Source organism: Psychrobacter sp. M13 (assembly GCF_030718935.1).
GTDB classification, from domain to species: Bacteria; Pseudomonadota; Gammaproteobacteria; order Pseudomonadales; family Moraxellaceae; genus Psychrobacter; species Psychrobacter immobilis_G.
Genome location: NZ_CP132194.1, coordinates 1,613,873 through 1,729,215, shown reverse-complemented (window position 1 = coordinate 1,729,215; position 115,343 = coordinate 1,613,873). Strand labels below are relative to the sequence as shown.

General features: G+C 41.4%; 83 protein-coding genes, 1 tRNA gene and 1 pseudogene (2 of these 85 running past the window's edge). 44 read left to right on the top strand and 41 right to left on the bottom strand.

Going from position 1 to position 115,343, the window contains the following annotated elements:
• On the top strand, nucleotides 1-459 hold the final stretch of the coding sequence (locus Q9G97_RS07225) for an arsenic transporter (RefSeq protein ID WP_305898249.1). 852 nt of this gene lie to the left of the window's left edge; the window shows 459 of its 1,311 coding nt (coding positions 853-1,311); its start codon lies off the left edge, out of view; it ends in the stop codon at nucleotides 457-459.
• A 49-nt stretch (nucleotides 460-508) separates the two neighbouring features.
• Here Q9G97_RS07225 and cadR read toward each other — a convergent pair whose 3' ends face one another.
• A complete protein-coding gene (gene cadR, locus Q9G97_RS07220; RefSeq protein ID WP_371747863.1) occupies nucleotides 509-922 on the bottom strand; it encodes a Cd(II)/Pb(II)-responsive transcriptional regulator in 414 nt (137 codons plus the stop codon).
• 77 nt (nucleotides 923-999) lie between these two features.
• On the opposite strand from cadR, the gene Q9G97_RS07215 reads away from it, so the two are divergent.
• Nucleotides 1,000-1,185: a hypothetical protein gene (locus tag Q9G97_RS07215; RefSeq protein WP_305898248.1), complete on the top strand. Its 186-nt coding sequence runs from the start codon at nucleotides 1,000-1,002 to the stop codon at nucleotides 1,183-1,185.
• A 6-nt stretch (nucleotides 1,186-1,191) separates the two neighbouring features.
• On the opposite strand, the gene Q9G97_RS07210 is transcribed toward Q9G97_RS07215, so the two are convergent.
• From Q9G97_RS07210 to Q9G97_RS07195, 4 genes are all read right to left on the bottom strand, one after another.
• Nucleotides 1,192-1,872 carry a glutathione S-transferase family protein gene (locus tag Q9G97_RS07210; RefSeq protein WP_201573463.1) on the bottom strand — a complete coding sequence of 227 codons (681 nt, stop codon included), beginning with the start codon at nucleotides 1,870-1,872 and terminating at the stop codon, nucleotides 1,192-1,194.
• A 172-nt stretch (nucleotides 1,873-2,044) separates the two neighbouring features.
• Nucleotides 2,045-2,584: a peroxiredoxin-like family protein gene (locus tag Q9G97_RS07205; RefSeq protein ID WP_305898247.1), complete on the bottom strand. Its 540-nt coding sequence runs from the start codon at nucleotides 2,582-2,584 to the stop codon at nucleotides 2,045-2,047.
• Nucleotides 2,585-2,694: 110 nt separating this feature from the next.
• The gene (locus tag Q9G97_RS07200; RefSeq protein ID WP_305898246.1) at nucleotides 2,695-3,405 is read right to left on the bottom strand and encodes a haloacid dehalogenase type II; all 711 of its coding nucleotides are present in this window, start codon (nucleotides 3,403-3,405) and stop codon (nucleotides 2,695-2,697) included.
• Between the two features lie 152 nt (nucleotides 3,406-3,557).
• Nucleotides 3,558-4,988 carry a patatin-like phospholipase family protein gene (locus Q9G97_RS07195; protein WP_305898245.1) on the bottom strand — a complete coding sequence of 477 codons (1,431 nt, stop codon included), beginning with the start codon at nucleotides 4,986-4,988 and terminating at the stop codon, nucleotides 3,558-3,560.
• A 188-nt stretch (nucleotides 4,989-5,176) separates the two neighbouring features.
• Here Q9G97_RS07195 and Q9G97_RS07190 point away from each other — a divergent pair, with 188 nt between their 5' ends.
• The gene (locus Q9G97_RS07190; RefSeq protein ID WP_305898244.1) at nucleotides 5,177-5,800 is read left to right on the top strand and encodes a TetR/AcrR family transcriptional regulator; all 624 of its coding nucleotides are present in this window, start codon (nucleotides 5,177-5,179) and stop codon (nucleotides 5,798-5,800) included.
• An 8-nt stretch (nucleotides 5,801-5,808) separates the two neighbouring features.
• On the opposite strand, the gene Q9G97_RS07185 is transcribed toward Q9G97_RS07190, so the two are convergent.
• From Q9G97_RS07185 to Q9G97_RS07140, 10 genes are all read right to left on the bottom strand, one after another.
• The gene (locus Q9G97_RS07185) at nucleotides 5,809-6,600 is read right to left on the bottom strand and encodes a sterol desaturase family protein (protein WP_305898243.1); all 792 of its coding nucleotides are present in this window, start codon (nucleotides 6,598-6,600) and stop codon (nucleotides 5,809-5,811) included.
• The gene (locus Q9G97_RS07180) at nucleotides 6,590-7,261 is read right to left on the bottom strand and encodes a CDP-alcohol phosphatidyltransferase family protein (RefSeq protein ID WP_305898242.1); all 672 of its coding nucleotides are present in this window, start codon (nucleotides 7,259-7,261) and stop codon (nucleotides 6,590-6,592) included. The genes Q9G97_RS07185 and Q9G97_RS07180 overlap by 11 nt, the downstream gene beginning before the upstream one ends.
• A 59-nt stretch (nucleotides 7,262-7,320) precedes the next feature.
• On the bottom strand, nucleotides 7,321-8,031 hold the full coding sequence (locus Q9G97_RS07175; RefSeq protein ID WP_305898241.1) for an ATP-binding cassette domain-containing protein: 711 nt from the start codon (nucleotides 8,029-8,031) through the stop codon (nucleotides 7,321-7,323).
• A 70-nt stretch (nucleotides 8,032-8,101) separates the two neighbouring features.
• Nucleotides 8,102-9,868 carry an ABC transporter permease gene (locus tag Q9G97_RS07170; RefSeq protein ID WP_305898240.1) on the bottom strand — a complete coding sequence of 589 codons (1,767 nt, stop codon included), beginning with the start codon at nucleotides 9,866-9,868 and terminating at the stop codon, nucleotides 8,102-8,104.
• Nucleotides 9,865-11,082, bottom strand: a complete 1,218-nt coding sequence (locus Q9G97_RS07165; RefSeq protein ID WP_305898239.1) for an ABC transporter substrate-binding protein — start codon at nucleotides 11,080-11,082, stop codon at nucleotides 9,865-9,867. Before Q9G97_RS07165 ends, Q9G97_RS07170 begins: the two co-directional genes overlap by 4 nt.
• A gap of 210 nt (nucleotides 11,083-11,292) precedes the next feature.
• A complete protein-coding gene (locus Q9G97_RS07160) occupies nucleotides 11,293-13,446 on the bottom strand; it encodes an FAD-dependent oxidoreductase (protein WP_305898238.1) in 2,154 nt (717 codons plus the stop codon).
• A 37-nt stretch (nucleotides 13,447-13,483) separates the two neighbouring features.
• Nucleotides 13,484-13,897: a hypothetical protein gene (locus tag Q9G97_RS07155; protein WP_305898237.1), complete on the bottom strand. Its 414-nt coding sequence runs from the start codon at nucleotides 13,895-13,897 to the stop codon at nucleotides 13,484-13,486.
• Nucleotides 13,898-14,174: 277 nt separating this feature from the next.
• Entirely contained in the window at nucleotides 14,175-14,843 is a 669-nt protein-coding gene (locus Q9G97_RS07150; RefSeq protein WP_305898236.1) for a DsbA family protein, read from the bottom strand.
• 190 nt (nucleotides 14,844-15,033) lie between these two features.
• Nucleotides 15,034-15,588: a carboxymuconolactone decarboxylase family protein gene (locus tag Q9G97_RS07145; RefSeq protein WP_305898235.1), complete on the bottom strand. Its 555-nt coding sequence runs from the start codon at nucleotides 15,586-15,588 to the stop codon at nucleotides 15,034-15,036.
• A 192-nt stretch (nucleotides 15,589-15,780) separates the two neighbouring features.
• On the bottom strand, nucleotides 15,781-16,449 hold the full coding sequence (locus Q9G97_RS07140; RefSeq protein WP_305898234.1) for a TetR/AcrR family transcriptional regulator: 669 nt from the start codon (nucleotides 16,447-16,449) through the stop codon (nucleotides 15,781-15,783).
• A gap of 267 nt (nucleotides 16,450-16,716) precedes the next feature.
• Between Q9G97_RS07140 and Q9G97_RS07135 the strand changes: the two genes are divergently transcribed.
• The 9 genes from Q9G97_RS07135 to Q9G97_RS07095 all read left to right on the top strand — a co-directional run bounded on the left by Q9G97_RS07135 (nucleotide 16,717) and on the right by Q9G97_RS07095 (nucleotide 29,154).
• Nucleotides 16,717-17,868 carry an acyl-CoA dehydrogenase family protein gene (locus tag Q9G97_RS07135; protein ID WP_201573458.1) on the top strand — a complete coding sequence of 384 codons (1,152 nt, stop codon included), beginning with the start codon at nucleotides 16,717-16,719 and terminating at the stop codon, nucleotides 17,866-17,868.
• Between the two features lie 115 nt (nucleotides 17,869-17,983).
• Nucleotides 17,984-19,192 (top strand): acetyl-CoA C-acetyltransferase, encoded by a 1,209-nt coding sequence (locus tag Q9G97_RS07130; protein WP_201573457.1) that lies wholly within the window; start codon nucleotides 17,984-17,986, stop codon nucleotides 19,190-19,192.
• Nucleotides 19,193-19,248: 56 nt separating this feature from the next.
• Entirely contained in the window at nucleotides 19,249-21,429 is a 2,181-nt protein-coding gene (locus tag Q9G97_RS07125) for a 3-hydroxyacyl-CoA dehydrogenase NAD-binding domain-containing protein (RefSeq protein WP_305898233.1), read from the top strand.
• Nucleotides 21,422-22,510, top strand: a complete 1,089-nt coding sequence (locus tag Q9G97_RS07120) for a CaiB/BaiF CoA-transferase family protein (protein WP_305898232.1) — start codon at nucleotides 21,422-21,424, stop codon at nucleotides 22,508-22,510. The genes Q9G97_RS07125 and Q9G97_RS07120 overlap by 8 nt, the downstream gene beginning before the upstream one ends.
• Before the next feature lie 358 nt (nucleotides 22,511-22,868).
• Nucleotides 22,869-25,301, top strand: a complete 2,433-nt coding sequence (locus Q9G97_RS07115; RefSeq protein WP_305898231.1) for a class I SAM-dependent DNA methyltransferase — start codon at nucleotides 22,869-22,871, stop codon at nucleotides 25,299-25,301.
• The gene (locus Q9G97_RS07110; protein ID WP_305898230.1) at nucleotides 25,301-26,644 is read left to right on the top strand and encodes a restriction endonuclease subunit S; all 1,344 of its coding nucleotides are present in this window, start codon (nucleotides 25,301-25,303) and stop codon (nucleotides 26,642-26,644) included. The genes Q9G97_RS07115 and Q9G97_RS07110 overlap by 1 nt, the downstream gene beginning before the upstream one ends.
• Nucleotides 26,645-26,830: 186 nt before the next feature.
• A complete protein-coding gene (locus tag Q9G97_RS07105; protein WP_305898229.1) occupies nucleotides 26,831-27,385 on the top strand; it encodes a transposase in 555 nt (184 codons plus the stop codon).
• 267 nt (nucleotides 27,386-27,652) lie between these two features.
• A complete protein-coding gene (locus tag Q9G97_RS07100; protein WP_305898228.1) occupies nucleotides 27,653-28,414 on the top strand; it encodes a hypothetical protein in 762 nt (253 codons plus the stop codon).
• A gap of 218 nt (nucleotides 28,415-28,632) precedes the next feature.
• Entirely contained in the window at nucleotides 28,633-29,154 is a 522-nt protein-coding gene (locus Q9G97_RS07095) for a hypothetical protein (RefSeq protein WP_305898227.1), read from the top strand.
• Nucleotides 29,155-29,335: 181 nt separating this feature from the next.
• Here the strand turns inward: Q9G97_RS07095 and Q9G97_RS07090 are convergent, their stop codons facing one another.
• Both Q9G97_RS07090 and Q9G97_RS07085 read right to left on the bottom strand, forming a co-directional pair.
• The gene (locus Q9G97_RS07090; protein ID WP_305898226.1) at nucleotides 29,336-29,755 is read right to left on the bottom strand and encodes a hypothetical protein; all 420 of its coding nucleotides are present in this window, start codon (nucleotides 29,753-29,755) and stop codon (nucleotides 29,336-29,338) included.
• Nucleotides 29,752-30,576 (bottom strand): M48 family metallopeptidase, encoded by an 825-nt coding sequence (locus Q9G97_RS07085; protein ID WP_305898225.1) that lies wholly within the window; start codon nucleotides 30,574-30,576, stop codon nucleotides 29,752-29,754. Before Q9G97_RS07085 ends, Q9G97_RS07090 begins: the two co-directional genes overlap by 4 nt.
• Before the next feature lie 127 nt (nucleotides 30,577-30,703).
• Between Q9G97_RS07085 and Q9G97_RS07080 the strand changes: the two genes are divergently transcribed.
• Entirely contained in the window at nucleotides 30,704-33,997 is a 3,294-nt protein-coding gene (locus Q9G97_RS07080; RefSeq protein ID WP_305898224.1) for a type I restriction endonuclease subunit R, read from the top strand.
• A 141-nt stretch (nucleotides 33,998-34,138) separates the two neighbouring features.
• Here Q9G97_RS07080 and Q9G97_RS07075 read toward each other — a convergent pair whose 3' ends face one another.
• Nucleotides 34,139-34,984: an IclR family transcriptional regulator gene (locus Q9G97_RS07075; protein WP_371747862.1), complete on the bottom strand. Its 846-nt coding sequence runs from the start codon at nucleotides 34,982-34,984 to the stop codon at nucleotides 34,139-34,141.
• A gap of 121 nt (nucleotides 34,985-35,105) precedes the next feature.
• Entirely contained in the window at nucleotides 35,106-36,260 is a 1,155-nt protein-coding gene (locus Q9G97_RS07070) for an acyl-CoA dehydrogenase family protein (protein WP_305898223.1), read from the bottom strand.
• A gap of 228 nt (nucleotides 36,261-36,488) precedes the next feature.
• Between Q9G97_RS07070 and Q9G97_RS07065 the strand changes: the two genes are divergently transcribed.
• From Q9G97_RS07065 to Q9G97_RS07050, 4 genes are all read left to right on the top strand, one after another.
• Nucleotides 36,489-37,265, top strand: coding sequence for an enoyl-CoA hydratase (locus tag Q9G97_RS07065; RefSeq protein ID WP_305898222.1), 777 nt, complete (start codon nucleotides 36,489-36,491; stop codon nucleotides 37,263-37,265).
• 45 nt (nucleotides 37,266-37,310) lie between these two features.
• On the top strand, nucleotides 37,311-38,918 hold the full coding sequence (locus Q9G97_RS07060) for a 3-hydroxyacyl-CoA dehydrogenase (protein WP_305898221.1): 1,608 nt from the start codon (nucleotides 37,311-37,313) through the stop codon (nucleotides 38,916-38,918).
• A gap of 90 nt (nucleotides 38,919-39,008) precedes the next feature.
• The gene (locus Q9G97_RS07055) at nucleotides 39,009-40,211 is read left to right on the top strand and encodes a 3-oxoadipyl-CoA thiolase (RefSeq protein ID WP_305898220.1); all 1,203 of its coding nucleotides are present in this window, start codon (nucleotides 39,009-39,011) and stop codon (nucleotides 40,209-40,211) included.
• Between the two features lie 447 nt (nucleotides 40,212-40,658).
• On the top strand, nucleotides 40,659-42,275 hold the full coding sequence (locus tag Q9G97_RS07050; RefSeq protein WP_305898219.1) for an NAD(P)/FAD-dependent oxidoreductase: 1,617 nt from the start codon (nucleotides 40,659-40,661) through the stop codon (nucleotides 42,273-42,275).
• A gap of 303 nt (nucleotides 42,276-42,578) precedes the next feature.
• On the opposite strand, the gene Q9G97_RS07045 is transcribed toward Q9G97_RS07050, so the two are convergent.
• Nucleotides 42,579-43,469 carry a LysR family transcriptional regulator gene (locus Q9G97_RS07045; RefSeq protein ID WP_305898218.1) on the bottom strand — a complete coding sequence of 297 codons (891 nt, stop codon included), beginning with the start codon at nucleotides 43,467-43,469 and terminating at the stop codon, nucleotides 42,579-42,581.
• 83 nt (nucleotides 43,470-43,552) lie between these two features.
• Here Q9G97_RS07045 and Q9G97_RS07040 point away from each other — a divergent pair, with 83 nt between their 5' ends.
• A complete protein-coding gene (locus tag Q9G97_RS07040; RefSeq protein ID WP_305898217.1) occupies nucleotides 43,553-44,479 on the top strand; it encodes a DMT family transporter in 927 nt (308 codons plus the stop codon).
• A gap of 278 nt (nucleotides 44,480-44,757) precedes the next feature.
• Here the strand turns inward: Q9G97_RS07040 and Q9G97_RS07035 are convergent, their stop codons facing one another.
• The 8 genes and pseudogenes from Q9G97_RS07035 to Q9G97_RS06995 all read right to left on the bottom strand — a co-directional run bounded on the left by Q9G97_RS07035 (nucleotide 44,758) and on the right by Q9G97_RS06995 (nucleotide 53,492).
• Nucleotides 44,758-46,017 (bottom strand): type II toxin-antitoxin system HipA family toxin, encoded by a 1,260-nt coding sequence (locus tag Q9G97_RS07035; protein WP_305898216.1) that lies wholly within the window; start codon nucleotides 46,015-46,017, stop codon nucleotides 44,758-44,760.
• An 18-nt stretch (nucleotides 46,018-46,035) separates the two neighbouring features.
• Nucleotides 46,036-46,341 carry a helix-turn-helix domain-containing protein gene (locus tag Q9G97_RS07030; protein ID WP_201608378.1) on the bottom strand — a complete coding sequence of 102 codons (306 nt, stop codon included), beginning with the start codon at nucleotides 46,339-46,341 and terminating at the stop codon, nucleotides 46,036-46,038.
• Nucleotides 46,342-46,665: 324 nt separating this feature from the next.
• Nucleotides 46,666-47,049, bottom strand: coding sequence for a hypothetical protein (locus Q9G97_RS07025; RefSeq protein WP_305898215.1), 384 nt, complete (start codon nucleotides 47,047-47,049; stop codon nucleotides 46,666-46,668).
• A gap of 152 nt (nucleotides 47,050-47,201) precedes the next feature.
• Nucleotides 47,202-48,554: pseudogene (locus tag Q9G97_RS07020) on the bottom strand (IS3 family transposase).
• 62 nt (nucleotides 48,555-48,616) lie between these two features.
• On the bottom strand, nucleotides 48,617-48,826 hold the full coding sequence (locus Q9G97_RS07010; protein ID WP_305898214.1) for an Arm DNA-binding domain-containing protein: 210 nt from the start codon (nucleotides 48,824-48,826) through the stop codon (nucleotides 48,617-48,619).
• Between the two features lie 507 nt (nucleotides 48,827-49,333).
• Nucleotides 49,334-50,290: an OmpA family protein gene (locus Q9G97_RS07005; protein ID WP_305898213.1), complete on the bottom strand. Its 957-nt coding sequence runs from the start codon at nucleotides 50,288-50,290 to the stop codon at nucleotides 49,334-49,336.
• A gap of 36 nt (nucleotides 50,291-50,326) precedes the next feature.
• Complete coding sequence (locus Q9G97_RS07000; RefSeq protein WP_305898212.1) at nucleotides 50,327-52,060, bottom strand: caspase family protein; 1,734 nt, start codon at nucleotides 52,058-52,060, stop codon at nucleotides 50,327-50,329.
• 82 nt (nucleotides 52,061-52,142) lie between these two features.
• Complete coding sequence (locus tag Q9G97_RS06995; protein WP_305898211.1) at nucleotides 52,143-53,492, bottom strand: serpin family protein; 1,350 nt, start codon at nucleotides 53,490-53,492, stop codon at nucleotides 52,143-52,145.
• Nucleotides 53,493-53,898: 406 nt separating this feature from the next.
• Between Q9G97_RS06995 and Q9G97_RS06990 the strand changes: the two genes are divergently transcribed.
• Nucleotides 53,899-57,105, top strand: a complete 3,207-nt coding sequence (locus tag Q9G97_RS06990) for a caspase family protein (RefSeq protein WP_305898210.1) — start codon at nucleotides 53,899-53,901, stop codon at nucleotides 57,103-57,105.
• Between the two features lie 130 nt (nucleotides 57,106-57,235).
• Nucleotides 57,236-58,615, top strand: coding sequence for a caspase family protein (locus tag Q9G97_RS06985; RefSeq protein WP_305898209.1), 1,380 nt, complete (start codon nucleotides 57,236-57,238; stop codon nucleotides 58,613-58,615).
• Between the two features lie 103 nt (nucleotides 58,616-58,718).
• On the opposite strand, the gene Q9G97_RS06980 is transcribed toward Q9G97_RS06985, so the two are convergent.
• Both Q9G97_RS06980 and Q9G97_RS06975 read right to left on the bottom strand, forming a co-directional pair.
• Entirely contained in the window at nucleotides 58,719-59,348 is a 630-nt protein-coding gene (locus tag Q9G97_RS06980; protein WP_305898208.1) for an RNA polymerase sigma factor, read from the bottom strand.
• A gap of 65 nt (nucleotides 59,349-59,413) precedes the next feature.
• Nucleotides 59,414-60,085, bottom strand: a complete 672-nt coding sequence (locus Q9G97_RS06975) for a hypothetical protein (RefSeq protein WP_305898207.1) — start codon at nucleotides 60,083-60,085, stop codon at nucleotides 59,414-59,416.
• Nucleotides 60,086-60,258: 173 nt separating this feature from the next.
• On the opposite strand from Q9G97_RS06975, the gene Q9G97_RS06970 reads away from it, so the two are divergent.
• From Q9G97_RS06970 to Q9G97_RS06955, 4 genes are all read left to right on the top strand, one after another.
• Nucleotides 60,259-61,362, top strand: a complete 1,104-nt coding sequence (locus tag Q9G97_RS06970; RefSeq protein WP_305898206.1) for a WG repeat-containing protein — start codon at nucleotides 60,259-60,261, stop codon at nucleotides 61,360-61,362.
• Nucleotides 61,363-61,402: 40 nt separating this feature from the next.
• Nucleotides 61,403-62,269: a WG repeat-containing protein gene (locus Q9G97_RS06965; RefSeq protein ID WP_305898205.1), complete on the top strand. Its 867-nt coding sequence runs from the start codon at nucleotides 61,403-61,405 to the stop codon at nucleotides 62,267-62,269.
• A 40-nt stretch (nucleotides 62,270-62,309) separates the two neighbouring features.
• On the top strand, nucleotides 62,310-63,716 hold the full coding sequence (locus tag Q9G97_RS06960; protein WP_305898204.1) for a hypothetical protein: 1,407 nt from the start codon (nucleotides 62,310-62,312) through the stop codon (nucleotides 63,714-63,716).
• Between the two features lie 882 nt (nucleotides 63,717-64,598).
• Nucleotides 64,599-64,757 (top strand): hypothetical protein, encoded by a 159-nt coding sequence (locus tag Q9G97_RS06955; RefSeq protein ID WP_305898203.1) that lies wholly within the window; start codon nucleotides 64,599-64,601, stop codon nucleotides 64,755-64,757.
• A 294-nt stretch (nucleotides 64,758-65,051) separates the two neighbouring features.
• Here the strand turns inward: Q9G97_RS06955 and Q9G97_RS06950 are convergent, their stop codons facing one another.
• The gene (locus tag Q9G97_RS06950) at nucleotides 65,052-65,372 is read right to left on the bottom strand and encodes a hypothetical protein (protein ID WP_305898202.1); all 321 of its coding nucleotides are present in this window, start codon (nucleotides 65,370-65,372) and stop codon (nucleotides 65,052-65,054) included.
• A 316-nt stretch (nucleotides 65,373-65,688) separates the two neighbouring features.
• On the opposite strand from Q9G97_RS06950, the gene Q9G97_RS06945 reads away from it, so the two are divergent.
• From Q9G97_RS06945 to Q9G97_RS06890, 12 genes are all read left to right on the top strand, one after another.
• Complete coding sequence (locus Q9G97_RS06945) at nucleotides 65,689-65,841, top strand: helix-turn-helix domain-containing protein (RefSeq protein ID WP_371747934.1); 153 nt, start codon at nucleotides 65,689-65,691, stop codon at nucleotides 65,839-65,841.
• Nucleotides 65,842-66,086: 245 nt separating this feature from the next.
• Nucleotides 66,087-66,656 (top strand): hypothetical protein, encoded by a 570-nt coding sequence (locus Q9G97_RS06940; RefSeq protein WP_305898200.1) that lies wholly within the window; start codon nucleotides 66,087-66,089, stop codon nucleotides 66,654-66,656.
• The gene (locus Q9G97_RS06935) at nucleotides 66,643-68,955 is read left to right on the top strand and encodes a hypothetical protein (RefSeq protein ID WP_305898199.1); all 2,313 of its coding nucleotides are present in this window, start codon (nucleotides 66,643-66,645) and stop codon (nucleotides 68,953-68,955) included. The genes Q9G97_RS06940 and Q9G97_RS06935 overlap by 14 nt, the downstream gene beginning before the upstream one ends.
• Nucleotides 68,948-72,100, top strand: coding sequence for a tyrosine-type recombinase/integrase (locus Q9G97_RS06930; RefSeq protein WP_305898198.1), 3,153 nt, complete (start codon nucleotides 68,948-68,950; stop codon nucleotides 72,098-72,100). Before Q9G97_RS06935 ends, Q9G97_RS06930 begins: the two co-directional genes overlap by 8 nt.
• 301 nt (nucleotides 72,101-72,401) lie before the next feature.
• Entirely contained in the window at nucleotides 72,402-72,926 is a 525-nt protein-coding gene (locus Q9G97_RS06925) for a hypothetical protein (RefSeq protein WP_305898197.1), read from the top strand.
• A 358-nt stretch (nucleotides 72,927-73,284) separates the two neighbouring features.
• Complete coding sequence (locus Q9G97_RS06920) at nucleotides 73,285-73,884, top strand: DUF1819 family protein (protein ID WP_305898196.1); 600 nt, start codon at nucleotides 73,285-73,287, stop codon at nucleotides 73,882-73,884.
• The gene (locus Q9G97_RS06915; RefSeq protein WP_305898195.1) at nucleotides 73,881-74,459 is read left to right on the top strand and encodes a DUF1788 domain-containing protein; all 579 of its coding nucleotides are present in this window, start codon (nucleotides 73,881-73,883) and stop codon (nucleotides 74,457-74,459) included. The genes Q9G97_RS06920 and Q9G97_RS06915 overlap by 4 nt, the downstream gene beginning before the upstream one ends.
• Nucleotides 74,460-74,499: 40 nt before the next feature.
• Nucleotides 74,500-78,171 (top strand): BREX system P-loop protein BrxC, encoded by a 3,672-nt coding sequence (gene brxC / locus Q9G97_RS06910; RefSeq protein ID WP_305898194.1) that lies wholly within the window; start codon nucleotides 74,500-74,502, stop codon nucleotides 78,169-78,171.
• A 138-nt stretch (nucleotides 78,172-78,309) separates the two neighbouring features.
• Nucleotides 78,310-82,011: a BREX-1 system adenine-specific DNA-methyltransferase PglX gene (pglX, locus tag Q9G97_RS06905; RefSeq protein ID WP_305898193.1), complete on the top strand. Its 3,702-nt coding sequence runs from the start codon at nucleotides 78,310-78,312 to the stop codon at nucleotides 82,009-82,011.
• Nucleotides 82,011-84,677, top strand: coding sequence for a BREX-1 system phosphatase PglZ type A (pglZ, locus tag Q9G97_RS06900; RefSeq protein ID WP_305898192.1), 2,667 nt, complete (start codon nucleotides 82,011-82,013; stop codon nucleotides 84,675-84,677). Before pglX ends, pglZ begins: the two co-directional genes overlap by 1 nt.
• A 103-nt stretch (nucleotides 84,678-84,780) precedes the next feature.
• Complete coding sequence (locus Q9G97_RS06895) at nucleotides 84,781-85,713, top strand: hypothetical protein (protein ID WP_305898191.1); 933 nt, start codon at nucleotides 84,781-84,783, stop codon at nucleotides 85,711-85,713.
• 189 nt (nucleotides 85,714-85,902) lie between these two features.
• Nucleotides 85,903-86,343: a hypothetical protein gene (locus Q9G97_RS06890; protein ID WP_305898190.1), complete on the top strand. Its 441-nt coding sequence runs from the start codon at nucleotides 85,903-85,905 to the stop codon at nucleotides 86,341-86,343.
• A 203-nt stretch (nucleotides 86,344-86,546) separates the two neighbouring features.
• Here the strand turns inward: Q9G97_RS06890 and Q9G97_RS06885 are convergent, their stop codons facing one another.
• From Q9G97_RS06885 to Q9G97_RS06860, 6 genes are all read right to left on the bottom strand, one after another.
• Complete coding sequence (locus Q9G97_RS06885; protein ID WP_305898189.1) at nucleotides 86,547-88,430, bottom strand: DUF927 domain-containing protein; 1,884 nt, start codon at nucleotides 88,428-88,430, stop codon at nucleotides 86,547-86,549.
• Between the two features lie 2 nt (nucleotides 88,431-88,432).
• Nucleotides 88,433-88,714 (bottom strand): AlpA family transcriptional regulator, encoded by a 282-nt coding sequence (locus Q9G97_RS06880; RefSeq protein WP_305898188.1) that lies wholly within the window; start codon nucleotides 88,712-88,714, stop codon nucleotides 88,433-88,435.
• A 152-nt stretch (nucleotides 88,715-88,866) separates the two neighbouring features.
• The gene (locus Q9G97_RS06875; protein ID WP_305898187.1) at nucleotides 88,867-89,673 is read right to left on the bottom strand and encodes a hypothetical protein; all 807 of its coding nucleotides are present in this window, start codon (nucleotides 89,671-89,673) and stop codon (nucleotides 88,867-88,869) included.
• 112 nt (nucleotides 89,674-89,785) lie between these two features.
• Entirely contained in the window at nucleotides 89,786-91,252 is a 1,467-nt protein-coding gene (locus Q9G97_RS06870; RefSeq protein WP_305898186.1) for a tyrosine-type recombinase/integrase, read from the bottom strand.
• A gap of 212 nt (nucleotides 91,253-91,464) precedes the next feature.
• A tRNA-Arg gene (locus tag Q9G97_RS06865) sits at nucleotides 91,465-91,540 on the bottom strand.
• A gap of 89 nt (nucleotides 91,541-91,629) precedes the next feature.
• Complete coding sequence (locus Q9G97_RS06860) at nucleotides 91,630-92,391, bottom strand: hypothetical protein (protein ID WP_305898185.1); 762 nt, start codon at nucleotides 92,389-92,391, stop codon at nucleotides 91,630-91,632.
• Nucleotides 92,392-92,721: 330 nt separating this feature from the next.
• Here Q9G97_RS06860 and Q9G97_RS06855 point away from each other — a divergent pair, with 330 nt between their 5' ends.
• The 3 genes from Q9G97_RS06855 (at nucleotide 92,722) to recD (ending at nucleotide 104,288) form a co-directional block, all read left to right on the top strand.
• The gene (locus tag Q9G97_RS06855) at nucleotides 92,722-97,320 is read left to right on the top strand and encodes an exodeoxyribonuclease V subunit gamma (protein ID WP_305898184.1); all 4,599 of its coding nucleotides are present in this window, start codon (nucleotides 92,722-92,724) and stop codon (nucleotides 97,318-97,320) included.
• An 81-nt stretch (nucleotides 97,321-97,401) separates the two neighbouring features.
• Nucleotides 97,402-101,925: a UvrD-helicase domain-containing protein gene (locus Q9G97_RS06850; protein WP_305898183.1), complete on the top strand. Its 4,524-nt coding sequence runs from the start codon at nucleotides 97,402-97,404 to the stop codon at nucleotides 101,923-101,925.
• Nucleotides 101,926-102,023: 98 nt separating this feature from the next.
• Complete coding sequence (recD, locus tag Q9G97_RS06845) at nucleotides 102,024-104,288, top strand: exodeoxyribonuclease V subunit alpha (protein WP_305898182.1); 2,265 nt, start codon at nucleotides 102,024-102,026, stop codon at nucleotides 104,286-104,288.
• A gap of 79 nt (nucleotides 104,289-104,367) precedes the next feature.
• Here the strand turns inward: recD and Q9G97_RS06840 are convergent, their stop codons facing one another.
• Nucleotides 104,368-104,931 (bottom strand): hypoxanthine-guanine phosphoribosyltransferase, encoded by a 564-nt coding sequence (locus Q9G97_RS06840; protein ID WP_201573425.1) that lies wholly within the window; start codon nucleotides 104,929-104,931, stop codon nucleotides 104,368-104,370.
• Nucleotides 104,932-105,056: 125 nt separating this feature from the next.
• Nucleotides 105,057-105,725, bottom strand: a complete 669-nt coding sequence (locus tag Q9G97_RS06835; protein ID WP_305898181.1) for a hypothetical protein — start codon at nucleotides 105,723-105,725, stop codon at nucleotides 105,057-105,059.
• 255 nt (nucleotides 105,726-105,980) lie between these two features.
• Here Q9G97_RS06835 and Q9G97_RS06830 point away from each other — a divergent pair, with 255 nt between their 5' ends.
• The 3 genes from Q9G97_RS06830 to Q9G97_RS06820 all read left to right on the top strand — a co-directional run bounded on the left by Q9G97_RS06830 (nucleotide 105,981) and on the right by Q9G97_RS06820 (nucleotide 109,239).
• On the top strand, nucleotides 105,981-107,660 hold the full coding sequence (locus Q9G97_RS06830; RefSeq protein WP_305898180.1) for a carbon starvation protein A: 1,680 nt from the start codon (nucleotides 105,981-105,983) through the stop codon (nucleotides 107,658-107,660).
• Nucleotides 107,661-107,853: 193 nt separating this feature from the next.
• The gene (locus tag Q9G97_RS06825; RefSeq protein ID WP_305898179.1) at nucleotides 107,854-108,171 is read left to right on the top strand and encodes a cory-CC-star protein; all 318 of its coding nucleotides are present in this window, start codon (nucleotides 107,854-107,856) and stop codon (nucleotides 108,169-108,171) included.
• 57 nt (nucleotides 108,172-108,228) lie between these two features.
• Nucleotides 108,229-109,239, top strand: a complete 1,011-nt coding sequence (locus Q9G97_RS06820) for an ArsA family ATPase (RefSeq protein ID WP_305898178.1) — start codon at nucleotides 108,229-108,231, stop codon at nucleotides 109,237-109,239.
• 29 nt (nucleotides 109,240-109,268) lie between these two features.
• On the opposite strand, the gene Q9G97_RS06815 is transcribed toward Q9G97_RS06820, so the two are convergent.
• On the bottom strand, nucleotides 109,269-110,957 hold the full coding sequence (locus tag Q9G97_RS06815; RefSeq protein WP_305898177.1) for a GTPase/DUF3482 domain-containing protein: 1,689 nt from the start codon (nucleotides 110,955-110,957) through the stop codon (nucleotides 109,269-109,271).
• Nucleotides 110,958-111,061: 104 nt separating this feature from the next.
• Entirely contained in the window at nucleotides 111,062-112,420 is a 1,359-nt protein-coding gene (locus Q9G97_RS06810) for a DUF2868 domain-containing protein (RefSeq protein WP_305898176.1), read from the bottom strand.
• Nucleotides 112,421-113,065: 645 nt separating this feature from the next.
• Between Q9G97_RS06810 and Q9G97_RS06805 the strand changes: the two genes are divergently transcribed.
• Both Q9G97_RS06805 and Q9G97_RS06800 read left to right on the top strand, forming a co-directional pair.
• The gene (locus tag Q9G97_RS06805) at nucleotides 113,066-114,547 is read left to right on the top strand and encodes a nucleobase:cation symporter-2 family protein (RefSeq protein ID WP_201573420.1); all 1,482 of its coding nucleotides are present in this window, start codon (nucleotides 113,066-113,068) and stop codon (nucleotides 114,545-114,547) included.
• A 173-nt stretch (nucleotides 114,548-114,720) separates the two neighbouring features.
• On the top strand, nucleotides 114,721-115,343 hold the 5' portion of the coding sequence (locus Q9G97_RS06800) for an SDR family oxidoreductase (protein ID WP_305898175.1). Its footprint extends 133 nt past the window's final position; the window shows 623 of its 756 coding nt (coding positions 1-623); its start codon is at nucleotides 114,721-114,723; its stop codon lies off the right edge, out of view.

Genomic DNA, 115,343 nt, shown 5'->3' with positions numbered 1-115,343 from the left:
TGGCAGATCGTGTTGTTTTCAATCGGGATGTATTTGGTAGTTTATGGCTTAGGTAATGCTGGATTGACCGCTTACGGGGCGCAAGTGCTTAATTGGCTCGGACAGCAAGGCAATGTTGTTGCTACACTAGGGACTGGCTTTTTATCCGCTATTGTTGCCTCAGTCATGAACAATATGCCATCAACCCTGATCGGCGCACTTGCTATTGATAGTGCCCAAGTACCAGCGGCTACGCGTGAGCTAATGATTTATGCCAATGTCATTGGCAATGATTTGGGGCCAAAATTCACCCCAATAGGTAGCTTGGCAACCTTGTTATGGCTACATGTACTGGCAGAAAAAGACTATAAAATCAGCTGGGGTCAGTATATGAAAGTTGGTTTGTTAATCACGCCACCTGTACTATTCATCACCTTGTTAGCTTTGGTGTTTTGGTTGCCGATGTTAACCAGCATTTAATTTAGCAGGCACCTATTTGCACCAAAGCTGCGTCATGGTTGATATGCTATCAACTGTGATGACAAGAATTATCAGCAAGTGCATTCAGTATCCCGCATGATTTAGCTGGAGCTGCACTTGCACATTTTTGTCGTAACACCAGTAGATGCTGTTTTAATTGCGCCGACTCCTCCATACGTATTTTGACCGCTTCAATATGCTCATCGAGTAGCACATTGACCTCATCGCAGTTCTCCTCAGGTTTGTCCCAGTACTGAAGTAGCGTTCGTACTTCATCCAAAGTCATATCGAGCGTCCGACAATGTAAGATAAATTGTAGACGTTCAATATGCGCTTCACGATATAACCGATAATTACCTTGGCTACGCGCAGGCTCTGGTAACAATTTCTCTTTTTCATAATAGCGAATGGTTTCGACCGTTGCACCTGTGCGTGTGGCAAGCTCGCCAATTTTTATTAGCATGTTTGTCTACTCAAATAGAGTTTCTGTTATCTAAAACTATAAAGTTAACGAGATCGCCTTTTTCAATTGAGATGCTAATGTCCATCGCGGCTATCGGTGCTCTTGTTATTGGAGAGGCCGAAGAAGCGGCTGATCGTGCCCGCACAGGCATCAAAGCCTTATCTTCGCTAGTGCCAAAGACTGCTATCTTATTGGACGCGCAAGGACAACAGCGTCAGGTACTAGCGACTGCATTGCTGTTTTTAATAATTGCTCATTGCTAAATGCTACTAAGCTTTTTTATCAAAATTTTGTGGAAACAGCGCGCGAGCAGCGACGTCATCAAAGTCAGTTTTGAATTCGATATCTTGCGCAATCTCTCGTGCTTCTTGTACAGCAGAACGCTCATTAATACTCATAAACCAACGTTTTAAATTGGGATAATGCTCTAATCCGTCATTACCTAAGACAAAAGCGGCTTTGTCGATCCAGCCCCACGCAGATATATCGGCAATCGAGTACTCATCGCCAACCAGATAATCGCGACCTGCCATGTGTTTTTCTAAAACCTCATAGTGACGCTGCGCCTCTCGCAGATAACGGTTGATCGCGTACGGCACTTTTTCAGGCCCTTTATGTCTAAAATGTACCGACTGACCAGAAAATGGTCCTAAGCCTGTCGCTATAAACATTAACCACGACAACATCTCACCGCGATCTTCAGGTTTCCCTGCTAACTTTCCAGTTTTCTCAGAGAGATACATTAAGATAGCGGTTGAATCAAAAACGCGCTTACCATCGTCAACAATAGCTGGTGTTTTAGCATTTGGATTAATAGTTAGATATTCTGGCGTATGCTGTTCACCTTTCATAGTATCAACAGCAATGAGCTCATAGGGTAGACCAGTTTCTTTTAAAAATAGCGCAACCTTCATTGGATTTGGCGTCTGATGAAAATAAAACTTAAGCATAGTGGTTCCCATAACATTATTATTTTGACAGTAGTAAAGGTAATTAAATATCAATACTGTAGAACCAGCTACCGAAATCAAGTTTAACGAATGACTTCAGTAGCTGGTTCTAGCAAACGTTGAGTTATTGAGCTTATTATTCTCAATTTCTATAATTATTTAAAAGTTAAGCTTAGATATGCGTACCGCGAATAGGGTAGTCGTTTTCTCGAATAAAGCTTAAGCCACTTGCCAGCGACTCAAGTTCAGGTCGTGCAAACGGAGCATTTGAGATATCAATGATATGAATTTCACCTTTGGCATTAATCACGAATACACCAGGCTCTGCAAAAGGATGGTCAGTCTCTTTTTCTGAACGTGGGTCAGAGATATAAAGCCCCAAAGTATTCATCTGCTCAACGCTTAGGCCATAAGCAATCGGGAAGTTGATATCTATCTTCTCTTCTAAGTGACTCTCTAACTGTTCTTTACTATCCGCTGATACCGCAATGATATCGACACCAGTATCATAAAATGATTTTTTGACCGTCTCTAATTGATTAAGGTATTTAGTACAAATCGGGCAGTGTTGACCGCGATACACTACCACTAATTTCCAATCATGACCGTTTTCAGGTTTGCCAAGTGATTTCGTATCACCATTTAGCATGGTTACTTCGATATCAGGGAATTTGCTGCCAGCTTGTGGTTTTTGGGTATTAGCATTTTGCATAGTTCTATCCTTTGACGTTTGTGTTGAAGGGAATGATTTGACTTGAGCTTTGATGCTTAGTCAAATAGGAAATATTTTTTATCAATGAACAAATTTAGTATAAGTACCTTTTAGGTTTGAAGCTGTTTAATAATCTGATCGCTAAGTGTGACCAGATCTAAGGCCATAAAGTCTGGTACTGGCACATTGGACGCAGGCAACATGGCATTGTAAGGGCGTTTGAGGAACGCGCCTTGACAGCCAGCTGCTTGCGCGCCAATCGTATCCCACAGATGACAAGCGACAAGGCAGAGCTCTGATGTCTCAACCGATAACTCTGTGGCTACCATCTGGTACGTCTCAGGCGCAGGCTTGAATTTTTCTACGCTTTGAACGCTAAAGTTATGCTCAAAAAACTCACTCAATCCTGCTCTTTCTAACGGTGTAGGAGAGTCACTAGGTGATGAGTTGGTGAGGGTAACTAAGCGAAACCCTGCATCGCGCAATTGAGTTAATGCTGGCACGGCATCAGGATGAGCAGGCATTTTGCTCATGCGCTCTTTTAGCTCATCAATATCGTCCTCTGTCAGAGCAACGTTATGAATATCAGCAGTCATCTGCAAAGCACCAATGCCAAGCTCACCAAAGGGCGTATAAAGTCCCGATAAGGTCATGGCTTGCGAGTACAGTATCAATTGAGCGAACCACTCTCTTAATATACGCTCGTGACCAAATAGGCGCTTAAACAAAGGTGCAAGCGTTTCGATATCAAGTAAGGTTTCATTGACATCAAAGACTAGAATAGAAGAAGGTTTATCGTGCGCAGTTTTATTTTGAGTCATTGAATATCCTCGTTACCATGGTTTTATAATATTGAGTTATACTTTTAATGCTTAACTCTAAAGGAGATAGAATAGCGCTTCAAGTTAATTTGAGTAATCGCTCAAATATTTTTGTTATTTTGGATAAAAATTAGAATCTGGCGAATATTAGATCACTGTAAGGCTTGACGAAATTCTTGAAACTCTTCAGATTGATCCAGTAAAAGAGTGCCTAAAGCGCGCAGGTCATCAACTTGCGCTGGTTGCAAACGAAAGGTCGTCGGCAGAGCATCGAACTTTGCACGCTTCGTTTTATCTTTGATCTGATCAAAGGTCAATGTAGCAAAATGCACTTCAACCTGAGGAGACCCTGCTGGTCGCTGAGCGTTGACATGCTCGCCCCATTGTAAAAATTCTTTTTTAGCGGATAAAATAGTTTCATTATTTAAAGTACCCAAGGCAACTTCGCTCGCCGCCGAAATAGTCTCGATGAAACTCGGATCTTCGCTCTGAACGGACCACTCATGCTCTGAGTAAGTTTGGGCGTTGGCGACGACGACCAGCACTTGTTTGACCTGACGCAACTTGTCAGGACTGAACGCGCCTGCCATATTAGGGACATCACCATATTGAGTCACAGGGCTCATCATCGAGCCACGTACGCCTAAATTATCAGTGACTCCGCCATCTACCAACCGTACCACTGGCATACGGTCTGGCTGCGAATATCGATCCAATGCACGGGCTATGGCATAACTGCGTGGCAAATGATCGTCTTGATTGAGCGCTTTTTTGACCCAAGGCTGAGAACGCTGAGGACAGTCAGAAAAATTGCGTAGGGCAATAGGGGCAAAGATACCAGGCACAGAAGATGACGCCATTACCGCATTGGCCACAGGATAGCTCGATAAGTCTGAACATAAAAAATTGAACTGCTGCTGGGTGAACGAAAAAGTCATAGCGTTATTTAGATCGCTTGCATTAAGAATAACAAACGGCAATTTGCCACGGCCCATGTCAGCAAAGCTCTTTTGTCGAAATAAGCTCTCATGTAAGTTATTGGCTACTAGATCACCGCGATTATATTCAGAGCTACTCATCGCTATCAGGCTTTGTGGTCGTATCGCAAGCCTCATCAGTCGTGACTGCCAATCCTCATATAAGAACTCTGGCGCAAATCGCTCAAAGATTTCATCACCAAATAAGCCATAATAAGCGGCGGTGTAGCTCCCACCTGATACTGAAGAGATGACATCCACTTCATCTAGTAGTCTGCGCTCCACGCCATTTATCATCACTGGCGTATCACGTAGCTTTTCGAGTACGCCATAGCTCAGTGCTGCTGCGCGCGTACCGCCACCAGAGAAAGCAAGCACCACGAAAACATCATCTGAATTACTTGGCAAGTTATTTTTAAAATTATAACGAGTACTTGTCTTCTCTGTTATTGGCATGTTCCAGACTCGCGGCGTACAACTGGTCAGCAGAAGGAATAAAGAGATAAGGATTATCAATAACCACATAATGCGCAATCGAGAAGACACACTTAGATTGGAGAGTTTTTGAGACAGACTGCCATTGTGAGTAAACAAATTTTTACGCATGTAAGTAGCCTCGACGGTAGTGGACGCTTATGTGGTTTGACTATCCTATCTTAAGCACTATTTATAAACTTTAACTAGACTGTTATAGCGAGTCAAGATAAAATTGAGCAATCACTCATATTGCAAAGTCGTTTTTGTTTACTTTAGCTCTATTAAATAACTTTATGACTGTAAAAATGGAATGAATTATGGCTCGTGCACAGCTTCACAATAGGCAAGACTCTTTAGATAGAGCATTACAGCTGTTTTGGCAAAAGGGGTTTCATGCCACCTCTCTAAAAGACTTGGAAAAAGCACTTGATATGCGACCAGGTAGTATCTACGCCGCTTTTGGCAGTAAAGATGGGTTGTTTCAAGAAGCGCTTGAGCATTATGCGCACAAAGCTATGGTCGAGTTGCAACGTACTCTACAGGCGCACAGCTCACCATTATTAGGATTAGCCGCATACTTACGTTTGCTAGGCGGCATACGTGATGAAGTATTGCCGAGCCGAGCTTGCATGCTAGTCAAGAGCTTACTAGAGCTGGGTCAACGTGAAGAGCTGGCATTGGATAAAGTTGAGACGATGTTAGCTGGAATGGAGACTTATTTTACGAACTGCTTTATTGAGTCACAAGGCTTAGGTGAGATTGATCAACAGCTAGATCCTATCCGTCTTGGGCGTCGCTTACAGGCTGAGGTCATGGGTTTGCGTGCCTTTGCTCAGCGTGATGTCGATAGTCGCGCTGTCCATGAAGTTGCCGAGGATATGGCACTATCGCTAGAAGCGCTTTATCAGGGTGATATCAATAACAGGGCAGTAACCAGTTAATAAGCCATTCATTTGTTCTGAAATGGCATCACTAGCAAGCGCCACAATGAGGCGTTTCGTTTAGCAGTAGGATATTCAATCAAACCGATATCAAGTTGATTATCGGTTTTTTTTGCGACATCTTTATAGCTACCAAATAACTTATCCCACCAAATGACGCTAAAGCCATAGTTTGAGTTGGTCTCGCTGACAACTTGGCTGTGGTGTATACGGTGCAAAATTTGGGTCATCAATATAAGGCGAGCTGGCTTTTCAATGGCTGCTGGCAGGCGAATATTAGCATGATTAAACAATGCCAAACCATTTAGCGCGATCTCAAATATAAGGACGGCTATCGCAGGCACACCTAGAGTAATAACGGCAATCAACTTTATGAGAATACTGAGTATGATTTCAAACGGATGAAACCTAAGTCCAGTACTGGTATCGACATGCGTGTCGGCATGGTGGACTCGATGCAGTCGCCATAAAATAGGAACACGATGAAACAGTCGATGTTGCCAATATATTAAAATGTCGAGCAACACTAAACTTATTACAATGACTACGATGCTTGGCAACTCTATTAGGTTAAATAAGCCGATACCATTCTGTTGGGTATAAATTGCTACTGCAGTGAGACCAACGGGCACTGTTAGGCGGGCGATAAGCGATGAGGCAAATACTAAACCAAAATTTGCGAACCAACGCTTACTACTTTTAATGGACGATTGTCGTGCTGGTTTTCGCCATTCTAGCAACATCATTATGACTAAAATGCTAAAAAAGAAGCCAAGTCGCCACCATACTTCATGCGTCATCGGTTGCTCCATTCGTTTCGGTCTCTATATTGCTTTGTATATTGTCTTCTTGGCGTTTGAGGGTATGGTAGCCACCGTGTATACGGGTAAAAATAGTAATCGTACAAGCAATGGCGAATAGCGTTGCGAACAAGGCGAAATGCTGCGGCCAAATACAAAAGGCGATAAAAAGCGCAATGGTTTCGGTGCCTTCGGTGAGACCATTGAGATAATAAAAGCTTTTATATTTAAACTGTGGTTTTTCAATATCGAACTTCTCTGCTGCAATGGCAAAAGCTAAAAAGCTTGAGCCAGTACCCATAAATGTCGCTAATAGTAAAGCGCCAGCAATAGCGTTCTGGGCAGGGTCAGCAAGAATAAATCCAAATGGAATCGCTGCGTAAAATAAGAAGTCGAGGGTAATATCTAAGTACCCGCCAGCACTCGAGCATTGGTTAGCATATCTTGCCAGCTCACCGTCAAGCCCATCAAAAATACGGTTTAAAGCAATAGCCGCTAAGGCTCCATACCAATGTTCAAAGGCAAGTAGTGGTACTGCTAGCATGCCGATCAAAAAACCGACAACGGTTAATTGATCCGCCGTTATACCATAGCCATGTAGCTTCTTTACTACTGGACACAGTACAGGCTTAATAACAGGCGTAATATATTTATCTAACATTCATTACCTTTTGGCATTAAGTCTTTTAAGTGACAACTTATCACTCTAATATTAAGGTTTTAAACCGCTACTTGGATCACCTTGCCTTGTGTAGCTTCAGCATCACTATGATCATGAGTGACCATAATAGCAGGCAAGTTGCGCTCACGTATTTGCTCAAAAACTAACTGACGCGTCTCGACTCTTAATTGGGTATCAAGCTTACTAAACGGCTCATCGAGTAAAATAGCTTTTGGCTCGCTAAGCAGTAATCGTAATAAGGCTACGCGTGCTTGTTGGCCACCTGAGAGCGTGTCTGGATGACGATCGCCCATACCCGCTAAGCCTAATTGCGTCAATGCTTCGTCTATTTTTTCCAGCCGTTGTTTTTTATTGATCTTTTTACCATTTTCTTTATTAGCTTTAGGCATCGCAAAGGCAATATTACCCGCGACTGATAAGTGCGAGAATAGTAACGCATCTTGATACAGCACCCCAATATGACGCCGATGAGTTGGAAGGTGATTAATGCTTTGACCGTCCAATATTATCTCGCCACGAGCACTAAAACTACTGGTAAGCGTACCTGTTAGCCAGTTCAATAGACTCGATTTGCCGCTACCTGAAGGTCCCATGATAGTGAGTATCTCGCCACCATTGACTTGCTCATTGAGACTAAGCAGTTGCTTATCTTGCAAGTAGAGCGTTAAGTTTTTTATCTGTAGAGCGGATTGCATACCGATACCTTTTATAGAGTGGACTTCTATCTCACAAGAGCTGTTAGCGATCATCTGTACTAATACTTTTTACTGTTAAGCCTTGACACTTGACCGTGCTAATTCGCCACTTTGACTTGAATATTCAGACTTTGGCGCTTTTATACAAATACTTCGGTAATATCCATGCCAAAGCAAAACCAACAAGTGGCAAAATCATTTGGATAATGGCATATACAGCACTAGTGCGACGGCTGGCGCCATTGGCAAGGGTAACGGCCTCAGTGGTTATTGTCGCTATACGACCACCACCTGCCAGCAAAGTCGGCAAATATTGTCCAAAACTAACCGCTAGTCCCAAAGCAATGGCTATCAAAATAGGCGCAAAAAGTTGTGGCAATTTTACTTGAAAAAATACTTTGCTAGGGGCGGCACCGAGACTTGCAGCAACGTTAGCAAAGCGCGGATCTAAACGCCGATAACTACTAGATAACGATAAAAAAGTGTAGGGCAGTACAAATAGCAAATGGGTAAAGGCGACATTAAAAAAAGCCGTTTGGTTATTAACCAGTTGCTGCAACCACACTAAGCCAAACAAAAAGGCAATACTGGGTACCATCAGCGGTAAATAGATGATCAAGCTAATAAAAGGCGAGATGATTCGACCCGTCAACTGCTCTGATTCTAGACATAGTAACGTCAGTACAATCGCAAATGCTGTGGTCATAAAACCAATCGTTAGCGTGTTAAATAGCGGAATGCCCATTTGTGTAAAAGAGCTTTGATAATGCAACAACACTAACTGCTCTGGCAATGCCGCTGGAAAACGCCAAAAGCCTGCAACAGACCACATCACCAAACCCGCCGTGGCTAGCACTATAAAACCGATAATTAAAACAGTGAGCACTACAGTGACACGTTGCCAGAGCACATCGTTATATTGACGTCGACCGTTGGTCAAAGAGCCACGGGATATAGTGTTGATTGCTTTTTCGCCAGATATCCATAGGGCAATTAAACCGCCCGTCAATAAAAGCTGTAATACTGCCCCAGCAGACGCTTTAATCCGCAAGTTTAGATCGACATCATTAAACCATTGTACGATAGCAACGGCAAGGGTCGGAGGCGTATTAGGACCTAGTATTAAAGGTATCTCAACGCTAGCACTAGCATAAGCGAGTACTGCAAATAAGGGCAGGCGCAATAGCGGATAAAGGCTTGGCCATACCACTTTAAAAAAGGCAGTCATTGGATAGTAACCTAAGTTAACTGCTACTTTATAATGCCCGCGCAATTTTTTACCTAGCTCGGGCTGAGCTAACACGCCTAACGCCATCAGTACTAAAAAAGGCATCTCTTTTAGCGTTAAGCCTAGAATAATACTAATACCATAAGCATCATGCGGCAGTATGCCTTGTGGCGCTAGCTCCCAACCCGTCAACCAAGGTGAAATCAGCCGAGCAAACATCCCTGATGGCGCAATCAAAAACCCAACAGCAATCGCTGCCGCTGCATGTGGAATCACCAAGATAGGGCTAAATAAGCGCTCGATACGGTTTAACCATTGGCTATTAAAAAAGGTTGCCAAAATCATCACAGTGAGGATCATGGCCAGCAAAGTGCTAATAAAACCTGTTGCTATACTCAAACTGATCATCTTAATCAGCCCCGGCGTTTGCCAAAGCGCTGCAAAACCTTGCAGACTAAAGGTGGTCTGATCCAGTGCTGGTGCCCAACCAAAAGCCGGCAATAGCACACTGAGCAAACCCCCAAGTACGGGCACGATCAAAAGTATCAATAACAGGCGCGGACTCATAGTCACCAGGCGCGTAAAGCGATCAGGTTTGTATCGTCCGGTAACTGCCTTATGGTTCGGTTCTTTGGTGAGCGTATTATCAGGTGTTGTACTCATGAGCTCGCCCCATAACGTTGCTCCCAGCCCTGCAAAATTGCTGCAACCCAACTTGGATGCGGTTCGCTGACCACACGTTTAATGCTATTTACAGGTAAGGCACTCGGATGTGGCTGGCTAGATCTAAATAGCGCTTGTTGCTCAGTAGTGAGCGTAGATTGTACTAACACAGTGCGATCACCCCAGACCGTTGGGATCTGCTTCTGTGCCTGAGCTTCAGGGCTAAGTAAAAAATTAGCAACCAGTTGTGCGCCAGCTTGATGGCTGGCGTTATAAGGAATAGCAACAAAGTGAGTATTGCTTAAGCTGCCATCATCCATCGCGTAGCTACGAATACTTTTCGGCAGATCATACCGTTGTACGGCTGCTGGCACAGTAGGTGCGGAGAAAGTAAACGCCAAGCTCAGCTCAGTATCACCAACCAAACGCTGCATCTGCTCCCCACTTTGCATAAAGTAGTCGCCATTACGCCATAACGAAGGATGTAATTCATCCAAAAATGCCCACAGTGGCTCTAGTACCAGCGCTGTATTTTGCTCCGTTGCAGGCTCATTGAGCTGTGCTGATAGGTTTTTTTCGATACTTTCAGCTCTTTGCTCATGCAGCATAATCAAAGCATACTTCAAAAAACTCATACCCAAAAAGTCAGGTGGCTTTGGATAGCTAAAGCGTCCAGGATGTGCCGCGCTCCAGCTTGCAAGCTCACTTAACGTGGTCGGTGGTTGATTGTCTATTGAACCATCAATGGCTAAGTTATCATAATAAAAAGTGAGTGATGCCTGACCCCATGGTGATTCCATACCGTCGGTCGGAATACCAAAGTCGAGCGTTACTGTAGGGTTATTAGCAGGATCGGTAAGCGCAAAATTAGGGAGCTTATTGGCCCATTGTTTGCGTAGCAATGAGTGCTCGCTCATAGTGGCAAAATTAGCACCATTGATCCAAACCAAGTCAACACTACCTTGGCTATTATTATTCGCAGATTTCTCTGCCAGTACGCGACTGACGGCTTCGCTCGTATCGCTGAGTTTGACATGCACAAGATTAATGTTGTACTTAGCTTTGACTTGACGAGCGACCCATTGCAAATAGGCATTTATCTGCGGATCACCGCCCCAAGCATAGAAATAAACGTCTTGGTTTGACCCTTGTGTCTCTATTTGCTGCCAGTAGGGTGACTCCTTAACCGTTGCGCGAGTGTTAGTTATAGCCATACTCGAAGCTATACTGACTACAATAAGAACAATGACAAGCGCTATCCAGTGATAGCGATAGCGGGTTAATAGTGACCTAGGAGTAGTAATGAGCATCTCAATTCCATTTTGAGCGATAGGGGCTATTCTTTATCTATGAATTTCTGTTTAATTCTTACGATAAGTAGGTTTCATAATCTTTAAAACCTACGTGTAGTTACTACTTAGATACTAGCCTCGACGCCAAGTATGGTATTTTTCTACCCAGTTTAATACGGTCTCAGGTGCATGGGCTTTTTTCCATTCACCAGCGACAGACTTGTTGCCCTCAGCCCAAGTAGGATAACTATGAATCGTACCGAGTATTTTATTGAGTCCTAAGCCATGTTTCATCGCTAAGACAAATTCTGCTAATAAGTCGCCTGCATGCTCAGATACGATGGTAACCCCAAGGATCTTATCCTTGCCTTTAGGCGTAATGACTTTGATAAAGCCTTTCGTCGCTCCCTCTGTGATGGCACGATCTAGCTCTTCAAATTCAAAACGGGTAATCTCAAAGTCGATGCCTTTGTCGATAGCTTCTTGTTCATTTAAGCCAACGCGAGCCACTTCTGGATCAATAAACGTTGTCCATGGTATCACTCGATAATCAACTTTGAATTTTTTTAAATGACCGAATAAACCGTTAACAGCGGCGTACCATGCTTGATGAGCAGCCACATGAGTAAACTGATAGGGACCCACGATATCGCCTGCCGCATAAATATTGGGATAGAGAGTCTCTAAGTATTCATTGGTGACAATCGTGCGATCTGTCTCAATTCCCAAGGCTTCAAGGCCATAACCTGTCAAGCGGGCACTACGACCAACGGCACATAGGAGTTCATCGTATTCAATAGCCATCTCAGCATCATTATGTTTGACTACGATATATTTTTTATCGTCACGTGACTCACAGCGTATGGCTTGATGTGAGGTGAGAATATCAACGCCACTTGTGGTCAATGACTTATGCGCAAAGTCAGATACTTCGGTATCCTCTTTACTCATAATACGGTCACCCATCTCAATCTGCGTGACCTCTGAGCCGAGCCGTGCAAAGCTTTGTGCCAGCTCACAGCCGATAGGGCCACCGCCAAGCACGACTAGCTTCTTAGGCGCTTCATCAAATTGTGCAAATTTATCCCATAAAGTGTCGCTGGTGACATAACCTGTCTCTTCAATACCTGGTAATGGCGGTACAAAGGGGCGTGCCCCTGTGGCGATAACGATAGTACGCGCGGTGAGTGTCTGGCTGCCACCGTCGTTAAGTTTAATCTCTACTGTCCACGGATCGACTAAAGTGGCGTACCCCTTCAGAACTTCTACTCCCAAATCAGCATAGCGCTCAACACTATCATGCGGGGCGATATCAGCGATGACTCGATGTACGCGTGCCATCACTCTTTTGAATGAAAATTGCGGGGTCATAGCGTCTAAGCCATAAAGCTCACCGTTACGTATTTGCTCAGCGACTTTAGCACTTTTGATAATAGATTTGCTTGGCACACAGCCATAGTTTAGACAGTCGCCGCCCATCTCACCCGCTTCAATCAAGGTCACTTTTGCTTTTACGGCAGCTGCAATGTAGCTCGTTACTAATCCGCCCGCACCTGCACCAATGACGATCATATTGCGATCGAATTTTTTAGGTTTAGTGTAGCCTTTATATACTTTGCGTCTTTTAAACATGTTTAAGATGCCTTTGGCAATGAATGGGAAAATACCCAATAAAGCAAACGACATTATCAATTTAAAGGATAGGATACCTGACAAGCTCTCTATCTGCGCCAGCTGTGTCCCAGCATTCACAAATACAAAGGTACCTGCCAACATACCTAATTGGCTGACCCAATAAAACGTCCATGTCTTTATAGAAGTCAGGCCCATTAATAAGTTAATAAGGAAAAAAGGAAACACGGGCACTAGACGTAAGGTAAATAAGTAAAAACCACCTTCTTTTTTGACCCCAGCATCGATAGCCGCTAGACGTTCTGGAAAACGCTGCTGGATAGTATCACGTAACACGTAACGCGATACCAAAAAGGCTACTGTAGCGCCGATAGTTGAGGCAAAAGAGGCAATGAGCAGTCCTTGAACTAGACCAAACAGCGCCCCTGCTGCTAGCGTCAAAATAGTAGCGCCAGGTAGGGAAAGGGCAGTGACGACCACATAGAGTAAAAAGAAACCGCCGATGATGAGGACTGGTGATTGCTCTTTATACTGACTAAATTGATCCATCGAGCCTTTCAGGCCTTCAAGGGTGAGCAATTGGTTCAGGTCAAAGTAGAAGAACAGAGCAATCACTATGGCTGCAATTAATAATAAAACTATTTTCTTAATCATAATACATCCGTATCATCAGCATTGAAGCGTTTAGTATCTAGAAGCTCTGGAGTGGTTTTGCTGTTTTACCTAAAGTAAAGGTATCCCAATCTCTCAACAAGAAAAGCGCTATACATGCCGCTAACATAGGCCACGCTGCAAAAAATAGTAAATTATCAAAAGGTTTTAGATATAAACCAAAAGTCGCTAGCGTTGAGACGCTATGAAATAGCAACACAATGCCATAAGTCCAAACCTTAAATAGTCCGACTACAAACAGAAGTATCAGCACCATCTGTAAGCTACCCATCACATAAATCAGAGTATTACCTAAATCCTCCATGGCATAAAATTTAGAAAAAACACCTGCTGTGTGGTCAGGGTTCACGAATTTGTCGAGTGTCCAAAATAGGAACACAATAAAAATACCAATACGAAGTAGTAGCAGTGAAAGCGGCAAATGTTTTGGCATGTCGTGCACCTTTTAAGATTTGTGTTAACTGTTGTGGATAGCGAGTGTTAGAAGAGACTATAGTTTTTAGCTAAACCACTGATCCTTCTTTACTATAGGTATCACTCTAACGCTCTTACTATTATTTTTGAATGATTGCTCAAATTTAGTGACAGTCATGCTACTTAAGTATGACTTTAGTACTGTTTTTAAAAATGTCTAACTATCTTCAAGAACAGTGCTTTTGGCTAAGCTTTTAATGTTGATTCATTTAATAGGGTACAACAATGAGCTTTATCTAGTCTGGCATTTCAGACAGTTGATTTATAATGCTGATATAGCTCTCAACCCCTTGAGCACCGCTAACTAAGTGACGACCATTGAAAATAACTGATGGCACGCTTTGAACACCTTGTTCACGTGAGTGCTGTATGGCCTCGCGTACGTCTTTGGCAAAACGCTGATCTGCAATGACCGCTAATGCCTCGCTGCGATCTAACCCAATATTTGCTGCAATATCGGCAAGCACGTCACTATCAGATACATTGCGACTATCAGTGAATTGGGCCGTAAAAAGTGCCAGCTTTAAGTCGTGCATACGCCCTTGCTGATCCGCCCAATGTAGCAGTTGATGCAGGTTAAAAGTATTATACGTTCGCGTATCTTCATGGAAATTGAACTCAAAGCCAACCTCGCTACCAGCTTGGGTCATTCTCGCTCGGCTGGCATCAGATTCTTGCTTACTTGAGCCATACTTGCCCATAATATGCTCATACAAGTTTCGTCCTTCAGGCGGTGTATGTGGGTTTAGCTCGAACGGATGCCATTGTATCTCATACGCTACACCGCTTTCTTCCAATGCCTTTGCTAGCTGGTGATAGCCGATAGCACACCAAGGACAAACAACGTCCGATACGATATCTATGCGCAGTGGTTGCTCTGATGATAACTGCTTTGAGTTTTCCATATGCTCTCTCGCTAATAGTTGTCTATAACTTGGTTGTTATCTATGAGTTTAATCAAAAAAACTGCCACCCAATTATCTCGCAGGTAACAGTCTTCTGAAAATAGCATAAAAAGACTAAAGGGGTTATGGCAACATCAAATTAATTGTCGCCTTAACTTATATATTTAGTCGGCTTAATTAGTTTGAATCGTTAGTCGACTTTGTGCCATTCAAACTTTTGGAATGGTTTGTCTATCGGAGTGTTAGCAAGATGATTGGTGTAGTTACTCATTACTTTTTGCGCGGCACCAAGAATGACTTCTAAAACCTGACGCTTGGTAAATCCAGCATCTAAAAACGCTTGTACCGCGCTATCATCGACGTTACCACGATCTCGAACGACGGATAGCGTAAAGTTGCGCAGTGCTTCAAGCTTTTCAGTTGGTAGCAGCGTTTCATTACGCAGTGCTTCCGTGATAGCGTCATCTACTTTCATACTTTTAGCGATACCCGTATGGGCAGGAACGCAATAGTGACAAGCATGCTCGACATTAATAGTCTGCCACACGACGGTGGTTTCTTCGTCGTCAAAACTGCTGTCTAAAAATAATTGATGCAAACGCTGATAGCCCTCAAGTAGTCCCGGTGCTTCTGCCATAACCGCATGTAAGTTGGGTACCATGCCAAAAGCACTGATAGATACGTCAAGCAAGGCTTGGCTGTCTGTTGGGGCGCTTTGTTTATCGTGAAGGGTAAATTCAGTCATAATAGATCCTAATTTTATATTTAGTGGTATAAGTGACTCAAATTAAAAATTCTATCAATTTGAGTAAGTGCTCAATTTGTAATATAGCATTGCTTAAATTGAACGACATGAACCACTATAAATGAATTTGAGTGATTGCTCAACATCAATTTGAGTGATTGTTTATATTAATTGTAAATATCTAAGTTTAACTTAATGAGTTGATATCTCAGGCTTGGCCATTGAGCGCCATAACATCTCAAACAAAGTATCAAAATCTGTGTTAATAGCTCTATCGGTTTTACGCAGAATGTGCATAATGCCTAGACGATTGATAAATCCCATAAATACATCAAAGAGTATGTACAAAGGGACTTTATCATTCAAAACGCCTCGATTTTGACCATCTGCCAGCACACTCAAAAACGCATCAATGAGCTCTTTATTCTCATAAATAGCAATATTGTGAAAGCGTGATACTGAGACAGTAGATAGCACCATAACCGCGTCGGGTTGAGTGTCTACAAAGTCTAAGCACACCCACAGCGTTTTTCGCAAGCGATCCTTGACACTATCAATCCCTTGCAGATGATCCATAATCCTCGTCGCCAGCCTACCTAATACGATATCCATAATAGTATAAAGCACCGTTTGCTTATCACCAAAATACTTATAGAGCGTTTGCAGCGATACGTTTGCCGTGCTGGCGATTTGTATCATGGTCACTTCGCTGGCATCACTGGTAGCAAACAGTTGGCGTACTGCTTTTTCTATTTTATCTAAGGTGGCTGGCCGCATATCTGCTAGCGGCGCTAAGTGTTGAGAAGTCTTCGTACTGTTGTCTTGATGGATCACTTTTTGATTGACTATTTTAACTGTCATTACCGTTTGCTCCCTTATTAATTTGCTTAAATTAAAGTCACTTTATTTATTTAATCTACTATATTTATATAGGGTAATAAAAATTACCATTTTTATAAAATTAATTGAATGATGACTTTTGATAATCTAGTATAGGTTTTATAAGTTATTATTTACATGGGTTTAAACCACCAATAAAAGGGTAATATAAATTACCATTTATTGTAACCATTAACAAAGCTTTAATTTTTGCACTTCATGGATTAAATAAAATCAAGGATAGATAATATGAGTATTAACGCATTTGCAGCAAAATGGATGACCGAAGAGCACGAAATGGTATATGACAGTGCTCTAAAAATGTTCCAAAGCTGGGAAGACAGAGACGAAGGATGGCGCGAAAACGGCATGATTGATCGTGATGCTTGGGAAGAGGCTGGCGAGATGGGCTTTTTATGTGCATCAATACCAGAAGAATATGGCGGCGGCGGTGGCGACTTTGGTCATGAAGCTGCTATTTTATTAGCGCAAGCGCAAGCGAACCAAGCAGGGTATGGCGGTATGGTGCATTCAGGTATTGTAGCGCCCTATATCTATAAGCTTGGCACAGAAGAGCAGAAAAAATCATTGCTACCTAAAATGGCAACGGGCGAATACGTTGGCGCTATTGCGATGACGGAACCTGGTACAGGGTCTGACTTACAAGCCATCAAGACCTTTGCTAAAAAGGATGGTGATGACTATATCATCAATGGCTCAAAGACCTTTATCACTAACGGTCAGCATGCCAATATTGTGCTATTAGCTTGTAAGACAGACCGCGACAAAGGTGCTCATGGCGTCTCTCTTATCCTCGTTGAAACGGATGGTTTAGAAGGTTTCTCACGTGGTCGCAACCTTAAAAAGACGGGCCTTGCTGGTCAAGATACCTCAGAGCTATTCTTTAGTAATGTCCGTGTGCCACAGAAAAACGTACTCGGCGGTATGGAAGGTCTAGGCTTTATGCACATGATGCAAGAGTTGCCACAAGAGCGCCTGATTATTGCTCTAAGTGGCTGCGGCGCTATGAAACTGGCTTTAGAGCTGACACTCGATTATGTCAAACAACGTGAAGCCTTTGGCAAGCCGATTTGGAAGTTCCAAAACACGCGCTTTAAGCTCGCTGAGGTACAAGCGGACTATTTAGCAGTAAAAGCCTTGTGCGATTCAGCAGTGGAGGCGCAAATAGAAGGTAAACTTGACGCCGCGCAAGCCTCGCTCATTAAGTACTGGGTAACTGAAAAACAGTGCAAAACTATGGATGAGTGCTTACAGCTATTCGGTGGTTACGGTTATATGTCAGAATATCCAATCGCTCGTATGTATGCTGATGCTCGCGTACAAAAAATCTACGGTGGCACTAATGAGATAATGAAAGAGCTAGCCTCGCGCTTTATGTAATTTCTATAATCGAGATAGAGCTATATATTTTTAATATTAAACATAAATTGAGAAGGATACGTCTTTCTCAATATCATATAATTTAGCACTTATCAAAAATATTAAAGGGATTTTTATGACTGAGACCGCTTATATCTATGACAGTATTCGTACCCCGCGTGGTAAAGGCAAAAAGGACGGCTCTTTATACCAAGCATCGCCTATATGGCTGGTTCGTGGTTTATTAAAAGAGATGGAGCAGCGTCATAACCTAGACACTAGCTTGGTAGATGACGTGGTACTTGGCTGCGTCACTCCAGTAGGCGAGCAGGGTTCTGACATTGCTCGTACTGCGGTTCTCGATGCTGGCTGGGCACAGAGCGCCGCAGGCTTAACGTTATCTCGATTCTGTGCTTCAGGTCTTGAGTCTATTAATCTTGCTGCGGCCAAAGTCATGTCGGGCATGGAGGATTTAGTCGTCGCAGGTGGCGTCGAGTCAATGAGCCGCGTGCCTATGGGATCTGATGGCGGTGCATGGTACATGGATCCACGAGTCAACGCGGCTACTGCCTTTGTACCACAAGGGGTTGGCGCTGATACTATAGCCACGCTAAAAGGCTTTAGTCGCAGCGATGTTGACGCGTTCGCTACTGAATCACATCGCCGCGCTGCCAACGCTTGGGAGCAGGGCTATAATGATAAATCAGTTGTGCCCGTCACAGACATTAACGGCATGTTGTTATTGGATAAAGACGAAACCATTCGTCCAAATACTACGGTTGAGACGTTAGCAGGGCTGAATCCTTCTTTTATTATGCCTGGTCAGATGGGTTTTAATAGCGTCATCTTGGATAAATACACCACTATCGAAAAAGTAAACCACGTCCATCATGCAGGTAATTCATCGGGTATCGTTGACGGTGCGGCGATATGCTTAGTTGGTAGTGCTGCTGCTGGCAAAAAAGCGGGCCTTAAACCGCGTGCCAAGATTACTATGGCCTCGGTTATTGGTTCAGAACCAGCCATCATGCTGACTGGTCCCACGCCTGCTTGCCAAAAAGCGCTAGATAAAGCGGGTATGAAAGCCTCTGATATTGATCTGTGGGAGATCAACGAAGCCTTTGCTGCGGTTCCTATGAACACCGCTCATGACTTAGGTATCTCGCTTGATATCGTCAACGTCAATGGTGGCGCTATTGCTATGGGTCATCCGCTAGGTGCTACGGGTGCTATGCTAATGACTACGGTTTTAGATGAGCTGGAGCGCCGTGACCTCAAAACCGCTATGCTGACGTTGTGCGTCGGTGGTGGTATGGGTATTGCGACTATCATTGAGCGAGTATAACTCCTCTATTTACCAAAATGAAAATGATAACTTTGAGATCATTTAAAGGATAAAAAATGACTACAAATACAGACAGCATTGACGCTATAAACAATTTAGCCAATTTTTTAGCGCAGCGTGATGATGACGGTATCGTCACCGTCACTATCGATCAAAGCGATCGAAAAATGAACGTTATCGGCGATGGGTTTACCGAAGCTTTTGCCGCTATGGCGGGCAGTTTTATTAACGATGAGTCTGCTAAAGGTCTCATCTTAACCTCAGCAAAAGACAGCTTCGTGGTTGGCGCGGATATCGATCAGCTCTCTAACATTGAAACCGCTGAGCAGGCTTTTGATCTGGTCGAAGACCTAAAAGCTAGTTTACGTAAACTTGAAACCTCAGGTAAACCTGTAGTCGCTGCCATGACAGGAACGGCATTGGGCGGCGGGCTTGAGCTGGCACTAGCCTGTCACTACCGTATAGCGATTGACTCTCCAAAGACTAAGCTCGGTCTGCCAGAAGTTAAGCTAGGATTATTGCCGGGTGGCGGTGGTACTCAGCGCCTGCCAAGGCTCGTCGGTATTCAAAAAGCGCTTGAGCTGATGACGCAAGGGGTTGAGCTAAGAGCTAAAGCGGCATTAGATATCGGTCTGATTGATGCGATAGCTACCGATAAAGATGATATGTTAGCGCAAGCAAAAGAGTGGATCAAAGCCAATTGCAGCGCGCAACAACCTTGGGATAAAAAAGGCTTTAAAATCCCAGGTGGTAACAGTATGCATCCTAAAGTGGTGCAAGTGTTCTCTATCGCGCCTGCCATGGCCAATCAAAAGTCGCATGGTAACTATCCTGCGATTACCCATATCATGTCTAGCGTCTTTGAAGGCTGTATCGTCGATATCGATACCGGTCTTGAGCTTGAGTCGCGCTTTTTTGCCGCTTGTGTGTTATCGCCCGAATCTAGAAACATGATCAACACCCTTTGGACGCAGCTTAATAGCATCAAAAAGGGCCAGTCTCGTCCTGATGGCATTGAGCGCTACAAAACCAAAAAAGTAGGCATCTTAGGCGCGGGTATGATGGGCGCAGGTATTGCCTACGTTAGCGCTAAAGCAGGACTAGAGGTCGTATTGCTTGATACCGAACTAGCGGGTGCTGAAAAAGGCAAAGCGTACTCTATTAATCTGTTGGACAAAGCCATCAGTCGCAAACGCTCAAATGAGGACAAGAAACAAGCGCTACTAGATCGTATCAAGCCGACCGTCTCTTATGATGATCTAGCAGACTGCGATCTAATTATTGAAGCGGTGTTCGAAAATCGTGAAATCAAAGCCAAGTGTACTCAGCAGTCTGAAGCCGTGATTCCAGAATCAGCGGTTTATGCGTCTAACACCTCAACCTTGCCTATCACTGGATTGGCCCAAGCGAGCAAACGTCCACAGCAATTTATTGGTTTACATTTCTTCTCGCCCGTCGACAAGATGCCTCTGGTTGAAATCATTGTGGGCGAAAAGACCGACGATGACACCTTAGCCAAAGCTTTTGATTATGTATTGCAAATCGGCAAAACCCCAATCGTCGTTAATGACAGTCGCGGGTTTTATACTTCACGCGTATTCGGCACTTATGTGTCAGAAGGCGTCACCATGTTAGGCGAGGGCGTACATCCGCGCAGTATCGAAGTTGCTGGTATGAAAACCGGCATGCCTATGCCGCCACTAGCGCTACAAGATGAGGTGTCACTAAGCTTAGCCTTGCTTGTGAGCGAGCAGCAGCAAAAGGATATGGAAGCGGAGGGTAAAACCATGGCGATGCGCCCGTCGTACAATATCCTCAAAACTTTAGTCAAAGAGCATGACCGTGAAGGTAAAAAGAACGGTAAAGGCTTTTATGAGTATCCCGATAAAGGCGATAAGCACTTATGGCCTGAGCTGGTGAACTTATATCCAACCGCCCCAGAGCAGCCAAGCCAAGAGGATTTAGTGGACCGTTTGATGTTCATTCAAGCTAACGAGTCGGCTAAATGTTTTGAAGAAAACGTCGTGCGCTCAGTGGCGGATACCAATATCGGCTCTATCTTTGGTTGGGGTTTTGCGCCGCATCAAGGCGGTACATTGCAGTTTATTAACTCTATGGGTGTCGAGCAGTTTGTGGCCCGTAGTCGTCAGCTTGCCAAGCAATATGGCGAGCGTTTTGAGCCAGCTAACATCTTGGTAGAGATGGCTTCAAGTGGCAAGGAGTTTGTAGATGGCTAATAATGATAGTTTACATCCATCAGCTATTAGTCAAATGAGCGATTGCTTACAAGGATTGCGCATCATAGATTTGACGCGCAATCTGCCGGGGCCTTTTGCCACGCGTTTGCTTGCTGATTTGGGCGCTGAAATTATAAAAATCGAGCCCAAAGGCGGTGATCCCGCTCGCGCTTTGGGTGGATTGTTTGACGCCTTGAACCACGGTAAAACTATCGAAAAGGTTGATTTTCGTGATGACAAGGGCATAGCGTCAGTCAAGACGTACCTTAAGAATGCTGATGTCATGCTCGATAGCTTTCGTCCTGGAGTGCTAAAGGGTATGGGTTTAGACGCCCAAACCTTGCATGCGATAAACCCAAAGCTGGTCATCGTCTCGATTACCGGCTATGGCATGGTTGATGACAACGACGTGACTCATGACTGGGCAGACAAAGCCGGTCACGATATCAACTTTATGGCGATGAGTGGCGTACTTGATCAGCTAAAGACTGCTAAGGGCGAGCAAGCTATGCCCAACGTCCAGTTTGCAGACTTGGCAGGCGGTAGTGATACCGCAGTGATTGCCTTGTTAGCAGCGGTTTTTGCCGCGCAGCGTACGGGTAAAGGCCGGCATGTCGCAGTCAGCATGACGCATAGCTTATACAATCACATGATTATGCCCAAGGCGACAGGCACGCTAGTTAAGAGCTTCTCAGGACAGAATCCACCGCCTCAACATGACTTTTTGGGTGGACTGCTACCTTGCTATTGCTTATATAAAACTTTGGATAATCGTTACATGGCAGTAGGGTCACTAGAGCTGAAGTTCTGGCAAGGGTTATGTGAAGTGTTAGAGCTGCCTGAGCTCAAAGACGCGCATTGGCAGCGCGGTGTGATGCCGAACCTATCTGCTAGCAAAGAGGCCGCCGCCAAAGTCACTAAAAGGTTTGCTAGTCAACCACTCACACATTGGCAAGATCTATTTGCAGCAGCAGATGTCTGCGTGACGCCTGTACTAACCTTAGAGGAGGCAAAAGCACATCCATTATTTGCTCATCAGGATAACCATCAAGCGACATCAGGTTGGCAGAGGGTTAGCTAATAGCAGTGTGAGTTATATGGTCTTAAACAGTCAATGATGTTAAAGCATGGCACGACTGAGATTATTGCTAAAGATTAAAAAAGCCGCTATAAAAGTATAGTGGCTTTTTTAATGTTCAACAGACCCTAATCACCAGCGTTTTTGACTCGGTTGATTTGCTGATGATAGACGCTCAGCGGATTGGTCTCGTGCCCTAGCCATCAAACCTACTATTTTTACAGAATTTCATATTCAGACTTGCCGAGTAATGTCGAATACCCTTATGATGGTGATATTTTGTCAATGAATGTATGACTGCCTCATCGCTTACAATGAATCTAAAAACTCTATTTTGCCCAATAAACAAAAGATGACTCCAATGACCAAAAACTTCTCTCAAACAGCGGCTTTCATCTGGTCTGTCGCTGACCTATTGCGCGGCGACTTTAAGCAATCTCAATACGGTCGCATCATCTTGCCCTTTACACTACTGCGCCGCCTAGAGTGCGTGTTAGAAGAGCACAAGGCCAATGTCGTCACCGAAAGCCTGCGCATCGCTGAGATGGGTCTATCGGAGGAAGCACAAGAGAAGTTCTTGATACGCGCCAGCAAGCGACCGTTCTACAATATCTCGCCGATGGATCTGAGCAAGATGGGTCAAAGCGATATAAAAGACAACTTAAATACTTACGTGCAATCCTTCTCTAAAGATGCGCGTGAGATATTTGAACATTTCAAGTTTGAAGAGTTTGTCGGGCAACTTGCAGATGCTAATTTACTGTATAAAGTGGTGCAGAAATTCGCCAATACCGATCTAAGCCCTGAGGCTATATCTAATCACGAAATGGGCTTTGTGTTTGAAGAGCTGATTCGCCGCTTTGCTGAAAGCTCAAATGAGACGGCAGGCGAGCATTTTACCCCGCGTGATATCGTTCGCTTGACTACGTCACTGGTGTTTATGGAGGATGATAGTGTTCTGAGCAAGGAAGGCATCATTCGCACGATATATGATCCGACAGCGGGCACTGGCGGCTTTTTGTCCTCGGGTATGGAATACGTGCTAGAGCTAAACCCTGACGCGGTGATGCGTACCTACGGGCAAGAGCTAAACCCTGAGTCCTACGCTATCTGTAAAGCCGATATGCTGATCAAAGGACAAGAGGTCAATAACATCAAGTTGGGCAATACCTTATCCAGTGATCAGTTGGCAGGCGAGAAGTTTGACTATATGTTGTCCAATCCGCCATTCGGGGTAGACTGGAAAAAGATATCAGGCGAGATCAAAGACGAGCACGATCAAAAAGGCTTTGACGGTCGCTTTGGGGCTGGCTTGCCACGGGTGTCTGATGGCTCGCTGTTATTCCTCATGCATCTGCTAAGCAAGATGCGTCCTATCGTTAGTAACGAGCTGGCTAGTGAGCAAGAGACGGATAACAGAAGCACGCAAAACACCAATCAAACCAATAATCAAGGCAGCCGTATCGGTATTATTCTCAATGGGTCACCGCTATTCACGGGCGGTGCGGGGAGCGGTGAAAGTGAGATTCGCCGTTATATCTTGGAGGCTGACTTATTAGAAGCCATCATCGCCTTGCCAAACGATATGTTCTATAACACCGGCATTGCGACCTATATCTGGATATTAAGCAATAAGAAAGCGGATGAGCGCCGTGGCAAGGTGCAATTAATCGACGGTAGCAATCTATATAGCAAGATGCGTAAATCACTCGGCTCCAAGCGTAATGAGATGAGTGAAGATGATGCCAAGATCATTATTCGCAGCTTCGGTGACTTTGAAGTGGTAGACGCGCGTGTATTAGATAAGCCTGAAGAGGTAAAGTCGAACCGTGGTCGCCAATCTGCCAATCCGACCAATGCTCCTGCCAAAACCTTTGCCAGTAAGATATTTGCCACTCATGAGTTTGGCTATCGCCGTATCACGATTGAGCGTCCGCTACGTCTGTCTGCGCAGTTATCCGACGCGGCTATCGAAACCCTACGTTATGCTTCTAAACCGTTTGATATGGTCATGCCAGCGTTATATGAAGCTTTTGGTAGTCACTGGACGACTGATAGTGACAGCAATGACAGTAGTAAAAGCTACGGCGACTTATCAGCAGTCGCCTTAGAAGCACGGGCAATGATTAAGGCAGACTTTAGCGAGCTGAAAGAAAAGCAAATCAAAGATGTGCTTGATCCTAAGGTTTGGCAAGATCAGCTCGCGATTATGACTAAAGCCAAAGCCTTGCAAGCGGTCATTCAAAAAGAGCATGGCACGAGCCAGTTCGATGATTTCAATGCGTTTGAAAAAGTGTTTAAGCAAGCGTTAAACGACGCTGATGCCAGTTTAGATATTAGTCTTGACGCCAAAGAGAAAAAGCAGATCATAGACGCTATCACTTGGAAAAATCCTGAAGCAGAACCCGTCATCAAAAAAGCGGTTAAGGTTGCCAATCCGATTTATGGTGCATTTAGTTATACTGACCCTGCCAGCAAGACCAAAATAGTCGAGTTCCAAACCGATAGCGACTTACGTGATTACGAAAACGTACCGCTCAATCCTGAGGTGACAACTACTGAGCTGATCGAAAATTACTTTGTCCGTGAAGTACAGCCGCATGTGCCTGATGCGTGGATAAATAGCGAAAAGACTGATGCTATCGATGAAGAGATTGGCATTGTGGGCTTTGAGATACCGTTTAACCGTCATTTCTATGTGTATGAGCCACCGCGTCCGCTTGCTGATATCGATGCAGACTTGGATGCTGTTAGCACTGAGATTATGCAATTATTGGGTGAGGTGCATTCGTAATGGCGAAGTATCAACAGTATGATGAGTATAAAGATTCGGGTATTGAGTGGTTGGGGGATATTCCTAATAGTTGGGGCGTTACTCATTTGAAGTTTGTAGCTTCTATAGTTGGTAGGATTGGATTTCGTGGTTATACAGTTGATGACATAGTTGATGAAGGACAAGGAGCTATAGTATTAAGTCCTTCTAATGTAGATAATGACCAGTTTTCTTTAGAAAAAAAATCTTATCTAAGCTGGGCTAAGTATTTTGAGTCTCCTGAGATTATGGTGGAAGAGAATGATATTTTACTAGTTAAAACTGGTTCTACTTTTGGGAAGTCAACAATTGTTAGAGAGGTTGGAGAGCCTATGACAATTAATCCACAAATGGTGTTAATAAAGAAATCTAGTATAGATTCTAGATTTCTGAGCTATTTGTTTAATTCTTCTTTAATTAAAGCCAAAATTGAAGTAAGTAATACCGGTAGTGGAATGCCTACCATGACGCAGGAAAATATAAATAACTTTCCAATTCCTTTGCCTGCTACAAAAATTGATATCAAAATCGCCAACTTCCTCGACCATGAAACCGCTCAAATCGATACTTTAATCGAAAAACAGCAAACCCTTATCCAACTGTTAAAAGAAAAGCGCCAAGCGGTGATTAGTCATGCGGTGACTAAAGGCTTAAACCCTGATGCACCGATGAAAGATTCAGGCGTTGAATGGTTGGGAGATGTGCCTGAGCATTGGGTAGTAACTAAATTCAGTCATTGTGCTCAAATAAGAAATGGGTTGGTTGATCCTAAAGCTCCTAATTTTAAAAACTTAGTTTTATATGCGCCCAATCATATTGAAAAGGGTACAGGTAAGATTGTCTATAAAGAGACAGCCGAAGAACAAGGTGCAGATAGTAGCAAGTATCTTTGCTATAAAGGGGAAGTAATCTATAGCAAGATAAGACCTGCATTAGCAAAGGTAGCTATTTGCGAAGAAGAAACCGCGTTGTGTAGTGCCGATATGTACCCAATAAATGCAGTAAATGGATTGGATAATCGTTTCTTATACTTTTTTATGCTGTCAGATAACTTTACAAAAGCAGCAATTTTAGACTCTGACAGAGTTGCAATGCCTAAGATAAATAGAGAGTCTCTAAGTGACTATAGACTACCTGTACCCCTAGTTATTGAACAGATGGAAATATGCAGATTTATAGCCGATCAAAACACTAAGCTTGAAGAGCTAGAATCTAAAGCAATTAAAGCCATTCAACTCATGCAAGAACGCCGCACGGCTTTAATATCTGCTGCGGTTACGGGTAAGATTGATGTTCGGGGTTGGCGGGCGGCTGATGTTTTGTAGGGTGCGTTTCACGCACCATCAAGGTTATTACAATAATCAATCATTGCTTAAAAAGCACCCTACGTATGTTCTAAAGAATTCATAATTATGAGTTTTTTTAGGATACGTTCCACGCACCATTAAGGTTGTTAAAATTGATAATTATTACTCAAAAATATCCGACACTTAATACGGGAATCTAAAGCAATGCCGCGCTATATTCGATCATATACCAAAGGCGCGACTTATTTCTTTACACTAGTTGCTTATGATAGACGACCTATATTTTGTGAAAGAGATTTCCTGCAAGCTTTTAGAGAAAGCATCAAACAAGTTCAACAGCAATATCCATTTGAGATAATCGCTTGGATTCAGCTTCCTGACCACCTGCATTGTATTTGGAAAATGTCGACGGACGGCACAAATTATAGTCAGTGCTGGTCGCGTATAAAACGCTTAACGACGCAAGCCTGTCCGCAATATCATTTACCTCATGAAAGTCTGAGTCAGTCGAGCATAGACAGAAACGAGAAAGGCCTATGGCAGCGTCGTTTTCATGAACACCAAATAAACAGCGAAGAAGATTTTATAAAGCACATCGACTATATACATTATAATCCTGTAAAGCATGGTCTGGTTGAAAGAGCAGCTGATTGGAATCATTCTAGCTTTCATCGCTATGTAAAAAGTGGTTTTTATTCAGCAGATTGGGGCGAGAGTATCATTGAGTTTTCAGCAGATTTTATAGAAGGTTTAGAGTGACGATAATGGTGCTTAAAAAGCACCCTACGTAGGTTCTAAAGAATTCATAATTATGAGTTTTTGTAGGGTGCATTCCATGCACCGTTAAGGTTGTTAGAAAATTCTATTTAAAGAATTTTCCTTGCAAGTCTTGAGGAGGAATAGGCAAAGCACTGCTTTGTCCGACGCAAGACAAGAGCTATGCTCGCAGTTAGCAGTGCTTTGTTTTAACGACTTTCAGGTGCTTAAAAAGTACCCTACAAATAACAAAACAATAAAAGGAGTTATATGATGAAAGCAGTTACCGTAGCAGCTCTATTGGCATCAATGGCCGTGACCACCATCGCCCAAGCACAGACCTATAAATGGGAAGATGATTTTTGCAGTATGAAAGGTGACTTTGACAGTAATAAATATACTGCTAAGCAAATCGAAAACTCATATTTTGTGCTAGAGAGCTTAACAAGATCAAATCTAGATAGCTTTTTTCCACCGATGGATATTGACGCGCTAGACAAGTTATCGATGAAAGACTTAGACAAGCTTACTGAAGAATATATAAAAGTTAAGAATAATATTGAACGACTTGATGTGGTGCCTGAAGCAAAAGGTTATAAGCAAGAGTTGGTCAAGTCTATTGACGGCGAATACAAACAAAATAAATTGACGATTTTGGGATATCTGAATCCCAGTGAGGCACTCAAGCAAAGCTCGCAAATGTGTAAAACTTATATTGAGCCGTTATTAAAGAATGAAACGGCTGTGCAAAATAGATGGAAGCAGTTTGTTGAAGAGCAAATTCAAAAACAAGCAGATATCACAGACGATGGTGGCAAGTATTACCGCAGTTTGGCTACCAAGCGCTATCAGGAAGAAAAAGCCAGCAACCCTACTAAGTACGCCAAGATAAACTTGGTTACTTTTGGTTTTGGTAACTGCGTGAATGAGCAGGTCTATCATGCTGACTCTGATGTGGTATTTAAAAATCAGCAAAAACTGAATAAAGCGTTATTCGGTAAAAGCTTTAAGCAGATGTGCGATGAGCCGTAAAACTTGGATTACGTTTTTTAATGAAGTCGAATAAACCGTGCAAGTATGCCGCACCGCTCTAATATCTGCTGCTGTTACGGGTAAGATTGATGTGAGGGACTGGCGGGCGTCTGATAGTAAGTAATAAAACGCTTTACAATATCAATAATAAGAATTAACATTTGTAAGATTTTAATACCTTTACTAAATAATCATGGATTAACCAAAGGATTCTATTTATGAAAAAAACCATAGCCATGCTTATGATGAGTGCCGTAAGCCTATCAGGTTGTGCAGTAATGGATGCGATAGATGCGTCTAATGAACGTGTGCAAAATAGAGCCTTAGATACTATTTATCCTACTCATGCAGAACGTGACGCCATACTCAAACGCGCCGCTACCGAAAGTGTCGTTGATAAAAACATCATCGGTAATACTTGGCTGCAAGTCAGTGTAGATGACAAAGGCAGAACGTACTTTGTCGATACTAGCGTTAGAAATACTAAAAATACGGCCACATCAGAGGTCAAAGTGCTCAATGTTGACCAAAGCTATAAGATTGCCACTTATCAGTTTTTTTGTTATCAAGGCTATGGACGTAAACTATTCGGTAATAGCTATACCGCTGACCATCAAAAGAAATTTCAGCTGATTGGTTTTGGTCCTGGTGAAGACTATGACAGAAGGCCTCATTCTTTTGAAGAACCATATGCCAAAGCCATTTGCGCCCTTGGTGGATTCTCACGCGATGCGACTTAGTCTTTAACGCATAAAAAGCCCCTAGTCTTATGATCCAATCGCATGGATTGGTAAAACTAGGGGAGTTGTTGCTTTTGATTGTATTTAACTTCACTAACTAAATCAATTTTATAAATATCTATAGTATAAATTCAAATTAATTCGTGGGTTAGCACCCACGCTACGAGCTAAAATCAACTGGCTAAGCTTGCTCATCAACCAGTGCTTGTGCAAGCTCTGGTATTCTATCAGCATATCTTAGACATTGAGCATATTCGCCACTACTGAAGGTCTCATCGAGTTTATAATCGGCTTTATGGCGCTTGGTTAGAAAATTAGTAAATTGCAAAGATAGCATTTTAGCTGTTTTACTATCTGTTAGCTCTGCTATCTCTTCAAATACAAGAAAGACTCTATTATGAGAACCCGTATTCTTAAATGAGCCGTCTCTACTCATATCGTACTGAGGAAAGTTGTCCCTAATAACTGTTAACATGGTCGAGTAGATCAAATAGTAATGACGATTGATACAGGCTCTTTGAATGGCTTCTTCTGTGATATTTTTGGGATTAGGAAACAATTGATCTATAGCTTGTTTCAAATCTTTTATAGTTACGCTCAAACTAAAATCCCTTGCTGTCTATTTATCTCAAACTCTGACAACTCATCATCTTCAAAAGGCAAAAAATTATAGACGATACGTTTATAATCTTTAAAAGATAACTCACTATCAATCAACTTATCAGTGTACTTATCATGGATAACAAAACAGTCGTCAATATCAATATTTGGTATTTTTTCATCTACGATTAAGAATGTACCTACTTCGTTATGCTGAAGATTCATCTTGATTTTACTTATACCAAAGTAGCATGAATTTAGAGCCCTAGTTGCTATAGATGAAACGGTTATAAAGTCTTTAATATTGACTTTTGATTGTTCTAGCATAGAAGCTTCTTCATCTAATCTCTTTAAAGTACTATAACCTAAGCTTATTATCGCTTTATATTTATCATTAGGATCTTTAAATAGAGATAAACCTTTTGATAAAGTATTTTTATCTAGTGTTATAGATGAATCTATAATTAATCTATTTAAGGCGTGCGCATTAAAATTATCTTCCTGTAAGTTTGTTAAGGCTAACGTCATAGCCTGTTCGAACTGTCCAGCACTAGATAAAATAGTAGTATAGTCGTTGCAAGCGACTACCTTATCGAATCGGTAAGATTTTTCTGCATAATCAACCGCTTTGTCGAGTTTACCCTGCAAAAAGTATACTAAAGCTTCCATCAGAAAGCCTTCAGCAGGATTGCTTTTACGTAAGGCTTGAGCATCTCTTAACCAACGACTAAATCTAATATTATCAGGATTGATCATCCCCTCAAAAGATATCAGAAAGTCATAGACTTCGTTAAGCTTAGACTGTGCTTGAGGTGTGGTCATATATTGGTATACCTATATAAGTAAAAGTATATTACCATTGGTAGTAATCTTAGTAAATGCTAATGATGTTAGCGGTCACAGACCAAATACTTACAACGACAGTCAATACAATAAGAATGGACTCAACATGACTAACGCGCACAATGTTACCTACGAATCTGTCTTTCAAGCTGATATCGTCACTCAGATGCAAGCGCATGGTTGGCAATTGGGTCATGCCAGCGGCTATACGGCTGAGACCGCGCTATATGAGCAAGACGTGCTCGACTTTGTACAGACCACCCAGCCACAAGAGTGGGAAAAGTTTTGCCGTACTCATCCTATCGATAGTGAGCGTCATTTCATCACCGCATTAGTTAAGCAGCTGAATAAAGCGGATGAGAATGCGACCGATAAAGCCTCGCGTACCTATGGCACCTTGGGCGTATTGCGTCATGATCTCAAGATCCGTAACGCGCGCTTCTCTCTCTGTCAGTTCAAGCCTGAGCACAACCTAAACCCCGAGACTATGGCACGCTACAAGGCTAATATCTGTAGAATTGTCCCTGAGGTCGTGTATAGCCCGCATATTAGCGTAAAAAACAGCCCAAAAGACGACACCGACGGTAAGGTCGCTAAGCGTAACCGTATTGATATTGTCCTATTCGTCAATGGCATACCTGTCACCACGATGGAGCTAAAGTCGGAGTTTAAGCAGTCGGTTGATAATGCGATTAGCCAGTATAAGAAGACCCGCCTGCCAAAAGACCCTGCTACAGGTAAGCCTGAGCCGCTACTGACGTTTAAGCGCGGTGCACTGGTACATTTCGCCGTCAGTCAGTATGAGGTCTATATGACTACTAGGCTGGCAGGCGAGAACACCTACTTTTTACCGTTTAACAAGGGCACAGCCAGTGGCGGCGCGGGTAATGACGTACCGACAGATAGCAGCCGTTATGCCACCGACTACCTATGGAATGACGTATTGACGCCTGATAACTTGCTGGCGATCCTTGGGCACTTTATGCACCTGCAAATAGAGGAAGAAGAGGACGTCATCGGACTCAAATCCAAGCGCGAGACCATGATGTTTCCGCGTTATCACCAGTGGGATGTGGTGACCAAGTTAGTCGATGCCGCCATTGATGAGGGCACGGGTGAAAAATACCTGATTCAGCACAGCGCAGGATCAGGCAAGTCCAACTCTATCGCATGGACGGCGCATCAACTCTCAACGCTTTATAATGAGCAAGGCGATAAGCAATTTCATTCGGTCATCGTTATCACTGATCGCACGATACTCGATGACCAACTGCAAGATACCATCTATCAGTTTGAACATGCCGATGGCGTCGTTGGTAAGATCAATAGAAATGAAAGTGACGGCTCAAAGTCTGAGCAGCTCGCTAATGCGCTAGTCAACGCGCAACCGATCATCATTGTTACTATTCAAACCTTTCCGTTTGTTCTCAAAGCGATTGAAGACTCAAGCGTGCTCAAGTCGCGCCGTTATGCCATCATTGCCGATGAAGCGCACTCGTCACAGACAGGATCTACCGCGCGCCAGCTCAAAGAAGTACTGGTCTCAGGTGAGATAAAAAAGAGCGAGGATAGCGCGTTATCTGATGAAGATGTCATCAATCAGACAATGGAGGCCAATCTTGCCGCGCGCCGTAGTAGTCCCAACCTGAGTTATTACGCCTTTACCGCCACGCCCAAGCCTAAAACCATTGAGCTATTTGGGCGATTGCCCAATCCTGACTTGCCCGCCTCCAAACAAAACAAGCCTGAGTCTTATCATGTCTATTCGATGCGTCAAGCGATAGAGGAGGGCTTTATCTTAGATGTGCTCAAGAACTATACCAACTACAAAGTAGTCTATCAGCTCAAGCAAACCCTTAAAGCTGATGATGAGGTCGATTCGCGCCGCGCCAAGATTAAATTGAATAACTGGGTGCGCCTCCATGACCATAATATCGCACAAAAGGTCAAGGTCATCATTGAGCACTTTAATGATAACGTGAAAGGTCTGCTTGGCGGGCAAGCCAAAGCGATGGTGGTAACCGGTTCGCGTAAAGAGGCCGTACGCTATAAGATCGCTTTTGATAACTATATTGCTGATAATGGTTATCGCGGTATCAGTGCGATGGTCGCGTTCTCAGGGGAAGTTACCTTTGACGCCCATGATTTAGAAAACAGCAGTGATCCTGATAGTAGTGCGCTGGTCGGTGAGAAGTTCACTGAACATAATATGAATACTGGTCTAAAAAAACGTGACCTACGTACCGCCTTTGACAGTGATGACTATCAGGTGATGCTAGTGGCTAATAAGTTCCAGACGGGCTTTGATCAGCCTAAACTGTGCGCCATGTACGTAGATAAAAAGTTAGTCGGTGTCGATTGCGTCCAGACCTTGTCACGGCTTAATCGTACTTATAAAGGTAAAGCAGAGAGCGGCACCTTTGTGCTCGACTTCTTTAACGATCCTGATGATATTCTTGAAGCCTTTCAGCCGTACTATGAGACTGCGACCTTGGCGGATGTGTCTGACCCTGATCAAGTTTATGACCTTTACAACAAGTTAGATAGCAGCAATATTTTTACCAAAAACGAAGTTGAGCAGTTCGTTAAGGCTTTTTATAGCAAGAACAAATCTAACGCGGCTATTAGTAATATCTGTAAGCCAGCGGTTGAACGTTGGCAAAAGCAGTATCTTGAGGCGCGTACAGAAGCAAAACATGCTAAAACGATGCTTGAGGAAACTAAAACGACAGGTAATGTAGTACTGATTACCAATGCTGAGAACGACTACAAAGGCTATAAGGCTAAGCAAGACGAGCTTGAGATCTTTAAAAAGGATCTAGGCACTTTTACCCGCCAGTATGAGTTTATGTCGCAAATCGTTGACTATGACAGCAAGGATCTTGAGAAGCTCAGCTTATACGCGCGTAATCTACAGCCGCTATTACGCGAGAGCGCCAGTGATGATGACGATATTGATTTGAGTAATATCGTGATGAGTCATTACCGTGTCTCAAAGCTCTATCAGCAAGACCTCAAGCTGCAAGAGAGTAAAAGTGAGTATCAGCTGGATGCAGGCGGCGGCGCTGGTACGGCAAAGCCCAAGGACAAAAAAGAAGAGCGATTATCGCAAATCATCACTAGGCTCAACGAGATTTTTAGCACAGAAAACCTGACAGATAAGGACATGCTGAACTATGCGCATACGGTCAGTGACAAGATGTCTGAAGACGACCTGGTCATGAAGCAAATAGCTAATAATGCTAAAGCACAAGCGATGCTTGGCGGCTTTTCTAAGTCGTTAGATGATGCCATTATGAGTAGTAGTGCTGCACACGAAGAACAGATGATGCAGCTGCTCTCAGATCCTGTTAAGACTCAGAAATTTGCGCAGGTTGTCTATGATTTATTATGTGCTTAGTGAGCAAATAGTTGTTTGATGTTAAATTGAGTGATCACATATCAGCGAGTAATTGCTTATATTTGAATGTTTAAATACTGTATTACAGTTTTAGCTATCAAATATGAGCGTTTATATAGCCACTAGGGGCTTCAACACACCTTAGATAATGTAGAGATTATCTTCTATATTATTTTTCATATGTAGCAGACGAGGAGCGATATCTTCTTCTAACTTAGTACGGCTAAGCACAAAACTTGGCGCGCCGCAGTTAAAAGTTAGTAAGCCCTCAGTAGGGTGCATTATTGCAGTGGCGACGGCATTGACATCTTTTTGCCATTCACTAATCGAAAAACAATACCCATAATCTTCATAATCTTTAAAGGCTTTATCCAGTCCTCGCCTAATCTTTAACCAATCATCTTTGTACTTGCTACGAATCGCATCGAGGATGAATTCTTGCTCAGCAGGTGCCATACTGGCTAAGCAAGCTCGTCCCATGGCACTTAAATGAATGGGTAGGTATGAGCCGACGTTACGTCGCATGGTCGTAGTGCCAGACCCTTGCACGACGTTTAGATACACCATCATTAGGCGGTCACGAGTCGCCATAGCAACGGCACTATTGGCGTAATCCGCTAACGCTTCCATATAGGGCGTGACCAAATTATTGATGGAGATATTCGCCATCATGGTATAGCCAAATCCCAACACACCAGCGGCTAGCTGATATTTACTACTGTTTGCTGATTGTTTTAAATATCCTAATTTGACTAAGGTATAAGTCAGACGTGTGATCGTCCCTTTAGGCAGACCCGTCAGTTGACTTAGGTCTTGATTGCCAAGATAAGGGCGCTGCGGAGTAAAACAACGCAGTAGCTCAAGTCCACGAGCCAAAGCCGTGACAAACTGCCGGTCGTTTTTATCTCTCATCTCTGCGATAGGTTCTAACCATTCGGCATGCATTGCTGAGTTAGCATTTTTATCGGTAAGGGTGTCATTAGTCATAGGCGCTCAACTATTTCGAATCGAAATCACAAAAAATAAAGTTTTATTAGGGTCTGACAAACCCGTCAAAGCATGGATGCACTTTGACGGGTAATAAACACTTAGCTAGTGGCTGCTTTAATTAGCTAGTAGCCTCTCTAATCATATTACGGGCAATAATAATTTGCTGGATCTGCGTGGTGCCTTCATAGAGACGATACAAGCGTACATCACGATAGAAGCGCTCAATGCCATAATCAGCAATATAACCCGCACCGCCAAGAATCTGCACCGCTCTATCAGCAACCCGCCCGCACATCTCAGTGGCGAACATCTTACAACAAGAGGACTCCGTAGCGACATCTTTGCCTTCATCACGCAGACGTGAGGCATCAAGTACCATAGATTTAGCCGCGTAAATCTCCGCTTTTGAGTCCGCAAGCATCGCTTGAATCAGCTGAAAGCTTGCAATAGGCTGACCGAATTGTTTACGATCTACGGCATAATTGAGGGCATCATCTAGCATACGAGTAGCAGCGCCCGTACTAGCAGCTGCAATATGCAAGCGACCTTTATCCAGCACTTTCATCGCCGTTTTAAAGCCGACACCTTCAACACCGCCGATCAAAGCATCTGCTGGCACGACGCAATTATCGAAGATGACATCACAAGTATGCGCGCCTTTTTGCCCCATTTTTTTATCCCATTTGCCTAAAGTGATACCTGGGGTATCGCTTTCAACGATAAAGGCTGAGATACCGCCTGCGCGTTTATTCTCAGGATCGGTACGCGCCATAACTGTAAAGACGCCGGCTTCAGGTGCATTAGTGATATAGCGCTTAGTACCGTTCAGCACATAAGTATCACCATCTTTGATAGCGGTCGTTCTAAGAGACGCGGCATCTGAGCCAGCCTCAGGTTCTGTCAGACAAAACGAGCCGATAATTTCGCCACTAGCGAGCCGTGGCAGATATTTTTGTTTTTGCTCGTCAGTGCCATCAATGACTAAACCCAAAGAACCAATACCGTTATTGGTACCGATAAGCGAGCGAAAGGCAGGAGAGGTGCGACCCATCTCAAACGCGACGATAACTTCCTCTTCCATAGTGAGACCCAGTCCGCCGTATTCCTCAGGAATAGTCAGTCCAAATAGACCTAAGTCACGCATCTGTTCAATGATATCTTCTGGCAAACGATCATTTTCGGCCACCCAATCCTCTTTAGGTATCAGCTGATCATTCACAAACTGACGAACGGTATTGATGATATGGTCGAGGGTTTCTTTATCTCTAATCATGTGACTTCCTTGTCTGATGGGATTGAATATTAAAAATAGTGTGAATTACTTTGACACTTGTGACTGGCAGTACGAATAACTGATAGTACAAATGACTGTTTTACATAAATGGCTTGTATGAGCTAAATAGCATAATCTATACTAAAGCAGATTACAACAATTTCGGTTTTATAAACCGCAGTGCGGTATTTTTATAATATATAAAAAATAACTACTAAGGATAGCATCATGGAAGAGTCCATCATTACCTATGAGACGTTGGATAATGGCGTAAGTGTGATAACCCTCAATCGCCCTAAAGTTCGCAATGCTTTAAATGCCGAATTGCGCGAGCAAATGGCAGAGATTTTTGTTCAGTTAAATGACGATACGAATACCAAGGCGATTGTGTTGACTGGCGGCGATAAGGTGTTCGCGGCTGGTGCTGATATCAATGATTTTTTAACCGCAAAAACAGTCGATGTGTACTTGCGTCATAGTGAACGCTATTGGGATGCCATCACCAATTGTCGCAAGCCGATTATTGCAGCGGTCAATGGCTATGCGCTTGGCGGCGGCTGTGAGCTCGCTATGCATGCTGATATCATTGTCGCGGGCAAGTCGGCTAAGTTTGGACAACCCGAAATCAAAATCGGATTAATGCCTGGAGCAGGGGGCACGCAGCGGCTGTTTCGCTTGATTGGCAAACATAAAGCCATGAAGCTGATATTGACGGGCGACATGATAAACGCTGAAGCAGCGGATCAAATGGGGCTGGTCTCTGAGGTGGTGGAAGATGAGGCGACTATCACCCGTGCTATTGAGATTGCTGAACAACTAGCAGGTTATTCACCGATTGCTGTAGAACAAATTAAAGAAGTTGCTAATCTTGGCGTTGACATGCCTCTACAAGGCGCATTGGCTTTAGAGCGTAAAGCTTTTCAGATTTTGTTCGACACCGAAGATCAAAAAGAAGGCGCCAAAGCCTTTTTGGAAAAGCGCGATGCCAACTACAAAGGACAGTAGTCGTTGAAGGGATTAAGACACCACTAAATCATATAAAGGAATACTATGACTATCACATCATCAGATATGCAATCATTAGCCATTATTGGCACCGGTATTATGGGAATGGGTATTGCCCAAATCGCGGCTCAAGCGGGCATTCAAGTGCTGTTATTTGATGCCAAAGCGGGTGCCGCTGAGCAAGGACGCCAATCGCTTCAGGCTATGCTCGAGAAACTGGCGGCTAAAGGTAAATTTACCGATGAGCAGCTACAGGCGACTTTGACCAATCTGATCGTGATTGAAGATATAGCCAAAATTGCCGAGGTAGATATCGTCATTGAAGCGATTATCGAAAATCTAGAAATAAAACAGGTGCTGTTTAAACAGCTAGAAAGCATCGTTCCCGCCGAGACCATTTTGGCAACCAATACCTCATCGCTCGCGGTAACCGCAATTGCTTCTGGTTGTGAGCACCCAGAGCGTGTGGCAGGATTTCATTTCTTTAATCCCGTGCCGCTAATGAAAATCGTTGAGGTTATCCCTGGTATTTCTACCAAACCTTCAGTCGTCGAGACGCTCACCAGTTTAGCCAGACGCATGGGGCATTTAGGGGTTGTCGCAAAAGATACCCCAGGGTTTATTGTCAATCATGGCGGTAGAGCTTTTGGCACAGAGGCCTTAAAAATACTAGGCGAAGGCGTGGCCAGTTTTGAGGACATCGATCGTATTTTGCGTGATGGCGCAGGCTTTCGCATGGGACCATTTGAGCTACTCGATCTCACTGGTATCGATGTGTCGCACCCCGTGATGGAGTCAATTTATAACCAATACTACTTCGAGCCGCGCTATCGTCCGCATCCGTTGACTCGTCAAATGCTGGAGGGCAACAAGCTGGGTCGTAAAGTGGGTGAGGGCTTCTACCAGTATAAAAATGGTCAAAAAGTAACTATAGATACATCTAAACAGTTATCGCTTGAAGTGTCAGTTTCAAAAAAAGGGTCTGATACAGTCATTAGCTCAGTTTGGATTGGTGCGGATTTAGCGGCAGATAAACAACAGCTGGTTGATTATCTAAATGCTAAAGACATAACTATCGACGATAACGACGAACCACAATCTGACAGCTTAGTATTGCTGGCAATCTACGGTGAAGATACGACCAACGCCGCTATCCGTTATCAAGTTAACCCTCAACAAGCGGTCGCCATTGATATGTTGACGGACTTATCGCGCCACCGTACGTTGATGCCAAGTATCGTTACAGAGGATAAGTTTGTAGCGCAAGCTTATGCTTTATTTGGCAGAAATAATAAGTTTGCTACAAGCTCGGATGAAGGTTCGGATATTGCTGTCGATGCCACGCTCATTACCGAAAGCACTGGCTTTGTGGCACAGCGAGTCGTGGCGATGGTGATTAATTTAGGCTGTGATATTGCGATGCAAGGTATTGCCACACCAAAGGATATCGACAATGCCGTCAAGCTTGGATTGGGTTATCCGTATGGTCCTATCTCATGGGGAGACGAGCTTGGTGCCGAGCGAATTTTACTTATCTTAGAGCGTATTTATGGGTTAACGGGAGATCCGCGTTATCGTCCAAGCCCATGGTTACAGCGCCGTGCCAAGCTAAGCATATCACTGTTTACTCAGCAAAATAATTATTTAGGCTAATGGCTTATTAATGACTTAGCGCGCCCAAGTACAGTTACGAAATCCCATATTTTAATCAAATACACTCTCAAAACACAACAAGGAACAGTTATGTTAGACGCCTATATTTATGACGGATTAAGAAGCCCTTTTGGTCGCCATGGCGGCGCATTAGCAACCGTACGTCCTGATGACATGATCGCGACAGTGATAAAAGCTTTGATCGACAAGCACCAACTGCCCAGCGACATCTTTGATGAAGTACTGATCGGTAATACCAATCAAGCGGGTGAAGACTCACGCAATATCGCCCGCAATGCCGCATTGCTAGCAGGACTAGATGTCACAACGCCCGGTCAGACCGTCAATCGCCTATGTGCCTCAGGGCTGTCTACCGTCATCGATGCCGCCCGTAGTATTACTTGTCACGAGGGTGACATATTTTTAACGGGCGGTGTTGAGTCAATGACCCGAGCACCGTTTGTGTTTGCCAAGACCGAAACGCCATTTAGTCGTGAATTTAAAGTATTCGATACCACTATTGGCAGCCGCTTCCCCAATCCTATGTTGACTAAAGAATTTGGCAGCGATAGCATGCCGCAAACGGGCGATAATGTCGCTCGCAAATACGATATCAGCCGAGAAGAAGCAGATAAATTCGCCGCCGCCTCGCAAGCTAAATACCAAGTTGCCAAACAAGCAGGATTCTTTGACGATGAAATTACGCCAATCACAGTATCGCAAGGTAAAAAATCACCAGACAAAGCGATAACAGATGATGAGCATCCTCGCGCTAGCTCTACTGTTGAAGCGTTACAAAAACTAAAACCATTAAACGAAAATGGAGTGGTTACAGCAGGCAATGCATCAGGTATCAACGATGGCGCTGCTGCGCTGATTATTGGCTCAATACAGGCGGAGGAAAAGTTAGGCTTTAAACCTATTGCTAAGATTCTCTCATCTGGTGCTATGGGTATTGAGCCGAATATTATGGGTGTTGGCCCTGTCGAAGCCATTAAACTGGCATTAAAACGTGCTGACTTGACCCTTGATGACATGTCCATCATTGAGATTAATGAAGCCTTTGCCTCGCAAGTACTTGGTTGCTTAAAAGGTTTAGATATTGACTTTGATGATAAACGCGTCAATCCCAATGGCGGGGCAATCGCCGTCGGACATCCGCTTGGCGCATCAGGCGCAAGACTGGCGTTAAGTACGGCGCGCGAGCTACAGCGCACAGGCGAAAAATACGCGGTAGTCAGTTTATGTATTGGCATTGGGCAAGGGCTTGCCATGGTGATAGAACGAGTCTAGCGCTATTAATATCATCGCTACGACATTCTATACGAATGGCACGACGGGAGACCCAAAAGGCGTCTTTTTTACTCATTGACAGATAGTATTATAGACTCTATCGAGTACCCTAGTGTCTGCACTCAATGCCGATGGTTAAGGCGCTCGCTACACTCTAAATTTAAACGTATGCAGTCGCTGAGATATTGCCATTGTTGTCTGCTATCTTCTTGACAGCTTTGACTTCGACCTCTGTATTGTAAGTTCTGATTTTCTTGGTCATGGTAAACGTCTCATCGAGTCGCTAGTTTACCAAGTTTATCTCTAAGGTTTCTTCAGCATAGCTCATTTTCAAATCACAATACCAATCCATAAATTTACCCTGCATAAGTAAAATATTTATTCGCTTATTTGTATCAGTACCAGTAAAATGCGAGACTGTTTTCTACACGAGTTTATGAGTAACCAATGATACGTTTAACTGAAATTAAATTGCCATTAAATCATGCACCTGCAGATCTAACGACTGCTATAACGACAAAACTTAAAATTTCTGCTGAGCAAATGGCGTCATTTGTGATGTTTAAACGTGGTTATGATGCTCGTAATAAAAGGAATATCCAATTAATTTATACGCTAGATATCACACTGACCGACTCGGATTTGACCAATGATTTACTGGTTCAATTTGAGTCAGACAATCATGTTAAGGCAACACCTGACACCAGTTATAAATGTGTAGGTGAAGCGCCAGAGGATTTAACTGAGCGTCCTGTTGTTATTGGTTTTGGACCTTGTGGTTTGTTAGCAGCACTTACCCTTGCTCAAATGGGTTTTAAACCTATTATCATTGAACGCGGTAATGAAGTAAGACAACGCACCAAAGATACCTTTGGCTTTTGGCGTCAGCGTAAATTAAACACAGAATCTAACGTACAATTCGGTGAAGGCGGAGCAGGTACCTTTTCTGACGGTAAACTATATAGCCAAGTGAAAGATCCCAATCATTATGGCCGTAAAGTCATGACTGAATTTGTAAAAGCTGGTGCACCAGACGAGATTTTATTTGTTAGTAAACCGCACATAGGCACTTATAAGTTAGTCACTATGGTAGAAAAAATGCGTGCCGAGATCATAGCGCTTGGTGGGGAAGTCCGTTTTGCTACTCGCGTAGACGACTTACACATCACTGAATCAAAAGTAACTGGCGTGACACTTAATACTGGCGAAACCTTAAAAACCAACCATGTTGTTCTTGCTGTTGGTCATAGCGCCCGTGATACCTTCCAAATGATCCATGATAAAGGCGTGTATGTTGAAGCAAAGCCTTTCTCTATTGGCTTTAGGATTGAACATAAACAGTCAACCATAGACCAAGCCCGCTTTGGTGACAATGCTGGAAACGAAATACTTGGCGCTGCGGATTACAAACTGGTGCATCATTGCAAAAATGGTCGTTCTGTTTATAGCTTCTGTATGTGTCCAGGCGGAACTGTGGTTGCCGCCGCATCAGAAGAAGGTCGTGTTGTCACTAACGGCATGAGCCAATATTCAAGGAACGAGCGTAACGCTAACAGTGCTATTGTTGTAGGCATCGACCCAGAGCGAGATTACCCAAACCACCCTCTTGCTGGTATCGACTTACAAAGACAGCTAGAAACCTTAGCGTTTGAATTGGGCGGCAAAGACTACAGTGCACCAGCGCAAACCATTGGCGATTTCTTAAAAGGTAAACCAGACTCAGAATTAGGCGATGTAAAACCGTCTTACACACCAGGTATTACCTTAACCGACTTAAGCAAAGCACTGCCAGACTTTGCTGTGGATGCCATACGTGAAGCCATTCCAGCGTTTAATAAAAAAATCCAAGGATTTTCATCTGACGACGGGTTACTGACTGGCGTAGAAACCAGAACATCGTCACCAATCAGTATTAAACGCAATAAAGAATTCCAAAGCATTAATACCAAAGGATTATTCCCTGCAGGTGAAGGCGCGGGTTACGCAGGTGGTATATTATCAGCAGGGATTGATGGCATTAAAGTGGCCGAAGCTGTGGCGAAATCGATGTTGAACATAGAGTGAGAGCGGATTTGGGCAAACCACAATATTAAGACCATTACCTAGATAAAAATATGCGATCGAAAAAGCCTTTCAAGCTATGAAGTATAAAGCTTGAAAGGCTTTTTTTGTGTTTTGAGGATGATGAGTTGCTTTTGTATTTTTAATGGACTTTTAGGTTCTAAGCGCTTGAAAATAACAAGCTTTGGCTCCCAATATATTTTGTAAAAACATGAATTTTATTGACTATAATAATTTAAATAATGAAAAATATTAAATTAAAATTAACTAAAACCCCGATTTTCACATAGCCGCTGTATTCTCGTCTTAACGTGCCAGTTTTTCCTTTTTTAATAATTGTACGGCCATTTTTATAAATGCCTGTGCAGCAGGAGAGGCTTGGCGGGTACTGTGCAGTGCTAAACCAATCGTTCGTTTGTATTGCGGCGCTAGTTGTCGAACCACATAGCCATCGGTTGGCAAAGATTGAGGGAGTGCCAGTTCAGCAACGAGGGCAATGCCTTCTCCTTTTGCAACTAAGGCAATTGTCGTCATCAGTTGTGTTGTTCTGTAGCGAATATCAGGGATCAGATCCTCGGCTGCAAATAGCTTGGAAATGAGTTGCGCTGAACCAGCTTCGGTCAGAATAAAAGGAACCTGACATAAATCTTGGAGTGCGATTTCGTCTTTATTCGCCAATGAATGTGTTTTGGGAATAAGAGTAACCATTTGATCTTCAATCAATGCAAAGGTATCAAAATGCTCATCTGGCAGCACCACGAAGCCAACATCAACACGCCGCTCTTGTAACCATTGCACGACCTGTTGGTCATTTCCTTCATCAATACGCACCTCAATATTGGGAAATTGCTTACGGTAATCCTTTAAGATCTCAGGAAGTAAGCGCAAAGAGGAAGTGGGACCGAAAGAACCAATACGCAGACTACCCAGCTGCAACCCCTTAATATCAGCAGCTTCTTGGCGTATGGTCTCAGACAACCCCAGTATTTCTCGAGCGCGGGGTAGTAATCGAGTGCCAGCGACAGTCAATTCTGCCTGTGACTTATTACGCTCAATAAGGCTAACTCCTAAGTCCTCCTCGAGTTTTTTCAGTGCGTGCGAAACAGCTGACTGACTAATACCTAACTGTTGGGCTGCCAAGGTAAATCCGCACAGCTCTGCAACGACCACAAATATTTCAAGTTGGCTAAACGTCATGATCTTTTGCTCATTTTACTATGAGTTAACATTAGTGAAATACTATAGCACATATCAGGTTAACTCTTATATTGAGCGACATCATGCAACCAATTAGCAATACCTCTAACGACTTGGCTTTACCCTCTATCTGGCCAATCTATTTCAAACTTATCTTAGTCGCCTTACTGTGGGGCGGGACTTTTATCGCAGGGCGTTTACTGACGGAATCGCTTTCACCTTTAATGTCAGCGATAGGCCGCTTTGGTCTGGCAGTATTTATACTCATTTTACTCACTATAAAATTAGAAGGTAGGCTACCAAAGCTATCGCTCAGGCAGGTCGCGATCACTTTCACGCTCGGTCTTACTGGGGTATTTACCTATAATCTGTTCTTTTTTACGGCGCTCTCTGAAATGCCAGCCTCTCGTACCGCTCTATTTGTTGCATTTAATCCTATCGCGACGGCGGTACTGGTTTCCCTTTTATATCGAGAAAAAATTTCATTGCAGATGTTGCTTGGGGTCTCTTTGGCGGTATTGGGCGCACTAACCGTGATCAGTAATGGTCATCTACTTACCGTGATTCAAGACAGTGGTCAGGCTTTTGGCCGTGGTGAATTGTCAATGCTCTGCGCGGTAATCAGTTGGGCTATCTATACCGTCGTGGGACGGAAAGCGTTGCTTGGTTTATCACCTTTAGTGTCAACGACTTATGCCGCTATTTGGGGATTGCTATTGTTGTTAATGGTATGGTTGTTCAATCCAAACATGCAGGTGCTACCTGAGTTAAACTGGAAGATCGGTGCCGCTATTGGCTATTTGGCGGTATTTGGCACCGTTATTCCTTTTATTTGGTATTACCAAGGAATCAAAACGATTGGCGCGGCGCAAACGTCAGTTTTTACTAACTTTGTTCCGTTATTTGGTGTGTTGCTCGGCGCTTTGCTACTCAATGAGCAGATATCCTCTTCGATGTTACTCGGTGGCGCGCTGGTGATAACTGGAGTGGTTTTGACAAATCGGCGTTAAGAAAGTGGTGAATACCCGTATATTGAAAGAATAAGTATCAAGCAGTGACGATAATACCTTATTCAAACCCCAACTGTACGGATTTGACGACAGGGGTCAAAACGTTTAAGCAACAAAAAACCCCACAACCAAAGGGCTATGGGGTTCTTAAGCAAACTAAAAATATATTATATGGTGCGCCCACCACGCAACGACTAACTTAGCATAATCCTTTATTATTAATGGTTAAGGTAGTTAAGTATTTATTTTTAACAACAAATTTAACAACTTCTTAAGGTCTATTGATTTGCCATCCGATTGAGATTGGCTTTTATATTACCAATGACCTGATTGCATAAGTTTTTCTCAATATCATAACTGTTAATAACAGTCAAAAAATCCTCAGCAACTGATGCTACCTGATCAATAATAGCTTGTGCCTTGTTTTGCTTAATATCAGCAAGTTTAGCCAACTTTAATAAGTGAGATCGGGTAGGGTATTGAGCTTCACCAGTCACATCCATCTGATGATAACCATTCATACCTGAGTTATAAGCGAGATCATAGACAGGCGACAATGACCACCTGCCAGCCTTGTCCATCATAAAAGAGAAGTTTTTGCTATGATCGTCTTTATTATTAAAGATGACATTAAATACAGCATGTCTAAAACCCTCTTCTACAGCAACTTGCGATTGAGTCAACATACGCACGCAGCGCAAATACTGCAAATAATCTATTGAAGGAATGCGAAAGTCAATATCTAACAAACCCGCCAGTGTATGAGTATGAACGCGTTGATTGCCCATGCGGTCAAAACGCTCAACCCCAAAAGCAGCATGTTGTTCACCAATATCAAAATAATGATGCGCAGGCATGTTTAGGCCTGCTTGCTTAGCCCTATCAGCATAAAGTGACTCTAATAGACAAACGCTTTTATGCTCAGATTGGGCAGGGAACTTAATCAGCCACGGCGTTGCGGATGGCTGTTCGCTTGTTAAGTCCGTAGCAATAAACTCGGTTGCCTCATCATATAGGACAAGTGCTTTTGGTCTTGCACCTTGTGGTGAGCCGCCGATAACGATGAGCTCAGCCAGTATGTTGCTATCTTGTCCGGATAAAATCGATTGATTGGCAGCGGCCAGTTTGGCTAAAGTAAAATCATTAATATCGATATCAGCGGCCGATAAATCTTGTTGTGGCTCAAAACTAAGTGCTCCCATTGCTGAATTACCAATATAAGCGAGGCGATCTAAAACATTGATTGACGTAGCATGAGACATTGTTTTTCGAAAGAATCTATCCATTAGCAGCATTCCCCAACCATCAGGCAAGCTGTCTGATAATAATCCGCATAAGTAATGGCTTGACGCATGAGCACCATAGTAAGGTTCTGATCGTAATGGCATCTCAATTGGTGACAGCTCCAGTCCATCAGCCAGCCACGCCGCATCATAGCCAAAGGTAGGGCGTCGTCCATCCATCGTTAATTTACCGATAAGACGTTTGTCTCCGAATCCTTGGTAGTAAATATTGACAATTGATATCGGTTGATACATTGAAATGGCTACCTTATATCAGCTTTTGTTTGAGGCGCGCAAGCGTGGATTTTGTTTAGCGATAACATCTTCTATATTGGTAGGTACTACATCAAATAATTCAGAAAAGTGATTTACCATGCCAAGAGCCATAGCGAGCCTGATTATATTGTCTAGTGTACCGCCCTGACCAGACTCAATACGAGCAACAGTACTGATGCCAGTACCAGCCTTATCTGCTAAAGCGGCTTGCGTTAAGTTTAGTGCCAGTCGCTGCGTTTTTAAGCGTTCACCTAAAATCTCGGAAATCTCACTTGGCGTATAAAAATCAAATCTTATGTTCATAATATAATAAATCATATAAGAGTGTTAAAATACTATTTTAGCACTTAGTCGTTCAAATATGAATGCTTGTTTTTCTGAAATAAATAATTAACAAAAAATATTTGTAATCAAACCCCGATATTAATAGCGTCCCCTAAGAAAATTCAATTTCATACCCCCGCCCTCTACACTATATAAATAATAGCATATAGAGCTTTTCCAGTTTGTCAGAGTAAGATTGTTCCATGGCATATGCAAATATTGATGATATTTTAAAAACCATAATCTAGTATCGATTTGAATGTTGAACATAGCTCGACTATAAAATTGACTACATCAGTGTATTTATACGGACTCTAATGCTTGCTGGCAAGCTTCAGCTAAATAAGGGTCAACCGTATCTTGTTTTAGTAGCCACTTCAGATATCCAGCCCCATCTGAATGGGTAGCCAAATCTGCAATAGCCTCACCTTTATGCTTGCCAAAACTTAAATGCGTGGGTACACGTGCCATCTGGCTAAATTCATATAGGCTCTTCAAATCACTTATTTCATGACCCTGACTATTAGCCAAGTCAATCAAACTACCAAGCATCAGCTCAGCAAAGTAAATATCGGCAATGGCAGCATGAGCATCTCTTGCTTGAGCACGCGCTATATCTCGTTGAAAATGATAGAGGAGGGATACTAGCTTATGACTTTCCAGCATAGGAAGAAGGAAGTTAGCCATTGCATTGGTGCATATCAACTTAGGTGTATGAGTCACACCCGCATTTTAAGAACTGTCATATCAAAATCGATATTATGACCAATTAAGTAATCAACACTGTTAGGCATGACCTATGCTGTCAAATCTGTAGACATTGACTTGGGAGATTTTAGTTACGCAGCTTGACGATAAAAATCAAACCACACCTGTCTTGGCGTTTTATAGCCCAAACCCTTTTGGATTCTAGTTTCACTGCGAGCATAGCTCTTGCCTTGCGTCGCTGCAAAGCAGTCCTTTGCTGATCGCTCCTCATTATACTCAAGCTCAATATATTTAATGATGTCATTAATAGCTTCGAATCTCATTTTATAATCCTGATGATACACTAACTCATTTTTCAATATGCCCCAGAAACTCTCTATCGGAGCATTATCAAAGCAATTACCACGTCTGGACATTGAACCCTTAAATTTATGCTTCTTAATGATCTTATGATAGTCATAACTACAGTACTGACTGCCTCTATCAGAATGCACAATCCGCCGTTGGTTGGGTCGTTTGTTCTTGATGGCCATATTGAGTGCACGGCAAACTAAATCTGCTGTCATACGCTTGTGGATAGCATAGCCGACCAGCTCTTTAGTGTAGAGGTCTTTAACACCTGCTAAGTATAGCCAACCCTCATCTGTCCATATGTAAGTGATGTCACTAACCCAAGCTTCGTTAGGACGACTGGTATCAAATTTTTGATCGAGCAGGTTTGGATAAATAAACTTGTTATGGTTTGAGTTGGTGGTAACTTTAAAACGCTTGTGACGACGGCAAACAATGCCGTATTCTTCTTTAATGCGTCTTACCATGTATTGACTGATATGATGGCCTTGCTCTGCAAGATGAGCATGCAATCGCTCACAGCCATAGCGCTGCTTAGTTTCATCATGAGCCACGCGAACCAGCAGCTCACACTGGTTGCGGTGGATCTGCTGATTACTAACACCACGATTTATCCAGTTATAATAGCTTGATGGCTTGACATCTAATACGTGACACATACAAGTGATGCTAAATATTTTCTGGTTATCCTTGATAAAGACGTACCTCATCAACTGTCACTGCGGGCATAGCCCTTCGTCTTGCGTCACTAAAACAGTCTCCCAGACTGTTTCTTAACGTTCCTCATTGGCGAAGTACGCCGTGGCCTCATTCGAGCATAGCTCTCATCTTGCGTCCGGGCGAAGCAGTGCTTCGCTTTATCCTTCCTCATTTAGAATATCTCTCTCTTCCTGAGCAACTTTGAGATCACGTTTAAGACGTTTATTCTCTTCTAGTATAGCCATGAGCTCAGGATCATATTCTTTAGTACCAATAAGCTGGCCTTTATCAGCTTTGTTTTGCCAGTTAGATAATGTCTGCATGGCGATGCCAAGCTGCTTTGCAGTCGCTGAAACATTGTCCTTATTATCTGCTATCTTTTTAACGGCTTCAGCTTTGAATGCTGCACTATAGGTTCTGATTTTCTTAGTCATGATAAACTCCTCATTGAGTCGTTAGTTTACCAAGTTTGGTTCTACAGTTTTTTCAGCATAGCTCATGCCTGCTGTAGTGTAATTACTGGGTATTTACCTAAAGTGAGTGACTGCTGTTTCCCTTGCCAGCGATAAGCGCTGATCCAAACTTTGTTCCCTGTATGTCTTACCCATAGTTGAAGACCATCGCCATCACTATGTTTGTCAGGGCGGCTAGGGGTGCATTTTTCGCTTGGGGTTAGTTTGTTGATAATAGTATGAGTTAATGGCATGTTGGCATATCTCCGCGTTGGTATAATCTATACCAACAAATATACCAATATTCTATATGGTTCGCCACATACCAAGATATTCGTAAAACTTACAAAACCCCATAAAAAAAGGCTTGTCGCATCGCTGCGAACAAGCCTGAATCAATATATGGTGGGCCCAGTAGGACTTGAACCTACGACCAAAGGATTATGAGTCCTTGTCCTTACAACAACAATACAAAACACTTATCAATAAATATTACTGCTAGCCCTTTATTTTTATAGGTTTAAGGTGAGAGAAGACTTTATCTGTCAACAAATAGGTATATCCATCAACAAATACAGAGTATCAAAATAGTATCAAAGTTAATAGTATTAGCAGCTCTTTGAAAGATAAGAATCTACAGATGAAACTCTTTAATGATTAGTAATAAAGGATATATCTTTCGTTCAACGTATGGAGAAAGTTAGTAGCTAGCTGGCTTTTTTATAGAACTTATATCTCCAAGAAAATTTATGTAAAAATATTTACTCAATCTGAAATACAACTCTTCGGTTTAGTGCGTGTGCAGACTCGCTATTAGCTGTATCAATAAGTTCACTTTCACCCATTCCTAATGAGATAAGCCTCGCATATAAGCTTGGTATTTTTTCTTGGATATAGTTACTAACCGTTCGTGCTCGTCGTTCGGATAAGTGCTGGTTATATAGGTTTGTACCTTTGCTATCTGTATGTCCTATAACTTTAATTTGCTCAATAGAGTCGCTATTACCATTTAACGCATTAATAATTTGGTTAAGTGTATCTTTGCTGGCAAGGGTTAGCGATGATGAGTCGCTTGAAAACTTAATATCCATATCTATTTGCACGCTTGATGATGATGTATCGTCATCAATGCCAATAACAGCTAAATTTCTATTGCTAGGTTCATCTGCTTTGTTTAGCCCTATCTTTAATTCTTCTACAGTTATCGGTACTTCTGTTAACTGCTGTTTATTTTTTCTATACAGAGCTTGATAAGATTGTTCAGATGCCATATCCCAAGTCATCCCATTTGCTTTTAATAACTGGATCTTACGGGCGTATTGATTGACAGTTAATCGCTCTGCCTTACTATTATAAGCGTACATTAAGCGCATAAAGATATTTGCTTGTTTAGCTTGAGAGTCACTAATTGAGCGATTTAGAGTTCTAGAATAGATGTTGATAGCATAATCTAGTTGCTGGTTTTCAAAATAAGCATCACCTAGTTCAAGTAACATCTCATAAGTTGCCGAGCATGCTGTAGTAGCCTGCTGTAAGAGCTCAAGCTTGTGTGTAATATCAGATGCTGAAATAGCCATATTGTATTGTTCAATGGCTTTAGCATCATTGCAGCTTTCCGCTTGAGAGTTAGGAGAGATGGCTAAGAAAGTACAGCCAAATACAATAGCACTAAATTTATTTAAAGGTTTGCTCACTTTCAAAATGCACTGATTATTCATAATGTTTCTCTACATTATTTTAGTTATATTACTATCTTAACTTTCATTAGGAAGGGTTTGAATATTTAATTTACGCATAGCGGTCGCTTTACTTTCAATGATGCTGCTAAGTTTCTTTATTTCCGGAGTATTCATTGTAGAGTTGCTGCCCGAAAATAAATTAGACATCTCATTTAGTTCTGTATGGGTTAATGGTGAAGATAAAGTAATGAAAACAATTTGATCTAGTCCAAATGGGGCCTTGACGGGTATTTTCTCTTTTTCCGGTATTGTTTTCGGTAGGTTGACTACTATCATTTGATTTTCTGTAGAGTTTGTAGGATACAAAATATTGATGTCTCCTTGACTGTTTATATTAAAAGCAAGTAATGCACTAGGTCGGTCAACACTAACAGCAAGCTGAATATCTTCACCTTCTTTAAAAACGTTGCCTGCCACTTCTGGCAGTGCATTAACACGTAGATTTGCTATGCTCGGAATTTTGGCTATATGAGATCTTAGCCAGTACTCAGTATCTATGCGATTTTTAAGCTGTTGGTTGTTTCCTTTGTCTAATATATTGGTTCCATTACCAGCCGATAACTGCCATTGATTGTTTTGACCAGTTACTACAAAGTCTATTAAACCGCTGTTTTGTGATACAAATAAGCTGTTATCTACTATTTGATTAAAAACGTCTAAGTTATTTGTTTTTATTTTGAGAAGATCATTGCTTGATCGTTGTCTCATTACATTACTGTTAAGTCCAAATAGGGGACGATTCATCAGGTTATGGGCATTTGAGTTGGTTAAAAGTGGTTGGAAGTGTGGGGTTTGTAGTACCTCTTTAGCTATAGGATAATTAACAATATGAGACTTCATCGTGTTCTCTAGGTCTGCGTAACTGATGATGCCGTCTTCGCCACCAGCATCAATATCACCATCTAAGATGCGTATTAATAAATCCGAGAATAAACCATGAGGCTTGTTATCAAACGTGGTGTGTGGGTTGTTATTTAAAAACGGTATATTAAGATCTAAAGCGGGCTGTGCTTTGCTAGAGGCCGCAATTGTCACTGTATTTTGATAAGGATATTCATCGTCATTAAATTCAGATGTATTCGAGGTTGATGATACGCTCAATTTTTGAGGTGTTGCTTTATTGAACGGTAGTAAGCGATTAGGCAGCGCATTTTCTGTAGTTATACCTCTAAAGCCATGCTCAGAAAAACAAGCATCTATGATCCCTGTAATACGACGATTTTTTTCTAATTTTTGAATGATAGGTTTGATGTGGTATTGACCAGTAATAAAGTTGTTTTTAACCGCTCCTAAGACGTCTTCTTTGTCTAGTGCAGCTAGGATCTTTTGACTATCGTACTCATAAGGAACAAATGCACCTGAGTTACTGGACAGCCCATTTTTAAAGCTGTCACTACCGCCTTCTTCATCGAATATGCTAGTACCGTGTCCGCTTAAATAAATAAGTATTTCATCGTTTGCCTCTGTTCGCTGTTCTAAATTATTTAAGGCATTGATGATTCCTTGTTGGGTGGCTTGAGAATCAATCAAGGTAACAATGTTCTCAGGTTTAAATTGCCAGTTTTTAATTAATACACTCTGTAATGCTTTTACATCGTTCTTAGGACCGTCAAGATCGTTCTTTTCTAAGTATTTATAATCACTCACTCCAATAAGTAAAGCGACATTCTTCGCATAAGTTATTGAAGTAGTTGATAATAAAGAGGCTATGAGTATAGTTTTTATAATATTCTTAAAGTTATTGATCATGATACACCTATATTTATTAGACGATACTTAGGCAGTGATAAGTCTCTCAACTTTAAATACAACCTAGCTGATAAATCAGCAGTTATAACGTGGATTTGTCATCTGTCACTAGCGCATCCATTTCACGCACTGCGCCTGTAAACATCACTTCATCTGCGTGACGAATCATAAATACAAAAGGGCGATTTACTTTAACCGTTAGTGGTAAAGATAAACTTTTAGATACCATGATCGAACTTAAGGCTGCCGCTTTAGCCCCTGTTTCGTTCCAAGTGATGACAGACTGATGAATCAGCTTAGGATTTTTTAGTACTTTTATTAACATCAAATTTGGCAACTGCCATGAGTTGATTTCCGGAGCAATTTCATTTAGATCTATGATGTTTCCTTGCAAGTTAAGCTTGGGTAGTAATAATCTTGCTTTTTTCTCCACACTCTCTTCTAGCAACGCTGCTAATGTGTCACTGTCTGGAATAGCAGTGCTTTTATCTTTAGGGGTTAAAAATAGCTGTAGCATACTACCATCCTCAAAGGAGATTCCTACGTACTCCCAGCCTTCATACTTTGAGTACAACAGTTCAAGCTCTTGAACCATAGTTGGCACCATTTGCGTTTTACCTGAAGCTGTAATAAACGATGAAAGCTTAGTATCATCTGTCTCGAATGGTGATAACCAGTTCGCTTTAAAATACAACACGTTGCTTAGCACAGCATCGTTTTGTATAAACATATCTGGTTTAAACACATTATCAATCATACCGCTAGTTTGAGTGCTTACCCATCGATTGGCTTGGGTAGCAGCAGTCACAGGCTCATTGAAGTTAAGAGGTTGGGTTGTACCGTCTAAAGCAGCTTTATAAATGGTATCGTAAGCAGGACTTATGGTATAGCCTTGGTGATAAAACAATTGATTGTTATTCTGATAGCTATTAGGTAGTTTTGATAGCGGTTGATTCAGACTTAGCGGTGTCAGGTGTGATAATAGCCAACTTGGACGCTGAACTGTCATAGGCTTAGGCATAGAGAGCAGTGCTGTTTTAGCGGCTTGATCCAGACTATAAGTAGAGAACACAATGTTTTTCGTTAAGGATTTTTTGTTTAATTGCTTTAGTAAGTCTAAGTTTTGAGTAATGCTGATAGAAGGTGATGTAACCAATGAGGAATGATTTAAGCTTCGGTTATCAGTAGACTGATGACAGTCTATATTTATCATTGACGCATTATCAATGGATGCGTTTGATCTAGCAAAGTCACGTATCTTTACTGCCTGCTGGGAATTTACCTCTTCGGTATCCAAAAAAACTGCTTGTGATATAGCAGTGTTAGTAGTATTAGGATGGTTCACAGTATTTAGCACTTGGGGTTGGCAACCCACGCACATCATAAGCACGCCACCAGTAATAACATGGTAAATAAGAATTGCAGGTTTCATAAGACATCCTCCAGGCTTTTTAGCCTAAACGCATTTTTGATTCTAATGCCAAGATTAGATTTATTTTTATATTAAACGAAAGATATTGCATTTTGGGGTTAAAGTTTTTAACCCTTTTTTTTTATATTTACGTTTAAACTTAATAAGTACTGCGTAATAATTATAATTAATCACACTGTGATCGCTTGAGAGGCATAGAAATTAAATTAGAAATAAGAAAGTATTTGAGAAAACTCCGTATACACTTTTGCTTGCCATTACTTTTTTAAGTCCTGTAGCCATGACAGAGGCATCTTACAATCGTGAGCTTAAAATATAAGCGTTAAGTCATTATAAGTAGGATGGTTGTATTCAAGCATTCATCACTTACCAGTATTTTGAATCTCATAAAATTTGGAGCCAAACTATGACCCAAAATAATCAATCCAATCAGTACAAAAAAACACTACAGCATGTCACGCTTTGGGGATGTTTAGCCAATGCTCGCTATCGTCAGTTAGGTACAGTCGCAGCTATCGCCTTCACCATTGGTATGACGCCGCAAGTGAGTATGGCAAGTGACATCAACGAAGCTGAATTTTTGGTTCAATTACAAGCGGTAGAAGATGCGTTAGATTTAAGTTATTCACCACGGATAGACAAGCTTATTGAACTGAGTAAGCAAGGCAATATCGCAGCAGATATGACTCTGTATCGCTATAAACATAGAGGTAATAAGGTTGACTATACACCCAATACCACAAATGTGACGCAAGCCATTCAAATGTTAAATAGCAGTGCTGATGACCCAAAGGGGCTAGTCGGTTTATTCAAAAGTTACAATTACGCGAATGGTAATTTTAACCTAGCGAAAGATTATGCCAAAGCCATACAATGGTCTAAACAAGCGGCCAACAAAGGCAATGCCAATGCAATGGCTGGTATTGGCTATCGGTATAACAATGGAGAAGGCGTCACCCAAGACTACACCACTGCTATGGAATGGTATAAAAAAGCTGCCGATAAGGGCAATGCTGTTGCGATGTATAACCTTGGTGTTATGTATCGTGACGGACAAGGTGTCACCCAAGACTACACTACCGCTATGAATTGGTATAAAAAAGCTGCCGATAAAGGTGATGCTGATGCGATGAGAAGCATTGGTTATCTGTATCGTAACGGTCAAGGCGTCACGCAAAACTATAGCACTGCTATGGACTGGTATAAAAAAGCAGCGAACAAGGGTGATGCTTCTGCGATGCGAAATATTGGTTATCTATACAGAGAAGGAAAGGGCGTTACTCAAGACTATAGTACTGCTATGGACTGGTATAAAAAAGCGGCGGATAATGGCATTGCCTCTGCAATGAACAATATTGGTAATCTGTATTATAACGGTCAAGGTATCACTCAAAACTATACCACCGCTATGAGCTGGTATAAAAAGGCGGCGGATAATGGCAGTGCCTCTGCAATGTATAACATTGGTATTCTGTATGATGAAGGACATGGCGTTACTCAAGACTATAGTACTGCTATGGACTGGTATAAAAAAGCGGCGGATAATGGCAGTGCCTCTGCAATGTATAACATTGGTATTCTGTATGATGAAGGACATGGCGTCACTCAAGACTATACTACCGCTATGAGTTGGTACAAAAAAGCGGCGGATAAGGGTGATACGAATGCAATGGGAAACATGGGTTATTTATATAAAGAGGGAAAAGGCGTCACGCAAAACTACCGTACAGCCATGGAGTGGCTTAAAAAGGCTGCAGATAAAGGCGACTCTTTTTCGATGCAACACATTGGTAATATGTATAACGAAGGACAAGGTGTCACTCAAGACTATACTACTGCTATAGACTGGTATAAAAAAGCGGCGGGTAAGGGTGATACGAATGCAATGTATAACCTTGGTCTTATGTATGATAAAGGACAAGGTGTCGCCCAAGACGACCGTGCTGCTATAAACTGGTACACAAAAGCCGCCGATAATGGCAATCTATGGGCGATGAACAATCTTGGCGGTAAGTATAGTGAAGAAGGTATTACTCAAGACTACACCGCTGCTATGGGCTGGTATAAAAAAGCTGCCAATCAAGGCTTTTTAAATTCAATGGTTGGTCTTGGTTATATGTATAGAGAAGGCAAAGGCATGCCAAAAGACGGTGCTGCTGCCTTGGAGTGGTATAAAAAAGCTGCCGATAATGGGTATGCTCCCGCGATGAATAATATCGGTTATATGTATAAAGAAGGCAAAGGCGTACCACAAGATTACACCCTCGCCTTGCGCTGGTTTCAAAAAGCACTGTCACAGGGTGAGCTGTATGCGGTGTTTAACATTGGTGATATGTTTAATGAAGGGCTAGGCGTACCACAGGACTCAAACAAAGCGGCTCAGTTTTTTGTTGTAGCCTATGAAATATTTGCAGCAGACAACAATAAAAGCGACAGTAAAGAGGAGACTTTCATTAAAATAAAGCAAAATTTAGAAACCATGCTCGCTACCGACAAAATAACCGACCCTGCCATCCGCAAGCAAGTCGAAAGTATATTTGCCAAACCACCCCTCATTGCATGGAAGACCCAACCACCAAACACCACTAATAGCGAAACCCTATCACTCTCCGTCCTACTCACCGACCAAGGTGGCGGCATCGGTGACGTACGCGTCTTACTTGATGGTATTGCCATTGACCAAAACAGTCGTGGATTGACGCGAGCCGTCAATCAAACCACTCGTGACTTTACATTATCTATTCCACAGGGCGAGCATACTCTAACCGTAGAAGCCTATCCAGAAGAAAACGTAGGGATTACCAGTACCGTCAGTAAACAAGTTACCTCAACTTATGCCCCCATCCAAAAGCCCAAACTGCATGCCGTTATCATAGGCATTGACCAGTATAACAACCCAGATCTTAAGCTAAACTATGCGGCCAAAGATGCCAGTGCCATCTATGACGTCTTAAACAAACAAATCGGCAGTATTTATGACAAAGGCAATATCAGCCTACTAAACACTGCTAGCACCACCTCTAAAGACATCATCATCAGTAAGATCAATCAAATCAAACAGACTGCCAAAATGAATGATGTGTTTGTCTTCTACGTCGCCGCGCATGGTTATAACTACCCAGATACTGGCTATCATCTATTTACCTCTGATGTGGGTGCTACTTCCAGCAGACAAGTGACCAAAACAGGTATCAATGCAAATGACTTGCAGGGAATGCTCGCACAAGTGAACACCAATAAGAAGCTTATCTTGCTAGACACTTGTGATAGTGGCGGCTCAATCGATGCAGGGCAACTGCTCATCTCAAGAGGACTCGATGATCAGGATGTGATAGATACAATGCAGCGTAAGTCAGGGGCGACAGTCATTATGGCAAGTACCGACAAACAAAAGGCACTCGAGGGTTATCAGGGTCATGGGGTGTTTACTTATGGACTATTGCAAGCCTTTAATGGTGCTGGTGATATGAATAAGGATGGATATATGAAGACAGGGGAGCTGTCAAACTATATTGAGGATGAGATACCAACCATTGCACAAAGGGCGTTTAGTCAACCACAGTATCCGACTTCAAGTATGATAGGCAATGGCTTTGAGTTTAAGGTGTTTTAGTAACTCAAGAATAAAGGAATAAAACCTTGTTAAACAGAGACCTACCTTAAGATGGATTTAAACTAGTGGCACTATGGTTTTGTTTAATTTGAGAATTGCGTATAAAAACAAATATTTAGGAGATAGCCTTATGGAACTAATTTTGAAATCAGTGTTGATGTCGTTATCTTTGCTTAGTGTTTCCAGTCTTAGCTTAGCAGCTGATAAAGCGTTAATAATTGGTGTTGGTGAATATGAAGACCCTATGAATAATTTAATAGGCATTGATTTAGATAGTGGCATGATAGATGAAATGGCACAACGTCTTGGAATTGATGAAAGTAACATTACGCATTTATCAGACAGCCAAGCAACGCGTAAAAATATCTTGAAAGAATTAGATAATCTGGCTAATACAACAACGAGTCAAGACCGTGTGCTAATTTATTATTCTGGTCATGGTTCGCAGGTTGAAGATACTAATGGTGATGAGCCAGATAACATGGACGAGACTTTATATGTCTATGATGGTCATCTAATTGATGATGATATCAATGAAGCATTGTCAAAAATTAAAAGCAACAATATGGTGGTTTTGATAGATGCTTGCCACAGTGGGACAGGCACAAAGTCCTTAGCTGCGAACATGTTTAGTCAAAACCGTCAACGTGTCCAAGTGAAGTCTATAGGGTATGACAAGCGCTATACAGATAATAATTTAGCACTTATGCCTTCAAGTAAGGCTAAGCCTAAGAACAGTATGCAGCAGTATATTTCCATCGGTGCGGCTCAAGATGATGAGCAATCACTTGCGACGCCTGAAGGCAGCATCTTTACTAAAGCCATATACGAGTCATTCGAAGAAGCAAGACGTGACGGCAGTAACAGCAGTTGGCAAGCCTTATATGATTCGACCGCATATAAGATTAGGAGTTTATCACTTGATGCTAGTGAAAGGTTCAGTCCTAAAATTGATGGTAATACATCGTTGTTAAATAAACCTATTTACTTTGCTAATAATACAGACACAATTGAGGTAAATAAGCAAAGAGTGATCGATTTGGTAGGTCAACTACCGAAAGACGTTGTTATTAACTCTCCAAGCACGCTTAATGTTGGTGAAGAGTTTGTCGTTGAGCTAACAACACCTGTATCAGGTTATCTCAATGCTGTAACGGTAGGCGCTGATGATTCAGTCACAGTATTGTTTCCTAATAAATACGCTACAAACAATAAGATACAGGCACAAACCATAAGTTTGCCAGGTAATGGTAAGTTTAAAATCGTTGCTACTGAGCCAAGAGGTGAGACCTTGGTAGCTGCATTTATTACCCAAAAGCCTATCGACTTAACCAGTAAAGGTTTTGGTTTTTTAGATGCACAAGGCAAAGTTAAGGATGAAGCTTTTGCAAAAATTTCTGGAGCATCAATTGACCAAGCATTAACTAGAAGAAACCTAGCCATTGTACCCATAGAGGGTTCAACCACGCCAATTGCAATCGCGAACTATTCAATTGTTAATATAAAATAGTATTGATAGATTTGTAGTACTCTAGTCGATAAATTCATAGCAGTCTATCTGTTAATAGGCTAAGGAATGATTAATAGTCAAAAGTGGGTTCTACTGTTAAATATTAAAGGTCTTCGGCTTCAGTAATATAGTACTGAATGATTGACGAGTCGATACCACTTTTGAGTAGATGCTTCTTGATGCCTTTTTTCGCATATCGCAATCTACTTTTGGCGCATTCGTGCGATTGATCAGTAATTTGTGCTATTTCTTTTACTTTCAATCCTTCTAAGTAATGCAATTTTATGACAATAGCTTGTTGTTTAGGTAAAGACTGGATGGCACGACTAAGTTTTAGATGTACCTCATATTTTAATATATCGTTAAACTGTTTATTAGGATAATCAATAGCAAAGTCATTGCTATTTTCAATAAAGGAGTATGAGCATAGTTGTACAGTACGAGTTTTTCTATAGTGGTCTATATGAGTATTGAATAGAATTCGATATAGATAGGTACGGAACTTAGCTATTGGCTTATAAGAGGCTTTACTTTTTATAATCTTCTCCCAAGTTTGAGAGACTATATCTTGTGCAACATCTTCAGTAGTACCATGCTGATACATGATGTAGCCAATCATATTCCTATTATGCTCTTTAAACAATAAGTTGAACGATAGCATACAGTCTTCATGAGCATATTTAAGCATCAATTCTTTGTTAGAAATAGGAGGGTTTTGAGTTTTAGGTAGCATTCTATTCACCAATCTATTTATTCAAATTTAATACTATTAAATGTTGAACAGTCATCAACGCAAAATTAAAACAGCACACCTCGAAATATTAAACCTTCATCACTCTGCTCAAAATACAGTGGTAATTCTTCATCTTGGCTTTTAATGACTGCACACCTCACAAAGTATTGATTTGAAGATAACTCTTTCAACTGAGATATATTCTCTCTAATCGCATCTAACGAGCAACCCTTGAGAGTATCAGCATCAATACTTTGTAATGTATCCATTTCATCTTTACTGTATTGGGAAAGCTCTATACCTGAACATCGTGAAGGGTTGCTACTAATACATTCTTGTGCTTCCTGAACTTTAGAGGCAGCTTTTGAATGAAACTCATCATCAGCTTGCAATCGTAGTTTACCAATTGTGAATCTTTCAACACTTATGACATGTGACGGCGTACAAGTGCCAGAGGTGATGTATTGCACAGTTGTCATCAAGTAGTTTGAATCTAGCAAATTTGGATTTAACTCAGAAATCGGTACTTCAAAAGAACTCATGAACGTTAATGGGGGAGGGTTAGTTTTATTATCCATTGTGCTCAGGATATAGTTAACATCAGACTTCGACTCTATTTGTGTCAAAAAGCTATCTTGATCGTAACTACATTGACCACCATCCATTCCAAAGCAGCCGATAAGTCCTAGGCTAAGAGTACTTAAAATTGTTATCGAGCTTACTAAATTAAGGTGCATGTTGTCACCTGCTTCTTTTTAGTTTTTTTAAAATAAAATAGATATTATTTAAATGTAAGTCTTTTTAACGATCATTGCAAATAGTCGTTAAAGTGAATTTACACTTGCGATGTTTATTTTTTTAAGTCAATATAATGTTTAAAGGAGAATATATTGGAATAAGGATGTGCAGTATGAGCAGATTAAGCTGGCTTTTAAGACTCAGTACTATCACATTATCAATCCTAACGATTGTCTCTCAAGCTAGCACCTCAGAAAAATTCTATACTTGTGCGCCAACATTAGATCTTCAGGAAACTGAAGGTCTTTATTTTTTTGAGGGGCTAATTGAAGTTGAAAAAAATAGTAAATATGGACTTGTAAACAAGAAAGGTCAAACAGTCGTCCCTACTGAATATGACTTATTATATCCTGAGTTTAAAGAAGGTTTTTTAGCTGTCAAAAAAGATGGTAAGTATGGCTTCGTCAATACTCAAGGTAGAGAAGTCATCTCCACTAAATATGATTTGGTTAGACATTTTTCAAAAGGGCTAGCAGCTGTTGGCCGAGAAAGTAAATTTGGCTTCATTGATAAACAGAACAGAATAGTTATCCCTATTATATATGATGATGCTGATAATTTCTCTGAAGGGCTGGCTGGTGTACAGAAAAACGGTAAGTATGGCTATATCAACTCAAAAGGAGAAACAGTTATCCCTTTTAAGTTTGATTTTGCCCGCCAGTTTTCTGAAGGCTTGGCTCAAGTGATAGAAGATGGAAAAACAAGCTATATCGATAAGCAAGGAAGTAATGTCATTTTTTTTGATGGCTCATACGCTATTGCTGAGAATGAAGACTATTCAGAAGTGTATGGATTTGCAAATGGGCATGTCACCAACGGCATGTTGATAGTGCAGAACGATGAAGGAAAATATGGCTTAATCAATAATAAAGGTGAACTGATAGCACAATTAGAGTATGACTACATCGTTCAACTCAAGGATTTTAAGAGGATGGTTGAGCGCAAAGGAAACATAGTCAAAGTCAAAAAAGGTAATGAATATGGTCTTATCGACAGCTCAGGAGAGCTAGTGCTTCCTCTTGAATATGAAGATATTAGATCGTTTTCAAACAAGTTATTAGTCGTTAAACACAATGGTAACTATGGCCTAGTTGATGAAAAAGGTAGAGTGATCGTAGAGCCAAAATATGATGAGCTTGGTTCTATCATTTCTAATATGGCAGAGGCTGTGGAAAATGAGGAAGACAAATTTGCTAACCGATGTGGTATGGGGTAATAAGGGCTAAGAGTTTATAAATATAATAAAGAGGTTAAACATGATGATGAGTCGAACTTTAAAAAAGAGTGTAGTAGCATTTTTCATGCTTACTGGTACTTCTTATGTTTTTGCCTCTCAGGTCTCAGAGCGTTGTGAGATAGATCAAGAATACCAATCCTCTTACGGCACGGTACTATGCGAAACCTTTTCTGAGGGTTTAGTAACGGTTGAGCAAAAAGATAAATATGGGTTCATGAATAGCCAAGGTAAGCTTGTTATACCTATTGAATATGATGATGTTGGCATTTTTTCAGAAGGGCTTGCTAGTGTTGAGAAAAATAATAAATCTGGGTTTATAAATATCCAAGGAAAGATAGTCATTCCGTTTGAATACGATCGACCGAGCAGGTTCTCAGATGGCTTGGCACGAGTCAGAAAAGACGGACGATATATATTTATCGATAAAACAGGATCAGAGGTTTTAGACGTCGATAAGTACTACAACCTTAACCCCTTTTCTTATTCTGAAGTCTTTTTGAATGGGTTAGCCTTAGTGGAGACAGACTCTAAGCAAGGACTAATTAATAAACAAGGTAAATTAGTTGTTCCAGTTGAATACGATCTCATTGATTTACCGTTTTCAGAAGGTTTGGTAGTGGTTAAGAAGAACAATAAATACGGCTTTTTAAATCAGCAAGGTCAAGAGGTTGTATCGCCAAAATATGACAGTGCTGTTAGCTTTGCAGAAGGGCTGGCGCGTGTTGGATATGAAGGTAGATATGGATTTATCAACCAGCAAGGAGAGATAGTTATGCCAATAGTTTTTGAAGATGGTTCTTCTTTTTCGGAAGGTATTGCAAAAGTTAAAAAAGGTGGTTTATGGATCACTATTAATAAGAAAGGTGAGGAGGATAAAAAGCGTTAAAGTATTAGGGTTAATAAATTTTCTAATGGAGATAACGGTTATGAATAGGTCCAGTTTAAAAAAGGCATTAAATCCTCAAGTATTAGCGCTTGGGCTATCATGCAGTTTTATGACAACAATAGCATTTGCTAATACGGGACTTCTCAATGAAGATATTTCTTATTTATCAGATAATATAATTAATACAGATATTAGGCAAGTTAATAACGACTCTCCTGATACTCATTTAATGAGAGCCGAATCCTTTTTGAAAGGTAGGCATAGAGAAAGGAATTTTAAGAAGGCGTTCGAAAATTATTACTTGGCAATGAAAAGTCGGGCTGATGAAACCAGTATGACTCTAGATTATAATGAGCCGATTAATAAACTTATTAGAAGTCAGAATTTTGCAATGAGCTATGAAGATGGTAAAGAATATCGTGAAAGTATCAAGTCATGGTTTGATCAAGCATGTTATGAACATGACGATATGACTAGCTGTCAACTGTTGGCTATGATGAAAAATTCAGATGACTTTTTTGAGAAAGAGGCAAACAATAAGGTCGCAGTTACCGAGAAGTCTGGTACAGATCCATCGGATGGCTCTCACTTAAGAGGTCTTCCCATGACTCGTGATTTTATTTTAGACTCATATGATGACTTTCAAAGCTTTGATTCTGCTTTTGCACAAGCAGGATCAAAAGGAAGCAAAAAAATATTTTCAATAAAACCGACTGAAGATACAAAACCAAGAGCAGTTATTTTGTTGAATAAAAAAGTATTTAGGAAAGAGAAAGGGTCTTGGTTCCCTAAACTTGATTTAACTATTAGTAGAAAAAACATAACACTTTGCGAAGGTTTTATGACATTACCTCTTGCTACTGCAAGTACATCTGCAGAATCAAGAGAAGCACGCAAAAATGAGGTTATTACGTTTCTACCTGTTCTAGGTGGAAATATTAGTAATACTCTAGCATCTCCTGATGATTGCCAGCGAACACTGAAAAGTAACTATGATTATGACAGCGCTAAAGAAGAGTTAGATTTTGTTTTGACAGGTTTTAATAAAGGGAGGTCGCCTTACTTAGCAGTATATGAGAGTGACCAAAGTCCATACTCATCTATGATCTTGAGTCTGGGTGAGTTAAGTCCAGAAGCTATCAAAATACTATCAAAAGACTGGTCTGAACTAATTATTAAGGTTTATGAAAATGGAGATAGTATTGACCCAACAGTCGCAATGGCGACAATGCTATCTTATGACCCTAGATTACAGCAAGCCCAAGAAGACAGTAATTGGACAAATATTTCTATTGCTATCAGAGCAGCTACCTGTGGAGGTGCGATTGTTGCTGGCTCAGTTATTACGCTCGGTGCGTTCGCTAATACTCCAATGTGCATGAATGCTATGGAAGAAGCAGCCTATGCAATGGGATATACAGTACCCAGCTTTGTGAATCTTATATAGAACACGATAATAAAAACTTAGAGATGCTCTCGCTAGGCACTATGCTATTCTGCTTTTATAAAGGTAACTTGTCGTAAAATAATCAAAAATAAAGGTGACGGCTATGAGAGTTCTGTAGGGCTGAAGTGACCGCTAGAACCACCGTAGGTTTACTCAATATTCAGCCTAACACTGCTGCGCTTTTCTATCATTAAATTAGGCTTGTGGTAAATTACCATCTCTTATTAGAAGACGATGAGCTTTCTGATGGTGAAGCTTATTTTGGCGGGATGTATGCAAAGGTAAAATTAGCTGTGTCGCTACTAATAAAACAGTCGTGTTGGATATTCTAAAGCGAAAGAGTAAGGTTTATGCTATTTCTATAGCAAGAGAGTAAATAAATCATAATAGTACTCATTACCAAGCCTGGCAGCTTTGTTTATACTGATAGCTATCAGAGTTACAGTGAACTGTATGTGAGCGAGTTTAGATTTAACTATAATAACCCTTTCGTCAGCTCAAAGCTTTGAGCTGACGAAAGGGTTATTCAAACCCCAATTTTGACAAACTCGCCTGAGTAAATTTCCGAACCCAAAAAGGGTGCTAACAATATGCCTTATATAGCGTTAGCATCTTTTTTTGCTACTACCTATATCTAATCGTTATCGATATCTATTCATCACGCTAATAATCTTAAACCCTCGTTAACAAGGCTATAAGCATCTAAGAAATTATTACTTAATCCATAAAATAATTTTATTAAAAGCATAATCGTCAGTGAGTTTTAGCGCTAGCCAGCTGTTTAAAGACTAATAAACACAATGATAAATACTAAAAGGGCTGCTAATGCGCCGAGGTGACTTAGTGCAAGATCATCATGATTGAACCCGTCAATATGAGTTTATGTCGCAGATTATCGATTACGATAATGAGGATATAGATAAGCTAAGTTTTTACGCTAGCGATCTGCAACCTATACTACGTGAGAGGCTCGATGATGATGAGATTTATTTCAGTAATATTATCATGAGTCACTACTGCTTTTCTAAACTACGTCAATAGGATTTAAAGCTGTAAGAGGATAGTTTATTTCCACTGAATACTGGTAGCAGTGGAGCTGGCAATACTAAGGATAAACAAGAGGACTGGCCATCAAAAATAGTCGCAAGGTTAAATGGGCTATTCGATACTAAAGTCTGACCGATAGAGACCTAATCAATTATTCGCAAATTATCTGGGATAAAGTCAACGAAAACTAAATCGTTATGAATACAAATAGAGTTAGCGCTTTGAGTGAGAGGGATTGATTATGTCAGATAAAATATCAGTTTTTCAGCCAAAAGTAGATTTGATTATTTATTTACTAATGAAGTTACTTCTCCACATAGCATGCTCACATACTGCACAAAACCAACTCTCTTTTGCCCGCATATAGGCGATATCAGCAGGTACTTCAATTGGACAGGCGCTACCACAATATTCACAACAAACATCATCTAAGCAAGCATAGCATTGGCTTATAGTTTCAAATAATGTTTGAGAGCTAATATTATATTTTTGACAAAGCATACGTACATAATCTATATAGCTGATTTTATGATTATAGGCCCAATAATCTTCACAGACCCGTTTGTCCCAAGCATTTTGTGTCATGCTCCATTCAATCTTGATGCCCACAATATACTCCTTTTTAATGGCAGAATGACTATGATTAGTGTCACATTTTTATAGTGACTATATCTATTGAACAAGTCGCACCCATCATAGTTAGCCAGTTATTGAGCAGCAAGATGAGTCTATGACATAATAGAGCGTTAGTCAGCACAAAATAGTTTTTGACGAAAACTTAGTTATTGCCAACGAGTATTATTTTAACAGAAAAGTAGTCACTGGCAAGTATTTTTTACTTACCAATAAGGATTTTATTGTGATTTCATGTAATCTACCAGTGCTTTTAGCGGAAAGAAGATTGCGAGTTGCAGACTTAGTAAGGATGACGGATATCAGCAAGTCAACGCTTCATAGAATTTATAACGATGAGACAACTCGCATAGAATTCGATACCTTGAGTAAGTTGTGCCAAGTATTAAAAATCACCCCAGGGGATATTTTGAAGTATGTTCCCGATGAGAATGAAGAAAACTAAGCTTGATAGGAAGGTCTACTGATATAAGACGTTAACCTCCTCACCTAACTAAAACTGAAATTTTAACATACTCTTTAGCCTTTATTTATCAAAGGCTGAAGAGTGTTTTTTTTGTCTAAAAAATGATTATGAATCCAGTATTTCAGTTATCCAAAAATAAAAATATAACAGCAAGATTAAAGGCTTTACAATCGATAAGTTATAACATATCATAATTAGTATAATTCACTATTAACCATATTAAAATGAATAGTATTCATCTAAGGCCTACTCAGAAGTTTATAACTTTTAGTAAATATAATCTGGTTGTTCATCAAGATGCGCAAAAGGCATTGCTGATATGGCATCAATTTAGGCCAAGAATAGCTAGTATAAATATAGGTGGCTTGGATGATTATTACCGCCCACCGCTACGATTGGTGATTGGTAAAGATTCGACTTATTATTTTTTTAATGAGTTTAGAAGGTTTGATGAAATTCTAATAGAAGAGACTAGTTCACGTCAGCCTTGCTTAGTTGCTGCTGAAAGCCTGAGAGATATTAAGCGCTTAGCTTGGAGTGAGGTGATCGAGCTAGCCTTCTCAAGGGGAATTAATCATCCTGAGTTCCTAAAGGCTTTAAGCTCCAGTGCACCAAAAAGCATTATTTGCGAACTCATGAATATTGAGCGCCTAACGGTAGATAATTATTGTAGGTTTGCTGGTATCAGCCAAAGTGCTTATGAGTATCAGCAGTGTAAATTAGCCAATGATGAGGTGATGCTGGGGCTGCCCAAAAACCTGAATTGGATGGATGCATCTTATGGGGCACACTAAATTATTTAATGATGTGACCGACAGGCGAGTGTTGGATAAGCTTATCCCAATAGATTCACCACATCACATACAAATGTCTCAGCTTATGATCGATGTGATAAGTTTAGTGCCAGATGATGATATTGATTCATTACAATCAACACCAGAACCTAATTTTGCAGACTTTACTGGGTTAGACTGTGTAGATGTGATGAATCAAATCACTCGGCAAGGCAAAACAGGCGTGTGGGCGGTTACCTATATGCTAATTGTCTTTTATCAGGCGTATGGTGCCATAGACGTTAAGAGTAATGCTTGGCGGTTTATGAGTGGCTACTTAAAGGTTATGGTTATGATCGCAGTACGCCATGATAAGCACTTTGCCAAAATAGATAAGCTTGGTGTGCGTGTTCGTATGGCACTAAGACCTTCTGATCCACAACGTGGCATTCTCGACCAGTTAATCCGCATTCACGATCAATGCGATAGCTTGTCTTCATGCTTATCTTATATCAGACAATATGAAACGAGCGTCAAACAGGAAGAGGCAACAGGTGAAACAGCGAACCAATATCTTGCTAGTAAAATCGGTCAAATCAGGTTGGCTTATGAGGTAGCGATTGATAATAAAGCTTTTATTGGTAAAACCTATACTGAAAATACTAAACGCATAAAGTCGGCTCAAGCAGTCACTAAGAAAGTGATGCATATCGATGGTGAGCCACTACAGAGAATAGTGTTTGGTACGAAACAATCAAAAAAGAAAAATAACGTGGCAATCGCTGAAAATATTGCTGATGACGACGAAGTACCTTTGCTAGACAATGACTTTAAGCCAGCCACACAAATTGCTAAATCCTCTGAGCTGCAACAATGGCGATTGAAAAATAACCATCAACATGCCCGCCGTAATCAATTTCATTTCCCAACCAATCATCGTCAGTTAAGCATTACCGGGTATCAGATGTTATTTGCCACGCTTTGGCAGCGCTTTATGAGTGTTGATAAAGAAAGTGGCACTGGGTATGTCGTCTTACTACTGTCACTATTAAGTGGACTTAGTATCGATAGCATCATTGCTGATTGGCAATGTAGTCACAGTCAACGGCAGTATTTGGTCTATGACCGTGTCCGTAAAGTTAGTAGCATTGCCATCATGATTGATGTGACGACCAATACTCGAAGTCATCTGCTTGCCCACAGACAAAGCTATGGCAGTACCTTTTATCGTGCATTGCCTGACCCTTTGCAATCTATGCTTGAGGATAAAATTACCGTTTCATCCGATACTGTTAAAGACGCTATCTCTTATGCTAAAGATCTGCTTAACCTGCCAACACTGAGTCCGCAATATATTGAAGCAGGCCTATTTATCCTCATCAAAAACGAGCTTAATAAGCCCTTATATGCTGATATGATCACAGGTATTGATGTACGGCATAGCTCTGCACTGTATTACCTTAGCACTAAAACAGTAGAGCTAGAGCAAACTTATATAAAAGCGATAGAGCTGATAACTGAATACTGCGATGATGAGCAAAAAGCACTTTTAATAGATGAGTGTAGCGTACCGATGAACGGGCATAGAAGCCACATTGGTAGTGATATGGCACTAAAGACCACAACGTGCCAGCAGTTCTTTAATCAACTGGCTGTCAGTGCCGAGAGCTTTAATGGCAAGTTAAAATCCCACATGGATCGCTATATTGCACAGTTCAATAGTTATAGCATTTGGCTATGGCACATTGTTATGATCCAAACCGGTATTCGCCCAGTCAAGCATGCACCGGGCTTGCTACACCAGTTTGACTTTCAGCGGCGCATGCTATGGGTATCTGACAAAGAAGAGCGTCATGCGCAGTCTGATGGTAGGCTCATTCCTCTTAGCAAGTTTTTGATAACGGCTATTCAAAACTATATGATTTATATTGAGCAATTTGCCGCTATCTATAATCCTTTATATCCAGCAGCGCGTTATCCCATCGATGACATCTTACAGTCAGAACAACCCCTCATTCAAATTTACCAAAAAAATCCAAAAGGCTTTGCCAGTATCACGCCAAGCCGAGTCCGCTATCAGTTGCAAGACTTTTTTAGTCATCAGGACAATTGGTTGCGTCATCAGCTGAGGTCTATGCTCACAGGGCGTGTGCCTGACTATCTGATTTGCGCGCTTTACGGTCACGAACATGCTGATCAGGAATTCATGCACCCGATGTCATCAAGCTCTATCAATCAGCTGCACCAGCTCAGCCCTCATTTAGATGCGATTGCTACAGATCTTCACTTAAAACAAATTGAGGTTCGCCTATATGGATAATATTAGCGCTCATAAACTGCGACAGCTGAATAGAGAAGAAGCTAAAAATAGTATCAAGCATGATGCTAAAGCCCTAATTAAAGAATATATCAATCAATATCCTATGCAATCGCCTTGTGAGCTGCAACATTATTATGAAGCGATTAACCAGTTACTAGAAGAGAGGTTCGATACCGCTCAAAACTTTCAGTTGGCGCGGCGCGGGTTTTTAGAGTTTGTTCGTGATTATAATAAAACTCATCAGATATATCTTAATGAGCCTGTGGTACCGATACTAGCGACTCGTGAGCGCTTGACCATTAACTATGATTGGTTTGTGAGTGGACGCGCTGTGGCAGACAGTAGCGTGACAATGATAGAAATTTGGCAACGAAAACGGCGTTTCTCAGTAAATGACTTGGTTGAAGGGGTGCTGTATTGCAGCATCATGTATGGCGGTATTAACGACATTGAGGTGCTACGAGCGCTCTATGATTGGCTGTTTGGTGAGCGCCATGTGTATAAAATTGACATGCCAGCAACTGATGAAGAAAGTAGGGCAGAGTCATTGGCTGTGATACCGCTTAGGGTATGTGACGATAATTATGGCTACGCGACTGATGAGAGTGAAGGCTTACTCCGTTTTGTTGATTATGTTCCCGATGATATAAGTTTGTGTTTTTTATATGCTCTAAAGGATAAGGCGTTAAACACGGCCAAGATAAAGCCATTTAATACCGTAATTAACGATATCTCAAAAACGCTTAAACTTACCAATAAAGATAGTGAGCGCCCGCAGCACTCACTGCTCATCAAATATGCAAACTACCACTGGCGACAGCTAGAGAGTAGCCTGATTGATGGGGCGCTAGCCGTGGTGAAGCAAGGCGATATTAAAACGACGGGTTTGTCTACGGATAAGCTAATCCATTATAACCAAGAGCTCATCAATCCAAATCCTAAACCGCTTGAGTGGTCTGAACTGTTTGATGCCAGCTATCAGTCATCGATAAAGTCGAATAGCCAAAGCAGTACCATAAGCTATCCTAGTTTTAGTAAAAATCTGATCAAAGAGCTACAAGATACGCTCAAATTGACTAGAAACACCGCTATTTTCACTATTACAATATTAAAGACAGATGCTAGCCAGCCTAATGCGCAGCGTTTGCTTGGCTGGGTGTTGTCATTACTGGATGATACTAGCGTTCGGCTCAATACTATCAGTAAATACATCGGCTGCATTGGCCGCGACTGGCTGATGCTGACGATGGATGAGGATATGGATCAGTGGGAGTGCAGTGACTTTGAGGAAGTTTATGAACAAATTATTCAGAGTAAGGTAAAAGATGGTCGTAAATTGTCTGTACTATGCAAATCTTCAGAGTTTGGTGATGATACGTTTAGTGATGTAGATAATGATAACAATACTACTGGTCAACCGCTATCTCATCTTGATCGTCTAAAAGACAGCCAGAAATTCACCTACGGTCGTCTGAAAGCTTTTCATAATTATCAGCGTATACACTTTGACGCTCCCTATGTCTATTTCCCATGGGGTAGTAATCGGCAAGTCGTAAAAGCTGAAATGATATCACCGCGCGTGTATAGAGCGATGAAAAGCTATATCCAAACATCAGAATTAGAGATAGAACAAAAGTCACTTTGTTTGATTGTTTTAGCGCTTGCTTATCGGACTGGTATGCGAATTAACGAAATTATTGGTATTAAGGTTAACGACATTGCAGATATAGGGTTTATTAATGGAAAAGTGGTTGAAGCACCAAAAATCATCCTCAAACCCAACCGCTATCGCCGTCTAAAAAGCAGCAGTGCCAAAAGAGTGATACCGATAGACAGTCTTTTTAAAGATGATGAGTTACAACAATTTATTATGTACTACAATCAACAGAAAAGGTTAAAGCGCCGTTATTTATTCTCACAAGGGTCAGGCGATCAACCACTACCATCTGTGTTTTTTAGCAATATGATGAAAATAATATGGGATAGACTGCTGATTACCCATGACTTTACCTTTCATAGCTTTCGGCATACGGCGATTAGCCAGCTGGCATTGGTGTTGAGTGGCTCGCCACTGGCTCAGGTGATGACAGATTACGATAAAGAGCATAGTGACGCTATCGTTAGCGCCGTCCTTGCTAATAATAAAGAAAAAGGGATGTGGTTTGGGCTGGCTAGCCTTGCTGGGCATCTAACGCCAGATACTACGTTTGAATATTATATCCATAGCGCTCATCTATTGGCTGGATGGCAAATTAGTCAAGCCAAGCTTGCTATGCCGATAACTGTGTTTGAGATGGTGACAGGTATTGGTTATCAGACGGTGAATAGGCAGGAAGGTACAGCGTATGATAGCAGTACTAAACAGGTTCATCTTGATAAGATGCGTGGATATTTAATCAATAAGATTGCGGGCAAAGAGTTTCTATTTTCTTATAACAGCACACCAGCTAACATGGCTTGCCAGCAAGCCCCGCAAAATGATGCAGTAGATACTCAGCTGTCTATATTTATTCATCCTAAAGTTTATGATGTCATTGTGCTGTTAGAAGAGCTACAAAAAATAAGCGTCGATAAACGAGCAGGGCAGTTGGCAGAGGTCGCACTTCGGCATGGCATCGTTGTTAATGAGGCTATAAAGATTTACAACAGTAGCAATCAAATTTTTACCGATGATAGGTTATTGCTAAGCGCACCGACGGGACATAAAAACCAGGAAGTTTTAGTTAAAGCAATTGATCGTGCTTATCAGATGTCAATTGATGAGCCTGCTAGACTGAAATTGTTTGTGGAGTTATTTGCAGATAAAAACAATTTAAATACTTCATCAATTCACTTTGGAATTAAAGAGACGCAGCTTAAAATGCTACAGCAGTTTGTGACAATAGGTTGTCAACTTATCGATGCCAGTTATTGGCAGATTAGAGCACATAGCGAGCAAGCAGTGCGTGATTTTAAAAAAGAACTAGGGCTCAATAGCTCAATACGTGTGGGTGTTCGTGAGAACTTTCATGGCTATGAGGTTAGGGTAGTACAGAAAAAACGTAAGCGGTCTGATAAGAACTTGGTGATGACAGATGATTATTATAGCTCTTCGGGGGTACTAAAATATTTAGGTTACTTACTGATGATATTAGTCAAATATTAAGGCAAAAGTGATTTTTTATTTAAAATTGTCTTTCAAGTATAAACAAAGGTATCTTCTATAGGGTTAAATTACTATTTTAAGTTCTAAAATCAGTTAATTGAACCTATAAAATAGCTACCGTTCGTCGTAAAGTTTTTTCACATCTTATACGAGTTGATATGATGTCTATAAGCATCAATCACTTCATATATAATCTAAGTGTCTCTAATCAAAGAGTAGTTAAAACCGTAGGTACGCGTTAGTAACAAAACTCTCTTTTAAAATTGATAAAACTTACCAAATAATTACTAGGATGAATTTAATGTTAAGAAGTACAAAATTGCTTTTTGCAGTATCAATACTCGTATGGGGCTTTCCTTCTATCTCTAATGCTGCCATCACAAAGTACGGTGTAACTGTATCTGAGTGCGATTTTGATTATGAGAATGAAAAATTCTGTACAGATGATCGCCTAAAGAGCTATGCCAATGTTCTAAAAACCGGTGAAGCTAACTTTGATGGTGATAAAATACTTTACCTTTTTGAGACTAATGAAACAGGGTTTGTTGGTCAAAAACCTTATCGCTTAGTTGTGATTGATACTAGTACAAAAACCGTACATCCCTTTGGATATGCACTGTCACCTGCAAGTGATTCTTATGGGAATCCAGTTGCTGTGAACAAAGCGGGCGCTATTGTTGAGTTTGATTTCAATATTAGGTCTGACCGTTTTTGTTTCTCTGGAAATATTGATGCCTATAGAATGTCTGATAATTATGAGCAAGGCAAACCCTTCTGTTTTAAGTTTGACAAGACAGAGCGAGAATTGGTAAGAGAGTATTACTAAAGCATCCATATTTTCTTAATATTCCCCTATAGTTTTTGAAGCCACCCTAAATGAAATGTTTAGGGTGTTTTTTTATTTAAAATAGGCTCAAGTGTTTTCATATTCTATTATGATGACGTGTGTCAATAATGTGACTTGAGTAAGGCATGAAAATAATATAAGTTGAAAAGCTTTCACATAATTTGCTTCAATGTGTAGTATGAGCTGACCAATTGATGTAGGCTATGCTCGACGATTAGTGCTCTGATAAAAGAAAGGCACAAGCACTTATTTGAGACTTACCTACGTGAGTTTTTTTGTTATCCAAAAGTTGAAACTGTCAGGTTCGACTGTACTACCAATCGCGAGTAACTAGAATATGAATGTAAAAGATTACGTTGGTGATCTGATCGGAGCAAGTTTGCTGATTACTGAGTCGCGAATCATTGCAGGTTATCTATTAAAAAATTTATCTGATGATGAATGGAAATCACTTGTTATCGAGCAAAACATCCTTCAAAAGAGATCAGCACAGACAGCAAGCCGCTATACGAAAACGATTCGCCATCGTGTTGGAGGGCTTGGTGACGACTTTATAGCGTCATTGCTTGAGTCTACTGAGCGTGCCTATATTCAGCTATTAATGGCAGCATTGCTGATTGACTCTCCGATAGTAGCTGATTTTATGCGATTAAGTCTTGCTGAAGCGCGCAGAACCTACAAGCCTGAATTGGCATCTGATGCTTGGACTGAATTTTATGACACACAGATACGTGTATATCCAGAGCTAAATAAATTCTTTGAGTCCACTATTAATAAAATGGGCAATAATGCGATTAAGTCATTAGTAGATAGTGGCTATCTAAGTACTAGTCGTAAACGTCAGATCCAACCTGTTTACCTGCTACCAGAAGTAAAAGAATGTCTTATAAGCATCAATAGGGAAGACTTGATCGATGTTATGGAGTGCACGATATGAATGCGCTTAGGAGACGGCTTGATTTAATTCTTGAACGTATAGAGAGTCCAAAATTCTTAAAAAACGATGGTTTGGGTAACGAGATTGGTTTTTGGATCTTCGATTATCCAGCAAAGTATGAATTGGTGGTACGAGACCACCTTGAGCATATTACTGAAAAGTTAGATAAGCGTGATTATCGTTTTGTTCATCTAAATATATTTACAGTGCTTATTGATATGCTTGAAGATCGCGGCTTATTTGAACGTGCCTGCTTACGTGAACAGCAAGTGGGCGTTGACAGTTTACGTAAAACGCTAGCAGGGCCACTTAGCCAAGATAAGGTGGCTAAATTCATTGCCAATAAATATCAACCCTCTGAGCTAGATTTTGTCTTGCTATCAGGCTTAGGAAGCGCATGGCCGTTGGTTAGAGGTCATGAGCTTCTTAGCGCATTACAAGATATCATGGGTAGCACCCCATTAGTTTTGTTTTATCCTGGTGAATATAGCGGAAGAGATTTATATCCTTTTGGCATGATTGAATCCAAAAACTACTATCGCGCTTTTAAATTAGTGTCTGAAAGTGGCAAATAAAATTTATCAATGATAAGAAATAAAATAGAGAGCCTACTAGATGAATATTGAACAGATTTTTTCAAAGCAGCTGACTCGTGATATTAATGGCGTTGTCAAAGCTGAGCAAAAGGACAACGACAGTATCTATGTTGAGCTAGATGAGTATGTTATAACGCAAGAGCTTAATAGGCATTTTCGAGCGTTTTTTGCCGCTTATGCGCCTTCTGTAGATCATAGTGGTTCTGCTATGTCTGGAAAAGTCGGGGTTTGGATTTCTGGGTTCTTTGGCTCTGGTAAGTCACATTTTTTAAAAATATTGTCATACTTATTAGAAAATAAGTCAGTAGAGAAAGATGGTGAGGGCCGGCAAGCCTTTGATTTTTTCAAAGATAAAATTACCGATGCAAAATTATTGGCAGATATTAAGAAGTCTGTTAGTAAAGACACAGACGTTATTTTGTTCAATATTGATTCAAGAGCAAATACTGAGGATCGTGAGAACGCCATTCTAAAAGTGTTCTTGAAAGTATTTAATGAGCGTGTTGGTTACTGTGCTGACTTTCCTCATATTGCACATTTAGAACGCGAGCTTGATAAGCGTGACCAATATGATTCATTTAAGGCCAAGTTCGCTGAGTTAACCTTATCTACGTGGGAAGAAGAGCGTGATGCTTATGACTTTTACCGCGATGAGCTATCAGAAGCTTTGGCTCATGCCAGCGATCAGTCCAAAGAGTCGGCTAAACACTGGGTACAGCAAATAGAGAATAACTTCCCACTCGATATCCAAAATTTTTGTAAGTGGGTAAATGACTACTTAGATAGTAGTGGCGACCGCAATTTATTATTTATGGTCGATGAAGTGGGGCAGTTTATTGGTAAAAACACTCAAATGATGCTTAAGCTGCAGACTATTACTGAAGATTTAGGGACGTACTGTGGTGGTCGTGCTTGGGTAGTTGTTACATCACAGGCAGATATTGATGCTGCTATTGGTGGGATGAGTAAAGGTGATGGTCAAGACTTCTCTAAGATTCAAGGTCGCTTTAATACTCGTTTGCAGTTATCTAGTTCAAACACCTCTGAGGTTATCCAAAAGCGTCTGTTATCTAAAACAGACAAGGCCAATGAGCAGCTCACAGATATATTCGCTGAAAAAGGCGATATCCTACGCAATCAGTTAACTTTCGATAAGACAACCACAGCTGATCTAAAAGGCTATACCGATAGTTTATCCTTTGTAGATAACTATCCCTTTGTCCCCTATCACTATAATTTGGTTCAAAAAGTCTTTGAGTCCATTAGGGTTAAAGGGGCAAGTGGTAAGAATTTGGCTATGGGTGAACGCTCTTTACTAGATGCGTTTCAATCTGCGGCAAAGCAGATGAAGAATAATGAGCTTGATGTGCTCGTTCCTTTTCATAGTTTTTATGCACCTATTGAGAGCTTTTTAGAGCCAGCAATCAAGCGTACTATTGATCAAGCCTGTGAGTCAGAGTCACTGACTAAGTTTGATCAAAATATCTTAAAAACTTTATTTCTGATTCGTTATGTCGATGTGGTCAAAAGCACTTTAGATAACCTAGTAACCCTATCGATTGATCGTATCGATGCTGATAAAATTAAGTTACGTAAGCAAATTGAAGATAGCTTGAATCGGTTAGAAAAACAGCTGCTAATCGCACGCAATAATGATGTATTTATATTTTTGACTAATGAAGAAAAAGAGATTGAAAACGAGATCCGTCAAACAGATTTTGAGATGTCTGAGGTATCGAATAAACTTTCGACTATTGTATTTAATGACATTCTTAAGAATAACCGAACCTACCGTTATCCTATGAATAAACAAGACTTTATGGTTAGCCGATTTTGTAATGGTCACCCAAAAGATGGTACAACCCTTGAAGATTTAGTCATCAAAGTCGTATCGCCACTAGATAGCCATTACGACAGCTTCTCTCATGAGCAGGCATGTATTGAGCATAGTCTAAAAGATAATGGCTCTGTATTAATCAAGTTAGATGAAGACCAGCGTCTATGGGATGATCTGACGGTATTTATAAAGACAGATCGCTTCTTAAAACAGAATTCAGGGCAGCGGCCAGAGCAAGAGCACCTACTGCGTGAAAAGCAAATGGAGAACATGGCACGTGAAAAACGCTTAAAGGTGGGTTTTGAAGCATTATTTGCAGAAGCTAATGTTTATGCTATTGGCACTAAAATGCCAAAGAAATCAGTGACGCCAAGCGTTATCGTTGAGGAGTCCTATAAGTACATCGTTGAAAATACCTTTGCTAAACTAAATTTTCTAAATGTGACACCAGGTGAAGTGCTGCCTGAGCTACAGAAAGTATTAGTAGCAGATAATGTCGCCCAGCTAGGACTTGACCTTCAAGCAGATGAGTGCAACCCAGACGCCACTCGCGAAGTAGAGCAGTATGTTTCGTTCAGAATAGAGCGCAATGAGCCAGTTTATTTAAGTGATATCGTGACTCACTTTGGTAAACGTCCTTATGGCTGGCCTGTCAATGAGATACTACTGTTAGTCGCACGGCTTGGATTGGCAGGTAAGCTTGCGTTTAGTCTGCAAGGTAGCGATTTAGCACTTAATAGAGCGTATGAGCCGTTTAATAGCGTACGTAAGCGTGGCGACATACGAGTTAATAAAATTCGTCAGGTTAATGATAGTCAGGTTAAAAAAGCCTCTAATTTGGTGAAAGATCTATTTTCCAAGACCTTTATTGGCTCTGGTGAAAAAGAGCTGTATGAACTCATAAAACAAGCATTAGAAAACTGGAATGAAGCGTTAAAATCTTTTCGCACAAAATCACAAACGGGACACTTTCCTGGTAAGTCACAGATTAATGATGGGTTGGTATTGGTAGCGGGCATACTAGAAAAAAAATCGAGCTTTGAATTTATTGAGCGATTTTTGCAAGATGCCGATGCATTAGAATCGTTTGTTGAAAAGTTTGAAGACCTCGATGACTTTTATAATAGTCAGTTTCAAATATGGCAGTCTCTCTCTACTGCATTGAATGAGCGTTTTAAGGCGAACTTGCACGCGCTTGAAAAAGACCCGCAAGCATCAAAGGCTTTAAAAGATCTCAAGAGCATTTATGACATGCCAGCGCCTTACGGTCAAATGCGCCGTATCAGCCCACTCATTGAGCAGGTTAATAAGATTAACTTGGCTTTGGTAGAAGATAAGCGCGCTCACGCTCTTATTAGAGTGGATGAACGCATTGAGCGTATTAACCAAGCGCTAGCAGAAGCGTCGGCACCTGCGGATATTAGTAATAAAGCGCTGCGTCCCCTACAGTTATGTCGAGAGCGCATAGAGAAGACTAACTCTATTCCACAGATTTTCAGTGAACAAATGGAAGCTGGAGATCATGAGGAAAATGCAAATGAGTTATTAAATGACTTTATCGAACAGCAGCGTAAGCAGGTCGAAAATGAGCAGCGTCAGCGTGCTCTTGAGTATCAAAAGCAACAGGCAGAAGCCACAAAAGCAGGTAAGGCTGTACCGCCGTCTGTACCTAAGCCTGTTATCCCTGCTCCAGTCGCCAAGCGTACCGTTACGATTGATCCTAAAAATATCATGAAGCACTCAATATCGGGCGACTTTATCGAAAGCACTGCCGAAGTAGATGATTATCTATACGCGTTAAGAGAGCAGCTGATAGCTGCGGTAAAAGCTGGTGATCGAGTACGGATCAAGTAGTGAATAATATGTGGCGTTCTACAATGAGCGCCATCAAACGCAACTAGCACGTATCAAAATAGCACTAAGCTCGACTCAGAGCATGACAGATAGCACTATCAATATTGAAGTATAAGAAGCTGAGGCACAAGAGTCACTATGAATACCAGTAATATAAAAAAATATGCGCCAAAAGCCCGCCGTGAGTTTATGGAGGCAGTCGCCAAACGTCTAAATAGCTTTGGTATTTCGCAAACCGAAGCAAAAGGCAGTACAGCAGGCGAGCTAAACATCGCAGAAGCCATCGTGAAAGGCTCTGTGCTACAAATTAATGGCAATAACTTCGACAGTGCTTTAGCTGAGCCTAGACGACGCTTGGTGGCACTCAGCGAACAGATGGGCTTTGAGCAACTGGTAGAGCAAGGCGCTTATACTTGGTTTAACCGCTTATGCGCGATTCGCTATATGGAGATTCATGATTATCTTGGTCATGGCTTTCGCGTATTGTCGCATCCAGACAATCCTACAGGCTTTGAGATTATCGATCATGCTGTGGATGCTGCTGACGAGTTAGCGTTAGACCGTGACTATATTATTGAGTTAAAGCTGGCAGGTAATAAGGACGAGACACTATATCGGCGGCTTTTGCTAAAGCAGTGTCACAAGCTACACGAAGCCATGCCGTTTTTGTTTGAAGCCTTAAATGATGCAACTGAGCTGCTATTACCAGATAATCTTACTCGTACCGATTCGATACTGCGCGGCTTGGTCGATGGTATTCCTGAAGAGGACTGGGATCAGGTTGAGGTCATCGGTTGGCTGTATCAGTTCTATATCTCTGAGAAAAAAGACGAGGTCATGGGTAAGGTAGTCAAAAGCGAAGATATCCCAGCCGCCACTCAGCTATTCACGCCCAATTGGATTGTAAAGTACTTGGTACAAAACTCAGTCGGTCGTCAGTGGCTACAGACTTATCCTGAGTCAGCAATCAAAACCCAGATGGAATACTATATCGAGCCAGCCGAGCAATCGTCTGAGGTCAATGAGCAACTGCAAGCAATGACTCCTGATAGTATCGATCCTGAGAGTATCAAGGTGCTAGATCCAGCGGTCGGGTCGGGCCATATATTGATCGAAGCTTATAACGTGTTAAAGGCAATCTATGAAGAGCGCGGCTTCCGCTCTCGTGAGATACCACAGAAGATACTAGAGAATAATCTATATGGCTTAGATATCGATGATCGTGCGGCTCAGCTGTCAGGCTTTGCACTGATGATGCTAGCACGTGCTGATGATAAGCGTATCTTTACCCGTCATGTCAGTCTCAATGTACTGGCACTACAAGAAGGCAATCATATCAACTTGCCAGCAGTCTGGCGTGAGCTGAATTTGTCTGGTGGCTGGGATGATGGCACATCCCAAGATATGTTCGCTGATGAGACGCAAGATCTTAGCTCGTTTGAGGCGGACAATCGCTATCAATTATTACAGCGTACGGTAGGACGTTTTGGTCAGGCGAAGACTTTTGGTTCTCTGATTGAGGTGCCAGCGGATGAGTATGATGATTTAAAAGAGATGCATGAGACTTTAGTAGAGTTGGCGGAGTCTGGTGACTCATTTCAACGACCTGCCGCTAAGCAGTTAATTGATATTGTCCATCAGGCGCTTATTTTAGCTATCCGCTATGATGCGGTAATTGCTAACCCACCGTATATGGGTAGTAAGTATCAAACAGTAGAAGTTAGAAAATACCTTAAAGATAACTTTAAGGGTTATGAAAAAGACCTTTTCTCAGCCTATATAATTCGTAATTTGCAATTGGCAAAAGACAATGGGCAGCTTGGCTTTATGACGCCATTTGTATGGATGTTTATATCAAGTTATGAGCAGCTACGAAATAAACTAATTAATGATGAAACTATTTCTACTCTCATTCAATTAGAGTATTCAGGGTTTGACGGCGCAACCGTTCCAATTTGCACCTTCACTTTGACAAAAGGTCATTTGTCAGGGTATACAGGTTCTTATATTAAGCTTTCTGATTTCCGTGGAGCAGCAAATCAAGCACCTAAAACTTTAGAGGCAATCAATGATACAGATTGCGGTTGGTTTTACAAAGCCAAGCCAGATGATTTTAATAAAATACCTGGAAGCCCGATTGCTTATTGGGTCAGTAAATCACTCATTAGTATCTATGAAGACAATCCTAAAGCAGAGCAAAGTTCACAAGCTGCTGTTGGACTGCAAACAGGTGATAACGATCGGTTCATGCGGTTTTGGTATGAAATAGATAGTTTGAAATTTTCAGATACTGTCAAAAGTACGGATGAAACTGTAGGTAGTAAGATAAAATGGGTACCATACAACAAAGGTGGTTCCTATAGAAAGTGGTACGGAAATCGTGAGTATGTTGTGAATTGGGAAGATGATGGTAAAGAAATAAGAAACTTTAAAGATGATGATGGCAAACTTAGATCTCGACCACAAAATACACAGTTCTATTTTAAAGAAGGGATAACTTGGTCGGAAATAACTTCTGCTTGGAAGTCTTTTAGATATAACGAATACGGATCTATATCTGATGTGAAAGGTCAGTCCGCATATTTTAGTTCGAAAAATGAGCTAGTCTCTGCACTATGTTGGTTGAATTCTAATGTGGTTGAAAAGCTAACAAAGATTCAGAACCCAACTCTTAGCTTCCAGTCAGGGGATTACAAAAACCTTCCTTTACCATTATTGAAAAAGGAAATGATTCCATTAGGGGAGGAAGCAATATCACTTTCTCAAAGAGATTGGGATGCCTTCGAAACTTCAAATAGGTTTAAGAAACCCCCTCTAGTGTCAAAGTTATTAAGAGTTCAAGATTCATATGATAATTTTTTCGATAACTCCAAAAATGATACTTCTCGACTCAAAGAATTAGAAGAGCAAATTAATAGTTATATAGTTTCTAATTTCAATTTACATGAAGATGTTGATATTAACGTATTGGAAGAGCAAGTTACTTTAAAAGTAAATCCGATATACCGATATGATGCAATTGAAGAAGCAAATATACGCTTTCAATCAGATATGATTGGTGAGCTAATTAGTTACTCTTTAGGCTGCATGCTAGGTCGATACTCACTAGATCGTGAAGGACTAGTCTATGCAAATTCGGGTAATGAAGGCTTTGACGACCTAGTCGCTGAGGGTGCTTACAAAAGCTTCCCAGCTGACCAGAACGCTATCATTCCATTGACTGATCAAGAGTGGTTTAAAGACGATGCCACCGACCGCTTGCGTGAGTTTGTACAAGTCGTATGGGGTTCTGAACATCTGCAAGAGAACTTAGACTTTATCGCGGAATCGCTATGCTTACACGCTATCAAACCGCTCGCTAAAAAAGGGCAGTCTGAATCCGCACTTGAGACCATACGTCGCTACCTATCGACCCAATTTTACAAAGACCACCTAAAGACTTATAAAAAGCGCCCGATATACTGGCTATTTAGCTCAGGTAAAAACAAAGCTTTTGAGTGCCTAGTGTACTTGCATCGCTATAACGAAGGCACCTTGTCACGTATGCGTACCGAGTATGTCACGCCGCTACTGGGTAAATATGACGCCTATGCCGAACAGCTAGATAAGCAAATAGACAATGCCGACTCTACCAGTGATGCCAATCGCTTCAAAAAAGAGCTTGCTGCTTTAGTGAAGCAACAGGTCGAATTGCGCGAGTTCGATGACAAGCTCAAGCACTATGCAGACATGCGTATTTCCTTAAACTTAGATGATGGCGTAAAAGTAAACTATGGCAAGTTTGGCGATCTGCTCTCTGATGTGAAGTCCATCACTGGATCAGCGCCGGAGGTTATCTGATGCAGGCAAGTGAACTCATTCAAGGTATCATTGCCAAGTTCAAAGACAACAGAATCGTATTTTGGCACGATCCTGACCAGAGCTTTATAGAAGAGCTGAATAGTCTCAGTGAGCCTTTGACCGCTGCCATTAACGCTAATGCTGATAACGTTGATAGTGATGAAGGCTTCTCAACTGAGGTAACGGTTCTAAATATGGCTGATGAATCCGTATTGGCCACCAAAAAGCGTATTGAAATCGATGAGCCTAAAAAACGGTTTTTACTTTATTTTCCAGAAGTGGAGTCTGAACCTGAGCGTGATTGGCTGCTTGATATACGCCTTTATAGTGAGCAGTTTTTTGCAGATCATAGCTCGATGCTACTCAATGAGCTTGGTATTACTAACATGTCGCTGCGCTCATATATTCAAAACCGCCAAAAGTTCTTTGCCAATAAGCAGCGCTTAGCAGGATTGAAAAAACGAGTAGCAGTCAATGACGATGCGCTGACTCTTGATCGTAAGATGATCGCGGTCGTCGTTAAGTCTGACTCAAGCCATCTGTCTGATATTTTATTTAGCTTGTTAAAAGAGCATGCAAGCCACTTAGAGGATGATGCAAATGGATTGCCCTTATGGGAGCAATTGACCAAGTTTGATTTGGTAGATGCACTCTGGATAGAGCTTGATAAAAATTATGGCTACGTCACAGAACAGCCGTCATTCTCAGACTTTGTATTGAAGTTATTTTGCACGGATTTTTGGACTCAGACAGAAGGCATCGAGCGTGACTGGCTCGCTAATAATGTCTTAAAAGGCAATGCAGGTCGAGCCACTGCACTGGCATTCATGGTCAGTTGGCGTGATAGTCGTACGTATTGCCCGTATTATGAGGTTGTATCTCATCAATTGGGTCAGCAGCTTGATATCAGTGCTAAAAGCAGCCAGTACCGTCCGATTGATCTCATTCGATGCGAGACCTTTAAGACGGTTGAGCAAAATATCATTCGCGGCTTGGTAGAGACGCTACTAGACAGCAGCATAACACTCGATAGAGTTGAGTTTGACAGTATTATCTCAACTAGGCTGGCAAGCCATTGGAGCCTGTCTAATTCTGCTTATACTAGCTCTTATCAAGCGTTACGTAGTGCAGAAATGCTGATTTATCTTCGTAACACGTATGTTGATGGTTTTCATTTTGATAGTGCCAAATCGATGTATGATGCCTACGTCAATGATATTTACCAGTTTGATCAAGCCTATCGCTTATTCAATGAGCATGTGCTTATCTCGCTAAGCATCGGTTCTGATATGCTCAGACGGCTAGATGAAGAGATCGAGAGTATATATACCAACTGGTATCTCTATGAGTTAGGACTGGCTTGGGATTATCATTTAGGTCATGAGCAACTGTTAGATAAATGGCAGATAACAGACATCCCAAATCAGTACAGCTTTTATAACAATGAAGTGCAAGCACGATTGAACACGACTCAACTACAACGAGCCTTTGTCATCATCTCTGATGCTTTGCGGTATGAGGTGGCATCTGAATTATGGTCAATTATTAATAATGAAAAACGTTTCAAGGCCAGTATCTCAACACAGCTCGGCGTATTACCGAGCTATACTCAGCTAGGTATGGCGGCGCTATTGCCTCATGACTCTCTGAGCTATCAGCCTGAAAGAGGTAAATCTGTCTATGTTGATGGCGTCTCATCAGCGGGCTTAGATTATCGGGATAAAATCTTGCAAAAAGTAGGCGGTATGGCAGTAAAGGCAACAGACCTGATAAATTGGAGTAATCAAGAAGGTCGCGATAAAATTCGTGATGCAAGGGTCGTTTATATTTATCATGACACAATTGACGCTATGGGCGATAACTCGAAAAATGAAGAAAAGACCTTTGAAGCTTGCCGTAGTGCCATTGACGAGCTAAAAAACTTAGTAGGTCGCATTATCAATCGTCTGAATGGAAGCCACGTCGTAATAACTGCTGATCATGGATTTCTCTTTCAGCAAAAAGAGCTGGTTGCCGACAATAAGACCAAGCTAACCACAAAACCTAGTGGCGTCATGGAAGCCAAAAAGCGTTATGTGATTGGTGATGACTTGCCATCAGACGAGGCTTATTGGAAAGGATCTATCAGCAATACAGCCAACGGCTTAATTGATTCGTCGAACCAGACCGAGTTTTTAATACCCAAAGCCAGCCAGCGTTTCCATTTTGTTAGCGGTGCTAAGTTTGTTCATGGTGGCGCAATGCTGCAAGAGATATGTGTCCCTATTATCCATATTCGAGAGCTAGATAAAGAGCAGGCGACTAAGTTTGAGAATCAGCCAGTGGGTGTCGTTGTGGCAAACCAGCCAATTAAACTAGTCAGTAATATCGATAAAATTAAATTTATTCAAACGGATGCGGTAGGCAAGCAATTTATCTCTCGTCAGATTAATGTGTTCATTGTAGATAGTAACGGTAAAGAAATCTCTAGTAGAGAGACGATAAATTTTGACAGTAATAGCAAGATTATGGATGAGCGTACTCGCGAAGCTAGGCTTAGCTTAATCGGATCACAGTTTGACCGCAATGCGCAATATACCCTGATATTAGAAGATGCTAAAACACAGATTAACTATAGTCAGTATAGCGTGACGATTGATTTGGCTCATTTGGATGATTTTTTCTGAGGATAGATAAAATGGTACTGTTTTAATAGATTTAGACAATTCAATCGTGATACATTGGTTTACTTTTGTTTGGCTATCTAATCTACTAAAGGTAATTAAAAAAATGGAATTATCAGATCATTTTAAAATTTTCTCATCGCTTATTTTTGGCAGCATTGCGATTACAGGCTGTTTTGATAAATCAACTGACGTAATTGATGACCCAAAAGTCTCTATTTCTGAATCTAAAAAAGCCTCCCATAATATTGATGATGCTAATAAAGTAACTAGCGATCAGCAGAAAGATATTGAAATGGTAGCTACTAGCTCTACAAGTAATGATGCCTCAATTCAAGCTGACAACGGATTCATAAAGGTAGCCTCTAAAGATCCTGGTCAAGCTGCTTTTGATGAATTTATGAATAGCAGTTTCGCTACTGAGCTGCCAACTACTAAGCCGGACTCTAAAGCTTTGTCACAGACATCAATGGATGAGGAAAAAATAAATCTTAAGATCGCAAGCCTTGTGCCATCTAAGCTCAACACAGGATATTCTGATGAATGGATAGAAAGAGTTAAGTGTGAAAATAATTCTAGTAACTACTTTTGTAGTACTAAATACTTGAAAGATGTACAAAAGTCTAAAAATAGAATTATCTTATCAAAAAATGAAGAAGTTGTTATAAGTTTGAGAACTGTCCCTTCAGAAGGAGATGAGCCTACGGAGCTTACGCTTAGCTATGTTAAAAGCGGAGTAGTTTATCCTACAAATCTCCATCCTGACAATTTTGGAGATCATGGCTTCCATAATACAAGATATGCCCGTGTAAATGGTGAAGCGTGTATATATGCCAAGCTAACTGAAGAGGATGGTCGCGAATCATCAAATCTATACAATTGTTTCATACCGGCTGATAATCTGAATAATAGTATGTTTTCCTCATTAGCACCCTCAAAGAATAATGTCGAAATTCTATTTAGTGAAAGTGATTTAGACAAAATAGAACAGACAAGCTATAAGTATTTTTCAGAATACAAATCTGAATATGACTTTTAATTTGTCCCATTCGTCCCAAGGGTTTTTGATAGCTGGGACAAGTATCAGCCCGTATGCTGTATAAGTTGTACCACTAGTCCCATCTGTCCCAAGGTTTGTATTGAGTTGTTTTTTGCTGAATGAATAAAGTTGTTTAAATTTATACTTTATTTATAAAATGCATCTTACATATAATCATATAAAGGAGTTATGATGAAATTTTCAAGAGGATTGTTAACTTGCTTGGTAATAACAGCTGTATCTTTAAGTTCGGCAAACGCTAAAATTAATAATGGCAATGATTTTTTTAAGAATCAGCAGGTAGAGGTATTTAATCAACCTCTGGGTGATGGCGTGAAGTCAACGACTTGGTATGCTAAACCATTAAGAATACAATTACCCGAAAACAATGCTTTGAAGCCTGAGGTGATGTGGCTTCAGGTTTATTCAACCGGATATACAGGTGCCTTCAATCAGTATGTTGAAATAAATTGCAAGGAGCCAGTCAAGTCTCATATTATGACAGCTGATGGGGATAAAATTAGCTTTAAAGCGTCAATGGCTTACCCAGATGATCCTTGGGATGACAACTTTATCAATCATATAGACAGAGACGCGGTCGGAGGTATTTTCTCGTATTATTGTTCTTAAAATATATAACTAAATATTCTATTTAAAAAGCTCTCTTATTCACTGAATAAGAGAGCTTTTGGTATTTTAGTGTTTACTCAGCTTTGACATGGGACTAAAGGGACAGCGGGACAACACCCGTCGCTAAAGGTTCTAAAGTAGTCCTGGTCGTTTCAAGTTAAGGTATGACTGGGACTTTTATTAGTAAACCCTTATTGGTATTTCTAAGCAGGTTCATAGTTTAGTATTGACCCTTTAATACCATAAACACGGGGACGTTGTTTAATACAAGTTGTCGGAGTTTTATAAGTGTTGCGACCAAATTCATTCATAATCAAAAGTCCAGCTTCTTCTATTACTTTCAACACCTTACGCTTACTAAATGGTGAGCATACATCTTTTTCAAAATTACTAGTAAAAAAGTAGAAATCGTTTGTGTCGCGATTATGGTAGCCAGCACAATTGCTAATCTTGGCTTCAAAGACTGTAGATCCTTTATTGTAACAAGGCTGAAACCTGCTTGAACCATGTTTTTCAATAAATGCTTTAACATTATTGATGATTTGTCTCTCTTCATGCTCACCATCGTGTCCATAGTTGTCAAGCCAATTATTAAAACATACCTTGACTGCTGCTGTAGCTTGCCCAGTTTGCCAACCAGTAATACCAGCTTGTGTTGCCATCTCCCCTGCGGCAGCTACAAGCGCAAATCTTTTAGCGACCCTGTGCGCCTGTGATGATAGATCATTGTATTGCAGCATAAAGCCTTTAATTAAACTTTTAGCTTTAGCTGTAGTTTCTACTTTATTAGCAGTAACATAATTAAGCCAAGCAATTCCTGCTGTGCCGTGGTATTTAGAGGCGAGTTCTTTAATTTTATCTGCCTGTTCTGAACCAGAGTCTGCCATTACAAGGCTATCAAAAACTCCATTGCCTGTACCAGCGCCAGCTTCAATATGCGCAACGCGTATTTCGATTCCTGCAGTAACACCTTTAGACTCATATGCAACATGTTGTTTGATTGATTGCTCACCATTGGATAGAAATATGAGGCGCCAAGTATGAGATTTTTGGTTGTCTCCAGAGACAGAACTTCGTGATTTGCTACTTCCATTAGCTAGCATGTAAGCAGTTTTGACAGCGATGCTAGGTTCGAGCTGTCCTATTTCATCTAATAGCAAAACACTATCGTTATGCTCTCTGGCTGTGCCCTCGAGTGCATTGTCTGTTTGCCGCCAAGTTCTGACTATTCGTCTAGGATTTCCCCATACGCTGGCTGCTAGGCACATTGTAATAGATTTACCTATACTTGATGAGCCTAGCATGTGAAATCCACCTCCATCATAGCCTAACGGCTCTAATAGTTGTCCTGCGAATGCACAGCATATTGAGAATACAAGACGGCTTTGTTCAGCAATTAGTTTGCATATCTCATCACGCCATTGAACTAACGTACCTCTCTCAGATAGTACGTTACTAATTACATTATTAGATTGGTAGACAATAATTTCATCATCCTTGCCACCTAATGAGCGATTATGTAGTACGTATCGATCATTATGCCAGCCTAGTTTATCAACGCATAACCCCCTAATTTTAATAGGATGCTGCTGTAGATAAATATCCAAATATTGACGATGTTTAGTATTAGGTGTGATAATTAAACCCTGACTGGCCAAATATTTACGATATTCGCGTGTATCGCCATGAAATGAATCCATAGCTATAGAGTGTTGATGCATTACTCCATCAGCGTCAAACCATCTAATTAATATACCCCATGCAGTGCTGTGAACATCTCGCGTTCTGGCAATAACCTCTATGGGTGAGCAAATAAAAACGGCATGCTGTCTAGGAGGTTTGGAAGAGTTTTTATCATTGAGGTGTACATAATACAAACCATCAGAACGTACTTCAAAGAATCCATTTTCGTAAATGAATCGTTCATTAAGTTCGGTTTCTGCTATAATTTCAGATGATGGCTCGTCAATGTCATCTGTATTAGTTTCTAAAAGCTGAGCATCTGGCAGGATGCTTGGCTTTTTTATTAAGTCAGCTGATTGCTCATCAATTATCTTAGGATCAGAAATCTGATTGTATTTACTCATGACTATGCTTCCTCATTGTTGGATGAAGAAATATGACTATCTAACCAGTCATTAATATCGGACACACGCCAAAGGCTGGCACGTCCGATTTTTATGGGTGCTGGAAATTGCTTAATTTTGATTAGATGGTAGATATGTTTTGCGGAAAAACCAGTGATACCGCTGGTGGCTGGTCTGGCTGTAATGGTACGTTGCTGACCTGATTCAGTGGTGTAGGTGCGAGCTGGACGCTCAGATTGATTCGCGAGATCGGACATCCGCAAGAACTTGTTTTTCAATTCCATGATATTACTCCGCAGCACGAGTAGTTGTAGCCAGTAGTGGCAGGTGCTGTAGAGTGATAATAAGAAAATGCTTAGGGCGTTGAAATACTTATACGCGTATAATGCACAGTATACGCGTATAATGTGCATTTTTGAGCGTTAATCATTATGATTTATGAAAAATTACCTCGAACGGCTACTCTTAAATCTCTCAAAATAGTACTATAAGCAAGTTTCTCTTCATTATCATTGATGACAATATACTCAGCTGCTTTAGCAGCGCTTGAAAAATTTTTCTCTCGCATAATTTTTAAGTACTTCTTCTTTCTATCTGGTCTATCCTGATTGTTTTTATCCCACCGTTTGTTAATCGCTTTTTTGCTTTTTGCAGAGATTTCTCTTTGAAGATAATTTTTGCTCTCATAGTCGATTTGGACAACTCCACCACTATATAGAACAACTGCATAATCGTGATAGGTCAAGGCTACATCAAATGCGTTAAGTTCGAATGCTAGTAATGAGAGATCTTTATACAAGTAGATTCTAATAAGCTCCTCTATCATATATTTTAGTCTATCTAGCTCAGATCCAGAATAAGGTGCTAATATTTTTTGAAAATTATGATATTCATAAATTTCAGTATCTATGTCTTTGTCAATTTTTGCAAAAAGAGTTTCGATGTACCGGTTTAAAGCATATTCGTCTTTGCTCTCTGTGCGTTTTCTACTTGTATATCCTTCCTGGAAAATTGTTAGATTTTCCTGAAAATAGCTAAGATCGAACTTAAATTTCTCATTGATGTATGCATTGGCTGCTGCTTCAATAATTTCTAAATAGTAGATATTATTTTTCTGTTGTAGTTCGTGGCATTTTTCATGAGATAATATGTTACGCGCTATATCAATAGTTCTTGGTCTTTCTATATTGTCCATAACTGATCTAAAGCAGTTTTGATTGTTTAGCGCTTGAGGGTCAAACATAGTTTCTTTCCTTCATATAGTAAAAATAAAGTGCCTAAGTGAGTAATAGCTATTGTTTTGGTAACTAGTCTTAGTCTTAAATTTCCTGTTGATCAGAACAATATATTTGTAATTATTTTATCTGACTAGCAAGCTTTGCTAATAAATCAGGCGATACACCTTGCGCTTGTAAACTCTTCATCAAAATATCTTTATCATGCATCGCTATATCAGTAGCTTGCTCATTACGATTATTCATCTCTCTCTCAATTTCATCTGGTGTCATTAAGTCAAAACTAACCGCCTTGCCAGCTCGTAGATCATCTAAATGATTTGCCCATTGGTTCATCATCATTTGACGTTCTGCTAGATGTGCAGACAAGTCATAGCGCTTTTTGACACTAGACTGCCTAAGATGGGCTAACTGTATTTCTATTACATCTTCACTGAACTGCATTTCATACAATCCCGTGCTGGCAAGCTGTCTAAATCCATGCCCAGTCATCTTAGGGTAGAGGTCGCCTGTATAGCCCATACACCTTAAAGCTTGATTAAACCAAGCCTCACTATAAGGCTTGTTCTTGCTGAAGTTATAAAATACGTAACTCGTTTTTTCTGTTAAAGGTCGCATTCGCTCGATAATTGCCATCGCTTGTGATGATAGCGGAATTATGTGGTCTTGACGCTTTTTCATTTTATGTGCTGGGATACGCCATACATTTTTATAGTAGTCAATTTCTGACCATTCAAAAAATCGTAGTTCTTTCGTTCTAACAAAACATAACGTCATCAGCTGCATACCAGCCATGGTTTGTTCATGAGCATTCGGATGGTCTTTAATATATTTATCGATATTATGTAATAGTTCAGGAAGCTGATGCTGCTCGACCGCTTCCATACGCTTAGGCTTATGAGGTCTTAATGCTTTACTACGACCATAAGCGATATTAATGATGTCGTAGCTTAACGTATTAATAGCATATTCAAAAACTGAGCCAATTAGCTCGACACACTTACTTGAAGTATCGGCTGTCCATTTGCCTTGTTTTTCAAAGTAATTTTGAATTGCTAACCCGGTTTTGATGACGTCCTGTGCAGTGATAGAGGCAATAGGATAGTCACCGATATGCGGTGCAATATGCCTATTTAGATAGTTGTGAAGTTTTTGAATATTCTTAGGTGTAGTGGTAGATTTTTCGTCAATATACCTTTTAGCAATAACTCTAAATAAATCCTTCTGCTCATAGTCATTTTTATCATGATTTTTATGTTCTGTAGGATCAATGCCATCACTGAGCAATGCCTGAGCTTTATCACGTGCTAGCCTCGCTTCTTTTAGCGACACCTCTGGTTTAAAGGTAGAATCAATAGCTTGTTTAGCTGGCTTATAGATACCAATTTGATAAGTTTTTTGCTTAGGTCTAAGGTCTTTATCAGATTTATAGCGATAGGTCATTTGCCAAAATAGTGAGCCATTCGGATGTTGCATAAGGTATAAATTGTTACCATCACCATGGCGTGTGACTTTGGTGGGTGTGGACTGTTTGGCTATTGCTTTCACGCCAGCGTCAGTTAATCGATAGTCTTGTCTTCTTGTCATGGCTTATACCTCAAGGCGTTGAGAGGTTTAACAACAATCTCATCGCATAATTAACAACAAAAAATGATGTTGTTTATCATTTAACAACTCATTTAACAACATTGTAGAGGTGCTAGCAGGTAATGACAAGTAATCAATAAAGACAACTATGTATATGTATAAAGGGTTTAGAGGGATTGAGGTAATGCGAGGTTATGTCTAAATACAATGATTGGTGCGCCCACCAAGACTCGAACTCGGATCGATCGCTTAGGAGGCAACTGCTCTATCCTGTTGAGCTATAGGCGCATAATGGCTCATTGTAAAAAAATATAGCTATAAAAGCAATCGCTGAATAGAGTTTATGGTTTACCCAGATAGCAAAAGATACCAATCCGTTATTCACTATTGGTTAGAGCGTCTTTGACCACCTCAGTTTTTTCTGTAGTTGTTTTTCCATCTGACGTCGGGTTAAATAAATCATCGACACTATTTTGATAGCCATTAATATCATCGAACTGATACTCTCTTAAAATGTCTTGCCCAGTGCTTGAGATTAGGAAGTTGCGGAAGTTAATAGCCACAGGTTTAGCACTTACAATCACGCCTTCGAGCATTTGTGAGTTTTTTATAGCATAACCAAACGGATTTAGAGTACGAGCTTCACTGTTTTCTGCTGCTATTTCTTCAGGGTCTGTATCAGCACCGCTTTGTACGGGTGGATTAACAATATTGTTTTTTACATTTCTATCGAGCTCATCTTGTAATAGGCTTAATAGAGAGTCTGAGAGCTGATCCTCAGCAATAACTATATCAGTAGCGTTGGTATTGTCGAGCGTTAACAGAGCGGTCGCTGGCACGTAATTAGTCAATACTTGAATCTGTGGGTAACGTGCCTCAAATCTGACGATGACTTCATCTAAAGGTACTTGCAAAGGCTGCTGCGCTTGAATATATAGCGTATTCGCATCCGCGTTGTTTTTGACCTCATCGCTATCTTCTTCGGCACTTTCTTGCACTAGTTGTACGTCTTTACCGCTCAAGATAGGTAGCGGGTTAGTATTTTTTTGATTATTAATCCATAGCCATGAGAAGACACCAAAAATAATGAATATGAATAACAATACTAGTCCGGCGAATACTAACTTGTAGTCTCTCATAGGTTACAGCTCTTGTTGTATAAGGTGTTTCATATATAGTACGACACTATCTGTCGTAAGCTATTTCATATCAGTGATTATTGAGCAAGTATTAGGCCAGTATTGAGATAGTATGCTGGTAAACTACCCCTATCGATGGCACACTAATTCAAGCGCCGTTATCTTAACAGAAAAAAATAGCAGCCACGACTGCAAAACATACCTTTATAAGTATTGTCATAGATGTTTTTATGAGTAACGATTTTCGTTTCGTTATCGGCGTTAATGCTTTTATTAACGTGACTGCCATTTCCTGCTTTTTACTCCTTCATCCTAATTAGATCGTCACTTATGTTTAAAATTATCCAGTCACACCGCACCGAGTATTTAGTAGATGAGTTATTGACTGCTTACAAGGCAAAGAACCAACCTATTTTTGCAGAATTTATCGTCATTGTACCTTCGATGGTGTTGGGCGATTGGTTGGATAAATCGATTGCCAGCCAAGCGGGTATTAGCACTCTGGTCACTACTACTTTTTGGGGGCAGTATCAGTGGACGCTGATGCAAAATGTGCTAAGCCGTCATAACGCCTATTTATTAGAGCTAGACCCTGGAGCGACAACCTTAAGTGTGCCTGAGGTAGCGGTGTTATCACCAACGGTCATGCAGTGGCGATTATTCGGTTATTTGACTTATTATCAAGAGTCGATTGTCAAAAATGAACAGCATCCTGTTCATCCGCTATTGGCATCGCTGATAGATGAGCCGCAACAACAAGCAGTCGAAGCAAATAAAGCGCAACAAGATACGCGTATTTGGCAGCTGGCAAGCGATTTGGCGCGGGTGTTTAACCGCTATTTGACCCATCGTGAAGATTGGTTAACGCTGTGGTCGCATAACAAGCCACTTAATGTCGATGAGCTAATAGCGGATAAGGATGAGCTGTCACTGCGTTTTGATAAATATGCACGTGGTACGCCTGAGTGGTTGGTTGAGCATTATGTGGAGTTGGAAGTGGCTCAGCGTTTTTTATGGTCGCAGCTCTTTGCCGATGTGCATCTGCACCGTGTGGCTCTTGAGGACACCTTTTGGTCGGCTTTAGAGAGCAATAAAGCTAATGAGCGCGAGCAATTGCCAAAAGTGCTGCGTATTTTTACTATTCAGCAACTGCCGCAGACTGAGCTCGACTTTCTACAGCGCTTATCGAAATATATGGATATCTTGCTACTGCACTACAATCCCTCCAAGCTATTTTGGGCGGATATTGTCGATAAGTCTTGGCTGCAACGCCAGCAGATTATTAATCCTGAAAGCGTGTTCCTGCGCGACTATGGGCATAGCTTGCTGTCGCGTCTGGGTAAACAGTCACGTGATACTTTTGCGATGCTGGCTAATTTGTCGGGCAATGAGCAATATCAAGATGAACTGGTAGAGTGGCAAGATAGCTTTGATGTTGGCGATAATGGCTTTAATGATGATTCAAATAGGGACTGGCATGATGAGTTTGATGTTGATGTTAACGTTAATAAAAGTGCTCAAGCTACGCAAAATAGTCCGAGTTTATTACGGCGTTTGCAAAATGATGTCTTAATGCTTGATGAGCAGTCGACCCAACAAGCGACCGCTGCAAAAGTGTCGCAGGAGGTAGGCAAGCAGATAGAGCTAGGCCTTGAACAACAGGATCAACAGGAGTCACAAACACCTTGGTATGACGATGAGGCATTAGAGAGTAAGCGCTTTGAGAAAGATCGCTTTTGGGCCATGTCTGCACAAGATAATAGCCTAAGCATACATTCGTGTCATAGCCTGCAACGTCAGCTTGAAGTACTGCGTATTATGATTGGGCGCTGGTTAAATGAACCTATCAAACTTGGCGAAAAAAAGCGCCATATATCGGACATCGTAGTACTGCTACCTGATGTTGAGCGCCATCATGCGCTGATTAGCTCTATTTTCGTCAGTGGTAAAGGTCAAGACGGCTTAACCTTGCCTGCCAAAGTCACGGGTGTGGTCGATGCCGATATTCGTCAGTTATGGGAAGCTATTATTGGCTTTTATAAGCTGCTCGGCAGTCATAGCGCTCGTTTTGAGGCGGCTGAGGTTTTGGATTGGTTGATGCTACCGCCGTTGTTTGAGAGCTTTGGGCTAACTCATGAGCAGATGAGCCGTGGTTGCGATTTGCTGGTAGAAGCGGGCTTTATCCGCGGCTTTGATGAATGGCACCTTAAGCAAACCCTAGACAGTAACGACTTTGATTATCGCTTTAGCTTTGCGCAAGCGCTAGATAGATTAGTATTAGGGCTAGTAATGCCAGAGGCCAGCTCAAGCGATTGCTTATATCCCTTAGCAGAGGAGGAGTGGCCGAGTACGGCAATGCCTGAGATGAGCTTACCGCTGCCACAAGTGAGCCTTAATGATGCCATGATCGTTGAAGCCCTTTGCCGTATTTATACTGGTTTGGTAGCGCGCCGTAATGATCATACCCAAAAGATAAAAGCAGAGGATTGGCTTGATCAGATTGAGACCCAAGTGATTCATCGTTATTTCGGTGATATTGATCAAACGCGTACTATGCGCGCTATTTATAATGCTATGAATGGCTTTAAATCTAGCCTGCGAGCCAATCGTCATTACAGACAATACTCTAGCAGCGACAGTGATAATAGTGCTAACAGTGCTAACAAAAAAGAAGTGGAGCAAAAGCTGGCAGGTGTTGAGCAGCTACCGCTCAAGCTGAGCTTTATGCTGGATAGTATCGAAGCCGAGCTTGAGAGTCAGCAAGTGAGTGCGGAGCCCACTGGCGTGATTACCTTTGGTAAATTTGGCGCCTTGAGGAACGTACCTTTTGAGCTGGTCGTTATGCTCAATATGGATCTGTCGGAATTCCCTGGGCGTGATCGTGACAATCGTTATGATTTGATGAAAGCTACTAACGCTCGCCGAGGTGACAGAGTCAGCGAAGATGATGATAATGGTGCGTTTTTGGATGCGCTGCTATGCGCGCGTAGTGCTTGCTGGATATTCTATAATGGTCAGAGCCTGACCGATACTCATGAGCACCTGCCAGCCAACCCAGTGAGTGAATTGCTACATTTTTTGCAAGGTGAAGTGCAGTGGCAAGTAAATTCTCTAGATTCACTAGACGTTTTACCTAAAAGCGTTGATTCAACTACTGAGAGCCTCAAGCGCTACTTACCTAAGTTGATTCAACAGTGGCTGGTCACTGAGCATCCTGCACTACCTTTTCATGAGAGTCTGTTCGAAACAGCCGTTGACACTGATGTTTATGAAAACACGGATGTCTCTGAGCAAGCGTCTCATAATATTAATAGCAATGAGAGTGCTGATCATACTCAAAGCGATGTTAAAGACCATAGCTCTGTTAGCAGCAGTAAAACGGATAGTATTGATGAGCTAGATGCTCTCTTAAATGCCGCCATGCGCAAGACGAAATTGGCTCAAAAAAAGCAGTTTCCTCCCGCACCGCTTTGGCAAACTGTCTTTAATACCTTAAAGGGACGCGTAGCTAGTGAAAATTTACCACAATTGGTTGGCTTGCCTACAAAGATACAGTATGAATCCATCGCTCAACTGCTTGGTCAAGGCTTAGGTCAGCTCGGACAAGTCGATAGTCAAACCTTGTCTGCATTGGCTGATATGCTGGCGCTAGACAGTATTTGTGATGGCAGTAGTCCCACCGCTCATTCTGAAACGCTTGATAAAACCCTTTTTGATAGCGTATTTAACATTGGCGAGATAGATGTTGAAGGGGTGCTCGCCTACCAAGTGCGTCATCCTACCAAGGCGTTTTTGCATACTCAAGAGGTGCATGTGGTGCAAGGCGAGGAGGCAATAGCGCAGCAAGAGCCACTGTTTTTGGACGGTTTGACGACTTATCAGATTAAGGAGCATCTGCTTAAGGAGCTGGCGAGCGATAATGATATTGCCAATAAGGTAACACAAAGCACTAGCCAAACTTTGATGTACCAAAAAATCATGCCAGCAGGGGTGGCTCGTCAAACGACCTTGCCGAATCAATATAAAAAGCTGCAACAGCAATGCTTAGCGTTTAAAGAGCAGTTAATCGCGAATGGCTTTGATGAGATTGGTTTAGTTAATCAGGGTGGACAAAACGGTATAGATGATGCAACAGCTTTGCAACTGCTTACCCCAACTACCGAACAACCGGTGCAGATAGAGCTGTCAGCTGTGCTAAATCTTACCGAGCATGAATCGCTACTCAAGCGACTACCTAAAGTTATTAAGATAAAAGGCTCAGTGCCAATACAAGTACCAATATTAGCACCAACATCAGAATCAACATCTATAAATAACAGCAACAGTCGCTCTCATCTACAGGCTGGCATGCCCTATGCTGATCGAACACCTAAATACTGGTTAAATATCCTCCCTAACTCTGCCGACCCTAAGCATCTACTCAAGTTTTGGTTAGCACATGTGTATTGGCAAGTTGCTAGACGTACTACTAGCGATCAAGTGGCCTTAGAGGATGGAGTAAGTATCTGGCGCTTCAATAAGCCCAGATCGGGCGTTAAGAAATATGAGAACGCAATTGCTTTTAAGTTAAAACCCATCTTATACGAAGAGGCAGTGGTTGAATTGGTCAAGTGGGCGATGTTTGCCAAGCTATCAGGCCAAGTACCCATTACCTTATTGCCAGAATATGCACTAAGTTATCTTGAAAAGCGTGTAAAAGCCGAAGAAGATCAAGAAGGCAGTTACTGGCCAAAACGAGCAGACTTCTCAGATTGGCTAAGAGCGAGCTACCATATAGACGCGGTATACGATACCTGTTCGCAGCATGCTATTTGGCAGTACGTCCTACGTGATCAAGATGCCTTTAAAGCGCTATCATCAGCGTTGATAACCTTAGCACAGCCACTATACGAGCCGATGTTTACTGCACTAGAGCCTTTACAGAATTAGATGGTCATATCAAATGACTGGTTTTAATATATAAATTTAATAAATAGCTTTAACGAATAATAATAAAAAGTGTGCGCTCCTATGACTGATTTAACCGACCTGACCTATATAAATAATATATCTACATTGCCACAACAGCTAGGTAATGATAGTGACGATATAAGTGAACGTAAAGCGGATGTTGTACCAGCCGTCGATGTTGCATTAACGGGTCGACATCTCATTGAGGCCTCAGCTGGTACAGGTAAGACTTGGACACTGACGGGTATCGTGCTACGTCTGTTGATTGAGGCAAGGCGTGCCCCCGAGCAAATCATTGCCACTACCTTTACTCGCGCCGCTGCTGCTGAGATGCGTCAGCGTATTCACGATCGCTTGGTAGAGTTTTATCAATTGCTACAGTGGGTCAATAGCTTGAGTGCTGATCTTAATAATAAGTCTGATTTATATCCTGATGTGTTACAGGTGACGCCTGAAAGTAGCAAGGATAAATTAGTAGATAAGGGCTCAAGGACAGACACAGGTTTAAGTGCTAAGACTAGCGCTGACGAGTTAAACCAAGATCTTGCTGATGATGAGAAGCATGATAAACAAGCCGCTACTAAAAAGAATGCTCAACTAAAAATAAAAGCAAAAAAAGATCGTGAGGATTGGTTAGTCGCTCAAGCTAAATATGTGCGCTTAGATGACATCATGCAAGACCCTATTAATCTGCATCTGGTCGGCTACTTGCTTGATCATGTTTACAGCTATCCTATGACAGAAGCCATTCGCCGTACGGCGCTGGTATTAACCACCTTGGACAAGCTTTTTGTCGGTACCCTTGATAGCTTGGCGCAAAAATGGTTGAAGGAGTACAGTAGCGAGACCGGTCATCAGCAAGGCATGGCTATTATTGAAGACAGCAGTATTGAGCAAGTGACTGACAGTATTGTTCATGATGAGCTGCGTCAGTTTCAAAGCCGACTGTATCATGAGCAGCCTAAATTGTATGCATTGATAGATCAGCAAGGTAAGCTGACGGCGGTTGGCGATCATAAAAGTTATGTGACTCGTTCGCTGAATTTTATTTCTGCGCCGATTAATGAGGTAAGGCTAGCAGATTTTGACTTTAGTTTATATGAGCAGTTACTGCATGAGTTTGCGACATTGGATTTGGCAGATATTCAGCCGTATTTAAATCTTGATTATCGAAAGTCTCAAGGATTTAACGGGCGCTCTAATTTAACGACACAGTTTGATGCCATTATTGAGGTACATCAAAAGATAGCGAAACATCAGCTGGTGTTTACCAATTATCTAAATGAACGTGAAAATAAGATTCTCACCTCATTGCAAGATTCTAGATATCCCAATGAAGAGGGTAAAATTAAGAATTTTAATAAGAATAGAGAAAAAGAGCATGAGGCGTTTTTCGCGTTAGAAACCATCAGTAAATTAATGGCTATCTTGGATATGGTTGATGGTTTAAATCAGCATATTGTAATGTTATTAGCCAATCTCAATCGCCATATTGTGCTTGCGGTACGTGACAGGCTGCCAGTTATATTAGAAGAGCGCGGTGAAACTACCTTTAGCTTGCAAATGGTACGCTTAAACCAAGCATTAACCGGTCGGCAAGGAGAGAAGCTGGCGCGTTATATTCGTCATCACTATCCAGTGGCATTGATTGATGAGTCGCAGGACATCAATGGCGAGCAAGCCATTATGATTGAAAGCATCTATTTGCCAAAGCGTAAACGTAAACCCTCGGCCAATGACAAGCTGGTTACTAGCAATAAAGCCAACCATGAGTTTTTGTTGTTGGTTGGTGATCCTAAACAGGCTATTTATGGGTTTCGAGGCGGTGATGTCGCCAACTACAATTATATGAAAGCCCAGTTTGAGAACAGCAGTATCTGGACGCTTAATATCAACCGTCGTTCAAACGCTAGTGTTATTAATGCCTTGAACTGCTGGTTCGGTATGCCGACCGCAAAGACAGCTGACAATAAGCTATCACAGCTAGGTAGTGGTATTTATTATCAACATATCAAAGCTGCAAGAACACAGAGCCAGCTGTCTTGGTCTAATGAGTTAGATCAAGACAGCCCTTTAGTCACTGAGGTGCTCTCTGCTCAGTCAGTAAGCTTATTACACTTGCCTTATGATAAAGAAAAAACGCTGGATTACGATGAGTTTGAGATCACCGCGCGCCATATTGCCACTTTACTCGGTAGTAATCAGACCCTAAAGGGAAAGCCTATCCAGCCAAGCGATATTGGTGTGCTGGCACGCACCAAAAAAGATCTAAAGCAGGTTGAGGATGAATTGGTTAAGCTCAAAGTACCGACTTTGACCACTAGCGATGTCAGTATCTTTGAGACTATCATGGTCGAAGACGTGGCTGCGCTACTCAGTGCTATGTTATATCCGTATCGCCATGACATGATTAATCGCGTGCTGACCAGTCATCTATATGGACTGAGCATTAAACAAGTCAAAGCCATGATGACGGATCATGATTCAGGGCTAACAGTGAATAGCTTTGATATAAGTAGCCTTGATATAAAAAGCACCTCCGCTGGTACTCATAAAAAAAGCTATCAAGACTTTATTACTTACCTCAAGGAAGGGGCGCAGCGCTGGCAGCACTTTGGTATCTTATCAGCACTGCATTACCTATTGGATAAAAGCCCCGTACAGCCGCAAGGAGTCTGGCAAGCATTAGCGGCTCATCCAGAAGGCGACCGTCATATCATGGATTTGCGTCATGTGATGGACATTATGGCGCAGTATGGCATAGGTATGGGTGAGCATGAGCTATTGGCTTGGTTCAGACAACATATAGACGCAGCTCCTAACAGTGACTGGGCCAAGCAATATCCGCTGCCTACCGAGTCTGGTGTACAACTGATGACTATTCACAAATCTAAGGGATTAGAATTTCCGATTGTCTATGCACTGGGTATGGGTGATGCCAGTCGCAAGTCAGGCAATAAAGAAGATTATGGGCTATATTTATACAACGCTCAACAAGCTGCATCAGCAAACTCAGATTTGACCTCCCAATCTACAGGAAATCAGCGACGTTTCTCACCCGTGCAAGGCTCTGCGACTACAGAAGGTTACTATACTGATATTGAGACCAAAGAAGACTTTGATGAGCTACGCAGGCTCGGCTATGTGGCCTTTACACGTGCCAGTGAGCAGCTTTATGTAGTGTTAAGAGACCCTAGTAATAAGACAAGTTTTGAATTAAAGCCAGTCTTCTACTGGTTTGATTCTCCAGAGGCAAAGTTTGAGATGCCTGATAGGCTTAAAGGCACTACAGGTATGCTCAGAGGGCATAATATTAATGAGTTCTATGATAATCACTATGGTCAGTCTGCTAAGTCTATAGGCTCGACAGCTAGTATTTATCACACGGCTACAAAGCCTATAACAGAAGCTATTGAGTACGCGTCTTTTTCAGAAGTCATGAAAACCGATTATTTCTATGGTTGGGCGAAGACCAGTTTTACCGCTTTAGCCCGTCAGTTAGATGACTCCACACAAGCGATGGCGGTGATGGATGAACGTATTGACGATGCTATAGATATTGATATGACAGAGACCTCAGCATCGGTCGAAGCGGTATCATCTAGTAAGGTAGAGCTTGCTGAATCCGTTAGTGAATTAAGTCTTAAGTCAGAGGACGATATTCGTTTTACCTTTGTAAAAGGCGCTAATGCTGGTACATTTTTGCATGAAATATTCGAAAAAATTGATTTTAATAATTCATCGCAGTGGTCTCAAGTTATCGATAGAGCGGTTAGCAGCTATCAGTTGCCATTGATATACAGTAGCGCTGAGCAACAAAGCCGACTATTACAGACGAAACAGTCAGCAGATAGTACTCTAGCCGATACCCAATCAATAGATACTGGTTCGGTAGATACTAGCAAACATCAGGCCTTGATAGACTGGATTGAAAAGGTGTTACAGTCGCCATTATTAGCATCCAATCAATCTTTAGGCTCTCTTGATGTGAGCCAAAGATTTGCTGAGTTAGATTTCAACATGGGGTTGTCAGAGCACTTTAAAGCGCAAGATATCAGTAGGTTGTTTCAGCAGTATCTGCCGAATGAGACAGATAAGCATGTGACTCTTATCACACAAAATAAAACGCACTTATATCGTTATTTACGTGGTGAAATTGATTTGGTATATGAGTACGCTGGCAAGTACTATGTTGTCGATTATAAGAGTAACTATTTAGGAAATAGCCTAAGCGATTATAATGAAGATACCCTTAAAAAGGCGATGTCAAAGGCAGGATATTGGTTACAAGCAGCGATTTACCAAGTAGCCTTGCATCGATTTCTTTCGATGAGAGTGAGTGATTATCAAGGTAATGAGGATAAATACTTAGGTGCTGTCGAATATGTCTTTTTACGGGGCGTATATGATTCAGATTCTCAGTCAGCTACTGACGACTCACCAGAAACCAAGGTATTACCAAAAGTTAATAACCCTGATCACAGCCATTCCATGCATAATGAGCGCTACGGACTAGTCACTTGGGATATCCCGATCGACTTTGTCAAGGCTTTAGATGCATTGTTTGGCCTGCCAGAATCGTAGGCTTTAAAAATTAATTAGATAACGATCTAAATAAAGCGTTAAATAAATAATAACTATATCTAAGCATATAACGAGCAATAATTTATGAGCAGTAACTTATGAGTAATACTAACAGTAAGAGCAGGGCGGCAGTTAGCTTGCAAGAAAGCTGGGCTAGTAATATTAGTGACTATATTTTGCTACGTCGTCAGCAGACGCATTCAGCCTATAAAGCAACTGATACAACAACGATTCATGCTGATAGCCAGCAGATAGATAAGATAGCAGACAGTGGCTTATTTAGCGCGTTATTCGTTGTACTGGCGACCCATTTGGAAGAGGGGCATACCGTATTAACGATTGAGGCAGCTGAGCAAGAGCAGCCGCTACAAGGACAAGTCAATGGCGAGGTAGTTGCTCTATACCGTTGGCAGCAGCAACTAATAGAGAGGTTAGCCGCGCCAATCCTAGCGCTAATTGATACTCAGATGGTTACTCGGGAAACAGTTATTCAAGAAACAGTTGCTCAAGAAGAAGGTACTACAGCTATATTATCACTATTTGATTTGTTAGATATTTTGTTTGCTAAGCAAGCTCAGCTATGGGCACAGCTAGCACTTAGCAACCATGAAAAAGAGAGATTACTCAAGTGTTTTGAGAGTGTCTCTGCGCTCTATCAGTTGTTAAAAAATACCGACTTAAGCATTCTCGTTCAGCTGATTGTTGAGTACTCTTTATTTGCTAACGTCAATGCTGATATAAATGATAATGATAATGATAATAAAAATAGCCTAAGCAAAATAAATGAACCTGTCATCTACCAACTGATAAATAACAAAAACGCAGTTGGTAGAACGGTATCACTCACTTTTTGGTTGCATCGCACATGGCAAGCGGAGTTTAATTTAGCCAATAATATTGGCAATATTTTAGATCAGCAGGTAATACCTTTAGAGCTATCATTACCCGAAAATCTAAACGAGCAGCAGGTGACAGCTATTACTGTGGCTAATAATAATACTTTTAGTATCATTACTGGTGGCCCTGGTACTGGCAAGACATATACCGTTGCTCAGTTAGTAATGGCGCTACAACAAGCCACAGAGAGTAGGGGAGATGATCGTGAAAGTATTAGATTCAGCACAGACAGTGCTAGTCTAGCATTAGCGGCACCGACGGGTAAGGCGGCCCAGCGAATGCAGGAATCTTTACAGTCGGCCATAGATGCAGCGGATATAGAGCTGCAGCTGCAAGAAGCTAAGACTATCCATCGCTTATTAGGCATTGGTCGCACAGGCAGACCACGTTATGACGCTAATAATCCACTTGGTGAAGATATTATTATCGTCGATGAAGCATCAATGTTAGGAGTAGAGCTGGCTAACTATCTTGTGAGTGCAGTAAAGCCTGGCGCAAGGCTGATATTGTTAGGAGATGCGAACCAGTTGGCAGCGGTAGACGCAGGGGCTGTATTGGCTGATTTGTGCCATATTCCAGTATTACAACCTATTCACGTAGAGTTGACAGAGAGTCGCCGATTCAGTGCTGACTCTGGTATCGGTAAGCTTGCTTATCAAATAAATAGAGCAAACACAGATACCCAAGCTATTTGGCAGTTGTTGAAAAGCGATGCAGCGCTGAGGTTTCAGAATGTAAATAACATGAATACAATACAGGCCGCAGCATCTAAAGACAATGATAAAAAAAATAGCCTAAGCAACGAAAAAATTCTAAAAAAAATATCTTCAAGTTATCAAAACTTCATAAAAGAAGTTAAACGTTTACAGAATAACTCGGTAGAAAAATCTATGCCAGATTCAATGGAAAATACAGTTGCTTCATTAATGAAAGCATTTAATCAATTTAGAGTACTTAGTGCAGGTCATAATGGCGAATGGGGTGATCACTATATTAATAATTACCTTACCCAGTGGCATCTTACCGAGTTGAAGCTGCCCTTAGGTCAGAATACTTGGTTTCACGGTCGTCCTGTGATGGTTCTACAGAACAACTATGAGCTAGGATTATTTAATGGCGATATCGGTTTTTGCTTACAAATAGGAGAGGGTAACAGTCGACTTGAAGTATTCTTTGAGAATAAAGCACAGGGAATTGCGGTCGACTTACTAAATGATGAGGTCATTGCTACCGCGTATGCGATGACTATTCATAAATCACAAGGGTCTGAATTTGATCACGTGGCAATCGCTTTTGATAATAGTCATGTAAGATTACTGAGCAAAGAGCTTATTTATACCGCAGTAACACGAGCCAAAAAACAAGTCACTATATACAGCACAAAACACGCTTTTGAAAAGGCTGTGCAAACACCAACTAAGCGCCATACAGGGTTAGCGCTACAGTTTGATAATATTATGAAATAGCATGATTTATAGCAATAAAAAAGCATCCAATTTGGATGCTTTTTTATTATTTTACTGATTCAATCAAAACTTGCTAAATTTATACTTTATCTTCTTTAATAGCATAGATGCCTGGCAAGTGGCGCAAATAACCATGGTAGTCCATACCACAGCCGTATACATAGCGATCAGCCACATTGATACCGACAAAATCAACGTCAAAATCTTGAGTTTTGCGGTCATGCTCTTTATTGAGTAGCACACAACATTCAATAGATGCAGGATCTTCTTTACTTAGGTCTTCTACGATTGTTTGTAGAGTAATACCTTCATCAAAAATATCGTCAATGAGCAGTACGTGCTCACCCTTAATGTTTACCTCAGGCTTAAACTTCCAATCCAGCTCATTAGTACCTTCGTTATCACGATAACGAGTCGCATGAATGTAGTGCATACGATGATAGAAGGTAAGGTGAGTGAGCAGTTGCCCCGCTGGAATAAGACCACCATTCATGACAACCATCACGATAGGATTAAGACCAACATAATGCAGGTTGAGCTGGGCTGCAAGGCGCTCATAAGCAGCGGCAACTTCGATACTGCTAATTAAACATTCTGAGTTACGTAAGGTTTTTTCGATTTCTTGATTACTGATCTGAGTCATAGGATGCGCCTTCGGTGAAAAGTGCTGCTTATTTTAGCAAGGTTTAACAGGTTTGCCTATAAAACCTTGCTATCCAAAAAAAATAGTCTGCTGCTAATAACTTTTAATAGCAGCGCTGCGAAAGATTAGTCGGCTTTGACAACGATAAAAGGACGGTAATAGTTTGCTAAACGATTTAACGAGCTATCAGGTAGATCTGGTAGTAGTTTATTAAGCGCCATGTTCATACCTTTATCGATAGCGGCTTTAGCGACAGGCACAGATTTGCGCTTTATCATGCCCAGTTTGAGTGTTTCAGCAAAGCGAGTGACAAAATGGGTCAAGGTCGCCTCATTCATCGTTTCAAGCGCTTCTCTGAATTTTGCCGCATCAACATTATCAGGGGTAACCGCTGCAAAACCTGCAACGATCGTTTGCGTATCTTCATCGCTAAGCTTGAAGCCCACTCGACTAGCACCTTCATTATCTATAAAAGTAGCCTGATCTCTTAAAAAGTTAAAGCTTGGTATAATATCTTCATTATTCTCTTTACCTAATAGAATGTTCAACATAGTATCAGCCGCTTTTTCAATAGTGGTGATCACTTTACGCATAGCCACTTGGCGCTCAGGATTAGGGATGTTATCGATCAGTCCCTCCAGTAAGTTATCGATAAGATCATGAGCGGTCTGGTGGGTCAATGCATCGCGATAAGGATAATAATCAACTTGCTCATCAGACTGTTTAACTTGTTCAGCTTCTGCAGCCAACTGTTTTAATTTATCTGAGGGTATAAATCCAAAATAATGTGCCATTGTGCTACCTATAGTAGTAATTTTAGTTGTGATAACTTAATTAAAAATTATAGCTATTATACTGATTTATTAGCGTTACATTGTATGTCAAATCATTTACAATCCTATTTTAATGTTGACGTGCCAGTCAATAGTTGACAGTAGTCGTTTTGGAAATACTAATTTTTTGGACTCTTGGGTTCACTATAATAAACTTGTAGACAAATAACTGTCTTATTCTATATGGACAGCGCTAAGTTCAAAAGGAGCAGTAAAATGAATAGTGCTATTGTACTCGTTGTCGGTGTCGCTTTGATGCTATGCGGTTATGCTTTTTATTCAAAATTCATAGCGAGTAAGATTTTAGGATTAGATAATAGTATTCCCACGCCAGCCCATACGATGAAAGATGGGGTGGATTATGTACCTACCAATAAGTTCGTCTTATGGGGACATCACTTTACCTCAGTAGCAGGAGCCGCTCCTATTATCGGTCCTGCAATCGCGGTGATTTGGGGTTGGTTACCTGCGGTGATTTGGGTAGTGTTTGGCACGATATTTATGGCAGGTATCCATGATATGTCAGCGATTTGGGCTAGTATGCGCAATCGCGGTCAGTCCATCGGCTCTATCGCTGGTACCGTTATGGGTACGCGAGTGCGCAGCCTGATGATGGTAGTTATTTTCTTATTACTGCTCATGGTTAATGCCGTATTTGGTGTTGCTATTGCCAATATGATGATTAAAACGCCATCTGCTGTATTACCTGTATGGGGTGCTTTAGTTGTAGCCTTTATTATCGGTCAGTGTATTTATCGCTATAACATGAGCCTTGTTTGGGTCTCTATTATTGGGGTTACTGCGCTATATGGGCTGATTTATCTAGGGCCTATGTTCCCATTCGTTCTACCTGAAACCTTTATGGGTCTTCCAGACAATGCGGTTTGGATCATTATTCTATTTGCTTATGCGGCAGTCGCATCATTGCTACCTGTCTGGATGCTATTGCAGCCTCGAGATTATATTAATGGCTTGCAGCTATTCGTTGGTTTGATTTTATTATATGCCGCAATCTTTATTTCAACGCCTGATATTGTCGCGCCAGCGATCAATACTGACTTACCGATGAGTGCTCCCTCTATCGTGCCGCTATTGTTTGTGACGATTGCCTGTGGTGCTATATCAGGATTCCATGGTTTAGTCGCAACAGGGACAACCTCTAAACAAATCGATAAAGAAGAAGACGCGCGATTCGTGGGCTACTTTGGTGCTTTGGGCGAGGGCATGTTAGCGCTTGGCGCTATCTTAGCGGCGACAGCAGGCTTTGCGACGCTTGGTGATTGGCAAGCGGTGTATCAAAACTTTGGTGACGGCTCTATCGGTGCCTTTATCGATGGTGGTGCTACTATTTTGAGTAATGGCATTGGGATTGATATGGTGTTATCACAAACTATGCTAACAGTAATGGCTGCATTATTTGCAGGTACTACTATGGATACAGGCGTACGTTTGCAGCGTTATATCTTCCAAGAGTTCGGTGAATTTTATAACTTGCCAGCATTGACTAAAGGCTGGATCGCTACTTTACTAGCCGTAGGAACTTGTCTGCTACTAGCTTTTGGCGCAGGCGGTATCGATGGAGCGGGCGGAATGATTATCTGGCCGTTGTTCGGTACGACGAATCAGTTAATGGCTGCTCTGACATTAATGATTGTGACGGTTATCTTATTACGTAAGGGTAAGACCGTTTGGTATACTTTAGCGCCATTATGTTTCTTACTAGTTATGACATTATTTGCCTTGCTGATTCAACTCAAAACTTTCTATGATGATGGTAACTGGCTATTAATCATCATGGATTTAGTCATTCTGATCGCCTCAGTGTTAGTTACTTTAGAGAGCTTCTCAGTACTGCGCCGAGAATGGAGCGAACATAAAGGTAAACATAAGACTTAATATATAAATGGTTATCAGTAAAAATAAAACGTTGGCAATTGCTGGCGTTTTTTTATGATGCGAATTTTATAAAGATCCAATATTCTGGTTTATGCTAATTATTTAAAATCATAGAGTTGATATAGTGTTACGCTATACAATAAGCTTATTAACATAGTAGAAGCTAAGAAAAATAGGTAGGTTAACAAAGCTTATGAAAAATAATGAAGATAATTTAATAGAAGAATCTATAAATACAGCTGCAAGCAAAACCAACACTACTTGGTGGCAACGCTTTAGCGAAGGATTAAATGAGTTTTATCATGCGCCATATCGACAAACGATGGCGCGTGCTGCTCGTGATGAAGAAGATTTTTTTATGCTAATGATGTTCGCCGAGAGCCTAGGAATTGATAATCCTGCCAGCTTCTATACTTTAGAGTTGCAGCCTTTGTTTTTGGAAAATTTTCATGAATGGCATACCCGTATGGGCATGGACAGATGTCCATTTGATCATGTTGGGTGCTGCTAGTTTAACAAATAAAGATAATTATAATAATTAACCCCGAATAAAAATTGAGATAAGAATATGGCTTTACAGTCTTTGGATACTTTGATTACTCGATTATCAGCGCAGCCTATTATATTCGTTGGTGGTAAAGGCGGAGTAGGTAAAACCACTACTGCCGCAGCGCTTGCCAGCCAATTCGCTAGTAATAATAAAAAAACCCTTATTATATCGACCGATCCTGCGCATAGTTTAGGCGATGTGTTAGACGTAAAGTTAAATAATGAGAAAACTAGAATTACCCCTTATCTTGATGCTATCGAGCTGAATCCCGATGTGATCGTAGATGCGCATTTCGCTCAAGTTGAGCGCACGATTATGGCCTATGCCAATCCTGACATGATGCCAAAGATTCGTGAGCATTTGCGCCTGTCCAAATCAGCGCCGGGAGCCGCGGAGGCGGCAATGCTAGAGTCCATGTGTCAGCATTTAGTTACCGCTACTGCTGATGGTTATGAGCATATTGTATTTGATACTGCACCGACAGGACATACGCTACGATTGTTAGTATTGCCAGAGATGATGGGTGCCTGGACAGATGGATTACTGACTCAGCAGCGTCGTCAAGCGAAATTGCGCTCAGTAGCAACGCATTTAGAAAGTACAGATAAGGCTAATAAAAAAACCAAAGATGTCGCTAACCCTTTTGAGAAACGTAAGCCTGATCGCTGGGAGCAAGCGGTAGCAGTACTAGAGCGGCGCAAGGCATTATTCCGTCAAGCGGGAATGCTATTACATGATCGCACCCAAACCGCTATCGTATTGGTAATGACCGCTGATGTATTACCCTTGGCAGAGACCAAACGTGCCACTGAGCAATTGGAAGTCGCAAAACTTACGCCTGCCGCTATCGTAGTCAATCAATTAATAAAGCCAGCCCAAACGGATGAGTTTTGGCAAAATCGTGCTAATAGACAACAGCAAATAATGTCCGATATCGAGAAAGCTTTTAAAAAGTATCCGCTATATCCCATCTACTTACAGCAAACTGATATACGTGGAACTGAGGCATTGAGTGAGTTATTAAAATAACGTCAAACTTGAATATGAGTTTACTAAAACTAGTCACGTTGCAGCTTACTTGCCAGCGACCAAGTCGCATCCGTACGTAAACTTTGCGCCAGCTCAGCTTTACCACTATTTAATGATGACCATTGCGACTTGCTACGGGCTTTTTTGAGCTCGCTAGGTAATTTGTGCGTTTGCCATGGTGTCATTAAGTTGTTTTCGTCATTAGCATCTGCCAGCTCTTCATCAGTAAAATTATCGCGAGCAACGTTATCGGCTCCGCTATTAGAATTATTATAAAGCAGTTGGGTGGCATCCGTTGCGGCATGACCCCGATGGCGTAAGGCCGTCAATAGATCAAGCGCTCGTGTTGCGAGCAAGGTCAGAGTAGGCGGATCTATATATAGACGCTTTACGCCGCTGATTTTGTCAGCAATACTACTAGTATTGGATAATAATCCGCCACCGATAGCACCCAAAGCAGCACCAAGTCCTAGAGTGGTACCCAAAGCTGCCGCATCAATCCCTAACCCTAGCAATGCACCAGCGGCCGCGCCAGAGGTGGTACGAATACCATAGCTTTTAAGCAGTTCAGGATCGAAAGGATCTTGCTGATAGGCTTGCAATTCAAGTGGGGTCGCCGCGACCGCATTATCATAAAACTTATAGGAATTTAATAACTGGTGCTGCATAGCGCGCTCGCTTTGACGAACTGCTTCTTGCATTTGGGTGAGCGTTGGCATTGGATCGTCGTCTTCATTAATCTCACGTTTCATGGCGGCGACGTTCAATAAAAAATCAGCGATAATAATATGCGCCTCATCATAGAGCTGCATCCAGTCCGTAGTCCGACTCTGCATCAGCTGCTCAAGCATCTCAGAATGGGTCAGCATGGTCGCAAGATTTTGCCACAAGTGCATCTCATCTTCAAACTCAAAGGCGACTGAATCAAAGCGGGTAGAGATATGCAGATTGCGTCTTGCCAGCATCGTCTGCCAGTCATCGATATTGGCATCTTGAGAGTCGGTGAAGTTGAAGACGGGCATCACAGGTATCGCTGCCCATGACAAAATAGCCAGCTCATCTTTATATTTACCGAGTACAGGCTCACGAGCATCAACCACGTATATCGCCATATCACTTGCCAGCAGCTGACGGATCACCTTGGCTTCTTGGCTATAATCGTCTATACCTTGCAGCCCACTAGTAGCACCCGTTGCAATATCTGCTGCCAAAAACTGCTGCAAGCGCTCAATACCATCACGGCGACTGGCAGTATTATCCTCAAGCCAATCCATCAGCCCTGAGGCGTCCTCAAGTCCTGGCGTATCATAGAGAGTAACCAGCGCCTCTCCAGTTTGACTATCCGTTAATTGCGCTCGTTCCACATGACGAGTCGTCGCCGCTTCGTTTTTGACTTCGCCAAAATACACATCACGCAGTAAGGTGCGTAATACTGAGGTCTTGCCTGTATTGGTATGACCGACCACTGCTAGCTTTAATGGCTCGCCACTAGCGATGGTCTTTTTATTTGCAGCTTTATTGTGAGTGCTGTTTTGCAAACTAAGTGAAGAATCTTTGGTTAGATCAGTAGAATAATTAGGCACGTCAATATCAGCATGCTCAAAATTTTTCTCTATCAAACTTGCGCTCTTTGAGTCCGCAGGGTCATCTTTTAAGGCTTTATCAGCAAATAGCCCCTTATGTTGAGTGGTCGCAGGCTTATTATTATCGTTAGTCATAATGGTTTCTTATAGTGAATGAGCGCGTTTAAGATCAGTTTATCGTAAGTAAATTATAAATAAGTACTGTTATTAAGTACTGTTATTAAGTACTGTGATATAGCTCAACGAGCAGTATCGACCAAACCTATCTGACGTTCAGCTAAAGCCGTTTGCCACTGCTGATAGCGTACTGATTTGCTATTGGATAAATCAGTAGCGATATGATCTTTATCCTCTAATAACTGAATAATCAGACCTGCCTGCGCTTGAGCGGCAATCTGATCAATCTTACGTAATGTGCCGCGATCAGGTAACGCCTTTTGATGAATGCCCAACAATACCTGTACAGGATGCGCCGCTAAGTAAGTCGTCAGACGCGCCATATCGTCGCGATCATCAATAATACCGAAGTCCTCTACAGACTCACTATTATCCATCAAACCTGCCTGCCACCAGTTAGTAATGTCAGTAGGATACTCCAGTAAGGCAACTAGCTTGTTGGCAGAGCTCACGATCGCTTTGGGTGCAATAGGCGCGTCAACTTCGACAAAATCATCAGCATCGATCACTTGACGCTGCCAAAAGTTAATAATCTTTTGATAATAGGGCAGCTTGATATCCAAACGCATTTTTTTGCGGTTGAACATAAGCGCACAAAATATCCACGCTAGCGCTCTTGGGACGATGCCATACACCAGTAGACTACCGATCAGCAAGCCTGCCCATTGTCTAGCAATAGATAAGGGCAAAGCATCAGTGACTAGGCGGCTTTGGATAATAGCGGCATCATTAGGAACGTCGAAGCCGACCATACTTGGCAACCAGCCGAGCACATGCGTCAAAGTAATTAGCGCCTGATCTGAGAGTAAGGTGGACTCCCAACTAAAACTATACTGTCGCACTATTAATAAAAAGATAATGGCTAATAACATCCCTGTTAACGTCGCCAGCCACAGCTGGTGGCTAAATCGACCCAAATACCAGCGCATACCGCTATGTTGTAATTGCTGCTCATAAAGCTTAACTGCCGCTTGAGTCACATCGTCTTTACCGCGAATTAAATAACTGGGACTGACAAAACTGGCAAACCAATTAGTAGAGTGTTTAGACTGGTTGATCAAAGTGAGTACCAGCCAGCCAACTAGCATAATAGTGTGAAAGCCTAGCAGACACACCAATACATAAAAGAAATTCACCACGTTAGCTTGCAGTAAAGTAAACAAACCCACAAATCCAGACACGCACCAAATCACGCTCATGATACCCATAATGCCTTTTAGTCTAGCCTCTATCTTGCCTAGTACTTTAGCCAACGCGCCATTATTATCTATACGAGCGGCACGCCGATGTAATTTTTGCAGTGATGTGCCTGCTTCTAAGTGCAGTTTTTCAGTGACTAATAGAGGGTCTGTAGCAAAAACATGCTGCTCGCTCTCGAGGGTACGTACCAATTCAGTCAGCTGGTCTTGAGGTGACAACATAGGGCAAGGATATCCAAATAGTCGTTTTTAGGTGGTAATAGATAATAATACATTTTAACTTATAATAAATAATTAGAATTTAACAGATTGAACAAACATCAGTAGGTAATTATTAATTATAATTATAAAACCTGACCAAATGGTCAAAAAGTACTAGCGATTAGCTGAAATAAACGTTATGCTAAAACCGCACTAAGATATATGCAGTCAAATTTTAGTAAAAACTAAGTCAGTATCACAGTAAGAATGTAGAAATAATCATTTAAAACAAACACTTACTATTCTTTATAATATTATTGCTCAAAGTATTTAACTAATAACGATTTTATAGTTACCTAAAATATAGACATCTAAAGAACCTCTAAGACTCTCTACCTCAAAACACAAGCTAATCCTCATACTGAATTGAAGCAGCTACTGCTCTTTTTTTACTTTAATAGTGGCTAATGAGCCGTTTTAGAGTATGAAATTCATTGTGCTTTGGCGAGTGTTATTGACTATTGCTCATTATAAAGACTTATCTAGCACTGTAATACGGATCAATTATTATTATTTACGCTTTTTATCCTCTTACTTTTTATCCTCTTATATAGTGTGTCAGTTAGGACATACTAAACACCAAACACGCAGGGAGCATGTTAACTTATGGATATGAAACCTACTTCTCAACCCACGTTTGAGCGCCCAGAAGATGAAAATCTAGGTATGGTTGCCAACGTCGCTTATGGCTTTCAACACGTACTGACGATGTACGGTGGCATCATCGCTGTGCCTCTTATCGTCGGACAAGCGGCAGGTTTAGGACCCGCCGAGATTGGCTTGCTCATTGCCGCCTCACTATTTATCGGTGGTTTGGCAACGCTACTGCAAACTCTTGGTGTGCCATATTTTGGCTGTCAGCTGCCATTAGTCCAAGGCGTGTCTTTCGCTAGTGTAGCCACTATTGTTGCTATTGTCACCGCAGGAGGAGGGTTACCATCCGTGTTTGGTGCGGTCATTGCCGCCTCCATACTGGGGCTTATCATTACGCCTGTGTTTTCCAAAATTATTAAGTTTTTCCCGCCACTGGTTACAGGTGCGGTTATTACTACTATTGGTCTAACCTTGATGCCAGTAGCTGCGCGTTGGGCGATGGGTGGTAACAGTAAAGCGCCTGATTTTGGTAGTATGACTAACATTGGTCTTGCGGCATTCACCTTAGCTTTAGTCCTGCTTATGAGTAAGCTTGGCAACGCGGCTATTAGTCGCTTATCCATCCTGCTCGCTATGGTTATCGGCACTTTAGGGGCGTGGGCAGTCGGTTTGGTTGACTTCTCAAACGTCATGACAGGACCAATATTTGCCTTCCCAACACCGATGCACTTTGGGGCGCCAACTTTTGAGCTGGCCGCTATTATCTCCATGTTCATTGTAGTATTAGTCATTTTGGTTGAAACCTCAGCGGATATCTTAGCAGTAGGTGATATTATTGAGACCGATATTGACTCAAAACGCTTAGGTGATGGTCTACGTGCCGATATGATCTCTAGTATCGTCGCGCCATTTTTTGGTTCATTCACTCAAAGTGCTTTTGCACAAAACGTCGGTCTAGTTGCCGTCACCAACGTTAAGAGTCGTTTTGTCGTTGCTGCTGCTGGTGTTATCTTAGTCGTACTAGGTTTGATGCCGCTTATGGGCCGTGTTATCGCTACTGTTCCGACAGCAGTCCTTGGCGGCGCAGGTATTGTACTATTCGGTACTGTGGCTGCTAGTGGTATTCGTACCCTTGCGCAAGTCAGCTATACCAATAACATGAACTTGATCATCGTAGCGACTTCGATCGGCTTTGGTATGTTACCGATTGCCGCGCCTGCATTTTATGATCAATTTCCAGACTGGTTCGCTACTATTTTCCATTCAGGTATCAGCTCGACTGCTATTATGGCAATCGCTCTAAACTTATTGTTTAACCATCTAAAAGTAGGTAATTCTGAGAATCAGTCGGTGTTTGCAGCGGGTACTGAGCCGCGCTCTGTACGCCCTACAGTTATCATCGAATTAACCGAAGGCGATTACTTTACCGAAGGTAAGCTATTTGATGTGGATAATAACGAAGTGCCAATCGCGCCAAAAGAGTCAGCTCACTAGGTTTTATAAAAACCAAGAATAATAAATAATAAAAGTCGCTATTAGAGGCGGCTTTTTTATGCACTACCATTTGATTAAAAAGAGATTTAAAAACTTATCAATAACATCATTATTGATAAAGATTTGCTATGGTTAAGGTCACTATTAATAAAAAGTCTAGATAAGGAGTGATTATGACAACTTCAAAGCTAACTAAAAAAACCTACCTCATTATCGGTGGTATCGGCGGTATCGGACGCGCTATGGTCGAGCAGATTATCAGTAATAAAGACAACAAAGTGTTTGCAACTTACTATCGAAATGTACCAGACATCGAAGCAGATAATCTGCATTGGTTACCCATGGATGTCAGTAGTGAAGAGAGTATCAAGCAAGCCATAGACGAGATTAAAAAGCACAGCGATCATATCGATTGGGTCGTCAATTGTGTGGGACTATTACATACCGAACAGTCGCAACCTGAAAAGGCACTGCGTCAAATTGAAACTGACTTTTTTATGCAAAATATGCAAGTCAATGCTTTAGCAGGGCTGCTTATCGCTAAGCATGTCAAGCTATTATTAGCCAAATCCGAGCGCAGTAACGCGCATCCTGCGATATTTGCCACTATCTCAGCACGAGTAGGCAGTATTAGTGATAATCAAATTGGCGGCTGGTATAGCTATCGGATGAGCAAAGCGGCGCTCAATATGGGTATGAAAAACCTCAGCATAGAATGGGGTCGCTCCTTAAAAGAAGTCTGTATCGTGGTCATGCAACCTGGTACCGTTAATACCCAGCTATCCGCGCCTTTTCA

Bases quoted from the DNA above. Each gene is read 5' to 3' on its own strand.
- cadR (WP_371747863.1), bottom strand. From the start codon at position 922: ATGCTAATAAAAATTGGCGAGCTTGCCACACGCACAGGTGCAACGGTC.
- Q9G97_RS07215 (WP_305898248.1), top strand. From the start codon at position 1,000: ATGTCCATCGCGGCTATCGGTGCTCTTGTTATTGGAGAGGCCGAAGAA.
- Q9G97_RS07210 (WP_201573463.1), bottom strand. From the start codon at position 1,872: ATGCTTAAGTTTTATTTTCATCAGACGCCAAATCCAATGAAGGTTGCG.
- Q9G97_RS07205 (WP_305898247.1), bottom strand. From the start codon at position 2,584: ATGCAAAATGCTAATACCCAAAAACCACAAGCTGGCAGCAAATTCCCT.
- Q9G97_RS07200 (WP_305898246.1), bottom strand. From the start codon at position 3,405: ATGACTCAAAATAAAACTGCGCACGATAAACCTTCTTCTATTCTAGTC.
- Q9G97_RS07195 (WP_305898245.1), bottom strand. From the start codon at position 4,988: ATGCGTAAAAATTTGTTTACTCACAATGGCAGTCTGTCTCAAAAACTC.
- Q9G97_RS07190 (WP_305898244.1), top strand. From the start codon at position 5,177: ATGGCTCGTGCACAGCTTCACAATAGGCAAGACTCTTTAGATAGAGCA.
- Q9G97_RS07185 (WP_305898243.1), bottom strand. From the start codon at position 6,600: ATGACGCATGAAGTATGGTGGCGACTTGGCTTCTTTTTTAGCATTTTA.
- Q9G97_RS07180 (WP_305898242.1), bottom strand. From the start codon at position 7,261: ATGTTAGATAAATATATTACGCCTGTTATTAAGCCTGTACTGTGTCCA.
- Q9G97_RS07175 (WP_305898241.1), bottom strand. From the start codon at position 8,031: ATGATCGCTAACAGCTCTTGTGAGATAGAAGTCCACTCTATAAAAGGT.
- Q9G97_RS07170 (WP_305898240.1), bottom strand. From the start codon at position 9,868: ATGAGTACAACACCTGATAATACGCTCACCAAAGAACCGAACCATAAG.
- Q9G97_RS07165 (WP_305898239.1), bottom strand. From the start codon at position 11,082: ATGGCTATAACTAACACTCGCGCAACGGTTAAGGAGTCACCCTACTGG.
- Q9G97_RS07160 (WP_305898238.1), bottom strand. From the start codon at position 13,446: ATGATTAAGAAAATAGTTTTATTATTAATTGCAGCCATAGTGATTGCT.
- Q9G97_RS07155 (WP_305898237.1), bottom strand. From the start codon at position 13,897: ATGCCAAAACATTTGCCGCTTTCACTGCTACTACTTCGTATTGGTATT.
- Q9G97_RS07150 (WP_305898236.1), bottom strand. From the start codon at position 14,843: ATGGAAAACTCAAAGCAGTTATCATCAGAGCAACCACTGCGCATAGAT.
- Q9G97_RS07145 (WP_305898235.1), bottom strand. From the start codon at position 15,588: ATGACTGAATTTACCCTTCACGATAAACAAAGCGCCCCAACAGACAGC.
- Q9G97_RS07140 (WP_305898234.1), bottom strand. From the start codon at position 16,449: ATGACAGTTAAAATAGTCAATCAAAAAGTGATCCATCAAGACAACAGT.
- Q9G97_RS07135 (WP_201573458.1), top strand. From the start codon at position 16,717: ATGAGTATTAACGCATTTGCAGCAAAATGGATGACCGAAGAGCACGAA.
- Q9G97_RS07130 (WP_201573457.1), top strand. From the start codon at position 17,984: ATGACTGAGACCGCTTATATCTATGACAGTATTCGTACCCCGCGTGGT.
- Q9G97_RS07125 (WP_305898233.1), top strand. From the start codon at position 19,249: ATGACTACAAATACAGACAGCATTGACGCTATAAACAATTTAGCCAAT.
- Q9G97_RS07120 (WP_305898232.1), top strand. From the start codon at position 21,422: ATGGCTAATAATGATAGTTTACATCCATCAGCTATTAGTCAAATGAGC.
- Q9G97_RS07115 (WP_305898231.1), top strand. From the start codon at position 22,869: ATGACCAAAAACTTCTCTCAAACAGCGGCTTTCATCTGGTCTGTCGCT.
- Q9G97_RS07110 (WP_305898230.1), top strand. From the start codon at position 25,301: ATGGCGAAGTATCAACAGTATGATGAGTATAAAGATTCGGGTATTGAG.
- Q9G97_RS07105 (WP_305898229.1), top strand. From the start codon at position 26,831: ATGCCGCGCTATATTCGATCATATACCAAAGGCGCGACTTATTTCTTT.
- Q9G97_RS07100 (WP_305898228.1), top strand. From the start codon at position 27,653: ATGATGAAAGCAGTTACCGTAGCAGCTCTATTGGCATCAATGGCCGTG.
- Q9G97_RS07095 (WP_305898227.1), top strand. From the start codon at position 28,633: ATGAAAAAAACCATAGCCATGCTTATGATGAGTGCCGTAAGCCTATCA.
- Q9G97_RS07085 (WP_305898225.1), bottom strand. From the start codon at position 30,576: ATGACCACACCTCAAGCACAGTCTAAGCTTAACGAAGTCTATGACTTT.
- Q9G97_RS07080 (WP_305898224.1), top strand. From the start codon at position 30,704: ATGACTAACGCGCACAATGTTACCTACGAATCTGTCTTTCAAGCTGAT.
- Q9G97_RS07075 (WP_371747862.1), bottom strand. From the start codon at position 34,984: ATGACTAATGACACCCTTACCGATAAAAATGCTAACTCAGCAATGCAT.
- Q9G97_RS07070 (WP_305898223.1), bottom strand. From the start codon at position 36,260: ATGATTAGAGATAAAGAAACCCTCGACCATATCATCAATACCGTTCGT.
- Q9G97_RS07065 (WP_305898222.1), top strand. From the start codon at position 36,489: ATGGAAGAGTCCATCATTACCTATGAGACGTTGGATAATGGCGTAAGT.
- Q9G97_RS07060 (WP_305898221.1), top strand. From the start codon at position 37,311: ATGACTATCACATCATCAGATATGCAATCATTAGCCATTATTGGCACC.
- Q9G97_RS07055 (WP_305898220.1), top strand. From the start codon at position 39,009: ATGTTAGACGCCTATATTTATGACGGATTAAGAAGCCCTTTTGGTCGC.
- Q9G97_RS07050 (WP_305898219.1), top strand. From the start codon at position 40,659: ATGATACGTTTAACTGAAATTAAATTGCCATTAAATCATGCACCTGCA.
- Q9G97_RS07045 (WP_305898218.1), bottom strand. From the start codon at position 43,469: ATGACGTTTAGCCAACTTGAAATATTTGTGGTCGTTGCAGAGCTGTGC.
- Q9G97_RS07040 (WP_305898217.1), top strand. From the start codon at position 43,553: ATGCAACCAATTAGCAATACCTCTAACGACTTGGCTTTACCCTCTATC.
- Q9G97_RS07035 (WP_305898216.1), bottom strand. From the start codon at position 46,017: ATGTATCAACCGATATCAATTGTCAATATTTACTACCAAGGATTCGGA.
- Q9G97_RS07030 (WP_201608378.1), bottom strand. From the start codon at position 46,341: ATGAACATAAGATTTGATTTTTATACGCCAAGTGAGATTTCCGAGATT.
- Q9G97_RS07025 (WP_305898215.1), bottom strand. From the start codon at position 47,049: ATGGCTAACTTCCTTCTTCCTATGCTGGAAAGTCATAAGCTAGTATCC.
- Q9G97_RS07010 (WP_305898214.1), bottom strand. From the start codon at position 48,826: ATGCCATTAACTCATACTATTATCAACAAACTAACCCCAAGCGAAAAA.
- Q9G97_RS07005 (WP_305898213.1), bottom strand. From the start codon at position 50,290: ATGAATAATCAGTGCATTTTGAAAGTGAGCAAACCTTTAAATAAATTT.
- Q9G97_RS07000 (WP_305898212.1), bottom strand. From the start codon at position 52,060: ATGATCAATAACTTTAAGAATATTATAAAAACTATACTCATAGCCTCT.
- Q9G97_RS06995 (WP_305898211.1), bottom strand. From the start codon at position 53,492: ATGAAACCTGCAATTCTTATTTACCATGTTATTACTGGTGGCGTGCTT.
- Q9G97_RS06990 (WP_305898210.1), top strand. From the start codon at position 53,899: ATGACCCAAAATAATCAATCCAATCAGTACAAAAAAACACTACAGCAT.
- Q9G97_RS06985 (WP_305898209.1), top strand. From the start codon at position 57,236: ATGGAACTAATTTTGAAATCAGTGTTGATGTCGTTATCTTTGCTTAGT.
- Q9G97_RS06980 (WP_305898208.1), bottom strand. From the start codon at position 59,348: ATGCTACCTAAAACTCAAAACCCTCCTATTTCTAACAAAGAATTGATG.
- Q9G97_RS06975 (WP_305898207.1), bottom strand. From the start codon at position 60,085: ATGCACCTTAATTTAGTAAGCTCGATAACAATTTTAAGTACTCTTAGC.
- Q9G97_RS06970 (WP_305898206.1), top strand. From the start codon at position 60,259: ATGAGCAGATTAAGCTGGCTTTTAAGACTCAGTACTATCACATTATCA.
- Q9G97_RS06965 (WP_305898205.1), top strand. From the start codon at position 61,403: ATGATGATGAGTCGAACTTTAAAAAAGAGTGTAGTAGCATTTTTCATG.
- Q9G97_RS06960 (WP_305898204.1), top strand. From the start codon at position 62,310: ATGAATAGGTCCAGTTTAAAAAAGGCATTAAATCCTCAAGTATTAGCG.
- Q9G97_RS06955 (WP_305898203.1), top strand. From the start codon at position 64,599: ATGTCGCAGATTATCGATTACGATAATGAGGATATAGATAAGCTAAGT.
- Q9G97_RS06945 (WP_371747934.1), top strand. From the start codon at position 65,689: ATGACGGATATCAGCAAGTCAACGCTTCATAGAATTTATAACGATGAG.
- Q9G97_RS06940 (WP_305898200.1), top strand. From the start codon at position 66,087: ATGAATAGTATTCATCTAAGGCCTACTCAGAAGTTTATAACTTTTAGT.
- Q9G97_RS06935 (WP_305898199.1), top strand. From the start codon at position 66,643: ATGGGGCACACTAAATTATTTAATGATGTGACCGACAGGCGAGTGTTG.
- Q9G97_RS06930 (WP_305898198.1), top strand. From the start codon at position 68,948: ATGGATAATATTAGCGCTCATAAACTGCGACAGCTGAATAGAGAAGAA.
- Q9G97_RS06925 (WP_305898197.1), top strand. From the start codon at position 72,402: ATGTTAAGAAGTACAAAATTGCTTTTTGCAGTATCAATACTCGTATGG.
- Q9G97_RS06920 (WP_305898196.1), top strand. From the start codon at position 73,285: ATGAATGTAAAAGATTACGTTGGTGATCTGATCGGAGCAAGTTTGCTG.
- Q9G97_RS06915 (WP_305898195.1), top strand. From the start codon at position 73,881: ATGAATGCGCTTAGGAGACGGCTTGATTTAATTCTTGAACGTATAGAG.
- brxC (WP_305898194.1), top strand. From the start codon at position 74,500: ATGAATATTGAACAGATTTTTTCAAAGCAGCTGACTCGTGATATTAAT.
- pglX (WP_305898193.1), top strand. From the start codon at position 78,310: ATGAATACCAGTAATATAAAAAAATATGCGCCAAAAGCCCGCCGTGAG.
- pglZ (WP_305898192.1), top strand. From the start codon at position 82,011: ATGCAGGCAAGTGAACTCATTCAAGGTATCATTGCCAAGTTCAAAGAC.
- Q9G97_RS06895 (WP_305898191.1), top strand. From the start codon at position 84,781: ATGGAATTATCAGATCATTTTAAAATTTTCTCATCGCTTATTTTTGGC.
- Q9G97_RS06890 (WP_305898190.1), top strand. From the start codon at position 85,903: ATGATGAAATTTTCAAGAGGATTGTTAACTTGCTTGGTAATAACAGCT.
- Q9G97_RS06885 (WP_305898189.1), bottom strand. From the start codon at position 88,430: ATGAGTAAATACAATCAGATTTCTGATCCTAAGATAATTGATGAGCAA.
- Q9G97_RS06880 (WP_305898188.1), bottom strand. From the start codon at position 88,714: ATGGAATTGAAAAACAAGTTCTTGCGGATGTCCGATCTCGCGAATCAA.
- Q9G97_RS06875 (WP_305898187.1), bottom strand. From the start codon at position 89,673: ATGTTTGACCCTCAAGCGCTAAACAATCAAAACTGCTTTAGATCAGTT.
- Q9G97_RS06870 (WP_305898186.1), bottom strand. From the start codon at position 91,252: ATGACAAGAAGACAAGACTATCGATTAACTGACGCTGGCGTGAAAGCA.
- Q9G97_RS06860 (WP_305898185.1), bottom strand. From the start codon at position 92,391: ATGAGAGACTACAAGTTAGTATTCGCCGGACTAGTATTGTTATTCATA.
- Q9G97_RS06855 (WP_305898184.1), top strand. From the start codon at position 92,722: ATGTTTAAAATTATCCAGTCACACCGCACCGAGTATTTAGTAGATGAG.
- Q9G97_RS06850 (WP_305898183.1), top strand. From the start codon at position 97,402: ATGACTGATTTAACCGACCTGACCTATATAAATAATATATCTACATTG.
- recD (WP_305898182.1), top strand. From the start codon at position 102,024: ATGAGTAATACTAACAGTAAGAGCAGGGCGGCAGTTAGCTTGCAAGAA.
- Q9G97_RS06840 (WP_201573425.1), bottom strand. From the start codon at position 104,931: ATGACTCAGATCAGTAATCAAGAAATCGAAAAAACCTTACGTAACTCA.
- Q9G97_RS06835 (WP_305898181.1), bottom strand. From the start codon at position 105,725: ATGGCACATTATTTTGGATTTATACCCTCAGATAAATTAAAACAGTTG.
- Q9G97_RS06830 (WP_305898180.1), top strand. From the start codon at position 105,981: ATGAATAGTGCTATTGTACTCGTTGTCGGTGTCGCTTTGATGCTATGC.
- Q9G97_RS06825 (WP_305898179.1), top strand. From the start codon at position 107,854: ATGAAAAATAATGAAGATAATTTAATAGAAGAATCTATAAATACAGCT.
- Q9G97_RS06820 (WP_305898178.1), top strand. From the start codon at position 108,229: ATGGCTTTACAGTCTTTGGATACTTTGATTACTCGATTATCAGCGCAG.
- Q9G97_RS06815 (WP_305898177.1), bottom strand. From the start codon at position 110,957: ATGACTAACGATAATAATAAGCCTGCGACCACTCAACATAAGGGGCTA.
- Q9G97_RS06810 (WP_305898176.1), bottom strand. From the start codon at position 112,420: ATGTTGTCACCTCAAGACCAGCTGACTGAATTGGTACGTACCCTCGAG.
- Q9G97_RS06805 (WP_201573420.1), top strand. From the start codon at position 113,066: ATGGATATGAAACCTACTTCTCAACCCACGTTTGAGCGCCCAGAAGAT.